Origin of the sequence: Pseudoclavibacter sp. CFCC 13611 (assembly GCF_008831225.1) — a bacterium.
Classification (GTDB): Bacteria; Actinomycetota; Actinomycetes; order Actinomycetales; family Microbacteriaceae; genus Pseudoclavibacter_A.
This window is the reverse complement of record NZ_WBKE01000001.1, coordinates 894,067-1,009,409: the sequence shown is the minus strand read 5'-3', so window position 1 is coordinate 1,009,409 and position 115,343 is coordinate 894,067. Positions and strand designations below refer to the sequence as shown.

Here is a 115,343-nt window from a genome sequence, read left to right as displayed (position 1 = left end):
AGGGGTGAAAGACGATGTCGCGGTAGGCCTGGCGTGCCCGCCGCAGGCTGATCTCGCTCTCGGCCGCACCGTCGGTGTAGTCGAAGGCCACTTTCGGTGTGTGACGTTTCGCGATGCGCCGGATGTCCCAGAGGTCGGCAGCCTTGTCGAGTCGGCGCTTCTTACCATTGGGCTCGAACGGCTTCAGCCGCAGAAACTGGCTGAACTCTTTGGGATCTGGGAATCGACGCTTCGTCATTGTCTTGCTGATCTCTTCTCGTCGTGGTTCAGTAGCCGGCCTGTTTGTCGACCACACCGGCGAACTCGACGGCGCTGCCGCCGTCGCTCTCGCCGAGGAATGCGCGCACGTTGTGGCTGATTCGAGCTGACAGCGGCTTCTGCGCCATCGCCCAGGTGTTCGCCGTGTGCGGTGTGATGATCACGTTGCCCGCCGTCCACAGCGGGTGACCGTCGGGCAGAGGCTCGGGGTCGGTCACGTCGACGCCTGCGCCCGCGATCTCGCCCTGGGTGATGGCCTCGGCCAGCGCATCCGTGTCGATCTGTGGGCCGCGGGCGATGTTCACGACGACCGCGTCGTTCGGCAGCGCCTTGAACTCTTCGGCCCCGAGCAGGTGCTTCGTGCCGGCCGTCAGTGCCGCAGCGAGGATGATCACATCGAACTCTGCCACCAGACTGCGGAATGTCTGGTCGTCGACGACGCGCTCAGCTCCTTCGACAGGCTGCTGACGACGTCGCACGACCGTGATCTTCGCGCGGAACGGCTGCAGCAGACGCACAATCTCACGACCGATGCCGCCGGCGCCCACGACTGCCACCCGCAGGTCGTAGAGAGAGCGGCCGGCCTGAGCGCTCCAGCTAGTGCGCCGTGAGTAGGGGCCGAAGTCACGCAGCGCAGCGAGAGTGAGAGCCAGAGCGTGCTCGGCGACCGGCTCGTCGTAGGCTCCCTTGGCAGAGGTGAACGTGATCGAGCTGTGACTCGTGAAGACGTCGGTGAACGCGTCGACGCCGGCGAAGGGCAACTGCACCCAGCGAACCTGAGGGTTGGCGTCGAGCACCTCAGCGAGCTGCGAGGCGCCCTTCGGATCGAGCCAGACCACACCCTCGGTCTCGGCGCTGAGCGGCTGCGCCTCGACGCCGCCTGCGGCGACGGCCTTGACGAACGGGGCCTGAGCCTCGGGAAGAACGGTGATCGTCATGGGAACTCCTTTGTGTGATGACTGAATCGCGTGTGTCACAGACTCAGGCGATCGACTCCTGCAGGTCTCTGCGCTCCTGCTCAAGGTCGACGAGCATACGCTGCACGTTGCGCACCTGGTCTGGCGGAGCGACGGCCGCTCCTCGCGAGAGTCTACCGAGCAGTTCGCGGATGCGCTGGTCGAGTCGGTCAAGCAGGTACCGGGTCAGCACCTCGCGTGCATAGGCGGCCGCCTCGGCACCGGTGCTCACCGGCAGCTGGGTCATCGCCAGTTCGCCGACCAGCGACTGCAGCTCGGGCGCGACGCGCTCGCCGACCGTCTCGACGCGGTTCTTCTGCTCGGCGTAGTTCGGCACCGAGAACAGCACTTCGAGCAGCTGACGCAGGCGGGGTTCGTTGACCGGCAGCTGTTCGACACGGCTGCGCAGATCGGGCGGGCACAGCTCGGGCACCTGCAGAAGAGCCTCGGCGAGCTGCACCTCGCGTCTGGCATGCTGCGAGCCCATCGGCAGATCGGCTCGGTGCACCGGCACAGCGGGAGCGGGCGCGCTCACGGCATCCGCCCGCTGCTCGGCATCACCGGCTCTGACGAAGCCCGACCCCACCTGCTGCGCGCTCACCGCAGGCGCGTCAGGCACGTCAGGCGAAGCCGTCGAACGCCGCGACCGATCGCGTTCTGCGGCTCGCACCGCGCGCAGAGCCTCGTCGGGGTCTGCCCCGACCAATCCGGCGAGCACGCGGGCATAGCCGGGCTGCAGCGCCCGGTTGCGCAGACTGGCGACAATCGGAGCGGCCTGCTGCAGCGCCTGCACCTGGCCTTCGACAGTGTTCAGATCGAAACGCTTGATCACCTGGCGCATGGCGAACTCGAAAAGCGGGGTCTTCGCCGTGATCATGCTGCGCACGGCCTGATCGCCCCGGCTCATGCGCAGATCTGAGGGGTCAAGGCCGTCGGGTGCGATGGCCACGTAGGTCTGCGCGACGAAGCGCTGCTCTTCGGCGAACGCGCGCAGAGCGGCCTTCTGCCCCGCCTCATCGGGGTCGAAGGTGAAGATCACCTCGGCCGGCTTGGAGGCATCGTCGGCAAGAACCCGTCGGATGACCTCGATGTGCCCCGGGCCGAAGGCGGTGCCGCAGGTGGCGACGGCGGTGTCGACGCCGGCCAGGTGGCAGGCCATCACGTCGGTGTATCCCTCGACCACGACCACCTGACGCTTCTTCGCGATGGCGCGTTTGGCGAGGTCGAGACCGTAGAGCACCTTTGCCTTGTGATAGACGTCGGTCTCGGGTGTGTTGAGGTATTTCGGCCCTTGATCGTCGTCATAGAGTCTGCGGGCACCGAACCCGATCGTGCGGCCGGTGAGGTCGATGATCGGCCACATCAGTCGACCGCGAAACCGATCGTAGACGCCGCGCTGGCCCTGCGAGACGAGCCCGGCGGCGATCAGCTCGTCATTGGTGAATCCGCGCTGCTGCAGGTGGTCGCGCAGGCCGTTCCAGCCTTTGGGCGCATAGCCCATGTGAAACTCGTGGGCTGCGTGGGAGTCGAAGTCACGGCGCAGCAGCTCGGCGCGGGCGACCTTCGCCTCGGGGCTGTTCAGCTGTTGGGCGAACCAGCTGCGCGCAGCCTCGTTGGCCTCGAGAATGCGGGCACGACGGCCGCGAGCCTGCAGATCGGGGCCGCCGTCTTCGTAGTGCAGCTCGTAGCCCAGCCGATCGGCGAGCTGCTCGACCGCCTCGGTGAAGGTGACGTGATCCATCTTCTGCAGAAACGTGAAGACGTCGCCGCCTTCGCCGCATCCGAAGCAGTGGTAGTAGCCGAGCTGGGGGCGCACGTGGAATGAGGGCGAACGCTCGTCGTGAAACGGGCAGAGACCCTTCAGAGAGCCGATGCCGGCCGACTTCAGCGTCACATACTGGCCGATGACCTCAGAGATGTCGATGCGCGAGCGAATCTCGTCGATGTCGCGTCGTGCAATCCGTCCGGCCATGCCCACCAGTCTAGATCCTCGGCGCTGATCCGCCCCGTGTGGCTCGACGCGACCTTCCTCGCTGGTGCGTCGACGAGGCGCGGCTATCCCTCGACGAAACGTGCGTACCAGTGCTCGGCCGAAAGATCGGTCAGCATCGCCACCTGATCGACGACGACACGCCGACGCCCGTCGTCGTCGGGTGCCGCTCGCCACAGCTCGCGGAAGGCGGGCTCGAGATGTGCGTCCCCAGTCGACCACAGCGCGTCGAGCAGCGCCGCCAGCATCGAGCGCTGCCGCTCGTAATACGGCTGCAGGCTGTCGGAGGCCATGATGAACATGCCCACGATGCCTTTCAGCAGGGTGATCTCGGCTGAGGTCGCGGCCGGGAGCTCGACGTCGGCGCGGTAGCGGATCAGGCTGCCGACTGGATGTGCGGCACGGGTGGCCTCAGTGACTGATCGGCAGAACCGGCCGATCAGCTCGCTGGTGAGATCTTTGAGCTGGGCGAGATGCTCGCGGCTCTCACTCCAATTCCAGAGCCAGAGCGGCAGCCGCTGCAGACGATGCAGCGCAGCGGCCAGCTCGTCTGGCGAGTGCCGTGTGCCCGTCCAGATCATCGCTCCGCGCAGGACTTCGTCGAGATGCTGCGGATCGTTGATGATCTCAGGGTCGACATAGCGCTCGACGATGCCGTCTTCGAAGTCATGCACCGAGTAGGCGATGTCGTCGCTGAGATCCATGACCTGCGCCTCGATGCACCGCCGCCCTGCGGGCGCCCCGGCTCGCAGCCATTCGAAGACCGGCAGATCGTCGGCGTAGACGCCGTACTTCAGCGGGCCCCCGGTCTCGTCGGCGCGGCGCACACCCTCTTCGACGCCCCAGGGATACTTCGCGGTGGCGTCAAGCGTGGCACGCGTCAGGTTGAGCCCGTAGCTGACTCCGTCGACCATGCGCTTTGTCTCAAGGCGGGTGAGCAGCCGCAGCGTCTGCGCGTTGCCCTCGAAGCCGCCGAAGCGCACTGACCACTCGGCCAGGGCCATCTCACCGTTGTGTCCGAACGGCGGGTGTCCGAAGTCGTGGGCGAGGCAGGCGCTGTCGACCAGATTGGGGTTCAGCCCGAGCGACTTGCCGAGTTCGCGACCCACCTGGGCGACCTCGAGCGAGTGCGTCAGTCGGTTGCGCACGAAGTCGAGGCCTGCGGTCGGCGAGAACACACCGGTTTTGGCCGACAGCCGGCGCAGAGCCGAGGAATGGATCATTCGACCTCGATCGCGTTCGAAGTCGCCGCGGCGGTTCGTGTGGGTCTCTGGGTACCAGCGCTCCCGGTCGGCTTTGGAGTACTTCGCCCGCTTCAAGCGCCCCGACGACGTGACCGCCACCGTGGCAGCCGCGCGACTGTCGCGCGCCCCGCTCTCAGTTTCGCTCATGCGATCAGCCGCCGCTCACGTCGAGTTCGGCCTCGAGCAGGCAGGACGACTGCTCGGCGTCGAGCAGGTTCGACTCAAGCCAGTGCTCGGGCAGGTGCGGACGCTTCGGGCGACCGGCGCGACCACGCGGCCCCTCGGCGTCTTTGCCCGGGTAGCGCACGCTTGCGTCGAGCTGCCCCACCAGGTCTTCGAGCTCGCCGAACGTCTCGACCAGCGCCATGCGCTGGCGCAGCTCGCCGCCGACCGGATACCCCTTGAAGTACCAGGCGACGTGCTTGCGGATGTCGCGGCAGGCGTGCATCTCGTCGTCGAAGAAATCGCCCAGCAGACGCGCATGCCGCAGCAGGGCCTGCCCGACCTCTCGCAGATTCGGCTGCGCGGGCTGATACTCGTAGCTCGGCCTCGTCGGGTCGGCGGCATACGCGGCGAACGCCCGCTCCAGGTCTTGGAACAGCCATGGTCGCCCCAGGCAGCCGCGACCGACGACCACGCCATCGACGCCGGTCTCACGCACCATGCGGATCGCATCCTCGGCCGACCAAATATCGCCGTTGCCCAGAACCGTCACGTCGGGAAGCATCTCGCGCAGGCGGGCTATCGCCGACCAGTCGGCATGCCCCGAGTAGTGCTCGGCCGCCGTGCGCCCGTGCAGCGCCACCGCTGCGACACCGGCGTCACGGGCTGCCTTCGCGGCCCACTCGAAAGTCATGTGATCGTTGTCGATGCCTTTGCGCATCTTGACCGTCACCGGCAGATCGCCCGCACTGCGCACCGCGGTCTGCACGATCGAGGCGAAGAGGTCGTGCTTCCAGGGCAGAGCCGCTCCCCCGCCTTTGCGGGTCACCTTTGGCACTGGGCAGCCGAAGTTGAGATCGATGTGATCGGCGAGGTCTTCGGCCACGATCATGCGCACCGCCTCGCCCACGGTCTTCGGATCGACGCCGTAGAGCTGCACCGACCGCGGCGACTCATCGTCGTCGAACGTGATCAGGCGCATCGTCTCGGCGTTGCGCTCGACGAGGGCACGCGTCGTGATCATCTCGCAGACATAGATGCCGCCGCCATAGTCGCGGGCAAGATGCCGAAACGCGCGGTTCGTGATGCCTGCCATCGGTGCGAGCTCGACCGGGGTGTCGACGTGCAGGCGGCCGATCTGCAGGCCCCGAGTGGCCGAAGGCACGTCTGCTGGTGCGGATTCGGCGTCGTTCCGCCGTTCTGCGCGCGTCTGCGTCGCAGGTCGGGCATCGGCCGAAGCGGTGAGATGTTCTGTCATGCGCTACTTCTGTGTTCTCTGCATCGGGGGATGCTGTTCGTCATCGCCGTCGGTCGACGGCTGAAGGGTTCGGATAGAGACGGTGTCATCGGTCGGCTGTGCTGCGAACGTCGACTGTACTGCGAACGTCGGCTGCGCTCCGTGCCACACGGGCACCGGGTGCGGCGCAGGATGAAACCTGTTGTCAATGCGACGACGACGCGCCGCGATGAGCACCCAGCAGAGAAACGAGCCGCAGAGGATCACTTCTTGGAACAGCACGATCGGCGTGTCAGCAGAGCCCTCAAGCGTGTCGTCACCTGTGATGCCGGTGGCCTGCACCACGAACAGCAGCACGTTGTTGACCACGTGCAGCGCGATCGAGGCTTCGAGCCCGCCAGTGCGAATCGTGAGCCAGACCGTTGTGACGGCGAACACGACGATGCTCAGCTGCCCCCAGAAACCATAGCCGTGGCCTGCCGTGAACAGCAGCACACTGGGAATGGCCGCCACCCACGGCCGACGCACCCAGCCTCCGACGGTCTGCAGAATGAGCCCTCGGAAGACGATCTCCTCGGTGGCCGCCTGCAGCGGCACGAGCACGATGATCATGCCGAGCAGCACGGCGTAGGTCGGCCACCCGCCCCACCCATGTGTGCTCGACAGCGCGCTCGCCTCATGGTCTGAGATGCCGCCCGTCGTGAGCGACGCGATGATCGTGAGCACAGAGACCAGCACCTGCGTGCCCACGAACGTGACGACGGCAGGCATGACGCACCAGAGCATCCACCGCCAGCGGATGCGTGAGGTGACCGAGAGCATATGCCGCCACGGTCGCAGACCAGTCGACAGGCAGGCCAGCAGCACGGCCGGCGCCATCAGGATCACCGAGACGAGCAGCAGCGACAGCGTCATCGGATCGGTCACGCGAGAGGTGTCGAGCTGTTCAAGACCGGCGAGGCCGCTGCGGCTGTTTGCGAACATCGCGATACCGTAGACCACGAACAGCAGCACCGAGAGCACGAGGTAGTACACCACCGCGAGCAGCACCGTCAGCAGAGGCCGCCACCAGCGGTAGTTGGGCAGACTCAGCTGCAGGCGGTGAAACTGCAGAGGCTCGGGCCGCACCCACTCCCAGTGCCAGCCCAATGGCTGGTGCTGCCAGCCGAGTGGCTGCGGCTGCTCGCGCTGAGAGCGGGGCACGGTCACGCGCCGATCAGCCGCTGTGCCAGGTACCCTTCGATCTGGTCGAGCGACACTCGCTCCTGCGTCATCGAGTCGCGTTCGCGCACGGTCACGGCATGGTCGTCGAGGGTGTCGAAGTCGACGGTCACGGCGAAGGGCGTGCCGATCTCGTCTTGGCGACGGTAGCGACGGCCGATCGCGCCGGAGTCGTCGAACTGCACGTTCCAGTGCTTGCGCAGGCGCTCGGCCAGCCCCCGTGCCTCGGGCGAGAGCTTCTCGTTGCGCGAGAGCGGCAGCACGGCCACCTTGACGGGCGCGAGACGCGGGTCGAGATGCAGCACGGTGCGCTTGTCGGTGCCGCCTTTGGCGTTCGGCACCTCTTCTTCGTCGTAGCTGTCGACCAGGAACGCCATGAGCGAGCGGGTCAGTCCGAACGACGGTTCGATGACGTACGGGATATAGCGTTCGCCGGTGGCCTGGTCGAAGTAGCTGAGGTCGTTGCCCGAAGCCTCGGTGTGGTTCTTCAGATCGAAGTCAGTGCGGTTCGCGATGCCCATGAGCTCGCCCCATTCGCCGCCCTCGAAGCCGAACTTGTACTCGACGTCGATCGTCCCGGTCGAGTAGTGTGCGCGGTCGTCTTCTGGCACGTCGAACCGGCGCAGGTTGGCCGGGTCGATGCCGAGGTCGACGAACCAGTTCCAGGCGTCTTCGACCCAGGCTTTGAACGCCTCGTCGGCGTCTTCTGGCTTGACGAAGTACTCGATCTCCATCTGTTCGAACTCGCGAGTGCGGAAGATGAAGTTGCCGGGCGTGATCTCGTTTCGGAATGCCTTGCCGATCTGGCCGATGCCGAACGGCGGCTTCTTGCGCGCGGCGGTGACGACGTGGGCGAAGTTCACGAAGATGCCCTGAGCCGTCTCGGGGCGCAGATAGTGCAGACCCTGCTCGTTGTCGACGGCGCCGAGGTACGTCTTCATCAGCCCCGAGAACTGCTGCGGCTCGGTCCATGCGCCTGGCTGACCCGTCTCAGGATCATTCACGTCGGCGAGGCCGTTGACAGGCGGGTGACCGTGCTTCGCGGTGTACGCCTCGATCAAATGGTCGGCACGATAGCGCTTGTGCGTGTGCAGCGACTCGACCAGAGGGTCGGTGAAGGTCTCGACGTGCCCAGACGCCTGCCACACCTTGGTCGGCAGAATGATCGACGAGTCGAGACCGACCATGTCGGAGCGGCCGCGCACGAAGTCGTCCCACCAGCGACGCTTGATGTTCTCTTTGAGCTCGACGCCGAGAGGGCCGTAGTCCCATGCGGAACGCGTGCCTCCGTAGATGTCTCCAGAGGGAAAGACGAACCCGCGACGCTTCGCGAGTGAGATGACCGCATCGAGACGGGATGACTTGGACACACGCACTCCTGTTTCTTTGACTGTCGCCGAGATCGAGACATGGCTGGCACGTCACACGACCGCGGTCGAAAGGGCTTGGGCGCACGCAGGCACCCGTTCTCCAGTCTAGACGCCCGGCACAGAATCCGGGCGAGCCTCGACCGTTCGCTCCCCCGACGCCTCGGTGGGATGATCGACCGCGCCCCCGAACCGGCGATCGCGATGCGCGTACTCGACCACGGCATCCCACAGATTCGCACGCCGAAAGTCGGGCCAGAGTACGTCCTGAAAGACGAACTCGGCATAGGCCGACTGCCAGAGCAGAAAGTTCGAGGTGCGCTGCTCGCCCGAGGGTCGCAGAAAGAGATCGACGTCGGGCACCGGCCAGGTCGACAGGTGATGCTCGATGGTGCGTTCGGTGATGCCGCGCGGACGCAGCCGACCGGCGGCCACCTCTTCGGCCATCGCGCGCATGGCATCCACCAATTCGGCCCGCCCGCCGTAGTTCACACACATCGTGAGATCCATCACGGTGTTGTCTCGGGTCAGCTCTTCGGCGATCTCGAGGTCTTTGATGACCGAGCGCCAGAGCTTCGGGCGCCGGCCAGCCCAGCGCACGCGCACACCCCAGGCGTGCAGCTGATCGCGCCGCCGGTGCAGCACATCGCGGTTGAAGCCCATCAGAAAGCGCACCTCGTCGGGCGAGCGCTTCCAGTTCTCGGTCGAGAAGGCATACACAGAGAGATGTCTCACCCCCATCTGGATCGCCCCGGCGACGACGTCGAGCAGCGCCTCTTCGCCGGCCCGGTGCCCCTCGGTGCGGGTGAGACCGCGCTGGTTCGCCCACCGCCCGTTGCCGTCCATGACGATCGCGACATGCGCCGGCAGAAACTTCGCGGGGATCTTCGGCGGCTGCCCGCCGGCATAGTCCAGCGGCAGCATGGCGGGCTTCGAATCAGCTGAGGATGTCATAGCGCTCTGATTCTACGTGCCCTGACCGTCGAGGTGACGCAGGGAACGCACACGACGCTCCAGGTGGTACTGGGTGTACTTCGAGGTGACCTCGTGTGCCCGTGCTCGCGCGAGTGCGTCGTCGTCGCTGTCGCCGTCGACCAGTTCCCAGACGCCCGAGAGCAGCCCTGCGAGCACCTCCAGGGTGCGCGGTTCGACGGCGAGTGAGCCGCTCGGAGCGCAGGTGTCGCAGACCATGCCGCCGGCGACGGCCGAGAAGAGTCGGTGGGGCCCCCGTGCGCCGCAGCGTGCGCAGTCGGCGAACGACGGCGCCCACCCAGAGAGCGACAGCGCACGCAGCAGAAAGGCGTCTGCGGTCGAGACGGGATCGTGTTCCCCGCGGGCCAGCGACCGCAGTGCCGAGACGGTCAGTCGGTAGAGCGCCGGGTTCGCAGTCTCGGCGCTGAGCCGTTCGGCGGCTTCGAGCATCACGGTGCCCGCAGTGTACTTCGTGTAGTCGCCGGCGACGGCCGCACCGAAGTTCGCCAAGGTCACGGCCTGGGTGACGGTGTCGAGAGTGCGCCCCTCGAAGCACTGCAGGTCGACGACGCTGAAAGGCTCGAGGCGTGCGCCGAACTTCGACGAGGTGCGGCGCACGCCTTTGGCGACCGCTCGCAGCCGCCCGTGGTGGCGTGCCAGCATCGTGATGATGCGGTCTGCCTCGCCCAAGTCATGGGTGTGCAGCACGACCGCCTCATCACGATACAGGGGCACGCGGGGTCAGGCTCCTGCGGATGCGGTGGCCGGCTCGCGCTCTGCGTCTGCCGTCTCAGCTCGGATCGCGCGGTTCACAGCCGAGACCACGGCCTTGAGAGCCGCTGTCGAGCTGTCTGCGTCGATGCCGACGCCCCACAGACGCACCCCGTTGACGCTGGCGTCGACGTAGGCGGCTGCCACGGCGTCACGGCCCGAGCTCAGCGCGTGTTCGACGTAGTCTTCGACCTGTACGTCGACTCCCGCGTCGCGCAGGCTGTTGACGAACGCGTCGATCGGGCCGTTTCCGGTGGAGCCCACCTGCCTGCGCTCGTCGCCGCGGCGGATGTTCGCCTCGATGTGCACCTGACCGGTCATCTCAGAGGTGGTGCTCAGACCGAGCAGCTCGTAGTGGCCCCACTTGTTGCCCTGGTCGTCGGCCGGCAGGTACTCATCCGAGAAGATCGACCAGATCTGCGGGCTGCTCACCTCGCCGCCCTCGGAGTCGGTCTTGTGCTGGATGACCGACGAGAACTCCATCTGCAGGCGCTTCGGCAGATCGAGGTTGTGATCGGCTTTCAGCAGATAGGCGACGCCGCCCTTGCCCGACTGCGAGTTGACGCGGATGATCGCCTCGTAGTCTCGGCCGATGTCTTTCGGATCGATCGGCAGATAGGGCACCGCCCAGGGAATCTCGTTGAAGTCTTTGCCAACGTGATCGGCGTCGGCCTGCATGCGTTCCATGCCCTTCTTGATCGCATCCTGATGCGAGCCGCTGAACGCCGTGAACACGAGATCGCCGCCATAGGGCGTGCGCTCGTGCACATCGAGCTGATTGCAGAACTCGACGATGCGCCGAACGCGCGGGATGTCACTGAAGTCGAGCTCGGGATCGACCCCCTGCGTGAACAGGTTCAGCGCCAGGGTGACCAGGTCGACGTTGCCGGTGCGCTCGCCGTTGCCGAACAGGCAGCCTTCGATGCGATCGGCGCCGGCGAGAAAGCCCAGCTCGGCTGCAGCGACACCGGTGCCTCGGTCGTTGTGCGGGTGCAGCGAGATGAGCACCGAGTCACGGCGGTCGATATGGCGTCCCATCCACTCGATCGAGTCGGCGTAGACGTTCGGCGAGGTCATCTCGACGGTTGAGGGCAGGTTCAGGATCATCGGGCGCTCAGGAGTGGGATCGATGATCTCGATGACGCGGTTGCTGATCTCGGCGGCGAAGTCGAGCTCGGTGCCGGTGTACGACTCTGGCGAGTACTCGTACGTGATCTCGGTGTCGGGGATGTCCCCTTCGAGTCGCTTGCACAGCTGCGCTGCTGAGACGGCGATGTCGATGATTCCGGCGCGGTCTTTGTGAAAGACGACATCGCGCTGCAGCACGGAGGTCGAGTTGTAGAAGTGGACGACGGCGCGCTTGGCACCCTGCAGCGCCTCATAGGTGCGGTGCACCAAGTGCTCACGTGCCTGCGTCAGCACCTGGATGGTCACATCGTCGGGAATCGCTCCGTCTTCGATCAGAGACCGCACGAAGTCGAAGTCGGTCTGGCTGGCGGAGGGGAAGCCGACCTCGATCTCTTTGAACCCGAGCTCGACCAGCAGATCGAAGAGCACGCGCTTGCGGTGGGGATCCATAGGATCGATCAGAGCCTGGTTCCCGTCGCGCAGGTCGACTGCGCACCAGCGCGGGGCCTTCGTGAAGTGCTGATCGGGCCAGGTGCGATCAGGCAGTTCGACGGAGAACTGCTGGTGATAGGGAACGTACTTGTCGGTGTGCATGCCGCTGGGCTGCTGGCGGTTTTCCATTGTGCTTCTCTTCCTCGAGACTTGCGTGTCAAGACCACGACGAAACTCCGCGGCGAGGAAGGTCTTAGAATCTAAGACTCGCCGCGGCGGCTAAGAAGAAGCTGCACCGAACGCATGCGCAACAGCATAGCAGAACCCCCGAGGGCTCAGAATCCGAGGCGATCGAGGAGCTTCGGCGAGGTCTGCCACTCTTTGGCGACCTTCACCCGCAGATCGAGATGCACCCGGCCGCCGATCAGCTGTTCGATCTGCTTGCGCGCCGCGGTGCCGAACGCTTTCAGCCGCTGCCCGCCTCTGCCGATGATGATGCCCTTCTGCGAGTCGCGTTCGACGAAGACGCTGGCGTAGATCTTGGTGACTCCGCCCTCAGCCTCTGGGGCCTCGACGTCATCGATGACCACCGCCAGCGAATGGGGCAGCTCGTCGCGCACGTCTTCGAGCATCGCCTCGCGAATGAGCTCTGCGGCGCGCACCTCGATTGAGTCCTCGGTGTGGGTTTCGGCGTCGTAGAGCTGCTGCGAGGCGGGCAGCAGACGGATCAGCTCGTCGCGCACGACATCCACTTGGTCGTCGGTCACCGCCGAGACCGGAATCAGCGTCGCCCACTCGGCCAGCGCATCGATCTCGACCAGCCGGGCGGCCACGTCATCGGGCCGCACACGGTCGGTCTTGGTCAGCAGCGCGACGCGCTTGGCACGAGGATGTCGCCCGACCTGCTCAATGATCCGCCGGTCGCCCGGGCCGATCGCCTCGTCGGCCGGCAGGCACACGCACACCACGTCGACGCCGTCGAGCTCGGCCTCGACGATGTCGTTCAGCCGCTGCCCCAGCAGCGTGCGCGGGCGGTGCAGACCAGGTGTGTCGACGACGACGATCTGTCCGGCATCGGCAGTGAGGATGCCGCGGATCGCCCGTCGTGTCGTCTGCGGCTTCGCGCTGGTGATGGCGACCTTCTCGCCGACGAGCGCGTTCATCAGGGTGCTCTTGCCCGCGTTGGGACGACCGACGAAGGCCACGAAGCCGGCATGGAAGTCAGGATGACGGTGTGCTGCTGATGCGGTCGCGGACTCTGGCGCGGCCGGCGCACTGACCTCGGAGTCAGGCTGAACGGGTGATTCGGCGGAATCGGTCATGATCGGTCTCTCTCGGTGTCGGAGGCGCCGCGCTGACTCTGGGCGCGCTCGAGTGTGGTCTCGGTCGTCTGCGGACGATTCGTGCTGGCCGGGGCGCCTGCTGCGGGCTCGGCGATGACGGTGAGCAGGCGGTGGCTTCGCGGGTCGATTCTGGCGGCTGTCAGCGACAGGTCACCCACCACGACGCGCTCGTTGAGGGCCGGAAGGTGCCCCAGCGCCTTGATGAGCAGACCGCCGACCGTATCTACCTCATCGTCTTCGAGCTCTTCGTCGAAGAGGTCGCCGAGCTCGTCTAAGGCCAGTCGCGCGCTGAGACGGTAGCGGTGCGGCGCCAGACGGATGACCTCGGAGGCGTTGCGGTCGTGCTCGTCGCTGATCTCGCCGACCAGCTCTTCAATGACGTCTTCCAGCGTGACCAGCCCCGCCACCGAGCCGTACTCGTCGATGACGATCCACATGTGCCGACGTGTGCGCTGCATCAGAGCCAGCAGATCGTCGATCGGCTTCGACTCGGGCACGAGGTTCGGCCGACGTGCCAGGAACTCGACGGTGCGCTGACCCTCGCGTGCGGCATCCTGTTCGAAGAGAGCGCGCGCCACGTCGCGCAGGTAGACGACCCCGACGACGTCTTCGGTCTCTTCGTCCTGCAGAGGAAGCCGCGAATAGCCGCTCTCGAGAAAGACGTCCATCGCGTCGTCGAGCGTGGTCGTCGTATCCAGCGTGCGCATGTCGATGCGTGGAATCATGATCGACCGCGTGAGCGTGTCGCCGAACTCGACCACTTGATGGATCAGCTCGCGCTCCCCCTGTTCGAGCACGTCGCGCTCGACGGCCTTGTCGACCAGATGCATGAGCTGCGTGTCGTCATCCTGATCGGCCTCGGCGACACGATTCGTTCGACGGCCGTATGACGAGAGCGACACCGCGATCGGCCCGATGACGATTCGCGAGATCGAGATCAGACGAGCCGTGCGAACCAGCACCTTCTCTGGCCGGTTGATGCCGAAGGTGCGCGGCGACGCGCCCACCAGCACGAACGACGCCAGCGTCATGGCGACGATCGCGACAATGAGCGCCAGTACCATGTTCGGCAGGGCGTTGACCAGGGCGATCGTCACGACCACCGCAGCGCCCATCTCGCTGAGCACACGCTCGAAGGCCGCCGTGTTGGCATGTTCGCGCGGCTGCGCGGCGATGGCCAGCAGACGATTGCGCTGCTTCGGGTGGTCTTCGGCGATCTCGCGGATCTCAGCGACCGGCAGTGTCACGATCGCGGCCTCGACAGCGGCGAACACTCCCCCGGCGCCGATCAGCACCACGGCGATCAGGATCAGCGACAGAGTCATCGTCCCGCGATGCGCTCGTTGTGCAGAAAGGTGATCAGAATTTCGTTCTGCAGGGCGAACATCTCTTTCTCTTCGTCGGGCTCGGCGTGGTCGAAGCCGAGCAGATGCAGCAGGCCGTGCGTGACCAGCAGCAGCATCTCCTGCTCAGCGGGATGTCCGGCGCGCACCGCCTGCTCGGCCGCGACGTCTGGGCACACCACGATGTCGCCGAGCACCCCGGGGTCTGTGGGGCGATCGGAGGTTCCCGGCCGCAGCTCGTCCATCGGAAAGCTCAGCACGTCGGTCGGTCCGGGCTCGTGCATCCAGCGGATGTGCAGCTGCTCCATCGCCGGCACCTCGACGAAGATCAGCGAGAGCTCCGCATCACGGTGCACGTGCAGCTCGTCGAGCGCATAGGTGATGAGTCGCTGAAAGCGGCCCTCGTCGATCGTGACGCCCGATTCGTTGAGAATCTCGACGCTCATTGCTGTGCTCCTTCTGACGCTCGCGGCGTGGTTCGTCGCCCGTCGTTCTCGCCGGGCGCGGTTGGCTGTGTGGTGTGGCGATGCGGATGCTCCCGCGCGTCGGCTGGCTCGCCCGCGCTGGGTGCCCCGCGGCTTTCGGCGGCCGACGCACGATCGTCATAGGCCTCGATGATCGCGCTGACCAGGCCGTGACGCACGACGTCGTCGCTGCTCAGACGCACCATCTCGATGTCGGCGACGTCGCCGAGCACACGCTCGGCGTCGATCAGCCCGCTGCGTCGCACCGGCAAGTCGACCTGGCTGGAGTCGCCGGTCACCACCATTCGCGAGCCGAAGCCGAGCCGTGTGAGAAACATCTTCATCTGCTCGGGCGTGGTGTTCTGGGCCTCGTCGAGAATGATGAACGAACTGTTGAGTGTGCGGCCGCGCATGTAGGCCAGCGGTGCGACCTCGATGACGCCGAGCTCGAGCAGCTTCTGCACCGACTCGGGGCTCATCATCTCGCCCAGAGCGTCGTAGAGCGGGCGCAGATATGGGTCGATCTTCTCTTGCAGCCCGCCGGGCAGAAACCCCAGTCGTTCGCCGGCTTCGACCGCCGGTCGGGTCAGCACGATCCGGCTCACCTCATTGCGCTGCAGTGCCTGCACGGCCTTGGCCATCGCCAAGTAGGTCTTGCCTGTGCCGGCGGGGCCCAGGCCGAAGACGATGACGTTCTCATCGATCGCCTCGACGTAGCGCTGCTGGCCGGCTGTCTTGGGGCGAACGCTTCGCGTGCCTTCGCCGACGATGACAGAGCCCAGCGCAGTCGACGCCTGCTGTCTCAGCACGGCGTCAACGACGGCTCCGGTGATCTGCCGATGATGCGCCTCGGCGTCCAGACCTTCGATGAGTCGTGCGGCGGCATCGCGCTGTTCGCCCGATCCGCTGATCTCGATGCCGTCGCGGTCGACCTGAAACCGCAGGCCGGGCCACTGCTCTTCCATGCGACGCAGGTGCAGGTCGCCGGCGCCGAGTACGCGCACCGCCGAGGTACTCAGCGGCACTCGTACGGTGCCGCGGGTGGATTCTGATGCAGCGTCAGGCAAGTTTTCCCTCGTCGAGTGTCGGGCCGGCGAGCACGTGGGCGTGCACATGGAACACCGACTGCCCTGCGGCAGCGCCGGTGTTGAACACGAGTCGGAACTCGCCGTCGGCGTACTGGCGGGCGAGATCGCCGGCCATCTTCACCACTTTGGCGAGCAGCTCGGGCTCGTCGGCAAGCTCGACGACATCGCGGAAGTCGGCGCTCTTGGGAATCACCAGCAGGTGCAGCTCGGCCTGTGGGTTGATGTCGCGGATCGCGATCAGGTCGTCCGTCTCGGCGACGATGTCGGCGGGAATCTCTCGATCGATGATCTTGCTGAAGATGCTGGGTGTCTCGGCGCTCATGCTGCTCATTCTAGCCCCACCACCTCATTCAGACTGAGGTCGTGGTGACTGTTACCGGGGCCTGCACTGGGGCCTCGATCCGGAGGGCGTCCTGCGTCACTACGTCGGCAATCTCCTGCATCTGCTCTAGGAAGGTGTGTGATGGCCTGGACAGGTCGAGACCGTGAGCGATGACCGAGACGCCAGTTTGGCCGATCCTGAGTTCCTGAGCAGGCTTCAGTGGAGCAGCGTAGATGACGTGTGAGCGACGAAGATGAAGATACTGCGCGTAGGTGAAGAGTTGAAACAGGTCCGAGCTGATGAACTGAGGAGCCTTGTACTTCGTATCGGCTACAGCAACGACTCGACCTTTGGACTCAACCACTAAATCAGGCCGAATGAGCGGATCAGATCGGTTCTGGATGAGCCGGAACTGTTTCTGCGCGGATACTGTCCATGCGGAGCCACTCTCTTGAAGCGCTCGTGCAACGGCTGCTTCAAAGACTTTCCAGAGCGTGATGATGAAGCCGACGGATTGTCTTGTACCGTTCACAGCGCTGAGTCCGCTGCCATCGAGCACAAGCTCGGCGAATTCGATGCCACACCAGAAGCGTTCATTCTGAGCAGATCGTTGCCAATGAGGCCGAGCGGCTCCTTCAGGCAGATCTCGGACATCCGCGAGATATCGCAAGACGCGCCGCAATCGGTGTTTCAGCTCCTCGTTGTGTGCGACTGAAGGATCACTTACCGAGCGAAGGAGTTTCAGACTCGCCGCTCTCAGAATCTGATTCTCAGCGATGTCCATACCGAATTCTGAGTATGAGACTTCAAACGGAAACAGTCTGTCGTAGTGATGAGCCAGCTGTTCCGAGACTTGGAGGCGCCCACGCAAGACTGAACTCGTCCCGGAATGCTGCCAATAGCCTCGCAGTACTCCCTGCCGGATGGGTTCTTCGACCATGAGAAGAAACACCTCGGCAAGAGCGTCCGCCAAGCGAGTCGGTGCTGCCTTGATCGTGTCTTCATCGAGTCGTACGCCAGTCGAGGCGTAAGTCACCAGCCACATCAGCTCGCCTACAGCAAGTTTGGGCGCGATCTCGACGACGATGGAGCCGGCCGATATGATGCCACAGACGTTCTTGACTTGAACTTCGAAATATCCAGGCACCGAACCGGGAGAGCAGGTCATCGCGCCAGTCTGCTGCAGATGACGCGCTTCTTGCATCGTGAGAGAAACGACGGCGTGGCCGGCTTCACGGAGCTGTATCACCCTCATGATTGGACGGAGTTGAGCGTCGACCTCAGAGATTGCAAGCTCAGGGTGGACTCAATCCATTCAGTAGAGCCGAAGAACGACTCTCTCAGTTGAGGTTCGACTTCATAGGCCCAAATCCGCTCTAGGACTCCCGGCTGATCGACATCTGGTCGCATGAAGTATGACGGCCCTAAAACGGCATCCGAGTCACGCTCGGCGATCAGTCTGTTCAGCAGGCTCCAGAGCGCGGGAACCTGCCTACTGATGCCATTCAGGTCACACCACCGTGCGAGAAGTGAATTCGTCGGCTCACAGTTCGGATGCAGCGCCACAAAGGCAAATCGTCTTCTCATCGCCGCATCAACCAGTGCGATTGAGCGATCGGCAGAGTTCATGGTTGCAATAACGAAGAGATTCGATGGAAGAGAGAAGTCCTCCTGGGAGTACATGAGCTGAACCGAATCATCCCGATACTCCAAGAGAAAGTACAGTTCACCGAAGATACGGGCTAGATTTCCCCGATTCATCTCATCGATGATGAGAAAGTAGGGTGCACCAGACTCATCTGATTCGGCCGCAGTCACGAGTCTCTTGAGCGGGCCGTCACGCAGTTCGAGCTGCCCCGACTTCGTCGGACGAAAGCCTTCGAAGAAGTCTTCATAGCTGTACGCGGGATGGAATTGGACGAGGGACACTCGTTCTTTCGCGCCGGCCAGCATCCTCGCCATACGCCGGGCTAAGAATGTCTTCCCTGTGCCTGGAGGCCCCTCAAGAACGATCTGATGCCGGGACGACAGCAGTTTCTGAACGTCATCCAGCCATTCGTCATCGACGAGGAGGCCGGCAGCAGCGTTCGGAGGAAAAGCAGGAAGCTCGTAACCGTCAGCCTCTGACGCCTCTTCTCGGTCTTCTCCCGCACCACCGTCATGATTGACTTCTCGTGGGCTGTTGTGCGGATCCCATTCGTCTCTGTCAACGTAAAAGCTCCACTCGCTGCCGCGGCTCTTTCTCACTTCCTGCAGAATCGCACCGACTTTACGCTGTGGGTTCTTCGACTCGATGAGATCCGGGTAGATGGGATCAAAGTGCTTCAGAATTTCAGCGAGATGCCGACGAGCGGTGATCCCCACAAAGCTGCCGGGACCGAGAATATGCGCCAACGCACACTGCATCGGACTATCCACCAGTTCTGGCATATCGTAGACAGCCCGTTCGATGCCGTCGGGCGATCCCATCAGCTCTCGTCGTTCAGAGGCCGAAAGCTGGGTCCACTGACAGCCGAATGCGATCAGAAACTGCATCTGATGCCAGCGCTGGGTGTTAAAACCCTGACCTCCATTGAGTACGCCACCCGCACGTATGACCTTTGCCACTTCAGCCAGCCGGCGGTGATCCCCAGGCTCAGCCAGCGAGAGCGGAGGTGTGCAGCCGCTCAGTACCGCGTCGATCTTCTTGATTTTCGTGTCAGGAAGCACATTTCCCAGCACCAAGAGATTGATCACGTAAAGCTCTGCGAACAGCTGTTTCGCAGCCGACGAAACCGTTGCCAGTTGTCTCACGATCTTTTCGTCGAATGTACCCACCGACGTGTCAGGATTCTCATTGTACGCAGCGCGAAGCTCGGCAAAGTTGCTTGCTGTCCATACCGCTGCGTCTGTCAGCAACGCCTGCTCGCTGATCAGACAGCGCTGTTTGAGGTCCTCTCCAATACTGCGGATCCCAGCATGGTTTCCATATTCCGCCATTTACTCTCCCCTTCGCACTTCGACTCGGCATCAATCGTTCTCGGGCGGTTGAACACCGCTTTCACCACCGGCCGAGCCGGGCGCTCAGCACCGAGATCGCCGCAAGACCGGCGCTCGACGTGCGCAGCACGCTCTCGCCCAGACGCACTGGGATCACCCCGGCATTCATCAGCCGGTCGCGTTCTGCGGGGTCCGTTCCGCCTTCGGGGCCGATGATCACCATGACCTCGCCGTGTGCTGCTTCGACGGCCCGATCCAGCGACACCGTGGTCAGCCGTTCCTTTGCCTCTGGGTCGAGCAGCAGGGCTAGCCGCCCTCCTGCTGCGTCTGCCTGCGCGCCGTCCAACGCCGCCGCAAGCTGCGGCGTCGTCACCGGTTCGCCGACCTCTGGCACACGTGCACGCAGCGACTGCTTCGCAGCCTCGCGCACAACTGACGCCCAACGTTCCTGCCCCGTCGTCAGTTTGCGCCCCTGCCACACCGACACGCTGCGCTTCGCCTGCCACGGCACCACCGCATCCACACCGGCCTCGGTCGCACTCTGAATCGCGAGTTCGTCGCGACCGCCCTTCGCGAGAGCCTGAACCAGGGTCAGCGAGGGTGTCGCCAGCTCATGGGCGATTCGCTGTTCGACGCACAGCGCGAGCATTGACTTGGTGGTGGCGGCGACGGCTCCGACGAGTTCGAGCCCGGTGCCGTCGGCGACGCTCAGGGTCTCGTCTCGCTTCAGCCGACGCACTGAGGTCGCGTGGTGCGCCTCTGCGCCGGCGAAGGCCACGAGGTCACCGGGCTGCGCCTGCCATGCGGATGCGCTGGCCGCATCGTGAAACGCCTGACCGGGCAGCTGGGCGAGCGTGCGGCTGACGGTCTGCTCGTCACTGTCGGCGGCGAGCTCCAGGCGCAGCAGCTGCTCGGGCAGGAACAGCGGCATCAGCCGCGACCCATGAACCGCTTGCGGAAGCGCTGGAACCCCGACTTCGCTGCGCTGGTCAGATGTGGTGCCTCGTCATTGCGCAGCTTCGCCAGCTGTTCGACCAGACGACGCTGATCGCCGCTCAGTTTGGTGGGAGTCGACACCCGCAGCGAGATTCGCAGCGCGCCACGCGAGTTGCGATGCAGGTGCGTGACGCCGTGGTCGGCGATCGTGATCACATCAGCGCTCTGTGCGCCGGGCTTGACCTCGATGTCGAGCGGGCCGTCGAAGCTCTCGATCTTCGCACTGGCGCCGAGAATCGCATCGGTCATCGAGACCTCCAGTGAGGCGAGCAGGTCGTCGCCGTCGCGGGTGAAGGTCTCGTCGTTCTCGACGTGCACCTCGAAGTAGAGATCGCCGCGGGGCCCGCCGCCGGGGCCGACCTCACCGCGACCGGCGAGGTGCAGACGTACGCCGTTGTCGATGCCGGCCGGAATCGGCACCGTGATGGTCTCGCGTGAGCGCAGGCGGCCCTGCCCGGCGCAATCGGGGCACGGCTGCGGAATGATCGTTCCGTAGCCCTTGCACATCGGGCAGACGGCCTCTGTGAGCACGTTGCCGAGCAGAGACCGCACCTGCTGCTGAACGTAGCCCTCGCCGTGGCAGTAGTCGCAGGTAACCGGCGACGAGCCGGGCGCTGCGCCCGATCCGGTGCAGGTCTCGCAGACCTTCGCCGAGTCGACCTCGACGTCTTCTGAGGCGCCGAACACGACGTCACGAAGCGAGACGTTGATACGCACCAAGGCGTCATCCCCGCGCTGCTGGCGTGGCTTGGGGCCACGGTGTCCGCGACCGCCTCCCCCGCCGCCGAAGAACGCGTCGAAGATGTCGCCGAAGCCGAACTGCCCGTCACCTGTGTCGCCGCGGTCGTACTGCGCGCGCTTGGTCTCGTCCGAGAGAATCTCATAGGCCAGCGTCACCTGTTTGAACTGCTCTGCCGCCTGCGGGTCGGGATTCACATCGGGGTGCAGCTTGCGCGCCAGGCGGCGGTAGGCCTTCTTGATCTCATCCTGGTTCGCCTCACGAGACACGCCCAGTGTTTCGTAGTGATCGGTCATTCTGCTCGTCTCCAATTGTGATGGTCGTCGTTCGCCTCAGGGGCGGGATTCGTGCGGTTCGCGGTCATCGCAGCATCTTCGACAGATAGCTGGCGACAGCCTGGACGGCCGCCATGTTCGCGCGGTAGTCCATGCGGGTCGGGCCGAGCACAGCCAGCCTGCCGTACTCGCCGCGCTGTTCGGAGCCATACCCGCTCGAGATCACGGCAGCCTCTTCGAGCCCTTCGTGTTCGTTCTCGCGACCGATGCGCACGGCGATGTCGCGCCCCTCGGCGCCCATCTCGCCGAGCAGGCGCAGCAGAGCCACCTGCTCTTCGATGGCCTCGAGCACCGGCACCAGGGTGTGGTCGAAGTCGGCCTCAGTGCGCATCAGGTTGCCGGTGCCGGCAACCACCAGACGCTCTGACCGAGAGCCCTCGACCCCGAGTTCGAGCGCACCCAGCAGCAGTTCGGCGAGCGGACGATCATCGGGTGCCGCATACTCGCGCACCTGCTCGGCGCGGTCGCCGAACTGCTCGAGGTCGACGCCGCGCAGCTGGTCGTTGATGAGGGCGCGCAGGCGCACGACCGAAGGACGCACCGACTGCGTCGACGCACCGGCCGGCAGCGTCACGTGATGCTGTGCGACCGTGCCACGACTGGTGATCAGTACCACGAGCAGACGACCGCCCTCGACGTCGACGATGTCGACTTTGCGCACGCGCGTGCTCGAGAACGTCGGGTATCGCACGACGGCCAGCTGGTTGGTGAGCTGAGCGAGCAGACGCACCGTCTTCTCGATCATCACATCGAGATCGGCTTCGCCGGGAGTCAGAAACCGCTCGATCGCTCTGCGTTGGGGCGCCGTGATGCCGCGTAGCCGCGTCAGGTTGTCGACGAAGACCCGATATCCCTTCTCAGTCGGCACGCGGCCGGCCGAGGTATGAGGCGCTGAGATGAGCTCCTCGTCTTCCAGAGCCGACATGTCATTGCGAATGGTGGCCGCAGACACGTGAAACTGGTGTCGAGAGACCAGACCCGCCGAGCCGACCGGCTCTCGGGTGGCCACATAGTCGTTCACGATCGCCTGAAGCACCGCGAGACCTCGTTCGGTCGCCATGGCAATCACCTCCGGGTTGACTCCGCTGCTGGCACTCTCATGCCTCGAGTGCTAATCATAGCGCGCCTGTGACTTCACGGCGCGAGCCAGACCTATGCGATCAGATCTGCCACCACGCGGTCGGCGAGCAGGCGACCACGCAGCGTGAGGGCTGCTCGCCCACCTGCCAGCGCATCCGCATCGAGCAGGCCGTCGCCGGCCAGCAGTGGCAGCTCGTCGCGACGCCCAGCGGCGATCTCGGCCACGCCGATGCCCTCGCGCAGCCGACTGCCCAGCATGATGCGCTCTTCGTAGCGAGCGGTGGCGTCCAGAGTCTCACGGCCCGCCTCCGGGCTCTCGCCGGCGCGCACTCGGGCGGCATAGGGCGCGGGATGCTTCACGTTCCACCAGCGTTGGTCGCCGACGTGGCTGTGCGCACCGGGGCCGATGCCCCACCAGTCGTCATTGTGCCAGTAGCGCAGGTTGTGTCGACAGCGTCGGTCGACGTCGTCATCGACGACGCGCGCCCAGTTGCTGAGCTCGTACCACTCGAACCCCTCGCGACGCATGCGGGCATCGAGCCACTCGTACTTGTCTGCGGTGAGGTCGTCGTCGGGTTCGGCGACCTCGCCGTGCCTGATCTGGCGGGCCAGCTTCGTGCCCGGCTCGACGATCAGCGCGTAGGCCGAGAGATGATCGGGATGCTGCGCCAGAGCCTCGTCGACGCTGGTCTGCCAGTCGGCCATCGACTCCCCCGGCGTGCCGTAGATCAGGTCGAGCGACACCTGCAGCCCCGCTGCTCGCGCCCACTGCACCACCAGTGGAATGCGTTCGGGGCGATGCACCCGGTCGAGAGTGCGCAGCACGTGCGGCACGGCTGACTGCATGCCGAACGACACGCGGGTGAACCCGGCCGCGGCGAGTTCTTGCAGGGCGGCGGCGTCGACCGTCTCGGGGTTCGCCTCGGTGGTGATCTCGCAGTCGGGCGCCAGGCCCCACTCGTCGCGGATGCGGTGCAGGATCATGGTGAGATCGGAGACCGGCAGCATGGTCGGGGTGCCGCCGCCGAAGAAGACCGTGTCGACCTGGTCAGGAGCATGATCGCCGTCGCGCAGCACGCTGGCGGCGTAGCCGACCTCGTCGGCCGCCACCTGCGCATACTCGCTCTGGCCGAAGCCGCGCAGCTGGGTGCCGGTGTAGGTGTTGAAGTCGCAGTATCCGCAGCGCACCCGGCAGAACGGAATGTGCACGTAGACGCTGAACGTCACTTGCGCTTCTCGCCCTTTTGGCCGCCGCCGTCGCTCGAGATCGCGGCGATGAAGGCCTCTTGCGGAACCTCGACGCGACCGATCGACTTCATGCGCTTCTTGCCCTCTTTCTGCTTCTCGAGCAGTTTGCGCTTGCGCGAGATGTCGCCGCCGTAGCACTTGGCCAGCACGTCTTTGCGCAGGGCACGAATGTTCTCGCGAGCGATGATGCGGGCGCCGATGGCCGCCTGGATCGGCACCTCGAACTGCTGGCGAGGAATCAGCTCGCGCAGCCGCTGTGTCATCTTCACGCCATAGGCGTAGGCCGCATCGCGATGCACGATCGCGCTGAACGCATCGACTTTCTCTCCCTGCAGCAGGATGTCGACCTTCACCAGGTCGGCGCTCTGGGTGCCGGTCTGCTCATAGTCAAGCGAGGCGTAGCCCTGTGTGCGACTCTTCAGCTGGTCGAAGAAGTCGAAGACGATCTCGCCGAGCGGCAGCGTGTAGTGCAGTTCGACGCGCTGCTCGCTGAGATAGTCCATGCCCTGCATGGTGCCGCGACGGGACTGGCAGAGCTCCATGATTGCTCCGACATAGTCTTTCGGCGCCAGGATCGTGGCACGCACGATCGGTTCCTGTACATCGACGATCTTGCCGTCTGGAAACTCGGAGGGATTGGTGACGTGCACCTGGGTGCCGTCTTCGGCGGTGACGTCGTAGATCACGCTGGGTGCGGTGGCGATCAGATCGAGGTTGAACTCGCGGCGCAGACGCTCTGAGATGATCTCGAGGTGAAGCAGGCCCAGAAACCCGCAGCGGAAGCCGAAGCCGAGTGCCACCGAGGTCTCTGGCTCGTAGATCAGCGCGGCGTCTTCGAGTTTGAGCTTGTCAAGCGCCTCGCGCAGATCTGGGTAGTCGCTGCCGTCAAGCGGATAGAGCCCCGAGAACACCATCGGCTTGGCTTCGTCATAGCCGGGCAGCGCTTCGGTCGCGGGCCGGGCATGTGTGGTGATCGTGTCGCCGACCTTCGACTGTCGAACGTCTTTCACCCCGGTGATCAGATAGCCGACCTCGCCTGCGGCCAAACCGTCGCTCGGTTTCGGCTCTGGCGAGCTGACGCCGATCTCCAGAATCTCATGCGTCGCCTTGGTGCTGAGCATCTGCACGCGTTCGCGAGGGTTCAGCCGGCCGTCGACGACCCTGACATAGGTGACCACGCCACGATATGCGTCGTACACAGAGTCGAAGATCATCGCACGAGCGGGCGCGTCGGGGTCGCCTTGCGGTGCTGGAATGCGGCGCACGACTTCGTCGAGCAGCGCTTCGACTCCTTCGCCGGTCTTGCCCGAGACCCGCAGCACGTCGGCGGGGTCGCCGCCGATCAGCCCGGCGAGTTCGGCGGCGAAGCGCTCGGGGTCGGCGCTGGGCAGGTCGATCTTGTTCAGTACCGGGATGATCGTCAGATCGTTCTCAAGAGCCAGATAGAGATTGGCCAGAGTCTGGGCCTCGATGCCCTGCGCCGCGTCGACCAGCAGAATGGCGCCTTCGCAGGCTGCCAGAGAACGCGACACCTCGTAGGTGAAGTCGACGTGACCGGGCGTGTCAATCATGTTCAGGGCATACCCCTGATCCCCGACACCCCACGGCATGCGCACGGCCTGGCTCTTAATCGTGATGCCGCGCTCGCGCTCGATGTCCATGCGATCGAGATACTGCGCCCGCATGTCACGGTCAGAGACGATGCCGGTGATCTGCAGCATTCGATCGGCCAGGGTCGACTTGCCGTGGTCGATGTGCGCGATGATGCAGAAGTTGCGGATGCGCTTCGAGTCGGTGGCTGCGGGCACGATCTGACGTGCCTGCTGGTCGGTGACTCTGGGCATGCGCTCCTCTTTCTCTGCGGCCTGCTATGCAGAAGGCCCGCTCAGGGGCGGGCCTTCACGAACTCCTGGGTCTCAGACTCAGAGAGAGTTGACCTGCTTGGTCAGCTTCGACTTGCGGTTCGCAGCGGTGTTCTTGTGCAGAACGCCCTTCGTGACCGCCTTGTCGAGCTTCTTCGAGACGATGAGCAGTTCGGCCTGAGCCTTCTCTTTGTCGCCTGCTGCGACGGCCTCACGGGTCTTACGTGAGAGGGTGCGCAGTTCGCTCTTCAGCGCGCGATTGCGCTCAGTGCGCTTGGCGTTGGTGAGGATGCGCTTCTTCTGGGACTTAATGTTCGCCACTGTCGTCTTTCTGTCAGTCTTCTGGTAAGCCCGGTCGGGTTCGACACGGACACATCACACCGAGGGTGTGCAGGCCAAGCATCTACACTACCAAACGCCGGGGCAGGCGCTCAACTGCCGATGCGTCGTGTCGCAAGTCTGCGCACGAGCCGCTCCAGAGCGTAGCCGCCGTCGACGGACTGCCCCTTGATCTGGGCGTCTGTGTCGGCCACCGCTCGCACGGCACGACCCAGCTCCACGGGATTCCACCGTGCCGCATCCTGCTGGGCACGCCGAATCTGCCAGGGTGCGCCCCCGACCCTCGAGGCCAGCTGCTGCGGAGAGGCGTGCACCTCGCAGACGGCGGCCATCAGGCGCACCTTCGTCGCGATCGCCGCGACGATCGGCACCGCGTTCATGCCCTGCTGCCCGGCGTGTCGAACCAAGACCAGGGCCTTCGCGGTCTGCCCCGCCAGTGCGGCGTCTGCGATGGCGAAGCCTGTCGTCTCGACCCGCCCGCCGAAGTAGCGGTCGATGTCAGCCCGAGTGATGTTCTCGGTCACGTCTGCGACGAGCTGTCTGCAGGCGGCCGCCAGCTCGGTGGTGTCTGCGCTGAACGCGTCGACGAGCGCCCGAGCCGCATCGGGGTCGATGCGCCGACCCGCCAACTGCAGCTCTTCTCGCACGAAGGTCTGCTTGTCATCGTCGCGTTTGAGCTCTGCGCACTCCACCTCGAGCGCAGAGGCCACATCGCGGATCGCCGTCAGCAGCTTCTTGCCGCGGACCCCTTTGCGATGCCTCAGCACCACGGTCACATCGGGATCGGCCTGACCGATGTAGTCGATCGCATCGCTCAGAAAGGCATCGGTCATCTGCTCAAGGTGATCGACCCAGATGAAACGCGGCTGAGCGAACAGCGAAGGCGACGCGACGCTCAGCAGTGAGCCGGAGGCGTACTCTCGCGCGTCAAGATCAGAGAACTCGACCTCCTGCTGCTGATCGCTCGCCTGCTGCTGCGCTGCGGCACGCAGCAGCTGTCGGGCGCGATCGGCCAAGAGGTCTTCTGGGCCGCTCAGCAGAACGATCGGTGCGAGACGCACCTGGCTCCATCGTGCACGCTGGATCTTGCCCTTCGCCGCCACGCGACTCCTCGTCTTCGCTCTGATTCTGTCTGTGTGCCGGGTCGACGTCGTGTCGGCTCAGCAGCCGTGCTCACACCATACCGCGAGCCGCTGACCTCCTCTGGCCGATTCGTGCGCGAGGGGTGCCTCACGCGTGCCTTCCGCGACCTCGGGAGGCTCGGCGCTCACTGCCACGCGGCCGTGCTGATCGGTGCGGCGAACGGCAGTGCCGCTGCGCTGCAGCGTGGCCAGGAGCTTGGACGTCGGATGCCCATAGGAGTTGCCCCGCCCACAGGAGATCAGGCCCAGGGTTGGCCGCAGCTCGAGGTAGAGGCCCGGCCAGTGATCGGCGGAACCGTGATGGGCGACTTTCACCACGTCGATTCTTCGCACACCGAGCGCAGACAGCTCGCGAGCGACCGATCGCTGCCCGTCTGCGTTGAGATCGGCGAGCGTCAGCAGGCGCAGATCTGGCAGATCGATCAGCATCGCGAGACTGCTCGCGTTCGGGTCATGCACGGGTCGGCCCCCTGCCGCACCTGGCGCCGCCTTTTTGGGGTGCAGGGCACGCCACGCGATGCCGGCCCCAGCCGGTGTCTGCTGTGGCGAGCTGCGTGCATCGTCGAGACCGGAGACCGCCTGTATGCTCCCGGCGTCGCCGAGGCCGGCACGCACGACCTGACGAGCCTGCAGCCGCCCGGCCGCACGATCCAGCTTCGCGTCGACGACGTCAGGGATCAGAACAGTGTCGACCTGAGCCACTTTCGCGACCGCTTCGGTGGCTCCGGCATGGTCGACGTCCGAGTGTGTCAGCACGACGACGTCGATTGCGGTGACCTGCGCCCCGCGCAGGCAGTCGGTGATCTTCTGCGCAGACTCGCCCGTGTCGATCAGCACGGTTGCGCCGGAGCCCTGCACGAGCAGGCCGTCGCCCTGCCCCACATCGCACTGCAGTATCGGCGTGCCCACCGGCAGCCGACTGGCCGACAGCACGTGGCCGATGCCGGTGACCGCCACAGTCGCAGTCGCCACCAACAGCGCGCCGCCAAAGCTGACCAGCCGCACGCGCCGCCGCCAGTTCAGGCGTGGCCGATGCCGTCGTGGCCGATGCCGTCGCGATCGGCGCCGTCGTGGTCGGTGCAGTTCGTGGTCTCGTCGTTCGTCTGAGGAGCGAATGCTCAATCGGCGTGAGCCAGTCGATGAAGACGCAGTTGACGTCGGCCCATGCCCGGAGCCGATCAGGGTGCCGACGGTCAAGAGCGCGAGCAGCAGCCCGCTCGCCATTCCGCCTGCCGGCCAGGACGGCCACGGAATCGAACCGAACGGGTTCGAGCTGAAGTGCGCCGCGACCTGACCGATCCACCACCCGCCGGGAGCCGCAAGCATCGCGAAGACGACGGCGAGCCACGGTGCCCACGCTGCCGTGAGGCAGCTGAGCACGCCGAGCACCGTCACCGCAGGCACTGCGGGCAGAGCCAGCAGATTCGCAGCCAGCTGGTGACCGGACGCGGGCTGCCCGTCGATCAGCAGGAGCAGCGGCTGACACGCCATCAGTGCGGCCGTACTGGGCGCCAGCAGATTCGCGATCGCCTCGGGCATCCATCGACACAGCCAGCGGGCGACCGGTCCGCTGAACAGCATCAGGCCAGCTGTCGCCGTCACCGACAGCCCGAACGCGACGCTGCCGGCAAGCTGGGGCTCCCAGAGCAGCAGGATCACAACGGCGACGCAGATGCCGACCACGCCGCGGCCGCCGCTCCACGGGCGCAGCAGCGTGACCAGTGTGAGCATGGCCGCCGCTCGCAGCACGGTGACCTCGCCGCCCACCAGCAGCACGAACCCCCAAATGCCGGCCAGCTCGCCCACGCCGCGCCAGAGTCTCGGTGTGTGCATGAGCCCGAGCAGCCCCTGCACCATGCCGACGAGCACCGCCACATTCGACCCGCTGACCGCAGTGATGTGGGCGAGACCGGTGGCGAGCATGTTCGCGTCCGTCGTTTCGGGCAGCCCGTCGACCACGCCGACTGAGACCCCTCCGATCAGGCCGGTGACCTCGGGGCTCAGCGGCAGCAGCCCGCCAAGGTCTGCGAGAATGCGGCCGAACGCAGCCCGCATCTGCTCTGCCCAGTCTGGACCGAAGAGTTCGAAAGTGCGCCGCAGCTCGCTGCGCGCGGCTGGCTCCCCGACTCCCTGGCTCAACGCGAGCATCCACCCGCAGAGCACTGCCAGCAGCGCCGTCCCAGCGCGCCATCTGGGGCGGTCACCCCGCACCTCGCTCAGCTGCCGCCATTCGATCAGCTGCGGTGAGGCCAGCAGCGAACGCCTCATGCCCCTCATACGGTCACCCGTGAGCGCAGCTTCTCGAGCGTCTTCTCACCGATGCCCGACACCCGGGTCAGGTCGTCCACCGACCTGAACGGGCCTTCGGCTGCCCGCGAGTCGATGATCTTCTGCGCGGTGCTGGGCCCCACACCAGGCAGCGTCTGCAGCTGATCGGCCGTCGCCGAGTTCAGATTGATCTGGCTGCCCGCACCGCCGGCGGTCGCACCGGATGCTGCGCCGGCCGATCCGGATGCGGACCCGCTCGGTGCCGATGCGGCAGGAGCCTCTTCGCCGCGACGCGGAATGACGAGCTGCTCGCCGTCGACCAGCACACGGGCGAGATTCAGCGTCTCGACGTCGGCGTCGTCGGCAAACCCGCCGGCCTTCTCGATGGCATCGGCGATGCGCAGCCCTGGATCGAGCCGATGCAGACCCGGGGCACGTACTGCGCCGGTGACATGCACGTGCACGCCGTCGTCACCGCCCGGCGTGCGATCCGCTTCGCCTGGCGCACCCGAGGCAGCGTTGAGGTCTCCCCCGTCAGACGCTGTGTTCTGACCGGCTTCGACGACCGAATGCCTCGAGCCCTGACAGGCCGAGAGCAGCACGCAGACGACCAAGGCGAGCACGGTGAGCAGAATCAGGGCTCGAGCGTGCAGAAAACGGGTCGACGTCGTGGGATGCTCTGAAGCTGGCATGCCTCGACTGTGGTCGATCGCCCATCTGCCCGCTCATCCTTGGGCACCGCTGTGCACAGGTTGGACGGCCGACACCTTCTGTGCACACAGGCGTGCCCCGGTGGGCAGCGGGTAAGATCACTCCGCCGCCCGACCGGGGCACGTCGCCGTCAGACGGCTGGGACTCAGCCGACCACGATGTTGACCAGCTTCGGCGCGCGCACGATCACACGGCGGATGCTGCGGTCGCCCACCAGCTCCTGCACGTGCTCGTTCGCCAGTGCGAGCTCCTGCAGCTCGCCCTCGGTGATCTCGGGCGAGACCTGAAGACGGGCGCGCACCTTGCCGTTGACCTGCACGACCGCCGTGACCTCCTGGCGAACCAGCAGAGACGGATCGGCCACAGGCCAGACCGACAACGCCACGGCATCCTCATGCCCGAGCATCTGCCACATCTCGGCGGCCAGATAGGGCGCGAACAGGTCGAGCACGCGTGCGAGCACCTCAGCGGCCTCGCGCACAGCGGGATCGGCGGCTCCACGCCCCTGCGGTCGATCGATCGTCTTGCGGGCGAGGTTCACCAGCTCCATCAGACGCGCCACGACCACGTTGTACTTCGTCGCCTCGATCAGGTCGGGCGCATCTGCCAGCAGATGGTGCGTGGCCTGCCGCAGGGTCAGGTCGCCGTCGCTGAGAGCCGCGGCGTCTGCGGCGGATGCGCTGCTCACGTCACGAGCGACGCGCCAGGCACGAGCGAGGAACTTCGCCGAGCCCTGCACTGAGACGTCTGCCCAGTCGATGTCGTCTTCGACCGGCCCGGCGAAGGCGAGCGTCACACGGAGCGCGTCGGCGCCGTGATCACGCAGCTCGGAGGCGAACTCGACGAGGTTGCCCTTCGACTTCGACATCTTCGAGCCGTCGAGCAGCACCATGCCCTGGTTGATCAGCGAGGTGAAGGGCTCGTCGAAGTCGACCCAGCCCATGTCGTGCAGCACCTTGGTGATGAACCGTGAGTAGAGCAGATGCAGGATCGCATGCTCGACGCCGCCCACATAGATGTCGATCGGCGCCCACTGGCGGGCCTGTTCGGGGTCGAAAGGCTGCGTCGCATCGTTCGCGCTGAGAAAGCGCAGGTAGTACCACGAGCTGTCGACAAAGGTGTCCATCGTGTCCGGGTCGCGCAGCGCAGGCTCGTCGGTGCCGGGCAGCGTCGTGTGCACCCAGTCGGTGGCGGCGCCCAGTGGCGACGTGCCCTTGGGCTTGAGGTCGAGACCCTCGGTGTCGGGCAGCTCGATGGGCAGCTCAGACTCGGGCACGGGCACCAGCGAACCGTCTTCGGCGTGCAGCACGGGAATCGGCGTGCCCCAGTAGCGCTGGCGAGAGATCAGCCAGTCGCGCAGCCGGTAGGTCTTCGTGCCGTGACCGGTGCCGTCGGCCTCGAGCTTCTCGATGACCTGTGCGATCGCCTCGTCCTTGTGCAGGCCGTCGAGCGGGCCCGAATTGGTCAGCACTCCGTCGCCGGTGACGGCCACACCGCTCTCGGCGGGGTCATCATCGTCGCTGCTCACCACGACCCGCACCGGCAGATCGTACGCGCGGGCGAAGTCGAGGTCACGCTGATCATGCGCGGGCACGGCCATCACGGCGCCATGACCGTAGTCGGCCAGCACGTAGTCGGCAGCCCAGACGGGCAGACGTTCGCCGTTGACCGGGTTCACCGCATAGCGTTCCAGGAACACGCCGGTCTTCGGCCTGTCAGATGCCTGCCGTTCGATCTCCGTGGCGTGCTGGGTGCGCTCGAGGTAGTCCTGAAAACGCATTCGTGCTTCGGGTCTGGCGGCCGAGACGAGCTCCGCTGCGAGATCGCTCTCTGGCGCGACCACCATGAAGGTGGCCCCATAGAGCGTGTCTGGCCGTGTGCTGAACACAGTGACCGGCTGTTCGCGGCCCTCGATGCGGAAGTCGATGTCTGCACCGTACGAGCGTCCGATCCAGTTGCGCTGCATCTGCAGCACCTTGGCCGGCCAATGACCCTCGAGTCGATCCAGGTCGTCGAGAAGCCGATCGGCGTAGTCAGTGATCTTCAGATACCACTGCGTGAGCTTCTTCTTCTCGACCATGGCGCCACTGCGTTCGCTGGTGCCGTCGGCGAGCACCTGCTCGTTGGCCAGCACGGTCTGGTCGACCGGATCCCAGTTGACCCAGGAGTCTTTGCGATACGCCAGCCCGCGCTCGTACATCTGCAGAAAGAGCCACTGGTTCCAGCGGTAGTACTCCGGGTCGGAGGTGTGCAGCTCACGCGACCAGTCGAAGCTCGGCGCGTAGGTCTCGAAGCTGCGCTTCTGCTGGGCGATGTTGTCGTAGGTCCAGGTGCGCGGGTTGATGCCGCGTTTGATCGCAGCGTCTTCGGCGGGCAGGCCGAACGAGTCCCAGCCGATCGGATGCAGCACGCTGTAGCCGCGGTGACGCCAGTAGCGCGCCGCGATGTCGCCGTAGCAGAACGCCTCGGCATGGCCCATGTGCAGATCGCCCGACGGGTAGGGGAACATGTCGAGCACGTACTTGCGCGGTCGATCAGGATGCTCGGTCACCGCCCGTTCGGCGTCGAACAGCCGCTGCTCGGCCCAGATGGGCTGCCACTTCTGCTGCAGTCTGCGAAAGTCGTACTCTGGCTGTTCTGCCGTCTCGTCGCTCAACTCTTCTTCACCTGTTCTCATGGATCGCGCTGGTCTGTCGGAAACGAGGCAGACCGCCTCAAGGTTACTCGATCACGCCTGTTCGACCGCGTCGACCCGCGTGAGCCGCCCGTCGGCCAGATGCAGATGTTCGTCGACCAGCGCCGAGGGAACCCGATCGTGACTCATCAGCACGACCGCGGGAGCCTGACCGTCTCTCGTGCTGCCGTGCGTTCCAGCGATGGCGAGCAGATCGACGAGCAGCTCGTCTGCGAGCTCCGGGTCGACGTTGGCCGTGGGCTCGTCGAAGACGATCACCGGGAACTCTGCGAGCAGAGCCCGTGCCAATGCGAGGCGCTGCACCTGCCCGCCCGACAGCAGCTGTCCGTTCTCTCCGACCACCGTGTCGAGACCCTCGCGTGACTCGATCAGGTCATTGAGTCCCACACGGCGCAGAACCGCGAGCAACAGGTCGTCTTCGGCTTCGGGCTGCGCCAGCAGCAGGTTGGCGCGCACCGTCGACGCGAACAGGTGCGGTCGCTGCTCGCAGAGACCGACGACGCGACGGACGCGGTCGCCGCCGAGGTCGCGCACATCTTGCGCATCGATCGCATACCCTCCGGAGCGATGGTCGAGAAAGCGCACCAGTGTGGCAGCGAGCGTGCTCTTGCCTGCACCGCTCGCACCGGTGATGAGCACACGGCGGCCAGGCCTCAGGTCGAGGTCGATGCCCTCTGCGATGATCGCGGCTCCCGGCCAGCCGATGCTGACGTCTCGCAGCTGCAGTGACGCGAATGCGGATGCTCGCTCGTCTGCCTGCGGTGCGGGCTCGGCTCCGGCATCCCCGTCTGCACCCGCGCCGGAACCGGCATCGTCGGCCCCGCCGTTGAGCCGCCTGCCGTCGTCGATGACCGCACCGATGCGGTGCGAGGCCACACGCACCTTCTCGATCGCCGTCATGGCGGTCGGCACCTGCGAGAAGACGTCGAAGATCGTCATCGGCACCAGCACCAGCACCGCCAGCCAGCTGCCGGGAAAGGCTCCGGCCTGCAGATCGGTGCCGCCCGCCCAGATCGCGCCGATCACGGCGATGCCGGTGAATCCGGTCAGGCACAGATCGACGAGCCCCTGTGTGGCGGCACGCGAGCGGTCGATCACCGACTGCCGCCGCGCCAGACTCTGAGCCTCGCGTTGAGCCCGCGGGAGCGCGTCATAGGCCGTCAGCACGTCCATCGACTCGAGCATGCGCAGCATGTGCTCGTTCTGCGCGGCACGCACCGGCGCCGCGTCTCGGGTGCGAGCCGAGGTCGCCCGCTCAGGCAGCACGCCGCCCAACACCGCGGCGCCGATCAGGCTCAGCGCGAGCACGAGACCCGCCATCGGAGAGATCAGTGCGAGCAGCGCGGTCGTGACGGCACTCACCAGCAGCGAAGTGAGCAGCGGCTGCCAGACGCGCAGGGGAAGATCCTGCAGATCGTCGATGTCCGACACGAACCGGCTCATCAGGTCGCCGCGCCCCAGATGCGAGAGGTTCGCAGGCGCCCCCGGTATGAGTCGCTCGAACACGCCGACACGCAGTCGCCCGAGCATGCGGAACGCGGCGTCGTGGCTGAGCAGACGTTCGATGTAACGGAACGATGCGCGTCCCAGCGCGAAGACTCGAACGCTCACGATGATCGCCATCAGCGTGAGGATGGGCGGGCGCAGCGCACTCGCCGAGATGAGGTAGGCGCTGGCCCAGGTCAGCCCGATGGCGGCCGCGGCGCTCAGCACGCCGAACAGCACACCTGCCCAGAAGCGCTTCGGGTCTGGGGTGGCGAGTCTGGCGAGCCGCTCGTCGACGCCGGGTGCCGGCAGCAGAGTCCTGCCACGATTCATGCGACCACTCCGTCTCTTTCGTCACGCGACGCCGAGGACGCGCTCGCCACCGCACCGCCTGCGCGGCCCGTCGGCTGCGCGGCGATCGACACCTGAGCATCCGCCGCAGCGATGACACGCGGACGATGACTGATGACGACGACCACGCGCCCGTCTTGCGCCATGGTGCGCATACCGGCGATCATCTCGCGTTCGGTCTGCTCGTCGACGGCACTCGTCGGCTCGTCGAGCAGCACGATGCGGCAGTCGTGCGAGAAGGCGCGGTAGTAGGCGCGCGCGATGCAGACGCGTTGGGCCTGCCCGCCCGAGATGCCTCCGCCGACAGGGTCGATCACCTGGTCGAGATCGAGCCGACCCGCGCCGGCCAGCCTCAGGCAGCGCCGCAGCAGATCGGCATCGACGTGGTCGCCCGAGTTGAGCCCGAGGGCGACGTTGCTCGCGATCGTTCCCGGAAAGAGATCAGTGCGCTGTCCGCTCCAGGCGATGACGGGCCGCAGCGGCGCGTCTCGTTCGAGGTCGATGCGTTCGCCCTGCCAGATCACCTGACCCGTCGCCGGCACGAAGCCGAGCAGCGCCGCGAAGATGCTGCTCTTACCGGCTCCTGACGGGCCGCTGATCACGGTGAGCCGGCCTGCCTCGGCGCGCAGCGTGACCGTCTGCAGCCTGACATCGCCTCTCGAGACGCAGATGTCTTCGAGTCGCAGGTCTGCGGGTCTGAGGCTCGACGGTGACTCTGCGGATGCCGTGGTCGCGTCGCTCCTGGCGCTGCGGATCGGGGCGGCCGGGTGCGCGCCAGGCCGAGAATCTGGCTCGTCGAGCACGCTCAGCGCGTCGTCGGCGGCCGAGATGCCCTCGGTGGCCGCGTGGTAATGCGAGCCCACGAGGCGAAGCGGAGAGAAGGCCTCTGGTGCGATCAGCAGGACGAAGAGACCGGTGTAGAGATCGATCTCGCCGCCGATGAGACGTGTGCCGATCGACACGGCGACGAGTGCGACCGCCAGGGTCGACGCGAGCTCCAGCACGAAGCCTGACATGAACGAGATGCCCAGCACGCGCATGGTGCGCTGGCGGTAGTGGTCGGTCACGGTCGAGATCACGTCACGCTGGTGCCACTGCCGCCCGAAGACTTTGAGCGTAGAGAGACCGGTGACGACGTCGACGAAGTGACCGGAGAGTGTTCGTGAGGCCTCCCATTCGGAGTTCTGCACCCGCTGGGTGTACCAGCCGATCAGGATCATGAAGATCGGGATCAGCGGGAGGGTGACGCCCACTGTGATCGCAGACGGCAGGTCTTCGCGCCAGAGCACGAACAGGAAGACCGGCACCGAGATGACCGTGAGCACCAGCTGCGGAAGGAACTTCGAGAAGTAGCCGTCGAGCGCATCCAGACCACGCCCATAGACGGTCGTGAGCTGCGGAGCAGAGCGGCTGGCGAGCCAGGCGGGGCCCAGTGCCGCGAACCGCTCAGCCATCTGCTCACGCAGCTGGGCTTTGACCTTTGCCGCGGCGAACTCTGAAGAGACGTTCCATGCGTATGCCAGCAGGGCTCGAATCGCCTGGGCGGCCGCGGCGAGTGCGACCAGGTGCAGGCTCTCGTTCCAGGTCAGATGCTGCATGAGCGCACCGGCCACGCATTGTGCCACCGCCCATGAGAAGACCAGAATGCAGGCGATCTGCAGCAGACCGATGAGCCCGCTGACGAGCAGATAGCCTCGGGCGGCCGTTGCCCGGCGCAGCAGCCGGGGGTCGATGGGTTTGATGGTTCACCTCGTGTTCGAAGATCTCTGCGCAGCCCCACGCCCCAGGTGGCTGCGTCCTGCAGACGGAAGAACCGCTCCCCTCGCCTGCCACAACAGTGTAGTCGTGCAGACGATTGGAGCGGTTCGTTCCGGCAGCTGGGGTGTCAGTGCGCCACGGCCGCCTGCTCGATGTCGACGCGGCGAACGCGCTTGCGGAACACCCAGTAGGTCCAGCCCTGGTAGAGCAGCACGACCGGCAGAGCGAATGCCGCCACCCAGGTCATGAACGACAGTGTGTTCGTCGAGCTCGAGGCGTTCGTGAGCGTCAGGCTGTTCTCGAGACCGTAGGTGCTCGGCATCACCATGTGCTCGGGGTAGCTCGTGAACAGCACCATCCACAGCGCCAGCACCGCGAAGACGACGGTCAGAGCGGTGAAGGTGAAGCCGAGGCCGTCACGCTCGATCCAGTTGCACCAGTAGCTGATGATCAGCGTCACAGCGGCGAGCAGCGACAGCACGAGCACCAGCGGCGAGAAGTGCGCGATGTTGGTCCACAGCAGGAAGAGCGCCGCGACGACGATGGTGATCAGGCCGAGTGAGCGGCCCAGCCGATGGGCGCGTGCCTTGACCTTGCCGTCGGTCTTCAGGCCGACGAACTGCACTCCGTGCGTGAAGAACAGCAGCAGCGTGGTCAGACCGCCCAGCAGTGCGTACGGGTTGAGCAGCGTCAGCAGTGTGCCCTGATAGATGAACGAGTGCTCGACCTTCAGAATCGGCAGACCGTTGACGATGTTGGCCACCGCCACACCCCACAGCAGGGCGGGAACGGCAGAGCCGATCACGATGAACCAGTCGAACCACTTGCTCCAGTTCTCGTGGTGGCCCTGGTGGCGGTACTCGAACGAGACGCCTCGGAAGATCAACGCGATCAGAATCAGCACCAGTGCCAGGTAGGCACCGCTGAAGAGGGTGGAGTACCACTCGGGGAAGGCGGCGAACAGGCAGGCGCCAGCCACGATCACCCAGGTCTCGTTGAGATCCCAGACCGGGCCGATCGTGTTGATGATCTGCCGGCGCTCGGTGTCGTTCTTGCCGAGGAAGGGCAGCGACATGCCCACGCCGAAGTCGAAGCCGTCGAGCACGAAGTAGCCGACGAACAGCACCCCGACGATGAAGAACCAGAGAATTTCGAGAGTCATTTGATCAAATCTCCATTACTAGTACGTGATCGCCAGTTTGTGGGGATCGACCTCTGCGGTCTCATCTCCGCTGTGGTCTGCGTCGAACTCTGGCGGACCGGCCTGAGCCGCCTTCTTGATGAGTTTGAACTCAACGACTGCCAGTGCTCCGTAGACCAAAGTGAACAGGGCCAGCGACAGGCCGACCGACCACGCCGGCACGTTCGGCGAGACCGCACGTTCGGTGGTCATCAGGCCGAACACGATCCAGGGCTGTCGACCCATCTCGGTGAAGACCCAGCCGACGAGGTTGGCGAGCAGAGGCACCGGAGCGGCCCAGATCGCGACACGCCAGAACCAGTCGGGCACCGTGATGCGGCTCTTCTTGCGGGTGATCCACAGCGCGACCAGAGCGATCAGCGCGCTGAACGCTCCCAGACCGATCATCCAGCGGAAGCTCCAGTAGGTGATCCAGAGCACAGGCATGAACGACCCATCAGTCGGGCACGTCAGTGCAGGGTTCAGCGCATCCGTGCAGAACTGCTGGGTGTACTTCGCCTGCAGATCGGTCAGCCCCTCGACAGTGCCGTTGAACGTGTGCGTCGAGAGGAACGACAGCAGATAGGGAATGCGCAGAGAGAAGAGCTCGCTGTGGCCGTCGGGCGTGCCGAGGGTGAAGACGGAGAATGAGGCGTCTGCGCCGGTGCTCGTCTCGAACATCGCTTCGGCAGCCGCCATCTTCATGGGCTGGGTGTGCACCATGGCCAGGCCGAGCTGGTCGCCGCTGAGGAAGACGCCCGCGAAGCCCGCGAGCACCGACCAGGCACCGATCTTGAGGCCGGTGCGCATCGTCTCGACATGCTGATTGCGCCGCAGGTGGTAGGCGCTCACGGCTACGATCACTGCACCGGCGAACACGACTGCGCCCGTGATCGCGTGCGGAAACGCCGAAACCGCAACCGGGTTCGTGAGCACCTGGCCGATGTCGGTCAGCTCTGCGCGCCCTCGGTTCGGATTCAGTTCGTAGCCGACCGGGTTCTGCATGAACGAGTTGGCGGCGATGATGAAGTAGGCCGAGAGGATGGTCGCGATGGACGTCAGCCACGCCGACGCGAGGTGCACGCCCTTCGACACCTTGTTCCAGCCGAAGATCCAGACGCCGATGAACGTGGCCTCCAGGAAGAAGGCGAAGAGCCCCTCCATGGCCAGCGGGGCGCCGAAGATGTCTCCGACGAAGCGCGAGTACTCCGACCAGTTCAGCCCGAACTGGAACTCCTGGACGATGCCCGTCACCACGCCCATGGCGAAGTTGATCAGGAAGATCTTGCCGAAGAGCTTCGTCAGCTGCAGGTACTTCACCTTGCCGGTGCGCACCCAAGCGGTCTGAATAATCGCGACGATGAGCATCAGCCCGATCGTCAGCGGCACGAACAGGTAGTGGTACAGAGTCGTCAGCCCGAACTGCCAGCGCGCCAGCGCCAGTGCCGTGGGGTCGCTCTGCAGCACGGCCAATGTATCGGTCATGTGCGTTCCTCTTCACTCCAGTGAAATTTCGGTCTCCGACACCTGTCGGCGACACCTGTTGGAGACTTTACTCCGGCTTGTATACAAGTGCAAAGTAGACGACCCTAACCTGTGTCGAATCGAGACGAATCGACGTTGTCACAGCTCGAATCGAGTGCTTCTGCGCCGTGCTGACACGACGTTCGGCGCCAGGATGGCGAAGAGCGGCGCTGCGCGTCAGCGACGTCCGCGGTGCATCCACCCGCGAACGGTCTGCAGCCTCTTCTGCAGCTGCCCGAGGTCTGCCTGCGGCACCGCAGGGCCACCGCTGATGCGCCGCAGCTTGGAGTGAATGCTGCTGTGCGACTCGCCGCTGATCTGCGCCCAGACCGAGACCGCCTGGTGCAGTTCGGCCCGCTTGGCCTTCAGCTGCTTGAAGAGCGGCTCGTTCGACGCGGCCTCGGTCTCGGGCGTCGCCGCCGCCCTGCGCTGTTTGCGTTTCGTGATCTCGTCTTGGTGAGACCGCAGCAGCGAGCGCACCTGGTCGGGTTCGAGCAGGCCGGGGAAACCGAGGAAGTCCTGTTCCTCCAAACTGTCGGCTTCGGCGCCCGACCCGAACTCGTCACCTTCGAAGAGCACGCGGTCGAAGGCGGCCTGCGCCTCGAGCGGCTCGAAGTCGACACCGTCGAGCAGATCGTCGGATGCCGCCTCGCGCTGGTTCGCCTGTTCGAGCAGCGAGTCTTCGAGACCGTCGTCGTCCCGGTCTTTCGGACCCCCCAAGACATGGTCGCGCTCGACCTCGAGCTCGTGTGCCAGACCCACCAGACCGGGCACGCTGGGCAGAAAGATGGTGGCCGTCTCGCCTCGTTTGCGAGCTCGCACGAATCGCCCGACGACCTGGGCGAAGAAGAGCGGCGTACTCGCACTCGTCGCGTAGACGCCGACCGCCAGCCGAGGCACGTCCACGCCTTCCGACACCATGCGCACGGCGACCATCCAGCGCTGCTGCCCTGCCGAGAACTCTTCGATGCGATCGCTGGCGCCGTCTTCGTCGCTCAGCACGATGGTCGCCGACTCCCCCGTGATCTGTTTGAGGATGCCTGCGTAGGCCCGAGCCTGCGTCTGGTCGGTCGCGATCACGAGCCCGCCGGCGTCGGGCACTCCCCGACGCACCTGCGTGAGCCGAGCATCCGCCGCACGCAGCACCGAGCCGATCCAGTCGCTGCGCGGGTCGAGCGCCGTGCGCCAGGCCTGGGCGATGATGTCTTTGGTCGCCGGTGCGCCCAGATCGGCGCTCATCTCGTCACCGCTGCGGGAGCGCCAGCGCATGTTGCCGGCGTAGGTCAGGAAGATCACCGGGCGCACCACGCCGTCGTGCAGGGCGCGGCCGTAGCCGTAGGTGTAGTCGGCGCGTGAGATCTTCGAGCCGTCGGGCTGCGGCTCGTACGTGACGAAGGGTATCTGCGCTTCGTCAGAGCGGAACGGCGTACCAGTCAGACAGACACGCCGTGTGGCGTGCGCGTAGGCCTCGCGAATGGCGTCGCCCCAGGTCAGTGCGTCACCGCCGTGGTGAACCTCGTCGAGAATCACCAGGGTGCGCTTCGCCTCGGCGAGTGCCTTGTGCACCTCGACGTTGGCGGCGACCTGTGCATAGGTTGCCGTCACGCCCACGTAGTGCGAGCCGAAGACGCGATCGGCGTTGCGAAAGTTCGGGTCGAGACGAATGAGCGCTCGCTCTGCGGCCTCGGCCCATTGGCGCTTCAGATGTTCGGTGGGCGCGACCACCAGCACCCGATCGACGGTTCCCTGATCGAGCAGCCCTGCGGCCAGCTGCAGTGCGAAGGTGGTCTTGCCTGCGCCAGGGGTCGCTGCGGCGAGAAAGTCTCTGGGCTGTTCGGCGAAGTACCGCTCAAGAGCCTCAGCCTGCCAGGCGCGCAGTCGACTCGCGGTGCCTCGTGCCGCACGGCGCGGGTAGGCCGGGGGCAGATCGCGGGCAGACGCGTTGCCGAAGTCGATTGGGGGGTGCACGGCAGAGATTGTACCCGCAGCCGACGACGTGCGCCTGTCAGACCGACGTGGGCCGCTCTGGTCGGGGCCGGTGATTCCGTGGGTCTGCGGCCTGCCGACGGGCATTTCCTCGGGACTGTCCTATTATGATCACGGCAGTCATCGAGGACTGCGACTGACGCGGGATCCTGAGGGAGAACACGATGACCGAGCAGCAGACGAACAGCAAGGCGTTGCAGGCGCGCGACGCCATCAAGCGATCGATCGCCGCAGGCAGACTGCAGTCAGGCCAGCGTCTCGTCATCTCGCAGCTGGCTCGTGAGCTCAAGATGTCTCCGGTTCCGGTTCGTGAGGCGATCCGGCTGCTCGAGTCAGAGGGCCTGGTCACATTCGCTCACAACGTCGGTGCGCAGGTGACCGACTTCCGGCCGCAGGAGTACCGGCACATGATGTCGACGCTCTCGGTGCTCGAAGGCGCTGCCGTCGCACAGACCGTTCCGCACATCCGGCAGCAGACCATCGACGAGGCCCGCTTCTACAACCGCCATCTGATCGAGGCGCTCAAGGCGTCACGCTTCGCCGAGGCCAACCGGTTCAGCACGCTCTTTCACCGCGTGCTCTACCGCGACTGCCCCAACCGCTACCTCATGCAGACGCTCAACGAGGGCTGGGCCAAGGCCGCCGCGGTCAAAGGCGCCGTCTTCGGCCTGCTGCCCGGGCGTGTCGACGGGTTGGTCGAAGAGCACGAGCACCTGCTGCAGATGCTCGAGAAGAAGACCTCGCCCGACGAGGTCGAGGCCTTCATCCGAGCTCATCGCGAGCGAAACACCGAGGCCTATCTGCGCTACGCGCAGCAGGCGATCAGTGATCGCGCTGCCACAGGAGGGCCTCGGCCTGCCGGATCATCGTCACGTCCTCGCGAGTCTTGACCAGGATGATCGCGGCCGACGAGCCTTCGGTCTGAATCTGGCTGTTCATCTCGTTGCGGCGGTTGAGCCGCTCGTCGAAGCGAACGCCGAGCGGGCGCAGACGTTCGAGCACGAGTGCGCGTGCAGCCGGCGAGTTCTCGCCGATGCCGCCGCTGAACACGAGCGCGTCGAGCCCACCAGCAGCGATCGTCATCTGCCCGATCATGCCTGCCGCACGATGCGCCCAGACGGCCAGCGCGAGCTGTGCCGAAGGCTCGGCGGCATGCGCACGGTTGACGATGTTGCCCATGTGCGTGTCACCGGCGAGGCCGAGCAGACCAGACTGGCGTTCAAGCCGCGAGATGACCTCGCGAACGCTCAGGCCGGTGTTCGCCACGAGCCATGCCGACACCGCTGGGTCGATCGTGCCGGAACGGGTCGACATGACCAGACCCTCCAGCGGAGTGAAGCCCATGGTGGTGTCGACGCTGTGCCCGTCGCGCACCGCCGTCAGAGAGGCACCCGAGCCCAAGTGCGCGCTGACGATGTGCAGCTCGGAGAGATCCTGATCGAGAATGCGTGCGGCTTCGCGCACGTTGTACTCGTGTGCAAGACCGTGGAAGCCGAACCGGCGCACCCCGAGACCCTCGCGCCACTCACGAGGAATCGCGTAGGTATAGGCCTCGGCGGGCATTCTGGCGTGGAACGCAGTGTCGAAACAGGCGATCTGCGTCGCTTCCGGCAGCAGCGCACGCAGCCGTTCCAGAGTCGCCACCGACGGCGGCTGGTGCAGCGGCGCCAGATCGGTGAGCTCTTCGATGCCGGCCATCACCTTGTCGTCGACGATCGCGGCCTCACCGAAGAGACGACCTCCGTGCACCACGCGATGCACGACGACCTCGATATCGCCGCTCACCGACGAGAAGTCGGCGATCAGCTCGGCCCACGCTTCGTCGGTGATCTCGGCCGGCGGCGTCGCAACCGTGCGGTTGTAGACGACTTCGTCCTGATCGGCGACGCTCAGCTTCAGGCTCGACGAACCCGCGTTCACCAGCAGCATGCTCATGCGTTGTCCTCTTTCTGCGTCTCGGCGGCTTTCGTGGCCCCCGCCTGTACGGCCGTCACCAGAATGGTGTTGACCACGTCATCGACGGTGCAGCCGCGGGACAGATCGTTGACGGGCCTGCGCAGCCCCTGCAGCACCGGCCCGATGGCGATCGCGCCGCTCGACTGCTGCACCGCTTTGTACGTGTTGTTGCCCGTGTTCAGATCGGGGAACACGTAGACCGTCGCGCGCCCGGCGACCGGCGAGTCGGGCAGTTTGCCAGCCGCGATCTTCAGGTTGCTAGCGGCGTCGTACTGGATCGGCCCTTCAATCGGCAGGTCGGGTGCGGCCGCGCGAGCCAGCTCGGTGGCCTCGCGCACAGCGTCGACCGAGGAGCCGTGTCCTGAGGTTCCGGTCGAGTACGACAGCATCGCCACCCGAGGTTCGATGCCGAAGGCGGCCGCCGTCTGGGCGCTGGCCACGGCGATGCCGGCGAGCTCTTGGGGCGTCGGGTTCGGAATCACGGCGCAGTCACCGTAGACCAGCACCCGATCGGGCAGGCACATGAGGAACACTGACGAGACCTCGCGGACGCCGGGCCGGGTCTTGATGATCTGGAAGGCGGGACGGATCGTGTCGGCGGTCGTGTGCATCGCGCCCGAGACCATTCCGTCGGCCCGCCCCGAGTGCACCAGCAGAGTGCCGAAGAAGCTGGGGTCGCGGACTTGCTGTGCCGCCTGTTCGAGCGTCACGCCTTTGTGGGCGCGCAGCTGCTGGTAGGTCTGTGCGAATTCGTCGAGCAGCGGGGACTGATCGATGTCGATGATCTCGATGCCATCGAGACTCACCCCGTGCAGACGCGCCAGCTTCGCCACCTCGTCGGGGTCGCCCAAGAGCACGAGGTCGACGAGACCCTGCTTCGCGATCTCTGCTGCTGCCGTGAGGATGCGCGGGTCGCCTCCCTCGGGAAGCACGATTCGAGCGTGAGCCGCACGGGCTCGACGGGCGAGCTCGTAGGCGAAGCGCTCGGGGGTGGTCACGTCGCGCAGGGACAACTCGAAACGCGAGAGGATCTCGGCGCCGTCGGCGTGCTCGTCCCAGGTCTTCAGCGCCTGCCGAGTGCGGGTCGGGTTGCCTGCACCGATCTCGCCGCGCACCCGGCTGGCGGCCTGTGCGACGGCGAAGGTGTCGGCGCGTTTGCAGTAGACGGGGATGCTGCCCGCGGCCACGACGCGCTGCAGGCGCTCAGAGATGTCGAAGTCGCCGCTGATGATCACGGCCTCTGGGGCGAGGGCGGCCTGGAGCACCGCTTCGATGAGCTCGACGCGGTCACCGGGCACGACGACGAGCGCTCCCGAGCCGATGACGGAGAGCGCGTGCTCGGCCTCCATCGCCGCCACGGTGATGCGACGCACCAGATGATCTGCGTCGCCATTGGTGCCGATGCGCAGCGCCTCGATGGCTTCTGCCGTCTCTTCGACGCTCGGCCACGAGAGGCTCTCGACATAGGGCAGCAGATAGACGGGACGCCCGAGCGACCCCGAGGGAATCAGCGTGCGGGCCTCGTCGATGACCTCGGGTGAGACGCGGTTGACCACGATGCACATCAGGGTGGAACGCGCCTGGCGAAGTCGCTGCCGTGTGAGCGAGACCGCGGCGGCGACACGCGCGGCGTTGCGACCGAAGCCGTCGACGACTGCAAGCAGCGGCACGTCGAGGTGCCGCGCGAGAGCGACGTTCACGTCTGGCTCACCGTGCACGGGCACGGTGATGGCGTTGGTGCCCTCGATGATGACGAAGTCGACTTCGGCGGCGAGCCTCTCGAAGGCGCCGAGGCATTCGGCGATGAGCTCGTCTGTGCGATCGTCGGCCACCAGCTCTTCGGCATGCGCGGCGGTCATGACCGAGACAGCGGTCAGGGCGCCTTCGGGAAGCAGCTGTTCGGCCAGCTGGACGATGCGCGACTCGGTCGGTTTGTCAGCCGATGTGATCGGCCGCAGAAACCCGATACGAGCGTACCGAGCAGCAGCCTGGCGCAGCAGCCCGATGGTGACCAGCGACTTTCCAGAGGTCTCCCCCACACCAGTGATGAGCAGTCCGTCGGGCATGAGATCTCCATCTGTTCGTTGTGCGTCGGTGCCCCTCCAGACTATCGCACCAGCAGAACGTGCCCCACAGCTCGCCCGGGGTTCGAACGGCCATTCCGTGAACTCTTCGTGAAGCCGCGCACCACGCTGCCGCGTCAGCCTCAGACTGCAGACACGGCGACGGCCACGGGGATCGATCTCAGGATCTCCCGTGGCCGTCGTGCTCTGTCACCGGCTCAGCGCGGCCGGCGGCAGACGATCACTGCTGGTCGAGCACGAACTCGGCCTCGATGTGAATCTTCACATCGCTGCCCAGCAGCACGCCGCCGGTCTCAAGGGCGCTGTTCCACTCCAGTCCGAACTCCTCGCGCTTGATCGTCGTGTCGGCTTCGATGCCCAGAACGGTCTGGCCGTACGGGCTCGTCGTGATGCCCCCGACCTCGACCTGGAAGTCGACGCTCTTCGTGACTCCGCGCAGCGTGAGGTCTCCGGTGACCACCAGGTCATCGCCGTCGTACCGCACTGCAGTCGAACGGAACGTGAGCTCGGGGTGGTTCTCGACGTCGAAGAAGTCAGGCGCGTGCATGTGCACGTCGCGGTCGGGGTTGCCGGTCGAAATGCTCGCGGCCTTGATCTCGGCGCTCACGGTCGAATCGAGCACGTCGTCGCCCGTGGTGAGAGTTGCGGAGAAGTCGGTGAAGCTGCCGCGGAACTTCGTGACGAGATGACGCACGCTGAAGCCGATGCTGCTGTGTGTGGGGTCGATCTGCCACGTGCCCGAGGTGAAGCCTGCGATTGCGGATTGAGTCATGATGTCTGCTCCTTCATTGAGATGTCGGGCGTTCGTCCGCACATCAGTGGTTGTATCTACAACAGTATCCACATGAATGCACCAGCGCAAGCGCACTCTGCAACTCTCAGCGGCGTGTCGGCAGCATCCGCTGCATGCCCCAAGCGGTCACCCGCAGCACCGCTTCGACGATGATCGAGAGATCCATCTTCGAGCGGCCGTTCTCACGTTCGACGAAGGTGATCGGCACCTCGGTCACATCGAGGCCCGCAGCCACGGCGCGTCGCAGCACGTCGATCTGAAAGCAGTACCCATGACTGGCCGCTTCGTCGAGCCGAAGCGCTCGCAGCGCAGTGACGGGAATGACCCGATATCCCGAGGTCACGTCACGCTGGCCGAGGCCGAGCATCAGTCGCGAGTAGATGCTGGCCGCATGCGACAGCGAGCTGCGGTACCACGGCCAGTTCACGATCGTGCCGCCGCGCACCCATCGAGATCCGAGCACCAGCCGATTCTCACCCGCTGCTGCGAGCAGATGCGGCAGCTGCTCAGGCAGGTGCGATCCGTCGGCGTCCATCTCGACCAGATAGCGAAACCCGTGGGCCTCGCCCCACTCGAAGCCCGCGATATAGGCAGGTCCGAGGCCGTGCTTCTGGTCACGGTGCAGCACTGACAGCGACGGATGCCGCTCCCGCAGCCGGTCGGCGAGCAGGCCCGTGCCGTCTGGGGATCCGTCGTCGACCACGAGGGCTGAAACCTCGGGGAGCGTCATGAACAGCCGCTCCAGCACTCCAGGCAGCGACTCTCGTTCGTTGTATGTGGGGATGACGACCAGGGTCTCCCCCGTTGCCGCGCTCACTCGCGCAGCTCGCGGCGAATGACCTTGCCGACGTTGGACAGCGGAAGCTCGTCACGGAATTCGATGTAGCGCGGGCGTTTGTATCCGGTGAGATAGCGGCGGGCGTACTGCCGCACCTCCTGTTCGGTCAGTTCTGGGTCAGCCGGCACGACGAAGGCTTTGACCACCTCGCCGGAGTGTTCGTCAGGCACGCCGATCACTCCGGCGGTCTTGATGCGTGGGTGATCGCTCAGCACCGCCTCGACTTCGTTCGGGTAGACGTTGAACCCGGACACCGAGATCATGTCCTTCCGGCGATCGACGATCGAGAAGTAGCCGTTGTCGTGCAGCACGGCCACGTCGCCCGTGGCCAGCCATCCGTCGGCGTCGAGCACCTCGGCTGTCTCGTCCTCGCGCTCCCAATACCCCTTCATCACCTGAGGGCCGCGCACATAGAGGTCTCCGGGCTCTTCGAACGCCGCGACACGACCGTGGTTGTCGAGCACTTTGATCTCGGTCGACGGCAGCGGAATGCCCACGGTGCCGATGATCGGCGGCAGCCAGGTCGGGTTCACGCTCACCACGGGTGAGGCCTCGGTGAGCCCGTACCCCTCGAGCATGGGGCGCTGGGTGACGTTCTGCCACTCGTTCGCCGTCGACTCGCGCAGAGCCATGCCGCCGGCCACCGTCAGTTTGAGAAAGTCGAAGTCGGCTTTCAGGAACCGCGGGTTCTCGAGGAGCGCCTGAGCGAGAGTCGAGACCAGGATGATCACCGAGGTTCGCTCTCTCACGATCGTCTTGGCGAGCGGAGAGATCTCGCGAGGATTGGTCACGAGCACGTTGTGCAGACCATAGGCGAAGAAGCACAGGCAGTTCACCGTCATGCAGAACACGTGGTAGAGCGGCAGCGCTGCGAGAACGTTCTCGGCACCCTCGTCCAGGATCACGCGCATCCAGTGCCGCATGGCCTGGGAGTCGGCCAGCAGGTTGCGATGCGTGAGCATGGCGCCCTTCGGCGTGCCCGTCGTTCCGCCGGTGAACTGCAACAGTGCGACATCGTCGAGTCCGACCGAGACGGGCTGCAGACGCAGGTCTGCCCCATGCGCGATGGCGTCACGAAAGTCGACGGCTCCGGGCAGGCGATACTTCGGCACCATGCCCTTGAGCCTCATGCCGACGTTCGTCAGCACACGTCTGGCCGGACTGCGCCAGAGGTCTGCCGGGCGGGTGATGATCACGTTCTGCAGGGTGGTGTCGGGCAGAATCTCGGCGATCTTGTCTGCGAACATCTCGAGCACGACGATGGCGCGCGCTCGCGACTGCAGAATGACCGCCTTGGTCTCGGGAGCGGTATAGAGGGGGTTCGCGTTGACCACGACGAGGCCCGCTTTTATGGCGCCGAAGAGTGCGACCGGGTACTGCAGCAGGTTCGGCATCTGCAGCACGATGTGGTCACCTGGCTGCAGCCCCAGAGAGACCTGAAGATAGGCGGCGAAGTCGTCTGAGAGCTGTTTGACCTCACGGAACGTGAGCGTCTGCCCCATGTTGGTGAACGCCTTGCGATCACCGAAACGGGCACATGTCTGATCGACGAGATCGACGATCGACCGGTGTTCGAGGGTGCCGACTTCGCTCGGCACGTCATCGGGATACAGGTCGAGCCACGGTCTCGGAATGTCGTCTTGCCTCTGCTGCTCAGTCACGGGTCAATTATGCCCCACCAGGTGAACCACCTGAGGGATCGCCCAAGAATCAAGATGAACGGCACGTACAATCGAAACCATGTCAGACCCGCGCACAGCCCTCTCGCAGACGAACCAGGACTATCTGAAAGAGATCTGGCAGTTCGCCGAGTGGTCGGGCGATCCCATCACCACCGGCCAGCTGGCCGAGCGCATGGGCCTCACCCGATCGACCGTCTCAGAGGGAGTGCGTCGGCTGACCGATCAGGGCTATGTCGTGCACGAACGCTACGGCAACATCACGCTCACCCCGGCCGGAGAATCGGCGGCGGTGAACCTCGTGCGCAGCCATCGCATCCTCGAGACCTTCTTGGTGTCGTATCTCGGCTATGACTGGGACGAAGTGCACGAAGAGGCCGAGGTGCTGGAGCACGCGGTGAGCCCGCGCATGATCGAGCGGCTCGACTCCCGTCTGAACTTTCCCACCCGCGACCCGCACGGCGATCCGATACCGCGAGCCGACGGCAGCATTCCGACTCTCGACGCCCACCCGCTCAGCGAGGTGCCGGAAGGGCACACCGTGCACGTACGCCGTGTCTCGGACGAGAACCCAGAGCTGCTGCGCTATCTCACCGACATCGGTCTGACCCTCGACAGCACCATCACTGTTCGGGAGCGCATCCCCGCTGCCGGCACGATTCGTCTGGTGATGAACGGCCAGCCCCTCGATCTCGGTCTGCCTGCCGCCGGCAACATCCTCGTCACCGAGTAGGGGCAGCCGCTCCGGTCATCAGCGATCGTCGGCTGCGACCAGCCGCACGACACCGGTCTCACCGACCGCGACGACCGGTCCGCTCCACGCATCGTCACGGTGCGAGACCCAGAGCACGGTGCGTCCCGAAGCAGGATCGAGCACCACGCGGCGAATGTCATCGGCCGTGCGCGCATCGAGCTGAGAAGTGACCTCGTCGGCGAGCAGCACCGGCGTCTCAGCCAGCAGCGCGCGTGCCAGACCCAGCCGCTGAGCCTGACCTCCCGAGAGCCCGACGCACCCGCGACCGCGACCGAGCCGCGTGCGGATGCCCTGGCGCTGACTGTCGACGAACGCACCGAGGCCGACGGTCGCGCACACCTCGCGCAGGTCGTCGTCGCTGGCGTCAGGCCGTGCGATGCGCAGATTCTCGGCGATGCTCGCGTCGAAGAGAAACGTCGACTGATCGACCACAGCCACGGTGCGCACGAGTTCGGCACGGCTCAGCTCCCGCAGATCGCGACCGGCGATCTGCACCGAGCCGGAATCCGGATCGTGCACACGTGCGAGCAGATCCACCAGCGTCGACTTGCCGCTGCCGCTCGAGCCCTCGACGAGCACGTGCGAGCCCGCCTCGACGCTGATCGGCTCCGGCACGCGCAGCTGCGGCCCGTGAGCGCCGCCGACAGCGTCGTGACGGTAGACCAGCGGGCCGATCACCGCGGCCGCTCCCCGATCGCCAGACTCTGCGGCTGCAGCCGACGACTCGGGAGGCTCCTCAGCGGCAAACGTCACCTCGGGTTCGCGCGTGATCGTCGCCTGCACACGAAGCGCTGCCGCCTGCACAGCACGCCACTCATTGACGAATCCGACCACTGACTCCGGCGCGGCGAACGCGGAGAACGCGAGTGCGGCACCCGCAAGCGCTGCGCCCAGCGGCTGCTGCTGCAGCCCTCCGCCATGCGAGTCGGCAGTGGAGACGAGCACCGAGGCCAGCACTGTGAGCAGCCAGACCAGAGTGACCAGCGCTCGTCTGGTGCGACCGAGCCGCTGCTCCGCACGCATGATGTCAGCGTGTCTGCGGTTCAGCTGGTGCCAGCGGCCGAGCCGACGATCGATCGCGTGCAGCCCGCGCAGATCGGGCAGCGCGTGCATCGTCTCGGCGGCGAACTGCGCACTCTGGCCGTCGAGTCGGGCACCCTCTGACGCGGTCTGTGCCTCGCCGCGCAGTCCCAGCCCGGCGCAGCCGAAGGCGAGCAGCAGACCGACGGCAACGACGACCGCCGCCGGCCACCCGGTCAGAAGCCACTGCGCGAACACCACACCGACGCTGACGATCACCGCGCTCACCGCCGGCACGATGGTGTGCGCGAAGAACACCTCGAGCCGATCGATATCACGGCCTGCACGCGAGAGCAGGTCGCCGCTGCCGCTGCGCGACGTGACAGCCGGAGCCTGCGGCAGCAGGCTGGCGAAGAAGCGCACGCGCAGGCGCGCCAGCAGAATGAACGCGACGCGATGCCCGAGATACTGCTCGCCGTAGCGAGTCAGGCCCTTCACCAGAGCGAGGCCGATCAGCACCAGCCCCACGGTCCAGATCGAGACCTGACCGCGGGCACTCGCCGCCACCAGCAGCACCCCGGCGACGACCGCTGCGATTCCCGTGGCCTGCGAGACCAGACGCAATGCGAACGAACCGGCCAGACTGCCCCGAAAGCCCTTCGTCATCGGCAGCAGCTGTCGCAGCGTGTCTGCCGTGCTCGCCTGCGTCGCGCTCGTCATCGTGACCTCTCATCGTGCAGACCGTCCGTCGTGAGGCGAGACGTGGTCATACGGCGGGCGAACGCCGCAGGATCATGTGTGACGCAGACGACGGCCATGTGTTCGGGCAGGTCGGCGAGCGTGTCGACCAGACGCTCGCCGGTCTGGCGGTCGAGGCCGCTGGTCGGCTCGTCGAGCAGCAGCACGTCCACGGGCTGCATCAGAGCGCGCGCAACCGCGAGCCGCTGGCGCTGGCCACCGGAGAGCCCCGTTCCGCGCTCCCCAAGGGCCGCATCCAGACCTCCGAGTCGTTCGCCGATCGTCGTGCTCAGGCCGGCCAGCTCAAGCGCACGCCAGCAGGCGGCATCGTCCACGGCATCCGACGAATCGTCGCCCGTCGCACTCTGGTCGGCCTCTGCCCCCAGACCGAGCGCGAGGTTCTCACGCACTGTGCCAGAGAGAATCACCGGGTTCTGCACGACCTCGACGGTGCGCAGCCCGGGAAGTCGTTCCAGCGTGCCGCCTCCGAGTTCGCGACGACCAGCGATCACGCCGAGCAGTGTCGATTTGCCGACGCCGCTGGGGCCCATGATCGCCCGTCGGTCGCCGCGACGGATGTCGACCTGCAGACCCTGCGCAAGCTCGCGCCCGTCTGGCGTCACGAGTGTGCCCTGCTCGATGCGCAGCACGCTGCCGTCTGACGGAGCCGTGGGTGCGCGTCGTGCCGTCTCGTGTCGTGAGTCACCGCCGCCCACGCCGATCACGCGCGCCAGCCGGCCTTCGGCGCGCTGACCCTGCGCACGCAGATAGAAGAACTTGCCGACCACGTCGAGAGGCGCACTCATCACGACCGCCAGCAGCACGACGACCGCGGCCTCTGTCACGTCGATGGCACCGCTGCGCAGCCGCCACACGGCCAGCAGAGCCGAACCGGCGAGCACGCCCGCATAGAACAAGCCGTCGAGCACGAGAATCAGCAGCTGGTTGACCGCCAGCAGCCGCATGACCTCGGTGCGCTGCTGCTCCGCGCTGCGAGCCAGGCGCTGCAGATACCGGTCGCCGGCGCCGAACAGCGCCAGCGTGCGCAGACCCTGGAGCCCCTGCAGAAACGTCACGGCCAGCGAGGCCTCGCGCCGCCGCCAACCGCCCATCGACTTTCGGGTGACACGCTGAAAGGCGCCCACCGCCGCCGTGACGAGCACGACCAGAGCCGCGAGGCATCCGGCCAGCACCGGGTCGACGGCCAGTGCGATGACCACGAGCACGATCACGGGCGAGAGCAGCGCGGCGAGAATGCTGCCGTGGAACTCGGCCCGGTAGGTCGCGTACTTCGCGGCGTCAGCGGTGGCGAGATCGGCGAAGTCTCCCTCGGCGGGCAGCCGATCGTCGGCGTCGGCCGGGCCGCCCAGCCGTCTGAGAAGGCTCTCGCGCACTTCGGTCTGCAGCTGCCGCTCGGCTGCGTCCTGAGCGGCCTCGCCGAGAAACTGCACGATCACGACGCCGGCGAACGCGACGGCCGTCACCAGGAACAGGTGCGCCGCGGCCGCCGTGCCGTCAGGTCCGAAGGCCGTCGCAAGCGTTCTGCCCAAGGCGACGACGCCGACGGCCAGCAGCACGGTGCGCGCCACCGAGAGAGCCAGCCCTGCGCGCGACAGCCGGTTGGGGCCGGCAGCGACGGGCAGAGCCTCGCGCACTGCTCCGGGGTGCCGTCGCACGTCAGCCGCTGACCGACTTTCGTGCATCAGTGGTCACGCGGCTTGCCGGTGTGCGTCGCTGCCGGCTCTGACGGCACGGCCGAGGCCACCTGCTCAACCGGGTGCACGGCATCGGGTGCAGACGGATGCCCCGGCAGCGCGGGTGCGCCGGATGCGGTCTCGCCGTGGTGCTCGGGGCGCTGGATGCGTTCGATCCAGGCGAGGGCGACCGCCGAGAGAATGAAGGTGAGATGGATGAACACCTGCCACATCACGCCGGTGGTCGTGTAGCTCTCGCCGGTCACGTTGTGCGCATGCTCTGCGCCGAGATCGCCGACTTCGATGAAGGTCTTCAGCAGATGGATCGACGAGATGCTGATGATCGAGATGGCCAGCTTGACCTTGAGGATGTTCGCGTTCACATGCGACAGCCAGTCGGGCTCGTCCGGGTGGCCGTCGACGTTGATCTTCGAGACGAACGTCTCATATCCGCCGATGATGACCATGATCAGCAGATTCGCGATCATGACCACGTCGATGAGTCCCAGCACGGTCAGCATGATGGTGGTCTCATCGAGCTTGCCCCAGTCGGTGAAGACGTCGGTGAGCAGGTGGAACAGATCGACCCAGAACACGATCACGTAGATCAGCTGCGCCACGATGAGACCGTTGTAGAGCGGAGCCTGCAGCCACCTGCTGGCGAAGATCAGGTAGCCGAGCATGTTCGATGTCTGCGAGTTCTGCGCCTGACGGCCGACGGCGAATTGACGTCGCTGGTGGTGATCAGAGGGGGACATCGAGCTCCTGACGTGTGTGGGTGATCCCAGTCGACGTCATTGGCGACTATGGAGTGACGAACTCATGTTACTTGCACCCGACGTCATCGCGCAGCAGCGAGCACCGGCACACGGTCGACGTCGACGTCCCCTCCCCCGTGTGCCCCGACGAAGGCTACGGCCGCGCGCGTCGCAGCGATCGCCTCGGGGTACTGCGAGAACAGCACCTGATACTCGTGCGGCAGCGGCGGTTCGTGATCGGTGTCGTAGAACTGCGTGACCACCGGCACTCCGAGCTGCTGCAGATGCGCGGCGAATGCCCGCGACTGTGACTCCAAGGGGTCGCCGTTGCCTGCGCTGACGAACGTCGGGGGAAAGTCTGCCGTCACTGCGTCTATGGGAGAGCCCTGGCGAAGCATCTCGGCACTCTGCCAGTCGCGCACGCCGCTGTAGGCCCACATCACTGTGTTCAGAAATGAGGCGAACGGACCGGTCGCCTGCACGGCGCCGACGTCATAGGCCCCGCAGAAGAGCACCGCCCCACGAACCTGTTTCGGCTGAACCTGCGGCTGCAGGCCGAGCAGCGAGGCCTCGTCGGGGCTTTCGAGAGCGGCGAGATAGGTCGCCACGACCTGCGATCCGGCAGAGTCTCCCGCATAGAAAAGACGGTCGGCCGCGATGCCGAGATCGTCGGCGTGATCGAGCAGGTAGCTGGTGGCTGCATCGAGCTGCTGTACCGCAGTCGGGAATCGTGCCTCTGGCGAGAGCGTGTAGTTGATCTGCACGACGGTCGCTCCGCTCGCCGCAAGAATGCGCGAATAGTTCTCGCCCTGCGACTTGTCGCCGCCGACCCAGCCCCCGCCGTGCACCCAGATGATGGTGCTTGCCGGTTCGGTCGCGTCCGCACGGCGGTACACGTCGAGCCGTTCGTCGGCGCGACCGCTCGAGGTGTAGGCGAGATCGGCGTCACGTCGCACATCGGCCGGTGCGTAGGCACCGAGCGCCTCGTTGCCCTGCACGCCTCCCGCGTTGAACGACGACCGGATCAGCAGCGCGCCGGGAATCGGCGTGGTGACGAAGCTCAGCACCACCACGAGCAGCAGCGAGACCAGAACGGCGACGAGCATGCCGAGCACCGTCGCACAACGGCGCAGCGGCGTCAGCCCGGCCGTCGACGCGCCTGCCGAAGTCGGGCCAGGCGCGCCCGGCTCGTGCGTGCTGCGCATCAGTTGCGAACCTCGAGGCCGCCCAGCATGATCTGCCCGCCGATGACCACGACCGGAGCCAGAGCCGCGACCGACGGATCGGCAGCCGACGCGGTGAAGACCGACCGGTCTTCGACGCCGCCGAGCAGAGCCGTCGCCTCGACCCGCACCCGGGCGCCGTCCGGAATGCGAATCTCGACGCCGCCCATCAACGCGAGCACCTCGATGCGAACCTCCGGTGCCAGCATGGCACGAGTCAGATCAAGCGTCGACGAGCCGAGCACGGCAGTCATCGACGCGCTGCGAAAGCCGTGTGCCGTGCTGCGCACCTCGGAGCTGCCCAGCACCGCAGTCACGTTCTGGTCAAGGGCGGCGTCACCGTCACGTGCGCCGAATCGGCGCTCCTCTGCGGCAGACGCCTCGGCTGGCGATCTCGGAACCGAATGGTCTGTCGAAGACGTGCTCGCCGCCGCCTTCGGACGACGTCTCGTCAGCACACTGAGGCCCAGCGCGATCACAGCGGCCGGTGCGATCAGTGCCCATGGACTGAACGGCAGCAGACCGAAGTTGTCGAGGATCAGTGCGGTGCCGACGACGACGAGCGCCAGCGCCCACCAGAGATTCGACCAGGACGACACCAGCGTCGAGACGCCCAAGGCGATCACGGCGATGCCGATGATCAGACGAAAGACGCTGCCCATCTGAAAGTCAGGGATCACCACGTTGGCGAGCAGCACCAGCCCCACGCCCACGATGACGATGCCTGCGATGATGCGGGAGCCCACTGTTCTCATGCTTCGACTCTAGCCAACCTTCCCACTGCGTGGTCGTCGGGTCGGTCAGCAGGAAAGCTCCAAACCCGGCCGGGACAAATAGAGGGCGACCTCACATGACGTGAGCAGAGAGGGCGGGTATTGTGGGCAGATGGCCAATCTACGCTCACGCACCGTCACCCACGGCAGAAACATGGCCGGCGCTCGCGCCCTTCTGCGCGCCGCCGGCGTCGACGGATCAGATTTCGGCAAGCCGATCATCGCAGTCGCGAACAGCTTCACCGAGTTCGTTCCCGGACACACCCACCTCGCTCCCGTCGGGCGAGTCGTCTCAGAGGCGATCAGCGCCGCCGGCGGCATTCCCCGCGAGTTCAATACCATCGCGGTCGACGACGGCATCGCCATGGGCCACTCGGGCATGCTCTACTCGCTGCCCAGCCGCGACCTGATCGCCGACTCCGTCGAGTACATGGTCAACGCCCACCAGGCCGACGCGCTGGTCTGCATCTCGAACTGCGACAAGATCACTCCCGGCATGCTGCTGGCCGCGCTTCGACTGAACATCCCGACCGTCTTCGTCTCAGGCGGCCCGATGGAGGGCGGCACGGCAGTTCTCGTCGACGGCACCGTGAAGAAGCGCGTCGAGCTCATCTCGGTGATGTCAGGTACGGCCGACCCCAACCTGTCAGACGAGAACCTGCTCCGGCTCGAGGCCAGCGCCTGCCCGACCTGCGGATCGTGCTCGGGCATGTTCACGGCCAACTCGATGAACTGCCTGACCGAGGCGCTCGGTCTGTCGCTGCCCGGAAACGGAACTACTCTCGCCACGCACACGGCCAGGCGCGCGCTCTTCGAGAACGCCGGTTCGCTCGTGGTCGATCTGTGCCACCGGTTCTACGACGACGAAGACGACAGTGTGCTGCCCCGTTCGATCGCCACGCGTGAGGCGTTCCAGAACGCCATGGCCATGGACATCGCCATGGGCGGTTCGACCAACACGATTCTGCACCTGCTCGCCGCCGCCCAGGAGGCAGGCGTCGACTACACGATGCACGACATCAACGACCTCTCGCACCATGTGCCCTGCCTGTGCAAGGTCGCGCCGAACGGGAGCTACCTCGTCGAAGACGTGCACCGCGCAGGCGGCATTCCCGCCATTCTCGGCGAGCTGCACCGTGGCGGCCTGCTGAACGAGAACGTGCACTCGGTGCACCATCCGACGCTCGGCTCCTACCTGGACGACTGGGATCTGCGCGGCGGCAAGGCGACCGACGAGGCCTTCGAGCTGTTCCACGCGGCTCCGGGCTGCAAACGCAGCGCCAAGGCGTTCTCGCAGTCAGAACGCTGGGAGACGCTCGATCTCGACGCCGAGGACGGCTGCATCCACGACGTCGCCCACGCCTATTCGAAAGACGGCGGCCTGGCCGTGCTCTACGGCAATCTTGCCGAGGACGGCTGCGTCGTGAAGACCGCCGGCGTCGACGAATCGATCCTGACGTTCAGCGGACCGGCCGTCGTGGTCGAGTCGCAGGAGGACGCGGTGAACGTCATCCTGAACAAGCAGGTCAAGGCCGGCGACGTCGTCGTCGTTCGCTATGAGGGGCCCAAGGGCGGCCCGGGCATGCAGGAGATGCTGTACCCGACGTCGTTCCTGAAGGGTCGTGGCCTGGGCAAGAAGTGCGCGCTGATCACCGACGGCCGCTTCTCCGGCGGCACCTCGGGGCTGTCGATCGGCCATGTCTCCCCCGAGGCGGCATCCGGCGGCCTGATCTCGCTCGTCGAGAGCGGAGACACGATCACCATCGACATCCCGAATCGCAGGATCGAGCTGAACGTCTCTGACGAGGTGCTCGCCGAGCGTCGCGCCGCCCTCGAGGAGGGCAACGGATACCACCCGAAAGATCGCAAGCGTGAGATCTCGACCGCTCTCAAGGTCTACGGCGCATTGGCGACGTCAGCTGACAAGGGAGCGGTTCGCGACAAGGCGAAGATCGACGCGATCTACTGATCGACAGAGTGGGTTCGCATCAGGATGCGGGTCGGATGATGGCGTCGCCATGGTCTGGCCTGCATCGGCTTTTGTAGACTGAGCGCGGTGCACACGCCGCCGTGTGTGCCCCCGGTGGGCGCTTCGAACGGGCCCCCGAGCAGCCCTGCAGAGAGGTTCATGAATGTCCAAAGCAGCTGAGTTCATCGATTCGGTGTACCAGACCGTGCTCACTCGGAATCCTGGCGAACGAGAGTTCCACCAGGCGGTACACGAGGTGTTCGAGTCGCTGGAGCCGGTGCTCGAACGTCACCCGGAATACGCCGAGTCGGCGATCCTCGAACGCGTGTGCGAGCCCGAGCGTCAGATCATCTTCCGTGTTCCCTGGACCGACGATCGCAATCACGTGCACATCAATCGCGGATTCCGTGTGCAGTTCAACAGCGCCCTCGGCCCGTACAAGGGCGGTCTGCGCTTTCATCCCAGCGTGCTGCTCGGCACGGTGAAGTTCCTCGGCTTCGAGCAGATCTTCAAGAACGCGCTCACCGGTCTGCCCATCGGCGGCGGCAAAGGCGGTTCCGACTTCGATCCGAAGGGCAAGAGCGACCGTGAGGTCATGCGCTTCTGCCAGTCGTTCATGACCGAGCTGCAGCGCCACATCGGCGAGTACGTCGACGTGCCAGCCGGCGACATCGGTGTCGGCGCCCGTGAGATCGGCTACCTCTTCGGGCAGTACAAACGTCTGCGCAACAAGTTCGAGTCGGGTGTCATCACCGGCAAGGGCATCGGCTGGGGCGGTTCGCGTGCCCGCACCGAGGCGACCGGTTACGGTGCCGTCATCTTCGCCCGTGAGATGCTCGAGACTCGCCAGCAGGGCTTCGACGGCGCAAAAGTCATCGTCTCGGGATCAGGCAACGTCGCGCTCTACGCCATTCAGAAGGTGCAGCAGCTCGGCGGCACGGTCATCGGCGCCTCCGATTCCCAAGGAGCAGTCCACGACCCCGACGGCATCGACTTCGAGCTGCTGCGCGAGATCAAAGAGGTCGAGCGCGGTCGCGTGCGCGACTACGTCGAACGCCGCGGCGGCCGCGCCGAGTACCGAGACAGCGGTTCGGTGTGGGACATCGCCGATGTCGACGGCATCGACGTGGCTCTGCCCTGCGCCACCCAGAACGAGCTGAACGCCGAGAATGCCGAGACCCTGGTGCGCAACGGCGTCCGGGCTGTCGCCGAGGGCGCGAACATGCCCTGCACGCCAGACGCGGTGCGCACGTTCCAGAAGACCGGTGTGCTCTTCGGCCCGGGCAAGGCGGCCAACGCCGGCGGCGTCGCCACCTCGGCACTCGAGATGCAGCAGAACGCCTCGCGCGACTCGTGGACGTTCGAATACACCGAGGAGCGTCTCGAGCAGATCATGACCCGGCTGCACCGCTCGGTGCGTCGCACCGCCGAAGAGTACGGTCACCCGGGCGACTACGTGCGCGGTGCGAACATCCACGGCTTCCAGCTCGTGGCCGATGCCATGATCGCACAGGGCGTCATCTGATCATCGACGCAGCCCGCGGCTGAGGCCGCCGCACAGACGAAGGGCTGCGGAGACGCCAGAACTCACCGTTCGGTGTCTCCGCAGCCCGTTCTCACTGCGGAGCCTCGATCACCTGCCGGGCAGGTACTCGTTGGTCAGTCCCTGACGGCCGTCGTACTCGTTCTCGAGCAGACCGTTCTCGTGCATCCAGGCGGCGTACGCGGCCCAGTCGTCTTCCGGCTGGTGACCGAAGCCTCCGTCGTTCTTCAGCAGCGGCACCGTGCGCTCGACCATCCGGCGCAGCACATCGGGTTCGTAGGCGCCGTCGGTCGGTCCGGTCAGAGCCTCGACGGCGGTGTCGGTGCTCGCCTCTGCCGCCTCCTGGCCCTTCGCCGTGCCGGCCAGGAACTTGCGCACGCGCTCGGCGTAGGCCGAGTCGCTCTGCAGACGCGAACGTTGGGCGATCACGACGAGCTCGTCGTAGTCGGGCAGCCCGAGCTCGGTGTTCGACCACGACGGAAAGCTGCCGTGTTCGGCGAGCTCGACGCCCTCGATGTTCGGGTATGCGCCGATGGTCGCATCGACCTGATGATCGATGAGCGGCTGGTTGAGCCCCTGTGACAGGTTCACGTAGGTGATCGTCGACGGGTCGACGCCGTGCTTCTTGGCGATGTAGTTCATCGTCGTCTCCTGCGAGGCGAGCCCTGACGTGCCGACCTTCTTGCCGGCGAGATCCTGCGGTCCGTTGATTCCCGATCCCTCCCAGGTCATCACCGAGTTGAGGCTGGTCGGAACGAGCGCGCCCACCGAGATGACGTCGAGCCCCTCCCCCTCGGCGATCAGTGTGTCGGGCTCGTACGAGATCGCCAGATCGGTCTGACCGAGGCTGACCATCTTCGCGGCGTCTGCGGTGCCGCTCGGCGTGGTGAAGTCCACCTTGACCCCGGCCTGCTCGTACGCGCCGGTGTGCTGCGCCGTGTAGAGCGACACGTGGTCGGGGTTCGGCGTCCAGTCGAGCAGCACGCTCACCGGGTCGAGGCTGTCTGAGGCGGCCGAATCCTGCTGCTGGCTCGTGCATCCGCTCAGCGCCAGGCTGAACACGGCGGCTCCGGCGACGAGCCCCATGCCCATCGATCGGCGGATGCGTGCATGCGCCCGCCTCTGGGACGCGGTCTGCGAGGTGATCATTGTCTCTCCTTCGTCTTCTCTGTGGTATCGGTTCGTGGAAGTGGTATCGGTTCTGGGAAGTTGTCTGTGCCGGGAAGTTATCGGTGCTGTGAAGTTATCTGTGCCGTGAGGTGGCATCGGGACCGGGATTCTGGGTGTGACGGCCGGGGGCGGTGCGCCGTTCGATCGGCGCGATCGCCGATGTCGCCCGAGGTCGGGGGCTCAGCGCAGGCTGTCACGCTGCCAGCCGCACACCAGGCGTTCGGCGAGCAGCGTCAGCAGGTACAGGGCGGCCGTCATGGCGGTGAGCAGCACGACCTCGGCGAAGACGAAGTCGGTGCGCAGTCTGGGAATCGCCTGGATCAGGTGATAGCCCAGACCATTGCTCGATCCGGCGTACTCGCCGAAGACGGCGGCCACGGGAGCGAAGGTCACCGAGATGCGCAGCCCGGCGAAGCCCTGCGGCAGTGCGAATGGCATCCGCACGCGCCAGAAAAGCGCGCTCGGGCTTGCCCACAGCGTGCGCATCGTGTCGATCAGCCGCGGGTCGACGCTCTGCAGGCCCGACAGCAGGCTGACGGTCACCGGAAAGAAGCAGAGCAGCGCGACGATCACCACCTTCGACGCGATGCCGTAGCCGAGCGCGATCGTGAGAATCGGGGCGAAGACCATGACCGGCACTGTCTGCGTGCCGATCAGCAGGGGTTCGAGGGCGCTGCGCAGCGGCTTCACCGCGAAGACCGTGACCGAGATGACGCCGGCGGCGAGAACGCCGACCAGCAGGCCGAGCACAGTCTCACTGCCGGTCACGAGAGTGGCCGACCACAGCGTGCCCCAGTAGCGGCCGAGCGCCACGATGACGTCCTGCGGGGCCGGAACGAGGTATTTCGGCACTCCGAGCCACGTGGTGGCCCCCCACCACACGGCCAGCACGATCACGACCGCAATGGCCGGCGGCAGCACCCGGTGCAGGCGGCTCTGTGCGTTGCGTGTGTTCATCGCCGCATCGCCCCCTCTGCGGACAGCGCGGTCAGCAGACCGGTGCGCGCAGCGGCCAGATCGACGTCTGCGAGCAGCTCGGTGCGCGAGCGAGGATCGCCGAACCAGCCGCGACTCTCAGCGGTCACACGCGCAGGCCGTCCGGCCAGCACCAGCACCCGATCAGCCAGCAGCAGGGCTTCGTCGACGTCGTGGGTGACCAGCACGAGCGTGGTCTGTCGATCGCGCAGCCGCTCGCGCAGCCAGGTCTGACCGTCGGCACGGGTGATCGCATCGAGGGCTCCCAGGGGCTCGTCGGCGAGCAGGACGGGTTTGTCGGCGGCGAGGGCGCGCAGCAGAGCAGCACGCTGTCGCATGCCGCCGCTCAGCTCATGCGGGCGGTGGTGCGCGACCGAGCCGAGCCCCCACTGCTCGACCAGTGGACGTACCTGCTCGCGTGCGGCTGACTTGGAGACGCCGCGGTTGCGCAGCGGCATCGCGACATTGTCGACCAGAGAGAGCCACGGCAGCAGGGAGTCGCCCTGAGGCATGAGTGCGCAGCTGCGCACTCGTTCGGCCGGATCGGAGTGATCGAGCACTCGGACCGTGCCTGCGTCTGGTGTGAGCAGCCCGGCGATCACCGACAGGGCGGTGGTCTTGCCGCAGCCGGAACGACCGATCACGGCGACGTGCTCGCCGGTCTGGATGCTCAGGCGCAGTTCTTCGAGCACCGGCGCCGCTGCGCCCTCAGGCGTGTATACCACGTCGCTGACGACGACTGCGGTGTCGGATTCGACGCGCGTCGATTCCATCGTGTGACATCCCTCCGCTCGTGTGAACGAGATCAGGTTCAGCGGGTCTCATCTCAGCTCCAGCTCTCGGAGCACCCCGTGTCTTCGTCGAAAGCGTAGCAGACCCCGGTCGGCACACGGCCGACCGGGGTCTGCTACTGCTCAGTCTGGGCGAGTCATTCGGCCGAGACGATCACCACGATCAGGGTGCGCGGGCCGTGCACGCCTTCGACGCGCTGCAGCTCGATGTCCGAGGTCGCAGAGGGCCCGGCGATCATCGTGATCGGCCGTTCCGGCACCAGCCGCCGAATCGCCGCCGGCATGTCGACGACGATCTCTGCATCCCGCACCACGCATACGTGCACATCGGGCACCAGGGTCAGCGCGCGGCGGCCCTGGGTGCCGCTGCCGTCCAGAAAGATCGTGCCACTGATCGAGCAGGCCACGGCCGCTCCGGTGACGATGGCATCGAGGCTGTCGAGCGATGCGGCAGGGATCGACGCGTCGTCGACCTGCACCTCGCCCGCGTAGTCTCCCAGCCAGCTGCGATCCAGTGCCGGGGGGATGCCGACGCGGCTCGCCTGCACGGAGGCGAGGGCCGAGGCGACCTCTGCCCCGATGGTGCTCGGCGTGGCGCGCCGCACCTCGGCTTTGTAGTCTTCGAGCCGATCGATCAGCAGATCGATGCGTTCGGCGTCGGGCAGCTCGATCTCGGCGTCATAGTCGCGCACCACGGGCTCGACCACCGGCGGCGCGATCCGCAGCGCGTCTTTGATGCGATCCAGGATGTCTTCGCGTGCGGTGCTCACTTTGTGCTCCCCTGCGTGCTGCTTCGTTCTTCGGACTGCTCAGACGACGCCGCGGGGCTCGGGAAGCCTGCGGGCATGGGCCTGCGCTCCCAATCGGCGTCGCGCTGGGCGTCCTGGTTGCCGGGGCGCTGCGTCAGATCGGCCTGCACTGCGTTGGAACGCGCCTGCTCGGCCGCCAGCTCACGTTTGGCATCCGCGGTCTTGAACCACTCGCGAGCCGAGTGTTTCGCCGGCGCCGGAAAGTCGCGGGCGTCCGTCCAGCCGCCCAAGAGCCCGGGCAGCTTGGTGATCTTCTTGTCAGGGCCAGCCACGATGCGGCCGCCGATGCTGGCCGCCTTCTGCGCCGCATGCCAGCGTTTGCCGGAGCTCATGGCCGACGCCACGGTCTTCAGCATCGGCTTCTCGAGCCCGGAGCCGACGGTGTTGACCTTCTGGTCGCGCAGTTCGACGAGGATCGACGGGATGTCGATCTTGACCGGGCAGACCTCGTAGCAGGCCCCGCACAGGCTCGACGCGTAGGGCAGCGAGCTGTTGGGGTCGTGTGAGTCTTCCATGCCCGTCAGCAGCGGCGAGAGAATGGCTCCGATCGGGCCCGGGTAGGTCGATCCATAGGCGTGTCCGCCGGCGTGTTCGTAGACCGGGCAGACGTTCAGGCATGCCGAGCAGCGAATGCACTTGAGCGCCTCGCGTCCCATGTCGTCGGCGAGAGCGTGGGTGCGCCCGTTGTCGAGCAGCACGAGGTGGAACTCCTGCGGGCCGTCACCGGGAGTGACGCCGGTCCACAGTGAGGTGTAGGGATTCATGCGCTCGCCGGTGGACGAGCGCGGCAGCAGCTGGGTGAAGACCTCGAGGTCGTTGAAGCGAGGCAGCAGCTTCTCGATGCCCATGACGGTGACCAGTGTGTCGGGCAGGGTCAGGTTCATACGCCCGTTGCCCTCCGACTCGAAGATCGAGAGCGTGCCGGTCTCGGCGATGCCGAAGTTCGCACCCGAGATCGCGATCTTCGAGGTCAGGAACTTCTCTCGCAGAAAGCGGCGGCTCGCCTCAGCCAGATGGGCGGGGTTGTCGTCGAGATCGGGGTCGACGCCCGGCATCTCTTTGAGAAAGATGTCGCGCACCTCGCTGCGGTTGCGATGGATGGCCGGCACCAGAATGTGGGAGGGCTTGTCGTGGCCGAGCTGGACGATGAGTTCGGCCAGGTCGGTCTCTTGAGCATGGATGCCGTGCTCTTCGAGGTACTCGTTCAGGCCGATCTCCTGCGTGGCCATCGACTTGATCTTGAGCACCTCCTTCGCGCCATGATCGGCGACGATGCCGCGCACGATCTCGTTCGCCTCTGCGGCGTCACGAGCCCAGTGCACCTGGCCGCCGTGTTCGGTCACTTTCTCTTCCAGCTGCTCGAGCAGATCGGGCAGGTTGGCGAGCACCTCGCGCTTGATGCGCGAACCGGCCTCACGCAGACGCTGCCAGTCAGGCATCTCGTCGACGACGTGCTGACGCTTGTCGCGAATCTTGTGCGTGGCGAAGTTCAGGTTGCGGCGCAGCTGCTCATTGGCGAGCTCGTGCACCGCTGCCTGCTGGAACTTCTCTGTGCCGCGCAGGTTGCCGACCCCTGCCGGGGCGACCGGCGGAACCGCCGGCATGCCGAGGAACGTGGTCATGCGGCCACCTCCTCGCCGAGCAACGTGATCGAGCGATCGGCGTCGGCATGCGTCGAGGCCAGGATCTGCGCGAGGTGGATCGTCTTCGTTCCCAGCTGCAGGCGCGACATGGCTCCGCCGATGTTCGTCAGGCACGAGGCATCCCCGGCGGCGCAGTACTCTGCACCGGTCTCTTCGATGTGCTTGACCTTGTCTTCGACCATTGCGGTCGAGGTCGCGGCGTTCTTGACGGCGAAGGTGCCGCCGAAGCCGCAGCACTCCTTTGCGAAGGGCAGCTCGCGCAGCTCAAGGCCCTCGACGTTCTGCAGCAGTCGGTACGGGCGCGAGCCCACCTGGATCATGCGCAGCGAGTGGCAGGTGGGATGGTAGGTCACAGTGTGCGGAAAGTAGGCTCCGACGTCGGTGAGACCGAGCACGTCGACGATGAACTCGGCGAGGTCGTACGTCTTGTCATTGACCGACGAGACCTCTCGGCTCAGCGCCTCGTCGCCGAACTTTCCGGCGATCATCGGATGCTGGTGTCGCACCGACCCTGTGCATGAGCCGCTCGGCAGCACCACGGCGTCGATCGACGAGTCGCCGAAGACGTCGACGTAGTTCTGCACCAGCGGCAGAGAGTCTTTCTGGTAGCCCGTGTTGATGTGCATCTGGCCGCAGCAGGTCTGTCCCTCGGGGAACACCGCCTCGTGGCCGAGTCTGGTGATCAGACGAGCCGTCGCCCTGATCACATCTGGATAGAGCGTGTCGACCAGACACGTTCCGAAAATTCCCACTCGCATGGAGTGCCTCCGTTCGCTGCGACTGACAGAATCAGCTGGCGGCTGTGCCCAGGAACAGGCGTCGACACTGTGGTCTGACCACACTTTCGACGAGCGGGCGCCGCTGGAGTCCATGCCACCACTTTCGCGGAAACGCGGCAATGTAGGGTATCCTCATCTCGCTATGAGAGCACATGAGACGGTGATGTCCTGGGTCAGAGACCAGCTTGCTGCGGGTACGCTCGCGGTCGGCGATCGTCTGCCCGGAGAACGCCAGCTCGCCGAGCAGCTCGGGGTCTCACGCAGCACGGTTCGAGAGGGCCTGCGCATTCTCGAGGCACTCGGCACGCTCACCTCTGCGACGGGCTCAGGCCCGAACTCCGGCACCATCGTGATCGCCGAGCCGCAGCAGGCTCTCGCACTCGCGCTCGGAATGCAGCTCAGCTCACGCAGTGTGCGATTCGAAGACGTGGTACACACCCGTCTGCTGCTCGAGTCTTGGGTCGCAGGCCACGCCGACCCCGGCTACACCGACTGGGAGGTAGCCCAGCGTCTGCTCGATCGTATGGCCGACCCCGACCTTCCCGTCGAGCAGTATCTGGCGCTGGACGCCAGCTTTCACGCCGCGCTCGCAGACGCTGCGGCCAATCCGCTCATCTCCACGCTCATGGACGGCATGCGCACGGCAATCGCCGACCACACACTCGACCGCGCAAGACAGCTGCCAGACTGGCCGACCACCGCACGCACGCTGCACGCCGAGCACACCGGCATCCTCGAGGCGTTTCGTCGCGGCGACCACGAGGCGGCGACGCGCCTGGTGACCGACCACATCACGGGCTACTACCAGCTGACCGAGGCCCACACCGCAGCGGCCTGACCCGCTCCTGAGACACTAACCGTATTTCACGACTTGACGTGGTCTGACCACGCCAGATAATCTGCCCGAACGACGCATCTGCGTCTCTAACGTCCGACTTCTCGAAGGAGAGAATCACGACCATGTCGCCCTCAGACACCGCGGTCCTGCTTAGCGATGGCTTCACTCCCAATCTGGAGTCAAGCCTCATCGGCGGCAGCCTTCCGCTTACTGCTCTCGTCTCACTTATCCCACTCGTGGTGTTCTTCGTGCTGTTGGGAGGGTTCAAGATCAGTGCTCTGCGCTCCGGTCTCGGAGCGCTGCTGACGGCGATGCTCGTCGCCATCTTCGGTATGAAGATGTCGGTCGGGCTCACCTTCGCCGCAGCGACCCAAGGAGCGGTCTTCGGCCTGTTCCCGATCATGTGGATCGTCATCACGGCGATCTGGTTCTACGAGGTCACCGTGCTCAGCGGGCGCAGCGACGACCTGCGACGCATCTTCTCGAGCGTCGGTCGCGGCGATATGCGCATCCAGGCTGTGCTGATCGCCTTCTGCTTCGGCGGCCTGCTCGAGGCGCTCGCCGGATTCGGCGCGCCCGTCGCGATCACCGGTGTGATGCTGGTGGCGCTCGGTCTGCCGCCGCTGCGCGCCGCGCTCGCGGTGCTGGTCGCGAACACCGCCCCGGTCGCCTTCGGCGCCATGGCCGTGCCGATCACCACCGCCGGCAACCTGACCGCCGGTGACGGCGACAAGCGGGCCCAGGCCGAGGCGATCGCACAGGTCGTCGGCGTGCAGACACCATTGATCGCATGGGTTGTGCCGATTCTGCTGCTGCTCATCCTCGACGGCTTCCGCGGTGTGCGCCAGCTCTGGTTCCCCGCACTGGTGACCGGCCTCACCTTCTCTGTGCTGCAGTGGTGGTGCGCGCACCACTTCGTCTACGAGCTCACGGACGTCGTCGCTGCACTGGGCGGCTTCCTGATCGCCACCATCCTGCTCAAGTTCTGGAAGCCCACGACCCCCGAAGACCAGATGTCGAAGGTCAAAGAAGAGCCGCTCACCGGCGTGCGTGTCTGGATGGCTCTGCTGCCGTACATCATCGTCATCGCACTCTTCGGCTTCACCAAGCTCTGGACGATGGGCGCCAACATTCCGAAGCTGCTGGCAGGCACCGACCTGAAGATTCCCTGGCCCGGCCTCAGTCAGAGTCTGATGACCGCCGACGGCAAGATCTCTTCGTCGGCCACGTACACACTGACATGGCTGTCGTCGCCCGGTACGACGCTGCTGATCGCCGGAATCATCGTCGCCATCGTGTTCAGCATCTTCACCGCAGGCGGCAAGTTCAGCATGACCGTCGGGCAGGCTCTCGCAGAGTTCTGGCACACCATCGTGAAGTCGCGCATCTCGCTGGCCACGGTTGCCACCGTGCTGTCGATCGCGTACGTCATGAATCTCTCCGGGCAGACCATCTGGATCGGTCAGTGGCTCGCCGCAACCGGCGTGTTCTTCGCCTTCCTGTCGCCGATCCTCGGCTGGCTCGGCACGGCGGTCACCGGGTCAGACACCTCGGCGAACGCCCTCTTCGCGAAGCTGCAGCAGACGGCTGCGCACCAGATCGGCATCAATGAGCACCTGCTCACGGCTGCCAACACGTCAGGTGGCGTCGTGGGCAAGATGATCAGCCCGCAGAACCTGACGATCGCCGCAACGTCTGTCGATCTCAAGGGTCAGGAGTCGACCATTCTGCGCAAGGCGCTCCCCTGGTCGCTCGGCCTGCTGCTGATCGTCTGCATCATCGTGTTCCTGCAGTCGACACCGGTGCTCGGCTGGATGATCCCCGCCTGATCCACCGTTGATCAGCTCGACTGCTGATCAGCACTCGGCCCGGTCTGCCTCGCACTCTCGCGAGGCAGACCGGGCCTTTTCATATGCCCTTACGGCTGCGTGGTCTGGCTGGATGCCCGTGGTTCGTCGGCACCCCAGGTGCAGACGCGACCGGCTCAGGGGCGCCAGACTCTGTGCTGCGCACGACGCATCCCCTGCTGCCGCCACCAGCGACCTGCGCGAGGCGCGTCTGTGTGAAGCGCTACTTGCCCGAGAGCTTGCGCAGGCCCAGCCCGACCAGGGTTCCGATCATGCCGACGACGAAGCACTCGCCCACGATGATCGTGGCCGACATGACGTCGAACGGCCGCATGAAGATCAGCACCACGACGGCCGAAATGACCGCGACGGCCGCCGGCAGCTGCCACAGCTCGCTCGGGTGCTCACGCCCCCGGCCCCAGATGGCCCCGAACACGACCGCGATGATCGGCGAGACATAGGCGAACCATGCGAGCGTCCAGATCTCGTGATTCGGCACGAAGAGCAGCACGATCAGAGGCACCAGCATGATGCCAGCCGCCCAGACGGTCAGCTTCCACCCCGCCCACCCGCGCTCTCGTGGTCCAGACGAGGCGCTCATGCGTGGTTTCGGGTTGCGGGAGTCGGCGTTCATCTGAATGCTCCTTCGTGGCAGAGGCTGCGGCACATCCGCACCGGGTTCAGACTACCGAGCCGAAACCGCGACCGCCTGCTCCGACCCTGCGTGTCACATTCCGAATATCTCAGATACGAGATACACTCGCGCATATGACTCAGGCGATCAAGACCACACCCAACGCCCCCTCGCCCTTCGTGAAGCAGGTCGGGCTGCTGATTCGCAGCGCCCGGCAGGGCCGCAATCTCACCCAGGCTGAGCTCGCCGAACAGGTCGGCACCAGTCAGTCGGCGATCAACCGCATCGAGCACGGCAGCCAGAACATCGGCGTCGAACTGCTCGGCCGCATCAGCGACGCGCTCGGACGAGAACTGATCAACCTCGAAGACCGCCCTCGACACACGCATCTGCGCGTGCACGGCGGAAAGAAGCTGCACGGCGAGATCGATGTCAAGACCAGCAAGAACGGCGCCGTCGCACTGCTCTGCGCATCGCTGATGAACCGCGGCACGACGCGCCTGCATCGCGTCGCCCGCATCGTCGAGGTCGATCGCATCATCGACGTGCTGCGCAGCCTGGGCGTCAGCGTCACCTGGAGCGATGACGGCAACGACGTCGAGATCCGGGTTCCCGCAGACCTCGATCTGACCCACATCGACGAGGCCGCCGGTCGGCGCACCCGCAGCATCATCATGTTCCTCGGGCCGCTGCTCGGCAGCCACTCCCGCTTCGACCTGCCCTATGCCGGCGGCTGCGATCTTGGCGAGCGATCGGTGCAGCCGCACCTGATCGCTCTGCAGGCATTCGGCCTCGGCATCAAGGCCGAAGCCGGCTGGTACCACGCCACCGTGTCGCAGGACACCCCGCAGGACGTCTCGATCGTGCTCACCGAACGCGGCGACACCGTCACCGAGAACGCGATCATGGCGGCCGCGGTGCACGACGGAGTCACCACCATACGCAACGCCAGCCCCAACTACATGGTGCAGGATCTCTGCTTCTACCTCGAGCTGTTGGGCATCGAGATCGAGGGCATCGGCACCACCACCCTGCGCATCACCGGCCGCAGCCACATCGACGCAGACGTCGACTACTGGCCCAGCGAAGATCCGATCGAGGCCATGAGCCTGCTGACGGCGGGCATCGTCACCGACTCGCAGATCACCGTGCGTCGCGTGCCGATCGAGTTCATGGAGATCGAACTCGCGACCCTGCACGAGATGGGACTGCAGTACTCACTCTCAGCGGAGTACGCCGCGCACAACGGCCGCACGCGGCTGGTCGACGTCACGGTCTTTCCCTCGACGCTGCGCGCACCGATCGACAAGATCCATTCGATGCCGTTCCCAGGTCTGAACATCGACAACCTGCCGTTCTTCACGGTGATCGCCGCCTGCGCCAACGGGCACACCCTCATTCACGACTGGGTGTACGAGGGTCGTGCCATCCATCTGACCGACCTCACCCGTCTGGGCGCCGACGTTCGGCTGCGCGACCCGCATCGCCTCGACGTGACCGGCCCGACCCATTGGTCTGGTGCCGAGATCAGCTGCCCGCCGGCACTGCGCCCCGCGGTCGTCATTCTGATCGCGATGCTCGCGGCCAAGGGCGAGAGCGTGCTGCGCGACGTCGACATCATCGCCCGCGGCTACGAGCAGCTGCAGGAGAGACTCGTCTCGCTCGGTGCCGACATCGAGACGTTCTTCGACTGATCCGCCAGCGCAACCGCACCCTGGCCTCTCGCCTGCGGCTGTTCGGTCACACGCCGAACAGCTGCAGTACGAGGCGAACGATCAGCGCGCTCACCACGATCACCAGCATCCATCGCACGAATCGTGCCCCCAGACGCATGGTGAGCCGTGCGCCGAGATAGCTGCCGACGAGATTCGCCGCGCCGAGCAGAATCGCCAGCGGCCAGTGCACCGCCTGCAACGGGATGAAATATGCCAGGGCGCCCAGGTTGGTGGCCACGTTCACGATCTTCGCCCCACCCGCGGCACGAAGCAGATCGGCCTGCAGCACCAGCGTGATGCCCAGCACCAGAAACACGCCGGTGCCCGGCCCCAGCAGGCCGTCGTAGAAGCCGAGCACCAGGCCGAGGGCCAGCCCGCGCAGCATCGCGAGCGACACGCTGCCGAGGTCGTCACGTGGACGGCTGCCGAGCTCCGGTCTCATCAGGGTGAAGATCAGCACGCCGACGAGCACCACGACGATGATCGGCGTGAAGATGCCGGCCGGCAGCCGTGCGGCGAGCACCGCCCCGCCGAACGAAGCCGCGAACGCCGCGACGACGACGGGGGCCAGCATCCGCCAGTCTGGCCGCACCCGCCTCGCAAAGGTGATCGAGCTGGTGATCGTGCCGCACGCCGAAGCGACCTTGTTCGTCGCCAGCGCCTGCACCGGTTGAAATCCTGGCACGAGCAGCAGCGCCGGCAGCTGGATGAGCCCGCCGCCGCCCACGATCGAATCGACCAGCCCCGCGATCAGCGAAGCGACGACCAGGCCGATCGGCACCCAGATCGGCATTGCGTCGAGACTCTCGAACATATTGAGTCAGCATACCGGGCGGGCCGATTCCCCGAATCGACGAGGGTCACGCGACGAAGCTGTCGATTGGTTGTGAGCTGGCCATGAGGTTCGGCGCCGCTGTCCGAGCCGTGACGGGAGTCACCGTAGACTGTCGGGGTACGAGAGGCAGTGCATGACCGAGATGTTCGACGCGTTCGACGCGACTCTGCTCACGATGTCGTCCAGCCCCTGGGTTCTCGTCTTCCTGTTTCTCTTCATCGCGATCGACGCGTTCTTTCCACCCGTGCCGAGTGAGTCTCTGGTGGTCGCCTTGGCGGCGCTGGCCGTCGCGCAGGGCGAGCCTCAACTCTGGATGCTGCTGCTCGTCTCAGCGGTTGCCGCGGCAACCGGCGACAACATCGCCTTCTGGCTCGGTTCGCGACTGCATCTGGATCAGCGCGCCTGGGCGGCCCGTCCGCGCATGCAGCGGCTCATCCAGACCGCGCGCCACACGCTGCACCGCCGTCCGGCCGTTCTCATACTCGCCGCCCGCTACATTCCCGTCGGGCGCGTCGTCGTCAATATGACCGCCGGAGCCACGGACTTTCCCTGGCGCCGGTTCGCCCCGCTCAGTCTGCTCGCCGGAGCCAGCTGGTCGGTGTACTCGGTGCTCATTGGCCTGCTCGCCGGAGCATGGGCCAAGCAGTCGCCGTTTCTCGCCGCCGTCCTCGCCATCGCCATCGCGCTCTCGCTGGGCGTGATCATCGATTGGTCGGTCAAACGCTGGCAGCGACACCGCCGGCGGGTGCTGCGCGCTCGCATTCGAGAGGATGCCATGCGCCGCCGCACCGGCGAGTGGCGGTCACCGGCACCGGCGCCTGCGGCCAACAACGAAAGGAGTCTGCATGAGTGAGCTCTCATCGCCCGCCACCGTGCCTTTTCAGCGTTTCGTCGCCATCGGCGACAGTTTCACCGAAGGCGTCGGAGACGAAGACCCGCAGGCTCCGGGCGGCGTACGAGGCTGGGCCGACCGAGCAGCCGAAGTCCTGGCCAGGCAGACTCCCACGTTCGAATACGCCAACCTCGCCGTGCGCGGCAAGCTCATTCAGCCGATCGTTCGCGAGCAGGTCGACCGGGCCATCGCGATGCGGCCGGATCTCATCACGTTCTGCGCCGGAGGCAACGACATTCTGCGCCCTGGCAGCGACCCCGACCGTGTGGCCGCCATCTTCGATCGCTCTCTGGCACGGCTGACCGCCACCGGTGCGACCGTGCTGATCTTCACCGGCCCCGATCTGCGCACCATGCCCGCCTTCGCTCTGATTCGCGGCAAGGTCGCGATCTACAACGAGAACATGCGCGCCAGCGCCGCACGCCGGGGTGCGCTGGTCGTGGACCAATGGGGGCTGCGCGCACTCCATGACCCCAGTCGTTGGGCGCCGGATCGTCTGCATCTTTCGCCCCTCGGCCACCATCTGATGGCCATTCGCGTACTCGAGACACTCGGTGTCGAACACGATCTCAGCCCCGAGCATGTGGCCGGGCCGCCTGTCGGTCGCTGGCACGTCACCTCCGCCGATGTCCAATGGGCCAGAGAGTATCTCTGGCCGTGGGCGATGCGGCGGCTGACCGGGCGCTCGTCGGCAGACGGTCGTCATGCCAAACTCGACCACCCGGTGCACCCGACAGACGACTCAGAGTAGGCCTCATCTGTCGCGCCATGCCTGCGAACGCGCGCTCAGGCGGGTTCCTGCGCCCTGCACTCGCGGCCACCGGGTGCGAGCATGTCGGCGCGCGGATGCCCGAGCGCGGCCCGCAGACGACGCCACGCCGGCAGCGCGGCACTCATCATGGCCTGGAACTCGGCACCGTGGTTGTGCACTCGCAGATGCACGAGTTCGTGCACCACGACGTACTCGACAAAGGCGTCATCGTAGCGAGCCAGTTCGAGGCTGAAGCGAATGCGTCGGGTTGCGGGCGTGCAGCTTCCCCAGCGCGTGCGCATGAGACGCGGCGTCCACGTCGGCCGCGGCAGATCGAGACGCCGGGTCCACGATGCGATCAGCGCAGGCACGAGCTCTGCCAGTCGGGCCTTCGCCCATGCGATCTGCTCTTCAGACCAGTCGAGCTGCGGAACCGCGATGTCTCGCCGCCGCTCTTCGGCCAGACAGCGATCGATCCAGCTGCGATTGGTGCGCACGAAACGCCGCAGCTCGAACTCGCGCATGCCTGCCGGAGCCGTCAGCACCACAGAGCTGAACGCGCCGAGAGCACTCTGGGGTGCGCCGCCCACGCGCCCCACTCTGAGGCTCACTCGCCGCACGGGGCGACGACGAAGCACACAGACCAGGTCGTCGACCTGCAGCAGTTCGTCGCGTGCGCCGCGCTGCGTCACCATGGTGCCTTCTGCCCTCGCTCGTCTTTTTCGGTCGCGCTGACTCTACCCTGACCGGCCGACACCGACACCGATCCCGACCCCGACCCCTGACCCCCGACCCCCGAGCAACGCGAGATTCAGCGCACCGAGAGCCGACAGCCTCCTCGGGTCTACACTGGCCGGATGAATCAGCTGCGTCGGTATGCCGTGCCGATCTTTCTTCCAGCTCTGCTCTTCGCGACCGCTGAGGCCTGCCTGGTGCCTGTGCTGCCGGCCAGAGCGGTCGAGCTCGGAGCCGACACCGCCCTCGCGGGGCTCATCGCCGGCATGCTGATGATCGGTCAGGTGATCGGCGATCTGCCCAGCAGCTGGATGGTCGCTCGTCTCGGCGAGCAGCGCACGATGATCGTTGCGGCTGCCCTCGGCGCAGCCGGAGCCGCGGTTGCCGCAGTGGGATCGTCTGTGACCGTGCTGCTGGTCGGCACACTGCTGGTCGGCATGGCCGCTGCCGCGTTCAACCTCGCCAGACACGCTCTGCTCACCGAGCTCGTGCCGGTCTCACATCGAGCCCGTGCCATGTCAGTGCTCGGCGGCACCGTCAGAGGCGGACTGTTTCTCGGCCCTATGCTCGTCGCCCCGCTGATCGCATGGTTCGGCAGCACGTCGGCTTTCGTGGCCAGCATCGCGCTCAGCGTCGTGGTCGCCGTGCTGCTGGTGCTGATGCCCGACCCTGAGGCACTGCTGCGAGCTGGCCTTCCCACCGGGGCATCCACGTCTGACGTGCCGGCCACAGACCAGCCGCACGATGCCCACGCCTCCGACCCCACGGCATCCGCCCCATCGCTGTGGCAGACCCTCGTCAGCTCGCGACGCGTGCTCGCGACCATGGGGCTGGGAATCGCCGCAGTGCAGCTGCTGCGATCCAGCCGCCAGGTCATTCTGCCGCTCTGGGGCACGCACATCGGCGCAGACACCGAGACCATCGCGCTGATCATGGGCATCGCAGGTGCCCTCGACCTCGCACTCTTCTACGTGTCGGGCCAGCTCATGGATCGCTTCGGGCGGCTCTGGGTCGTGCTGCCGACGCTGCTCGGTCTTGCGGTGACACACCTCGCGCTGCTGCCGGTGCACGGGCCGTGGGGGCTGCTCGTCACGGCGAGCCTGATGTCTCTGGCCAACGGCCTCGGATCCGGCATCATCATGACCATGGGCGCGGATCTGGCGCCGGAGCACCACCCAGCGGCGTTTCTGGGAGCCTGGCGTCTGGTCGCAGACGCCGGCAGCGCGAGTTCGCCGCTGATTCTCTCCGGCCTCGCCGCCGCCGCCGGGATCGCGGCCTCTGCCGCGGTCATGGCCGGTCTGGGCGTCGTCGGAGCCTGGCTGCTGTGGCACTTCACGCCGAAGTTCCTGCCTCCGGAGCTCTCCGGTCGCGGTCGGGTCTGACACCCGCCGGCTCGTCTGGGGTCGCACCGCCCGGCCGGTCGTCGTGAGCGCGCACGCACCTCTCGCTAGCATGGAGTCACCCTTTTCAGATGGATGAGAGACCGAACATGCCAGACTCCCCCGCGCCCGCTCAGCAGTCGTCGTCAGACGGAGCGCCTGCGCTCCGCGTCGAGACTTGGATCGACCTCGCCTGCCCGTGGAGCTACATCGGACTGAGCAATCTGCTCGCGGCGGTGCAGCGCTTCAGCGAAGAGCGGCCTGAGAACCGTGTGCTGCTCGGTCTGCGCAGCTACGAACTCAACCCCGATGCAGATGACGCAGACGCCCGCAGCGCGGCGCAGCATCTGGCCGACATCAAGGGCATCACGGTGTCTCAGGCCCAAACCGAGCTCGACCGAGTGACCGTGGCCGCCACCGACGCCGGGCTCGACTTCCACTTCGACGTGCTGCAGCAGTCGAACACCGGTCTTGCCCACGAGCTGCTGCACGCGGCCCGTCTCGACCACCGGGAACGCGAAGTCGCACTGGCGCTGTTTCACGCCCACTTCAGCGAGGGCCGCCACATCGGTCGTCTCGAGACGCTCGAGGAGATCGCCGGTGAGCAGGGCCTCGATGTCGCATCGATCAGTCGCGAGCTGAGCACGCATTCGCATACGGGCGAGGTGCAGGCCGACGAAAGACGCGCCGCCGAACTCGGCATCTCATCAGTGCCATTCTTCCTGTTCAACGATCGCTTCGGCGCCTCCGGTGCGCAGCCGGTCGAGGCCCTGCTCGAGGTGCTGCACGAGGTGCAGACGCGGGTCGGCGCCGACGCTCGCTGAGACTGACCCTCGGGGGTCGCAGGCGTATACTCTGGGCGTGTGACACGGGGTGCCCCGAACGAGGGCTGAGAAGAGACCCGTCGAACCTGCTCTCGTCAGCACGAGCGAAGGGATCGTCCAAATGACCGTCAACCATGCCGCATCACGCCCGAAGAGCATCCGCGTGCCGCGCATCCTCAGCATCGCAGGCACCGACCCCACCGGCGGCGCCGGGGTGCAGGCCGATCTGAAATCGATCTCGGCGATGGGCGGCTACGCCATGGCGGTCGTCACCGCGCTCGTGGCGCAGAACACCCGGGGCGTGCGCTCGGTGCACCTGCCGCCGGTCTCTTTTCTGCGCGAGCAGCTGGAGGCTGTGTCTGACGACGTGGAGATCGACGGCGTGAAGATCGGCATGCTGGCCGACGCCGACACCGTCACGACGGTGAAGGCCTGGCTTGACGAGGTGCGGCCGCCGATCGTGGTGCTCGACCCGGTGATGGTGGCCACCAGCGGCGACCGCCTGCTCGCCGAAGACGCCGAGGCGGCCGTGCGAGATCTCTGCCGCAGTGCCGATCTGATCACCCCCAACGTTCCTGAGCTCGCGGTGCTCGCCGACGCGTCTGAGGCACAGACGTGGGCGGATGCCGTGGCTCAGGCCCGACTCGTCAGCGCACGCTGCGATACCGTGGTGCTCGTCAAAGGCGGCCATTTGGTCGGCGATCGCGTGCACGACGCGCTTGTCGACGCCCGGTCTGCCCCTGAGGGGTCGCCCGTGCCCGACGGGCTCTTCGAAGCCGACGCTCCGCGCGTCGACACCGAGTGCACGCACGGAACCGGATGCACGCTCTCTTCGGCCATGGCGACTCGCCTCGCCGCAGGCGACGACTGGCCCACCGCGCTGATCACGGTCAAGGCCTGGCTCACCCGGGCGCTGCGCAGCGCCGACGCTCTGCACGTCGGGCAGGGTCACGGCCCGGTCGATCACTTCGTCGACCTGCGCTGACGCTCGACGCCGAGCCAGTCGCGCAGAGATGGTTCAGTAGCGCGGCAGCGAGGGATCGACCGTCTGCACCCAGCCCATCGTGCCGCCCACCACCTGTCGCACGTTGGTGCGTCCGGAGTCACGCAGCATTTCGAGCGCCTGCGTCGAGCGCGCACCCGTCTTACAGACCAGAATGACCTCGCGTCCGGCCGGGACGTCGAAGGCCCGGGCACGGATCTCGTGCTGCAGCCGGGCCAACGGCAGCAGCCGCGCGCCCGGAATGTGCACGAGGTCGAACTCGTCCGGTTCTCGCACATCGATGAGATCGAAGTCGATCTCGCCGGCGGCTCGTCGCTGCAGCAGCGACTGCAGATCGAGAGCCGTCACACTGGTTCCCTGTGCCGTGCCCGGCGTGCCGCAGAGCTCGACGTAGTCGGCCTCGAGATCGTGCACCCTGGCCCGGTCGGGGTCGGCCGTCAGTCGCAGCTCGCGCCATCGGCCCGCTGCCGCGTCCAGCACCTGCACACGGTTGACCAGAGGCTCGCCGATGCCGGTGATGAGCTTGATCGCCTCACCGGCCATCACCGTTCCGATCATGCCCGGCAGCACACCGAAGACTCCCCCTTCGGCGCAGGAGGGCACCTCGCCGGGCTCTGGCGGCTCAGGAAAGAGGTCGCGGTAGCCCGCGTCGATGCCGAAGACACTGACCTGTCCCTCATAGCGCAGAATCGATCCCCAGACCACCGGTCGTCCGGTGATCTCTGCCGCGTCTGCCACAAGGTAGCGGGTGGCGAAGTTGTCGGCACCGTCGACGACGAGGTCGTACTCGGCGAACAGGCGCAGCGCATTGTCTCGGTCAAGCCGCACGGCATGAGCCTCGAGGTTCACCAGCGGATTGATGCGCGCCACCGTCTGCGCCGCCGAGGTCACTTTGAGCTCGCCGATGCGGTCGACGCCGTGAATGACCTGCCGCTGCAGATTCGACTCGTCGACCCGGTCGTCGTCGACGACACCGATCGTGCCCACGCCGGCCGCTGCCAGATACTCCAGCACCGGCGATCCGAGACCGCCTGCGCCGATGACCAGCACACGGGCGGCCTTCAGCCGACGCTGCGCTGCCTCGCCTGCCCCGGGCAGAATGAGCTGGCGGGAGTACCTGCGTCGCTCGTCGTCGGTGAGCCCGGGCAGCTCGTCGAGAGACTGGAGCCTCTCGACGAACGATGCGATGTGATCGACGCCACTCACAGGTCGGGCCGGCCTTCGACAGGAGACGACGCCAGTGCGTCCGCCCTCTTCGGAATGCGCCCGCCGAGAGCGGCGAGCCGCCCAGCCACGACCGCGTGCCGGAATGCGCGCGCCATGACCGCCGGATGCTCCGCTCGCGTCACCGCCGTGGCGAGCAGCACCGCGTCGCACCCGAGCTCCATGGCGAGAGCCGCATCGCTGGCCGTGCCCACGCCGGCGTCGAGCACCACGGGTACTCCGGCGTTCGCGGTGATCGCCGCGATGTTGTGCGGGTTCAGAATTCCCAGCCCGGTGCCGATCGGCGCCCCGAGCGGCATGATCGCCGCGGCACCGGCCTGCTCGAGATGGCGCGCCAGAATCGGGTCGTCGTTGGTGTAGACCATGACGTCGAACCCGTCGTTGACCAGCTGCTCGGTGGCGTCGGCGAGTTCGAGCCCGTCGGGCAGCAGCGTCTGGTCGTCGGCGATGACCTCGAGCTTCACCAGGTTCGTCTCGAGCGCCTCGCGCGCAAGCTGAGCGGTGAGAACGGCCTCACGCGCGGTGAAGCAGCCGGCCGTGTTGGGCAGCACCTCGATGTCGTTGCGCCGCAGGATGTCGAACAGGCTCGGCCCAGCCGAAGGGGTGTGCCGTCGCATCGCGACCGTCGTCAGCTCGGTGCCGCTGGCCAGCAGTGCCTGTTCCAGCCCGTCGAGGCTGGGTGCGCCGCCGGTGCCCATGATCAGCCGCGAACGGTACGATCGCCCTGCGACCTCGAAGAGATCGTCATCGTCGTGGTCAGCCATCTCAGCCTCCTTGTTTCGCGGTCACGAGTTCGATGCGGGCCTGCGGTGTGAGCACCGTCTGCGCCCAGCGGCCGCGCGGCACGATCGTCTCGTCGACGGCCACCGCGACGCCGAGCCGCGAGCCGTCGGCGGGTCGGCCGTCGGCGGCGAGCGGGGTGCCGGTTCGTTCGGCCACGAGGGCGAGCACCGAGTCGGCCTCGGTCTCGACGGCCTCGCCGTTCAGAATGATCTGTGTCATGCGGATGCTCCTGTGGGGGTCTCGGATCGATCGTCTGACGAGAAGCGCCAGGGGTCGAACGCCTGCCAGTCGGATGCTGCGGCGGTGCCGTCGACGAGATCGGAGATCACGACGGCGTTCTGAGCGCTGAGCAGGATGCCATGGCGGTGGGTGCCGGTGTTGGCGAGCAGCCCGTCGGCGACTCGGCCGAGCAGAGGCGCGTTGTCCGGTGTGCCGGGGCGGGCACGAGCAGTGGCCTCGATGAGTTCGAGGTCGTCGACCGCCGGCAGCAGCTCGTGGGCGTCGCGAAGCAGCTGCAGCACGCTGCCTGCGAGCACGGCGTCTCGAGCGTCTTCGCGTTCGGTCGCCCCGATCACGACCGTTCCGTCTTCGCGCGGCACGATGTAGACGCTGCGGCCGTGGACGAGGCCGCGGATCGTGTGGGTGGTGAGCGGGCGCAGCTGCTCCGGAGTGCGCAGACGCAGCACGTCGCCGTGCACCGGGCGGATCGGCCAGACCAGACCTCGCGGCAGGCCGCCGAGCCTCGGGCTCTCCAAACCGTTGGCCACCACGACTTCGTCTGCCTCGATGACCTGTTGCGCCGACACGCTCGGGGTCGGGCTCGCCGGCGGCACGTCGGCCACGACCTCGCTCGACGGCCACGCGGGCTGTTCGTCGAAGCGATGGGTGACTGGCCCTTCTCGACGTTCGCTCGGTTCGAGGCGAACGCCGATCACCCGCTCGTCTCGCCAGAGAAGCTCCACGGCGCGTTCCGGCACCACATGCACGTCGTCGCACACTTCGAGGGCCGATATATAGGCCCCGGCGAGGCGTCGCGGGGTGATCTGGTGGTCGTCGCGGGCCAGGAACGCCCCGCTGATGCCCGGGCCGAGCAGCGGCTCAAGCGCACGGGCCTCTCGTGAGGTGAGATCCTGCACGTCGAGCCCGAGTTCGAGCTGCTGGGCGCGCAGGCTTCGCAGCAGCTCGCGATCGGCGGCGTCGGCGGTGGCGACGATGGTCGGCGTCGACCGGTAGCCGGTGCCGACCACCGTCGCCTGGTCCAGCTCGGCGACGATCTGCGGGTAGAGACGCGCGGCCGGCACGGAGAGCGCGAGCAGACTCTCTTCTTCGAAGGCGTACTCACTCACGGCGGCGAGCATCCCGGCCGCCGCATGACTCGCGCCCGAAGCGGGCGCCGGATCGACGATCGTCACCGCGTGACCGCGCTGATGCAGTCGCCACGCGGTCGCCAGGCCGACGACGCCGGCACCGATGACGATGACATGCTTGTTCATTCTGCTCGCTTCCTACGCCGGTATGATCCGGATCAGGTCGACGGTCTGCACACGATCACCGGCCTGTTTCGGCCTGGTGAATCGCGCGCACTCTCAGCCGAGTTCTCGGCTCCCGTGCTCATGTGGGGCAATTGTACCGCCCGGTTCGTACACTGGACGCATGATCGTCAAGTCTCAGCACGCTGACCGCTCCACCGACCCGCACGCCACACCTCGCACCCGAGAATGGCGACTGAGCATGCTGCAGCAGGCGCAGCTGTATCTGTGCACCGACGCCAGACTGGGCACCGGAGACTTCGACGAGTTCGTGGACGCCGCCTACCGCGGAGGCGTCGACATCATTCAGCTGCGCGACAAGCATCTCGACGCTGGTGATGAGCTGGAGTACTTCGAGCTGCTCGCGGCTGCGGCGCGCCGACATGGGCGACTCTTCGCCGCCAACGACCGAGCCGACGTCGCCACGCTGACCGGCGCCGACATCCTGCACGTCGGGCAGCGCGACCTCAGCGTCGCCGACGCTCGTTCGCTGCTGCCGGAGGGCACGCTCGTCGGCCTGTCGACGCATTCCCGAGTGCAGGCCGAGCAGGCGCGTCTGGGCGATCCTGACTATTACTGCATCGGGCCGGTCTGGCGCACTCCCACGAAACCGGGTCGGGCCCCGGTCACCCTCGACGCCGTACGACAGGTGCATACGCAGAGCCGTGGCGATGCCAAGCCATGGTTCGCCATCGGCGGCGTCAACGCCGAGACCCTGGAGCAGGTGCTCGACGCCGGGGCGAACCGCATCGTGGTCGTACGTGCGATCACCCAGGCCGACGACCCCGAGGCCGCCGCTCGCGAGCTGCGCTCAGCGCTGCCCGAGCTCGCCACAGCGTGAGATAATGTTCGTCGTGTCGCACGACGGCACCCTGCTGACCAAACAAAGAAAGCGGTGACCATGTCATCAGTGTTCGATGCACAGTACGAGCGGTTCTCGACCGGTGCCGGCTTCCTGGCCGCGCTCGATCAGTCCGGAGGCAGCACGCCCAAGGCGCTGCGTCTCTACGGAGTGGACGAATCGCAGTACCGCAATGAGACCGAGATGTTCGACCTCATTCACGAGCTGCGCACTCGCATCATCACCAGCCCTGCTTTCACCAGCGAGCGTGTGCTCGGCGCGATTCTCTTCGAGCAGACGGTCGACCGTGAGATCAACGGGGCCCCGAGCGCGAAGTATCTCTGGAACGAGCTGGGCATCGTGCCGTTCCTGAAGATCGACAAAGGGCTCGCCGAGCTCAAAGACGGCGTGCAGGTGCTCAAGCCGATCCCGACGCTGCAGCAGCAGCTCGACAAGGCGAACGCGAACGAGGTCTTCGGCACGAAAGAGCGCTCGCTGATCAAACAGGCCAACGAGTCGGGCATCATCGCCGTCGTCGACCAGCAGTTCGAGCTGGCCGATCAGGTGCTCGACGCCGGGCTCGTGCCGATCATCGAGCCCGAGGTCGACATCACTGCAGCAGACAAGGCCGATTCCGAGTCGATTCTGCGCGATCAGATTCTGCAGCACCTCGATGCGCTGCCCGAGGGGCGCAACGTGACCCTCAAGCTCTCACTGCCCACCGAGGCCGGCTTCTACTCCGCTCTCGTCGACCACGACCGCGTCGTGCGCGTCGTCGCCCTCTCAGGTGGCTACAGCCGAGACGAGGCCAACGCGCTGCTGGCCAAGAATCCGGGAGTCATCGCCAGCTTCAGCCGCGCCCTCACCGAGGGTCTCACGGCGCAGCAGAGCGACGACGAGTTCAACCAGACGCTCGACGCCGCCATCGAGAGCATCTACCAGGCGTCGATCGCCGGCTGAAACACGCGAAAGAGATCGACACAGATGGCAGCGCACAGAGGGCACGGGTCGGCCACGCCGGCGACCCGTGCCCTCGACCGTGCCGGGGTGGCCTATCAGCTGCACGGCTTCGAGCATGACCCCGATGACCGACACTTCGGTGACGAAGCCGTCGACAAGCTCGACCTGCCGGCCGACCGCATCTTCAAGACGCTGGTCGTCGAGATCGACGGTGCTGCATCGCGCAGTCAGGATCTCGCCGTGGGCGTCGTGAGCCTGGATGCGCGACTCGATCTCAAGGCCATGGCGCACGCGTTGGGAGTCAAGCGGTGCCACATGGCCGATCCTCAGCTGGCGCAGCGCCGCACCGGCTATGTGGTCGGCGGCATCAGTCCGCTCGGGCAGAAGAGTCGCCTGCCCATCTTCGTCGACGAGGGCGCCCGCTCCATCGAGACCATGCTGGTCTCCGGCGGTCAGCGTGGGCTTGACGTCGAGCTGACGCCAGACGACCTCTGCAGCGTCACCGGAGCACGCTACGCCCCCATCGCCAAACGCGACTGAGCGGGGCCGGGCGCAGAGAACCGGTGGCGGCATCCACGCTGTGAGACACCACCACCGGTGTGAGAGTTCAGGTCAGCTCTCAGAGACGGCAGCCGAATCGTTGTGCTTCGATCCAGCGCGACGACGCGTGCCGAGCTCTCCGTCGACTTGGTCGGCGAAGTCGGTGCTCTGTGCAGTCATCGGGGACTCATCCTGCCAGATCTGTTCGAGATCAGCATCGAGCCCAGCTTCCTTCCGGGCCCTTCGCCCGGGATCCTTCTCTCGGTTCGTGCTCATGTCTGCAGTCTAAGCCGAGCGCGAGCGGCTCACCTCGGAACCACGAGATGATATATCGACCCGCCGAAGGCCGATCGAGCGCATGAGGTACTCTCCACACATGCAGTCGTTCACCGTGCACTCATCGCTCGACGGCGTCGAACTGCGCTGCCGCCGTTTCAGCGCGACGGCAGCGACCGACCTGGCTCCAGTCATCATGCTGCACGGCACCGCGCTGTCGCAGTCCGTTTGGCGCGGCATGGGCTGGATCGACCCGGTTCTGCCGGCCCGCGACGTGCTCACCATGGATCTCCGCGGTCACGGCCGCAGCGGCAGACCGCACGACGCGACGGCCTACGACATGCACCACTTCGTCACAGACGTCTGCGATGTGCTCGACGCCGCTCAGATTCCCCAGGCGGCAGTCGTGGGCTATTCTCTCGGCGGTCGCATCATGTTCTCACTCGCTGCAGACCACCCCGCACGAGTCTCGACGATGGTGAGCGTGGCGGGATCGCCGCAGAACTCCCCCGGCGCATTCGACCGGGTCTTCTTTCCCGGCATCGTCGAGACGCTGCGACAGGGGTCTATGGAGCTGTTCATCGAGCGCTGGGAACAGCATCTCGGCCGCCCACTCTCGGCTTCGACCGTTCTGGCCATGCGGATGAACGACCCGCTCGCCCTCGCCGCCTACATGACCGCGGCCGACGGAGATCGCGGCGTGCCGACCCACGTGCTCTCCACGATGCGCATGCCGACGCTGCTTCTGGCCGGCTGTGCGGATGCCGAACGCGAGCAGGCTGCCCGGCTGGCGGCCGCAAACCTGCCGAACGCCCGCATCCGCCTGCTCCCGGGGGTCACGCACAGCGGAATCCTGCGTTCGCCGACAGCGTGCCAGGCGACCGCAGACTTCCTCGCTCGCTGACAGATTCATCGCATAGACTGCACCCGTGTCAGTTCCATCGCCTCTCATGCCCAAAGGCCTCTCTGGGGCCGTCCGGGCCCGCGAGCGGCTGATCACCTCCGGCGCCGTCGACGACGCGCTGCTGCGCCCTGAGATCGCCGACTCCTGGCGCCGCTGCCGCGAGGCCGATGTCTCGGCGCACGACCTGCAGCAGCTCACGCCGATCAGCAGCGTGGCTCAGACACCATTGGCCCGGCACTCGACCGAAGCGCTGCAGACCCTCGCCGGCGACCTCAGCGAGGTCAGCGCCGGCGTCGTCGTCGCCGACACCACGGGCAACATCGTGTCGGCCGCGTTCTGCGACATCTCCGGCCGCGACTCGCTCAGCGAGATCAACATGCTGCCCGGCTACTCTTTCGCCGAGGCGTCAGTCGGCACGAACGGCATCGGCACGACGCTCGCGACGGGCAGGCCCACGGCCGTCATCGGCGCCGAACACTTCAACGACGCCTTCCAGCAGTACGCCTGTGTCGGCCTGCCGCTGCGCCACCCGATCAGCGGTCAGCTCATCGGCGTCGTCGAGATGACCACCAAGGCCACCCGAGACGAACTCGCGACCAAGCTGATGCGTCACACCCTCAGCATCGCCAAGAGACGCATCGAGCATCGACTGCTGGACGAGACGACCAGCGAACGCCAGCCGCTGCTGCGCCTGTTCAGCGATCGCGACGCGCTGGCAACCGGACCGGTGCTCGCCTACGCCGACGGCTTCGAGATCTGCAACACCTGGGCGACGCTCACGCTCGACGTCGAAGACCGTGCCATGCTGCAGCGCACCGCCCTGCGCATGATCACCCAGCACAGCGCTGATCGCCGACAGGTTCGTCTGCACACCGGCGCCGAGTGCGTGATGAAGCCGACGCTGCTGATGTCGTCCGGGCTCGCTCAAGACGGTCTGGTGCTCGAGCTCGAGTTCATCGGCACCAGTCGCTCGCTCGGGGTCATCGGCCACACCGGCACGAGCAGCACCATGCGTCTGGGCGAGAACTATCGTCGCTTCGCAGACGTCCAGCTGCTCTCTGGGCGGTCTCCTCTGTGGCTGCAGACTCGCACCGATCTGGGCGCAGCACTGCGTCGACGCGAGTCGGTGCTCGCGGTCGGCGAGACCGGAACGGGCAAGACCTCGGCCGTCGACGAGATCTTCCACCAGCTCAAGCCCGACGGCCGCAGCACCATCGTCGAGCCCGAAGACCTGTATCGTCGCGTGCGTCGCGGCCGCGGCTTCGCACAGCTGCTCGCCGGCCGACCAGACCTGCTCATTCTGCGCAACATCCACTCGCTGCCGCAAGAGACCATCGAGCCGCTGGCCGAATTCCTGATCACTCGTTCCGCCGACGTGCTGGTGGCCGCGACGTACAACCCGTCGCACATGAGCGACCGGATGCCCTCGGCGCAGCTGCTTCCGTTCTTTCAGCACACCACGATGATTCCCGCTCTGCGACATCGCCCAGACGACATTCCCGGCATCGTCGCGCAGTTTCTGCAGGTGCTCGCCGGCGACAGACAGCCGCTGCGCGTCGCTGACGACGCCATGGCCGCGCTGAGCCAGTCGAGCTGGCCCGGAAACCTCAAGCAGCTGCACGACGTGCTCGCGACGCTGGTCTCGAATCTCGAGCCCGGGCAGACCGTGCAGCGCAGCGACATCCCACGCTTCGCGAGCCTCAGCGACCTCATGGTGCTCACCGCCATGGAGGCCATCGAGCGGGATGCGATCGTGCAGAACCTGTACGAGTGCAACCGAAACAAGTCGGCGACGGCTCAGGCGCTGGGCATCTCGCGGTCGTCTCTCTACCGCAAGATGCGCGCCTACGGCCTCGAAGACATCTGATCAGAAGGTCGGCAGCTGACAGACCGAGCCGAACTCGCCGTCGAGATCGACCGGCGGCAGCGGTCTCGGCGTCTCAGACCCTGCGTCGACTTCGGCCTTCGTGGGAGCCGGAGCCAGCTCGGCGGTCTCCTCGCTGCTGAAGAGGCGCCCGCGAGACAGAAAGACGTACCCTTCGGGCCCCTCCAGCGAGAATCCGCCCAGGCCCACACCCTCTGCCACGTCGATCACGACCTGGGTGTGCTCCCACGCCGAGAACTGCGTGCTGGAGATCCAGACCGGCGTGCCCGCGGCATCCGCACTGCTGCCGTCCAGGACGAAGCCCAGCAGTCGGTCGAGCGGTGAGACGATGTAGCTGCCCACTCGAAAGCATGCTGGCCCTGACCCCTCGCAGCAGCCGCCGGACTGATGGAAGATCACGTCGCCGTGCTTCTCACGGATGGTGTGCAGCACCGCCGCAGCCGCGGTCGTGATCACGACTCGCGAGTGCAGCGCCTGTTCGAGCAGTGCGGCCGGTGTGCCGTCGACTGACTCAGTGCGTGGGCTCATGATTGACTCCTTCGTCGAAGGCATCGAAGATGCCGGTGTTCCCATCGTGACGGACGCGCACGTCGAGCGCCAGCCATCGAAGACGATGACGGGGCGGCCCGCCGCTCCGAATCGGAACGATCGGGCACGCCCCGTCACGTCGATGTCCGAGTCGACACAGCTGCGACTCGGCCTGCGGTCACCCCCGTATGCTGCCCTGACCGCCGGAGCGATCAGGGTCACACGTGGTGTGCGTCGGTTTAGAAGAAGCCCTGCGGCTTCTCGCTGTACGACACCAGGAGGTTCTTGACCTGCTGGTAGGCATCGAGCACCATCTTGTGCGTCTCACGACCGATGCCCGACTCCTTGTAGCCGCCGAAGGCCGCGCCCGCCGGGTAGTTGTGATAGGTGTTCGTCCAGACGCGACCGGCCTGGATGCCGCGGCCGGCCTTGTACGCGATGTTGCCGTTCCGGCTCCACACGCCCGAGCCGAGGCCGTAGAGCGTGTCGTTTGCGATGTCGAGCGCCTCGTCGAAGTCTTTGAACGTCGTCACTGAGACGACCGGCCCGAAGATCTCTTCCTGGAAGATGCGCTGCTTGTTGTTGCCCTTGAAGATCGTCGGCTTGATGTAGTAGCCGCCCGCAAGATCGCCGTCGAGCACATTGCGCTCACCGCCGGTGAGCAGTTCTGCGCCTTCCTGCTTGCCGATCTCGAGGTAGCTGAGAATCTTCTTCAGCTGAGCCTCACTGGCCTGGGCGCCGACCTGCGTGGCCGTGTCGAGCGGGTTGCCCTGAATCGAGTTCTCGACCCGAGCCACTGCGTCGGGCAGGAACGTGTCGGCGATCGACTCCTGGATCAGCGCACGCGACGGGCAGGTGCAGATCTCGCCCTGGTTGAGCTGGAAGAGCGCGAAGCCCTCGAGCGCCTTGTCGTAGAAGTCGTCTTTCTTGTCGGCGACGTCTTCGAAGAAGATGTTCGGGCTCTTGCCGCCCAGCTCGAGCGTGGCGGGAATGATCAGGTTCGCGGCCTGCTGCGCGATGAACCGACCCGTCGTCGTCGACCCGGTGAACGCGATCTTGCGGATGCGGTTGCTCGACGTCAGCGCAGCACCGGCTTCGGCGCCGAAGCCGTTGACGATGTTCAGCACGCCGGCCGGCAGCAGGTCTTCGATGACCTTGATCAGTTCGAGCAGCGAGACCGGGGTCGACTCTGCGGGCTTCAGCACGATGGTGTTTCCCGCTGCAAGAGCGGGAGCGATCTTCCACGCAGCCATCAGAATCGGGAAGTTCCACGGGATGATCTGACCGACGACGCCCAGCGGCTCTTTGAAGTGGTAGGCCACCGTGTCGCTGTCGATCTCGTTGGTGTTGGTCTCCTGCGCGCGGATCGCGGCGGCGAAGTAACGGAAGTGATCGGCCGCCAGCGGGATGTCGGCGGCGAGCGTCTCGCGCACCGGCTTGCCGTTGTCCCACGTCTCAGCGACGGCGAGCTTCTCGAGGCTGGCGTCGATGCGGTCGCCGATCTTCCACAGGATGTCGGCTCGCTGGGTTGCCGAGAGCTTGCTCCACTTCGGGAACGCCGCCCATGCGGCGTCGAGCGCCTTCTCGACGTCGGCGCCCTTGCCGCGTGCCACCTTGGTGAAGACTTTGCCGGTGACCGGAGTGATGTTGTCGAAGTACTCCCCGTCTGCCGGCGGCACCCATGCGCCGCCGATGAAGTTGTCGTACTTCTCCTGGAACGTGATCAGGCTGCCCTCGCTGCCGGGCGCTGCATAGATCGTCATGATGCTCCTTATATTCCGCTTGTCGCCGGACCAAGCTGACCCGGCAGCCTCGCGACCGTCCTTGGCCGCACATCACTCATTCTGACAGTGCCGAGAGGGGAAACAACCGGTGTATACGATGTCGGTCGTGGTCGTGTCAGAATGGCACATTTCGGTTCGCCGACCGACATCTTTCGCCGACATCTGCCGGAGTGATCTGCCGCGCGTCGAGCTGTGGACTCGGCTGCGCGGCAGGGCCGCGGAGACGAAAGACGCCGGCATCACACGTTCTGCACGTGGATGCCGGCGTCTCGCGAGATCAGGCGCCGGTCACAGGCCGTGCGCCACCGAGAGGTGCGTCGTTCAGGCGCGACCGATCGAGTCGATGATCTCGTTCAGTGCGGCCGACGGACGCAGCGCCGCCGAGGCGAGTGCGTCGTCGGGACGATAGTAGCCGCCGATGTCGACCGGGCTGCCCTGCACTGCGAGCAGATCGCTGGTGATCTGCTGCTCGCCCTCGGACAGCGCCTTGGCAACCGGGGCGAAGAGCTCGGCGAGCTCGGCGTCGTCGGTCTGCTGCGCCAGGTTCTCAGCCCAGAAGCGAGCCACGTAGTAGTGGCTGCCACGGTCGTCGATCTCTCCGGCCTTGCGCGACGGCGAGCGATCTTCGTTGAGGTAGCGCTCGGTGGCCTGGTCGAGCGCGTCGCCCAGCACCCGCGCGCGCGGGCTGTCGCTCTTTCGAGCATGGAAGCGCAGGCTCTCGCTGATGGCGAGGTACTCGCCGAGGCTGTCCCAGCGCAGGTGGTTCTCGGCCAGGAACTGCTGCACGTGTTTGGGGGCCGAACCGCCGGAACCGGTCTCGAAGAGGCCGCCGCCGGCGAGCAGCGGAACGACTGACAGCGTCTTGGCGCTGGTGCCGACCTCCAGAATCGGGAACAGGTCGGTCAGGTAGTCACGCAGCACGTTGCCGCTGGCCGAGATGGTGTCTTCGCCCGCGCGGAAGCGCTTCAGCGTGAACTTCGTGGCCTCGATCGGCGAGAGCACACGGATGTCGAGCCCGTCGGTGTCGAGATCGGCGAGGTAGGCGTGCACCTTCTCGATGAGGTTGCGATCGTGGGCACGGCTGTCGTCGAGCCAGAACACGACGGGCGTTTCGGACAGACGCGCACGCGTGACCGCGAGCTTGACCCAGTCGCGAATCGACTCGTCTTTGCTCTGGCAGCCGCGCCAGATGTCGCCGGCCTCGACGCGCTGCTCGATGAGCGCCTCGCCTGCCTGGTCGAGCACCTGCACGACGCCGGGTCGATCGATCACGAAGGTCTTGTCGTGGCTGCCGTACTCTTCTGCCTTCTTCGCCATGAGACCGACGTTGGGAACGCTGCCCACCGTCGTCGGGTCGAATTTGCCGTTGCGCACCGCGTCTCCGATGGTGGCCTCGTAGACGCCGGCGTAGGAGCTGTCCGGAATCACCGCGAAGGTGTCGTCCTCGGCACCAGTCATGTCCCAGAGCCGACCGCCGTTGCGGATCAGCGCGGGCAACGAGGCGTCGATGATGACGTCACTCGGCACATGCAGATTGCTGATGCCCTTGTCAGAGTTGACCGCCGACAGACGCGGACCGTTCTGGTAGCCGGCCTCTATGGCCTCGCGCACACCTTCGCGAACATCCTCTGGCAGCGAGTCGATGCCGGCGATCACGCCGCCCAGACCGTTGTTCGCGCTGATGCCTGCCGCTTCGAGGGCGTCACCGTACTTCTCGAAGAGGTCGGGGAAGAACGCGCGCACGACGTGACCGAAGATGACCGGGTCTGAGACCTTCATCATGGTCGCCTTGAGGTGCACTGAGAAGATGACGCCGGCGTCTTTCGCCTGCTGAATGGACTCTTTGAGGAAGTCATCCAGCGCCTTGGCGCTGAGGAACGTCGCGTCGAAGACCTCTCCCTCGAGCACCGGGATCGACTCTTTCAGCACCGTGACACTGCCGTCGTCGGCGACGAGCTGCACGGTGAGATCGTCGGCCTTCGGCAGCACCACCGACTGCTCGTTGTGACGGAAGTCATGATCGCCGAGTGTGAGCACGCGAGTCTTCGACTCGGGCGACCACTCAGCCACCGAGTGCGGATGCTTGCGCGCGAAGTTCTTCACGGCGACCGGCACACGACGATCGGAGTTTCCCTCACGAAGCACGGGGTTGACCGCCGAGCCTTTGATCTTGTCGTAGACGGCGCGCACGCTGCGCTCGTCGTCGTCTGCCGGCTCGTCCGGGAAGTCTGGCACGTCAAAGCCCTTGCTCTGCAGCTCGGCGACGGCCGCCTTGAGCTGCGGCACCGATGCCGAGATGTTCGGCAGCTTCAGAATGTTGGCCTCAGGCGTCTTGGCCAGCGCACCGAGCTCGGCCAGCGCGTCGCCCACCTGCTGCTCTGCGGGAAGGCGATCGCTGAACGCGGCCAGGATGCGGCCGGCCAGCGAGATGTCTTTCGTCTGCACATCGATGTCGGCGGTCGCGGTGAACGCCTGCAGGATCGGCAGGAAGGAATACGTGGCGAGCAGCGGGGCCTCGTCGGTGTGCGTGTAGATGATCTTCGCCATGGATGAACTGTCTCCCTTGATCAGGTTCGGTGAGATCTTTCGCCCTGCGAAAGACTCGTGGAACTTCCGCACCCCACGATACCGGATGCGGCGCCGGGCGACGCACGGCCCCGGGAGGGATCAGTCGATGGTTCCGTAGAGCCGATCGCCGGCATCGCCGAGGCCCGGAACGATGTAGCTCTGGTCGTTCAGTCCCTCGTCGACGGCGCCGAGCACCACGGTGAGATCGCGGCCCTCGAAGTGCTTTTCGACCGCCTCGACTCCCTGCGGCGCACCCAGAATGCAGATCGCAGTCACCTTGCGAGCTCCGCGTTCGAAGAGGTAGTCGATCGCGCCGATCAGCGAACCGCCGGTCGCGAGCATCGGATCGAGCACGAAGCAGGCACGATCGCTGAGGTCGTCGGGCAGCCGCTTCGCATACGTCGTCGGCTGCAGCGTCTGCTCGTCGCGCACCATGCCGAGGAACCCCACTTCAGCGGTCGGCAGCAGTTTCGTCATGCCCTCGAGCATGCCGAGACCTGCGCGCAGGATCGGCACCACCAGAGGCAGCGGCTGCTGCAGCCGCACACCGGTGGTCTCGGCTACGGGTGTCATGACGCGGACGTCTTCGACGGCCACGTCGCGGGTTCCCTCGTAGGCCAGCAGCGTCATGAGCTCTTCGACGAGCTGACGGAACACCGGCTGCGGGGTGCTCCGGTCTCGGAGAACGGTCAGCTTGTGGTCGATGAGGGGGTGATTGGGAGTGATCAGACGCATGCTCTCAGCCTAGTCGTGTCATGGTGATGAGGATGTCACGGCCGGCCCGGCTCGGCCGACTCGCGTGGATCAGTGCGCGGCTTCGTCCACGCGATCCGTGCTCGCCGGCGAAACCGGCGTCGTGCTGCGTCCGCCGCGCAGCCGGGTCACTCCACGCATGACGTGGTAGACGGCGATGGCGGCGAAGGTTCCCAATGCGATGCCGCCGAACACCAGGTCGCCGGCCTGCCAGGTGAAGTCGGCGATCGCGATGATCAGCGCGACCCCGGCTGTGGTCAGGTTGATCGACTTCGAGAAGTCGACTTTGTTCTCGACCCAGATGCGCACGCCGAGCACACCGATCATGCCGTAGAGCACAACACCGGCACCGCCGAGCACACCGGCGGGCACCGTGGCGATCGCCGCTCCGAACTTGGGAAAGAGACTCAGCAGCACGGCGACGATGCCGGCCACCCAGTAGGCCGCCGTCGAGAACACCTTGGTCGAGGCCATCACACCGATGTTCTCTGCGTAGGTGGTCGTGCCCGAGCCGCCGCCCGAACCCGCGAGCACCGTGGCAAGACCGTCGCTGATCAGCGCACGACCGATGTTGTCGTCGAGATTTCGGCCGACCATCATGCCGACCGACCGCACATGTCCGATGTTCTCAGCGATCAGCACGAAGACGACGGGCACGAAGAGGCCCACGGTCGAGATGTGGAAGGTGGGCGTCTGGAAGTGCGGCAGTCCGAACCATGCCGCGTCGGCGATGGCCGAGAAGTCGACCTCACCGCGGACGACCGCAGTGACGTAGCCGATGACCACGCCGAACAGAATCGACAGACGACCGAGGAACCCACGGAAGAGCACGCCCCACAGGATGATCGCTCCCAGTGTCACCAGCGCGGTGATTGGGGCAACCTCGAAGTTCGCCTTGGCGCTGGGTGCGAGGTTCAGGCCGATCAGAGCGACGATCGCACCGGTGACGACAGGCGGCATCAGCCACTCAATCCATCGAACGCCCGCCCACTGCACGATCAAACCGATGACGAACAGCGTGGCACCGGCGATCACGACGCCGCCGAGCGCGCCCGCGTACCCGTGCTCGCTCTGCGCCGCGGCGATCGGGGCGATGAAGGCGAAGCTCGATCCGAGATAGCTGGGCACCCGGTTTCGGGTCAGCAGCAGGAAGATGATGGTGCCGAGGCCGGAGAACAGCAGGGTCGTCGCCGGTGGGAATCCGGTGAGCAGCGGCACCAGGAAAGTCGAGCCGAACATGGCGACCACATGCTGGGTGCCGATGCCGATCGTGCGCGGCCAGGTCAGTCGCTCGTCGGGAGCCACCGCCTCGCCCGGTCCGATGTGCACGCCGTCTCCGTGCAGCCGCCAGTCGAAAGCTCCTCGAGCCATGTCGTCTCCTCAATGTCATGAAGCGGCGAGGAACAGGAGCTCTCCTGCTCCAGGCTCGACGCAGAGTCGTGAGCCTGCCACGCCGAGGGGAGATTCTACGCCGACCTGCGTTGCGCGCAGGTTACATCGCCGGGCAGTTCAGCGCTGCTCCTGAGCGGGCACGATCACGCGTTTGACGATGATGAGGATCGAAGCGGCGACGGGAAAGGCGACGAGCGCCCCCATCAGTCCGGCGAGCGTCGCACCCACCATCGCGCCGATCAGCACGAGCGATCCGGGAATGTTGACGCTCTTGCCGACGATGCGCGGAGTCAGGACATATGCCTCGACCTGCATGTAGATGATCAGGCAGACGGCGACGAACACCGCGGTGAGCGGTGAGCTGAGCAGGGCGACCGCAGTGATCAGCACGGTGCTGATCACACTGCCGATGAGCGGGATCATCGTGATGAACAGCGCGAGCATGGCGAGCACGAGCGAGAACGGAACGCCGAAGACGGTCATCACGATCAGGCTGAAGACCGCGTTGCAGAAGGCCAGCACGACCATGCCCCCGAGGTAGCTGCCGACCGATCCGGTGATCTCTTCGGTGATGTCCATGACGTTCGCCCGCTTCGTCTTCGGCACCAGCAGAGAGAACGCCTGCTTCATGCGATCGAGGGAGACCACGAAGTACAGGGTCAGAATCAGCACGAAGATCGTGCCGGTCATGGCGTCGACCACGCCGCGGCCGATCTCGAAGGCTCCACCGCCGACGCCCCACCAGAAGTCGGGGTTCGTCACCTGCGTCTCGATCGTGTGCAGCGTCGTGGTCGCGGCTCCGTTGAACTGCTCGTCCACGTGCAGGAACCAGGGCCGCTGGCTGACTTCGTCGAAGCTCTTTGGCGCCGTGTCGACGAACTGGCCGACCTGCTTCACGATGCCGGGCACGATCATCCAGACGACCACGCCGAAGATCAGCAGGCCGACGCCGAGCACCGTGCCGAGCGCCAGCGGGCGCTTCATCCCCTTGCTCTCGAGCCAGCGAATCACCGGCTCCAGTCCGAGTGTGATGAAGAGGGCGAAGAACACCAGGGTCAGCGGCTTGATGATCGCGACGACGACAGCGGCCAGAAGCACTGCCAGCAGCACGCCGACCGTCGTCGAGAAGCCGGACATCACGCCGGGGCCGCGGGGCAGCCATTTTGCGCGTGTCGCTGGTTCCGGGGTCGACATATGATCCTCCTGCTTGCAGACATCCGCTCTCAGCGTAGGGCGTGCCTATCCGAGAACTAAACGTAACGTTTCCAGTCTTCCAGACCCACCGTCCGGCGACGACGTCGGCTTCGGCGAGGCTCCGGACGAGGTCGGCGACGGTGGATGGTTTTCCCAAGCACTGCGTGGCATACGCCTGCTGCGATGGATCATGCGAGGCGGTGTCATTTCTTGGGTGCACCTGCGTGGTAGCGTGACCGAATGAGCACCGCATCGCTGAGTCGAGTCGAAGTGGCCGATATCGCCCTCGCACTGTTCACCGCCCGGGGATATGACGAGGTGAGCGCCGCCGACATCGCTGCCGCAGCCCATGTGTCACGCAGCACGTTCTTTCGTCAGTTCGGGACCAAAGACGATGTGATCTTCGCCGACCATGATGACATCCTCGAACAGGTTGATGCCTTCTTCGCCGCACGTCTGCGTGGTGAGGTGGTCACCGTCGACGCACGCAGAGACGTGATCGACGCCGCACTGCTGGTGCTCGATCGTTTTCTGGCCCGTCTTCCCAGCATCCGCTCGCGTGATCGCATCGTGCGAGCCACGCACAAACTGCGAGATCGTGAGATCGTTACCATCACGCGATATCAGAAGGCCTTCGACAGATATCTGCGCGAGCAGCTGCCCGCATTGCGACATATCGAGGCTCTGCAGTTCGCCGACGTCGTCGCGACCACGCACAATGCCGTGCTGCGGCAGGCCATTCGAGATCAGCTCTCACCAGACCAGGCCCGTCGAGACCTGAGCGTCGAACTCGATCGTCTGCTCACCATCTTCGCGCCCGTCGTCGGCGAGCCGTCACAGGCGCAGCCACAATCGTCGGCAGCCGAGGGAAATCATGACCGCCCTCAGCTGCCGACCGTCTCAGACGCCGAATCGGTCGTCGTGGTCTTCGGCGTCGATGCGCCAATGTCTACTGTGGGCACAGTGGTGCAGCAGGCTCTGAAACGGCATCGACAGAATCGCATCTGACCCTTCTTTCGATTGCAGCAGTGCCCCGTCATCTGATGCGGTTCGAGAGCAGACGCGTCTGTGCAGTCGACGATGGCAGGAGCGATGATCGCCGCTGCAGCGACCCGGTAGCGCTAACGGCCGCCACCGCCGCCGCCACCGCCACCACCACCTGCGAAGCCCCCGCCCCCTGCCCCACCAGAAAAGCTGCCTCCTGAGGTGGGCGGCTGCACCGAAGTGGTCGCAGCGGTGTTGAACGCGGCGAGTCTGGAAGCGAGGACTCCTGCAGTGAACGGCGTCATCGAGTCATACCACCCCGGTTGGCTGCCGGTGCGCTCGTAGTCGACCTGCAGCTGCTTCGCCCAAGTGCCTTCGATGCCCCAGAGCACCGCCCACGGCAGCAGCCTTTCGTTCAGACGCACACTGGTCGAGCCGTCGGACAGATCGATGCGTTCGGCGCCCTGCACACTCTGCAGCACGGCGAAGCGATCTCGCTCGGCAAGCTCCATGTACATCTTCAGGCCTTTGACCTCGTCTCTTGCCTCGGCACCCGCTTCGGTCAGCGTCTTCGGACGAGGCAGGGCCACGAACAGCAGCATCAGCGACCCCACCGTGGCCAACCCGGCTGCGATGAGCCACCAGGTGATGCGTTCGGCCTGCACCAGCGCCCACAGCCCGTACGCGGCGGAGATCGCCATCATGCCCCACCCTGACACTCGCAGGGCAAGCGGCAGCGTGGAGGTCGGTACGGCTCGGAACCCGCCGGCGAGGAGTCGCTGCTGAACATCGGCGATCACCGCCTGCGCACGTTCGGCACGGTGCTGGTCGGGCTTCGTCTCAATGGCCACGCGCTCACCCGGCTGCAGCTGACGAGGCCCGGCCAGCACGGCGAGCACCTCTGCGTCATGAGCCTGCATTCGATTGGGGTCGACCATCTCGATCGCGAAGCTCGGTCTCTTGGCGCCGAACATGCCGACATGTTCGATGTCGACCATGCGAACGACGCCGCGAACCGCCATGTCGATGACTGCGGCCGGCATCCAGCTGTTCATCCGGTTGACCAGGTCGGCCCCGGCGACGATCGGAAGCCCAGCGGGCGGTGCGTACTCCGGAACGATCACTCCACGCCCCGGGGCGTCCCGCCACCGGCGGCTTCGCACGACGACCAGGGCGACGGCGAGCCCGAGAGCGACTGCGCTCAGCCCCAGCGGCAGCCATGTCGTCCACCATGCCCGTGAGGGAGGTTCGGGAATCACGAAGGTCTGCAGGGCGAAGCCGACCGCGATGGTCATCGTCTGCGCGGGGGCGAGCCCACCGTCAGTCTGCGCGGTGAACCGGGCGGCAGCGTCACCCGCGTCTTCGAGACGCACGATCTGACAGCGCGCGGTCGAGCCGTGTGCGCCCTGGTAGCAGGAGGCCTGGCCGTTCAGGGCGGAGACGAGCGAGGGATCGACCGTGAGCGTCGCGGAGACGACCCCGAAGGACTGCTGCCAGCTCTCGCCGTTGACATCCCAGTAGAACTCGTCGGTGTCGGTGTCGGCGAAGTGACGCACGGTGTTCTGCATGGTGTAGTTCAGCACGTAGGTCTGCCTGCCGTGCACGAACTCGTCTGAGCCGAGAGACACTTCGAGCTGGCCTCCGACGCGCTTGGTGTCGTACACCACTGCGCGGCCGGCGTCATCGGACACCGCCGTGACCGTCGGGTCGAGCGCCACCCCGTCATAGTCGAGGGGAATCTTGCGCACGAGACCGCGGTTCTGATCGAAGCTCGGAAAGTCGGCGACGAGAGTCTCGGTGACATCGATTCGGGCTCTGCCGTCGGCATCGCGGCTCAGGTGGTAGTCGACAGACATCGATTCGAAGCTGAAGTCGTCGACGGATGCCGCTGCCGGTCTGACGGACGTCGCCAGCAGCGCCAACGCGAGCAGCGTGGCCGCCAGCAGCAGAGCCGAGAGTCGTGCCAGGCTCGATCTCGGCAGACGCAGCGATCTCGACGTGCTCACCAATCTGTGCGTGTGCGACATGCCTGGTGTCGGTGCGGAGTTTTGGGTCGTTCGCATCGGCCTCATGCCGCCCATGGTACTTCGTCGCGCCGACATCGCCCGATCACCCGCACGACGAATCGCACATTACGTCGCGCTGAGGCAGGCCTCAGTGCAGAAAGATCAGCAGCACGCCGACCGCAAGATACAGCACCCCGAACACCGCATTCATCACACGCTGACCATGCGCGTTTCGCGCGAATCGCCCGACCGCGCGTGCGGCAGGAGCGAAGAAGCCCCACATCACACAGATGTCGACGACGATCATGGTGACGATGACCGCCGCATACTGCAGCACGACCGGTTTCGACGCATCGATGAACTGCGGCATGAAGGCCAGAAAGAAGATGATCGCCTTGGGGTTGCTGAGGTTCACCCAGGTTCCGCGCATCACCATCGCGCCCGGTCGCAGGTATCGGCTGACGCCGGCAGCATCCCCCGAATCGGCGGCCTGGTTCTCGGCAGCCGCGCCGGTGTCGGTGTCCTCGTCTTGGGCGACCCGACCGACGGCGCGCGCGAGCAGCAGCTGCCGAACCCCGAGGTAGCCGAGGTAGGCGGCGCCGGCGTAGCGGATCGCCGTGGTGACTCCCGGCGCGTGTGCGAGCAGCGCACCCAGCCCGCAGGCCACGATCACCAGCAGAATGAGCAGACCGATCTGCTGGCCGAGCACGCCCCAGATCGACCGGCGCCACCCGACGTTCAGCGCATTCGTCATCGTCGAGATGGCTCCGGCGCCCGGGGTGAGGCTCACCATGATCGACGCGGCAAGCAGTGCTCCCCAGACCGCCGGGCTCATAGCCAGTCCAGGCGTTTGAACCAGGCGTAGAGCCCAACCGAGGTCAGCGCGATCAGCGTCACGGCGATCACCGCACCGACATCGGTCTGAAAATAGGGAAAGTTCACGTTCATGCCGAAGAAGCCGGTGATCAGCGTCGGCACGGCGATGATGGCCGCCCACGATGTGAGCTTCTTCATCACCAGGTTCATCCGGTTGCTCTGGCTCGAGAGGTTCGTGTCGATGATGGTGCTGGCCAGGTCTCGCAGCGAGTCAGTCCAGTCGCTCACGCGCAGCACGTGATCATAGACATCGAGAAAGTATGGCCGCAGCGCATCGGGCAGCGGCGGCTCGGCACGATTGATCACGCTGCTGAGAATCTCTCTGGTCGGCAGCGCCAGCCGACGCAGGGTGACCAGACGCTTGTGCAGATGATAGGCGTTGAGCTGGATGCCGCGGGAGTCCGGCGTGTCGCCGAAGAGCTCGTCTTCGAGAGCGTCGATGCTCTCGTCAAGCTGCTGCACGGTGTCGAAATGGGTGTCGACGATCTGATCGACGATCGCCCAGAGCACCGTGATGCCGCCGATCGCCAGCAGCGTCGGATGCGCCTCCCAGGCCAGTCGTGCACCGCCGAGATCGAAGCCGTCGCCGTGTCGCACGGTCACCACGACGTTTCTGGTCAGAAAGATGTCGATCTGATGCCGTTCGAGCTCGGACTCGACGTCGTTCGGCGCAGCCATCGCATACAGCGTCAGAAACAGATGCGTCTCGTAGCGAACGAGCTTCGCACGCTCATGGCTCTCTTCGACGTCTTCGATGGCGAGCGGATGCAGATGCAGCGTCTGCGCGATCTGCACGAGCGCCTCATGATCGGCCGTCGGCAGATCGACCCACGTGGTGCGCTCGGCGTCGTGCTGCAGGTGCTCGATCTCGGTCAGAAAGGTGGTCTCCCGTTCGAGTCGGCCACCGCGGTAGACGCGGATCTCAGGTGTGCAGTCGGTCGAACTCGCACCGGTCTTCTCAGGGTCGGTCTCAGAGCGCATGAACCGAGTCTACGCAGTCGATCGCTTCAGCTGAGACGTCGGCGCAGCATCCTCTCGACCTCTTCGAGCGCCAGCCCTCGCGTCTCGGGCAGCGCACGCCAGACGAACCATGCGCTCAGCACGTTAACCGCGGCGAAGACGAAGTAGACGTCGCCGCCCAGGTGCGCGAAGGCCAGCGGAAAGAGCAGCGCGACGACGCCGTTCGACAGCCACTGCACGCAGACCGCCACACCTGCGGCCAGTCCCCGCACCTGCAGCGGGAACAGCTCGGCCGTCATCAGCCAGAACACCACTGACACCATCGCCTGCACGAAGCAGAGCAGCACCAGCATGAGGGCGAGCACGAGCCAGGGCTGGGCCGGTCCCAACGGCAGGGCGAAGGCGAGGCCCAGCAGCAGATGCGACGAGGCGACGCCGATCAGCCCGGTGATCATGATCGGGCGTCGGCCGAGACGACGCAGCACGCGGATGCCGACGAGCGTCGCGAGCACCGAGACCACTCCCGTGGCGATGGTCGCGGTGAGCGCCGCCTGCGTGCCGAGCCCGCTGGTCGCGAGGATGCTCGGTGCGAAGTACATCACGGAGTTCACGCCGGTCAGCTGGGAGACCATGCCCAGACCGGCACCGATCAGCACGAGACGGCGCACCCAGCGGGCCCGCATCGGGTGCCGATCCGTTCTCTGCGTCGCACCTGCAGACTCATTGGCTCGGGGGCGAAGCGCCGTGATCGTCTGCAGTTCGCGCTCGCTCTCGCCGGTGCTGCGAATCGATTCGAGCACACGGCGCGCAGCCTCGGGGCGACCGTGCGTCGCCAGCCAGCGCGGCGACTCCGGGACGAACCAGAGCCCGGCGAACAGCAGCAGGGCCGGGGTCGCACTGACCAGCAGCATGTGTCGCCACGCTTCACCGTCAGACGACGCCTGCGCGATCGCGGCGTTCGCCACGGCCGCGAGCAGCTGCCCGGTGACGATCATCAGCTGGTTTCGGGTGACCAGCCCCGCGCGCCGCCGCGCCGGGGCGATCTCGCCGATGAAGATGGGCACGATCGTCGAGCTGGCTCCCACGGCGAGGCCCAGCACCACCCGACACCCCACCAGCGCCTCGACGCTCGGCGCAAGCCCGGTGCCCAGTGCGCCGACGGCGAAGACGAGCGAGACGAAGAGCAGGGTTCGGCGGCGTCCGAGGCGATCTGCGAGCCGCCCGCCGACGAGGGCGCCGAGACTCGCGGCGAAGACGAGCGCCGATGTGACGACGCCTTCGGCCAGAGCGTCGAGTCCCAGGCCGCCGGCGTCTCGCGGCTGACTGAGAAACGGCAGCGCGCCCGCGAGCACGCCCGTGTCATAGCCGAAGGCGACGGCTCCCATCGTCGCGATCAGCACGATGGTCGTCACGCGTCGGTCGGGCGATCCGCTCCTGCCGCGCGATGATCGAGATGTCGGCTTCGTCGACCTGCGGTGCTCCTCACTCGTCCTTCCCCGTGAGCTGCTCATCGCCGATCTCGGCCGCCTGCCAGCAACGTCTCAGCGGCGCCGTCGAGGATGTCATGCTCGCTGTAGACGGCGTGGTCGCAGTGCGAGCGGGCGGCGATGCGCGCGCTCACCCGTGACCAGATCACCGCGGCTGCGGAGACCAGGTCAGCGCGTGTGCGGTCGACGCCCATCTCGGCAAGCGCATGCGGATCGGCGGCGATCAGACGGGTGCAGGCGGCCTGCAGCGCGTCGAGACTCCAGCATCCGCCCGACAGTTCGCCGAAGCGCTCGGCACGCACGCCGGCGGTCACCGCTGCGATCACGCCGACCGAGTCAGAGACGCCGATGACCCGCTCGACGCCGGCCAGCGACACATGGGCCTCGGCTTCGTCGAGGGCGCAGTCGACGTCGGCGACCATCGCCGCGTGCTGTGCCGCCGACATCGGCCGGTGCGCATCGAGGTGTCGCTCGGTGAGGCGCACGCCGCCCACGTTCATCGACCATGCCGCGATCGGTCGGCCGTTGCGTCCGACGACGAGCTCGGTCGAGCCGCCGCCGAGGTCGACGACCAGCGTCATGGGCTGTGCCGGCATTCCGGTGAGTGCTCCGGCGTACGAGAGGTCGGCCTCTTCGACACCGCTGATGATCTCGGGTCGTACGCCGAGAGTCGATTCGACGACGTCGCGCAGCAGTGTCGCGTCATGCACGTCGCGGCTCGCCGACGTCGCCACGAAGCGCAGCCGGTCGTCTGCGACGCCGAGACGCGTCAGATCGCGGCGGTAGTCTGCCAAGGCGACGCCAAGGCGGTCGAGCGCCGCCGGTGCGAAGGCATGCGTGCGGTCGACGCCCTCGCCGAGACGGATCGTGCGTGTGCGGCGCACGAGCTCCCGCGTCGGTGCGGGCCCCTCGATCACGAGCAGGCGCACGGTGTTCGTGCCGCAGTCGATGGCGGCGACGCGTTCGCGAGCGGTCATACCGGCTGCACCGTCGAGCGCGTCATCCGACGCTGCTGACAGTAGATCTGCACGAGCCGTCGGGCGCTCTTCGCCCAGCTGCGCTGCAGAGCGAGTGCGCGGCCTGCATGCCCCATGCGCTCGCGCAGCTCGGCGTCGTCGAGCAGCCGGGTCAGCGCGCGCGCCCAGGTCTCGGGCGAGCGATCGCGCATGAGCAGACCGGTCTCGCCGTCGTGCACCGCCTCGGGAAGGCCGCCCGTGGCCATCGCGATCACCGGCACCCCGCTTGCGGCTGCCTCGAGTGCGACCAGGCCGTAGGTCTCAGAGTGCGACGGAACCAGGAACACCGAGGCACCGCGCATCAGATCGGCCAGCTCGGCGTGCGACATCGCGCCGTCGAAGTGCACCCGGTCGCCGATGCCCGCGTCGGCGGCCTGTCGGCGCAGAGCCGTCAGACAGCCGCCGTCCTGGCTGCTCGGCCCGCCCGCGATGCGCAGATCAGGGCGCAGCGAGTCGTCAGTCGACGCAATCGTGGCGACGGCGAGGTCGAGCCCTTTGAGCGGCTCGATGCGGGCTGCGGCGGCGACGTATCTCGGAACGGCGGCCTCTCCCGGGTGGAAGCACCGAGCATCCACACCGGGAGACACCACGTGCACCCGCGATGGCTCGCCGCCCAGCCGCTCGACCACGGTGCGCTGCTCGGCATGACTGACCGTGATCACCGCATCGGCCTCGCGTGCGAGAGTGCGCTCTGCCGAGAGACGCCCGGGCGCCTCGGGAGGCTCGCCGTTGTCGAGTGCGGTGTCGGCGTCTGCCGCGATGCTGTGAAAGCTCTGCAGCAGCGCAGCGCCGCATTCCCGAGCGACGGGCAGGGCCGCCAGACCGGAGTACCAGTGATGCGCGTGGATCACGTCGTAGTCGCCGAGTGCCCGCAGCTGCCCGGCGAAGGCGTCGATGTACGCCTCATGCTCGGCTTTGGGCAGCGGATGCTCGGGCCCGGCCGTGATCGTGCGCAGCATGAGTCTGGGGGCGAGCTCGATGGCGTCGGGCTGCTCGGGAGCGCTGCGGCGTGTGATCACATCGACCTGGTGACCGAGCGCGGCCAGTTCGGCCGCAAGGTGCTGGATCACGATGTTCATGCCGCCGACGTCGCCCGTGCCGGGGTCGCCATAGGGATTCGTGTGCAGCGAGATCATGGCGATGCGCAGCGGGCTGGCGGAGGGCATGCCGTTCAGTTTAAGGCATGGCGCTCGTGATGCCGCGAACGGAAGCGACGCAGGGGAATACCTGCGACACCCGGACGTTAGGTTGAGCGTACGGCACTCAACTTTGAGGGTGGCGACGTCTGAACGACTGTCAGATCGGTATCGCCCTCGCAGACACCGACGAGGAGGTACTGTGCCAGAGAACAACCCCCAGAACGGGAGCGAACGCGAACCGAGCGGGCAGGGATCATTCGACGAGTTTCTCGCACGCTACCTGAACGCACAGCAGGCACGGCAGCAGGCTGCCGAAGGCCAGCGCACCATCGACATCAGCAGGTTTCTGACCCAGCGCACACAGCAGGCTCTGGCCGAGGCCGGATCGTACGCGGTCAGAAGAGGTCAGACCGAGGTCGACGCCCTGCACATGCTGCGCGTGCTCGCCGAGAACGCCCCAGTGCACGACGTGCTCACCCGCATGGGCGTGAGCGTTCAGCAGCTCGCTCACGAGGTCGAAGCTCGGCTGCCCGTCGCTCGTGACGGCGCGACCGTCACCGAGGCCCCCGACGTCACGCCCTCGCTGCAGCGCGCCCTCTTCCATGCCTTCCAGGTCGCCCGCGCCTCGGGTTCGACCTATGTCGATCTGGAGCATCTCTTCTTCGCACTCGTGCTCGCACAGGATGCGCCTTCCGCACAGATCCTGGCAGGGTTCGGCGTGACCGCGCAGTCGCTGATCGATTCGATGCGGCAGTCTGCCCGGCAGCCCGATGACGTGGCACCCGTCGACGACGCTGCGGCTGCGAACTCCGGCTCATCGGAGGCGGACGCAGGCGGCGATGCGGAGCAGACTGATGCATCCGCCACATCGCAGACCCCGATGCTCGATCGCTTCGGCACCGATCTGACGGCACAGGCACGCGACGGCCGACTCGATCCGGTGATCGGTCGTGCCGACGAGATCGAGCAGACCGTCGAGATCCTCTCGCGCCGCACCAAGAACAACCCCGTGCTCGTCGGCGAGGCCGGCGTCGGCAAGACCGCCGTCGTCGAGGGCCTCGCGCAGGCGATCGTCGACGACGAGGTTCCGCACGCGATCGCCGGGCGTCGCCTGGTCTCTCTCGACCTGGCGTCGATGGTGGCCGGCACGCGCTTTCGCGGCGACTTCGAAGAGCGCCTGACCAAGCTGCTCGACGAGATCACCGCGCATCGCGATGAGCTCATCGTCTTCATCGACGAGCTGCACACGGTCGTCGGTGCCGGCGGCAGCGGCATGGGCGACGGCCTCGACGCGGCCAACATGCTCAAGCCAAGGCTGGCTCGAGGCGAGCTGCATATGATCGGCGCGACCACGCTCGACGAATATCGCAGGATCGAGAAGGATCCCGCCTTGGAGCGCCGGTTCCAGCCGGTCGCCGTCGACGAGCCGTCGGAGGACGTCGCCGTGCGCATTCTGCACGGCGTCGCGCCCGCCTTCGCCGAGCATCACGACGTGCGGTACACGGATGCCGCGCTCGACGCCGCCGTGCGTCTGTCGGCCCGATACCTGCCCGACCGTCGTCTGCCCGACAAAGCGATCGACCTGATCGACCAGGCCGGGGCCAGGCTGCGTCTGCGGCTCGGCGATCGCATCGACACGCAGGCGCTGATGCGCCAGCTCATGGAGTTGGAGGCCGAGAAGAACGCCGCAGCGTCGACCGAGCAGTATGAGCAGGCCGGACAGATTCGTGACCGCATCGAACAGGTGCAGGCGGCTCTTGACGCGGCGAGCGCGCACAATGCCCGCATCGAGCATCAGCATGCCGCGACGACGAGTTCGGCGCCGGCACCCACCGAGGCCGTAGTCGACGAGCGACAGATCGCCGAGGTGGTCGCGCGCCGCACAGGTGTTCCCGTCGATCGCATCAGCGAGGGCGAGCGCACACGGCTCGCGCACCTCGAGAGCGAACTGCACGAGCGCGTGATCGGTCAGCATGACGCGGTCGCCGCGGTGGCTCGGGCCGTGCGTCGTGGCCGCACCGGTCTGGGCGACCCGAACCGGCCCGTGGGCAGCTTTCTGTTCCTCGGCCCGACCGGGGTCGGCAAGACCGAGCTGGCCAAGACGCTCGCGGCCAGTCTGTTCGGCGACGAGCACGCGCTGCTGCGCTTCGACATGTCGGAGTTCGGCGAGAAGCACACCGCAGCGCGGCTGGTGGGCGCTCCCCCGGGCTACGTCGGCTATGACGAGGCCGGCGAGCTCACCGAGGCCGTGCGGCGCAGGCCGTACTCGGTGCTGCTGCTCGACGAGATCGAGAAGGCGCACCCCGACGTGTTCAACCTGTTGCTGCAGGTGCTCGACGACGGGCGGCTGACCGACGGCCAGGGGCGCACCGTCGACTTTCGCAACACCGTGGTCATCATGACCTCGAACATCGGCTCCGAGTTTCTGGCCTCACGGTCGGGAGCGCTCGGCTTCGTCGCGAACACCGGCGACGACACGACGGGCTTCGGTTCGGAGCGGGCGCTGCGCGATCGGGTGATGGGCCGGCTGCGTGAGGCGATGCGACCGGAGTTCCTCAACCGCATCGACGAGATCGTGCTGTTCCGTCGTCTCTCGCGTGAGCAGGTGAGGCTGATCGCACGCACCATGATCGCGGCGACGGCCGAGCGGCTGGCCGACCAGGGCATCCGCCTGCAGATCAGCGACCAGGCGGTCGACTGGCTCGCCGAACACGGCTTCGAGCCCGAGTACGGGGCTCGTCCGCTGCGCCGCACGGTACAGCGCGAGGTCGACGATCGCATCGCCGACCTGCTGGTCTCGGAGGCGAGCGGCACGGTGGTGACAGTCGATCTGGCGTCTGCAGAGACGACGGCGGATGCCGACGCGGCAGGCGCTTCGGCCGACGCCCGTCTGCAAGTGCGCTTCGAAGACGCAGACGACCACACGGGTCGTGCGGGTTCGGCATCGGTCGAGACCAACGCGGCCGGCGTGCATGAGGAGGTGGCAGGAGACGAGGCCGCGGCCTAAGGTCGTTGGCATGAGCACTTCCCCCGAGAACACGCAGACCTCGCACACCCTGAACGACGGCACCACCCTGCCGGCGATCGGTTTCGGCACCTACCGCCTGAACGGGCGTGCGGGTGCCGAAACGGTCGCCCAGGCGATCGACAACGGCTACCGCCTGATCGACACCGCTTTCAACTATGAGAACGAGGGCGCGGTCGGCGCCGGGGTGCGCCTCAGCAGCGTGCCGCGTGACGAGATCGTCGTCACTTCGAAGCTGCCCGGCCGCCACCATGCGTTCGACCAGGCCGTTCCCACGATCGAAGAGTCGGTCTATCGCACCGGTCTCGATCATCTCGATCTGCTGCTGATCCACTGGCCGAACCCGCTGACCGACCGCTACGTCGAGGCATGGCAGGCGCTGATCGAGGCGCGCGAGCGCGGGCTGACGCGTCGCATCGGCGTGAGCAACTTTCTGCCCGAGCACCTCGAACGTCTCGAGCGCGAGACCGGTGTGCTGCCGAGCGTGAACCAGATCGAGCTGCACCCGAGATTTCCGCAGCACGAGGCGGTGCGCTGGAACACAGAGCACGGCATCGTCACCGAGGCGTGGAGTCCGCTCGGCCGAGCCAGCGAGATTCTGCAGAACGAGACGCTTGAGCAGATCGCTCACGCGCACGAGCGCACCGTGGCTCAGGTCGTCCTGCGGTGGCACCTGCAGAACGGCGTGGTCCCGATTCCGAAGGCGACGCACTCTGATCGGCAGATCAGCAACCTCGATGTGTTCGACTTCGACCTGAGCGACGAGGATCTCGCCGCGATCGACGGGCTGGCTCGCGAAGACGGTCGACTCAACGGTCAGGATCCCGCCACATACGAGGAGTTCTGAACTCTCGCGATTTGAGAGGAATCGAGCCCGCCTGACGGATGCGGGCGCTGAAGCTGTTGCGGCCGGCGGAAAAACGGAAGAATGGCCCTATGTTCCGGCTCTCACGCTCTGACCGCACCGCGGCGTCACCAGCCGTCGGTCTCAGCGTCTTCAGCGACCCGGATCGATTCGCTCCGCTGCACACGGTGGCGACAGAGCTCATCGAGCATTTGACGTCGGTCTACGACGTGCGTCGTGAAGACGGATTCGCGGTCACCGCCGAACTGCTGAACGCACCGACCGCAGCCGAGACCGTGCGAGCGGTGCGGCTGACACCGAATGACGACGCCTGCGCACCGATGGTGATCGTCCTCACGGACTTCCCAGGTGTTCGGGTATACGCCGGCGCGCTTTTCGACGAGTTCTATCCCTCGTGCGGGTGCGACGCCTGCGCCGAGACGTGGGAGGGCTGCGCAGACGAGCTCAGGTGGCAGACGCTCGCAATCGCAGAGGGCGGCCTCGCCGAGAACGTGAGCGAACCGCGTCGCGCCAGATGGAGCTTCAGCCTGAGTCGCGGCATCGAGAAAGGTATGGGCCAGACTGTCTCCTGGCAGCTTCGCGCTGCTGACGGGTCAGCCGAGAGCAGTCAGCAGTCTCGTGCAGAAGACGTTCCTGACGATCTGCTGGCACGAGCCCGCACCCGACTTGACGTGCTCGGTGCGGCCAGCCCGAACGGCCGGTGGATGCCATGGCCGAGGCGTGATCGGCGCGCGCAGGCGTACGACCATCAGTCGTCGTTGCCGATGTCGGAGGGCACCTCTACGCTGTGATCATTCGAACATATGTTCGAACCAGTGAGCACAGCAGGAGGCCATGATGCCACGCAAGATCGATGAGGCGATCACCGTCGAGCTCTCGCACGAGGGCGAGCCGCGCAGTTTCGTCTGGCGCCGTTTCGAGTACGAGATCGTCGGGGTGCCGCAGAGCTTCTTTCACCGAAGGCGCTGGTGGTGTGCGCCCCAGTCCTCCCCCGCTGCGAGCGCGGTGAGCGCTCATCCGACGACGAGCGCAGCGGCAACAGCCTGCGCACCCCGCCAGCGCGTCGATCAGGAGCTCTGGCGCGTCGATGCCTCGTGCACGGGCGACGACTTTCACACCTACGACCTGCTGCGCCTGCCTGACGACGGCTGGCGACTCCAGCTCGTCTGGGAGTGACCGGCATGCCTCCGTTCACACACCTGCACGTGCATTCGGGCTTCTCCACGCACTACGGCTGCACCACCCCGAGACGCCTCGCCGAGCTGGCGTCGAGCGCCGACGCCGAACGTCTCGCCCTCACCGACCGAGACGGGGTCTATGGTGCGGTGGCCCATGTGCAGGCCTGCCGAGATGCGGCGCTCGCGCCGATCCTGGGCGCAGATCTCGCCGTGCATGGCAGTCTGGCCGAACCGCTTGGCCGTGTCGTGCTGCTCGCCCATGGCGCAGTCGGCCGCAGCGACTCCACGCAGTGGGCACAGGCCGGGCATGGCCAAGGCTATGCCGCGCTGTGCCGCATGGTGACCGCTGCACACGATCCCGGCCCGAGAGCGCGCCGTTCTTCGGCCCCTTCGCTCAGCCGTGACGCGCTCAGCGAGCTGCTGCGCGAACGGCCGCACCTGAGCGTGCTGCTCGGCCCGTCCAGCGACGTCGGCCGACTGGTCGAGGCGCGCCGGCTGCCCGAGGCTCGTGCGGCGCTGCGCGCCTGGTGCCGACTGGTGCCGCGCGAGCTGCTGGCCGTCGAGGTGGTGTGCTGGCTGGCCGAGCCGGGACAGCCCGGCAGCGTCACACCGGCCACACGGATGCTCTCGCTGGCCGAGGCGCATGGGCTCACGGCCGTGCTCACCAATCAGGTTCGATACGGCGAGCCAGATGAGGCAGCCACTGCAGACATCTCAGACTCTGCGCGTACGCTGCTGCCGCTCGACGACCTCGACCGCGACCGTCGCCTCACCGCCACCGGACAGGCCTGGCTGAAGCCGGCCTCCGCCATGCGGCGCATTGCCCGCATGGTCGTCGACGTGAGCGACCACACGACCACCGCGACAGATCTGCTCGCCGCCACCGAGCGTCTCGCCGAACGGTGCACGCTCGACCCCGAAGTCGATCTCGGCTGGGGGCATCCGCGCATGCCAGAGGCCGGTGTGATCGGAATCGAAGGAGACCCGATGCGCGCGCTGACCATGCGCGCCAGAGCTGCTGTCCCCGATCGGTACGCCCAGGCAGACCCCGCCCGCCTGCAAGCGGTGCACGATCGTCTCGATCATGAGCTCGCCGACATCGAGACGTTGGGGTTCGCCCCGTACTTTCTGACCGTCGCCAAAGTCGTCGACCTGATTCGCGAGATGGGGGTGCGGGTGCAGGCCCGTGGGTCTGGGGTCGGCTCGATGCTGAATTATCTGCTGCGCATCTCAGGCGTCGAACCACTCGACAACGGGCTGCTCTGGGAACGTTTTCTCTCGCCCGAGCGCCGCACGCTGCCCGACATCGATCTCGACGTCGAGTCTGCCCGGCGCCATGACGTCTACCGGCGCATCTTCGCCGAGTTCGGCGACCAGCGGGTGACGCTGATGTCGATGACGAACACCTATCGCTCCCGTGGCGCGGTGCGCGATGCCGGGCTCGCTCTGGGTATCGAGGCCGAGCGCATCGACGCGATCGCCAAAGAACTGTGGAGGTTCAGCGCCGGCGGCTTTCGGCGGGCGCTGGCCGAGAAGCCCGAACTCGCTGACTTCGCCGAGCAGGTGCGCACCAGCCCGCAGCTTGATCTGCTCGTCGACGCCACCGAGCGTCTCGACGCACTGCCGAGACACATCTCCATGCATCCCTGCGGGGTCATTGTCTCCGATCTCTCGCTGCTCGACCGCACCCCGGTTCAGCCCTCGGGCATCGGGCTGCCCATGTCGCAGTTCGACAAGCACAGTGTCGACCCGATGGGGCTCATCAAGCTCGACGTGCTCGGCGTGCGAATGCAGTCAGCGATGGCCTATGCGGTGAGCGAGGTGAACCGGCTGCACGAGACGCCGCTCGATCTCGACGCCCTGCCGCTCGACGACCCGGCGACCTTCGAGACGATTCGCTCGACGCACACCTTGGGCATCTTCCAGATCGAGTCACCAGGGCAGATGGAGCTGGTCGGCAAGCTGCAGCCCGAGCAGTTCAACGACCTCACTGTCGACATCAGCCTGTTCCGGCCCGGCCCGATGAAGAACAACATGCCGCTGCAGTATCTGCAGGCTCGTCACGGCGAAGTGTCTCCGGCGGTCATTCACCCGCGCATCGATCCGATTCTGCGAGAGACGATGGGAGTCGTGGTCTTCCACGAGCAGGTGATGCGTCTGCTCGACGAGCTCACCGGCTGCGGTCTGGCGAAGGCCGATGTGCTCCGCCGCGCAATGGCCGACGATCAGCAGCTCGACCAGATCGAGCAGATGGTCTTTCGCAATGCGTCGCTGCGAGGCATCCCGTCGTCGGTGACCGATCGTTGCTGGCGGATGCTGCGGGGATTCGCCAGCTTCGGCTTCGCGAAGGCGCATGGTGCGGCCTTCGCCCTGCCCACCTATCAGTCCGCCTGGCTGAAGACCCATCATCCGGCCGAGTTCCTCGCCGGTCTGCTGACCCACGACCCGGGCATGTGGCCCAAAGACCTGCTGCTCTCCGAGGCACGTCGCCTGGGCGTCCCGCTGCTGCCGCTCGACGTGCAGCGTTCCGGGCTCGACTACCGGGTCGAGCGGCTGCCCGACCGCCAGGCCCCGAGTCTGGGCATCCGGGTGTCGGTGGCCGAGCTGGTCGGCAGCACTCGAGCCGAGCAGGAGCGACTGGTCGCGCATCAGCCTTTTGCGAATCTGCAGGACTTTCGCGATCGCGTGCGCCCTCGTCGCAGCACGTTCGAGGCACTGGCCAGAGTCGGCGCGCTCGACGCGTTCATCGGGCATGATCCCAGACGACGGCATGAGTTGCTCGCTCTGATCAGGTCGATCACCGCCACACCCATACGCATTCCGCCTCGGCAGCTGGCCTTCGACCTTGATCTGCCGACCATTCATCATGCAGCGGCGCCCGTGACCGACCTGCACGCGCGCACCCAGACCGATCTTGAGATCGAGCATCTCGGCATCGGCGTCGAGCACCACGTGGTCTCACGCTTCCACCCGCTGTTCCGGCGTTTGGGCGTGACCCCGGCGCGTGATCTCGTCGGCCTGCCCGGTGGCAGCGAGGTGCTGGTAGCCGGGGTGCGCCGTGCGACGAACACTCCTCCGATGCGCGGAGGCCGCCGAGTGGTGTTCGTCTCACTCGACGACGGCACCGGGGTGAGCAACATCGTCTTCTTCGCTGAGGCCCAAGAGCGCATCCGCAGCGGAGTCTTTCGCACCCAATTGATGCTCGTACGAGGAGTCACCCGCCGCAGCGGAGCAAGAGGCATCAGCGTCACGGGGTCGATGGCGTGGAATCTCGTCGACGTGCAGGCGCAGCAGCAGACCGACGACCGGGGCTCAAGAACCCTGCAGCAGCGCGATCCACAGTCTCTGCTGAGAACGGCAGGCTAACGTGTATCTCATGACCGCTGACTACGAGCTCGTACCTCGCATCGCCACCCAGGATCTGACGCTGCTGGGCGACGACGACGTCGCTCACTGGCGTCATCTCAGAAAGCAGTTCACCGGCTTTCTGCTGCAGTACAAGTTCGCCATCGACGAGGTGCTCACCAAAGTGAACATCCTTCGTGACGAGTTCGCCCACCTGCACAGCGAGAACCCGATCGAGCACGTGAAGTCCCGGCTCAAATCGCCAGAGAGTCTGCTCGACAAAATCGAGCGCAAAGGCATCGCTCCCGACTTCGACTCCATTCGCGCCGAGATCACCGACATCGCCGGCGTGCGCATCACGTGCAGCTTCGTCTCTGACATCGAACAGATCTACCGCGCTCTGCTGCGCCAAGACGACCTCACCGTGATCCAGGTCAAAGACTATGTGCATCAGCCCAAGCCCAACGGCTACCGAAGCCTGCATATGATCGTCTCGGTGCCGGTGTTCCTCTCGTCAGGCACGGTGCCGGTGACCGTCGAGATTCAGATCCGCACCATCGCAATGGACTTCTGGGCATCGCTCGAGCACAAGATCTACTACAAATACCGCCACGACGTTCCCGAACAGATCGAGCGGCAGCTGCACGAGTCAGCCCAGCAGGCCACGGCCCTCGACGAGCTCATGGCCGACCTGCACCAGCAGGTGCACGATCTCGACGATGCAGAGACGATCGACGACGACCTCGATCTGTTCCACTCGCATCCGCGAGACAGCCACACGGCGACCAACACCGAGGCCCCCGGCCTGCCGCTGCGCAGCCATCTCATCAGCCGTCTCGCAGACCTGCGCCAGAGGTACGGCCGCGACGCCACGTGAGCCTCACCCGAGACTCGCCTGCCTGACCCTGCTCGGCATCGTGGCGCCGCAGAAGCCCTGCCGCCACACGCTCAGGCGCGGTCAGTTGAGTTCGGGGGTGTCTTCTGGGATCACGCCATCGTCATAGAGGCTGTTGCCCAGATCACGCAGTGCGCGCAGCGCATGCCGCTGCGTCATCGGCCCGTACGAGATGCGTGCCACACCCAGCTGTTCGTATTCCCGGGCACTCAGCGCACCTGGCAGCCCGATGACGCTGAGGCGGCCTTCTCCGATGCCGTCCACCAGCCGCTCGGTCGTCTCACGGTCGAGCACACCGGGCACGAAGACCAACGCCGCTCCGGCGTCGAGGTAGGCCCGGCCGCGTGAGATCGCATCGTCGATCACGACATCGATCGGTCGTTCACCGCCGAGCACGAACGCGTCGGTTCGTGCGTTCAGCTGAAAGTCGACTCCCGCGCTCTCCCCCGCGGCGACCACACGACGCACCGTCTCTGCTGATTCGTCCACGGGTCGCAGCCGATCTTCGATATTGGCCCCCACCACGCCGATGTCGATGGCACGACGAACCGTCTCTGCGGCATCACCATGCCCGTCGTCGAGATCTGCGCTGACGGGCAGGTCGGTCGCGGCCACGATACGGGCCGTCGCAGCGAGCAGCAGGTCGAGCGGAATCTCACCGTCAGAGAAACCATGACTGGCCGCGATGGAGTGCCCCGCTGTGGCCAGGGCCTGAGTGCCGGGCAGGTCTGAGACCACTTTGGCCGTGATCGCATCCCACACATTGACGACCCGCAGAATGCTCGGGTCACGATGCAGCGCCCTGAGCGTCTCGGCTCGGCGTGCGGTCTCGTCTCTCGTCGTCTCGCTCATGGTCTGCACCTCTCGTCCAGGCGGCCGATCCGGTTGAGTCAGCCGGTTGTGAGCCGACGTCTCGCCGTCGACTCATGTGCCACGAGGCTAGCCCCACCGATGTGCATCCTGACAGGGTGTCCTCTCTGCGCGAACACCGTATACAGCGAGCAGTCAGTCGACCGACCTGGCCGTGGTCACTGGCCGCCGGCGGCCAGCCGCATCATGTCCGAGTCGAAGTCGAGCCCGGCAGACGCGTCACTCGCCGCACCTGCATCGGGGTCTCTTGCCTTCTCGGCCGCCGCCTGCTCGGCGACCGATCCGAACTCGTGCTGATAGTGCTGCCAGGCGCCGCCGGTGATCGCACGCGCGACGTCGCTGGCCAGCAGTGCGACCAGTTCGTTGGCCGCACGGTCGAGTCTGCCGCCGAGGCTCGCCGAGCCCCAATCCTCTGACGTGCTGAACACCGAGGTCGGAATCGTCAGCGCGCGGAAGAACGCCATCGTCGAGCGCAGCTGCTCGTCGACCACGAGTGCGTGCCGTGCGGTGCCGGCCGTGGCCAGCAGCGCGGTCGGCTTCGCCAGCAGCAGATCGTGATCGAGAATGTCGAGAAAGCTCTTGAGCAGCCCGCTCACGCCCGCTTTGTAGATCGGCGTCGCGACCACGATCGCGTCTGCTGCGGCCAGGTGATCGATCGCCTGTGCGATCTCGGCGCTCTGCAGGCCGCTGATCATCGTCTGCACGATCTGCTGAGCCATCGGTCGCAGCTCCACCTGACGCACCTCGACGGCCACTTGCGCCGCCTCGGCACGCTGCAGCACACGCCGCACGAACTGATCGGCCAGCAGGTGCGTCGACGACGGCTGCGACACCCCTGCGCTGATCACCACGATCTTCCGTGTCTGATCGGCGACCGCGTCCTCGTGCCGACCCGTCGTTCTCATCTGCCCTGCATCGCTCTGCTCGCTCGTCTCGTCCACTGCAGTCACCTCACTCGCCTCGACTCATCTCTCATCGTCTTCGTCGACCGATCGAATCAGCCGCCGCGTCAGATCGCGCAGCTGCTCCAGCTCCGCGTCGCTCAGCGCCGCACTCAGGCGTTCGGCCACCAGCCGCCCATGTCTCCGGCCGACCGCCCGCTGCACGCGGCGGCCCTCCTCGGTCAGCGTGACGCAGACCCGCCGGCTGTCGTCCGGCATCCGCTGCCGACTCACCAGACCACGACCGACCAGACGGTCGACGAGACGTGAGAGCGTCGGCTGTGTGAGCATCACGCTGGCGTTCAGCCTGCCCATGCTGAGCCCGTGCGGCTGCTTCGCGAGGGTGTAGAGCACGTCGTATTCGTTCAGCGACGCCTGCTGCCAGATGTCGTCGGCCTCGAAGACGCGCAACAGCCGGCCCTGTGCGCGGAACAGCGCCTCCCACGCCTCGTTCGCGATGCGCGCCGACCCGTGCGCTGTGCTTCGGCCGTCATCTCGACTGTCGGTGGATGCCCCGGCGTCGGCCATCACATCGGCGCCGGTCGCGAGCGGCTCAGCGGCGCGCATCTTCGGTGTCCAGGTAGGGCGAGCCGCCGGTGACGTTGTCGCCGCGGTTGGCGTTCGGGCGAGGCTGGCGCGGTTCGGCGTCGCCGTACTTCGCCCGCACCAGCGAGGCGTGCGTCGGGGCATCAGGCACGTCGGGCGCCCGACGTGCGGCCAGCTCGCGCCGCAGGACCGGCACGACCTCGCTGCCCAACAGCTCGATCTGGTCGAGCACCGTCGTCAGGGGCAGGCCGGCGTGATCCATCAGGAACATCTGCCGCTGGTAGTCGCCGAACGACTCCCGGAAGGTGAGCGTCTTGTCGATGACCTCCTGCGGGCTGCCCACGCTGAGCGGCGTCTGGCGGGTGAAGTCCTCCATCGTCGGCCCGTTGCCGTAGACCGGCGCATTGTCGAAGTACGGGCGGAATTCGCGCACGGCGTCCTGCGAGCGCTTCGCGATGTAGGCCTGCCCGCCGAGGCCGACGATCGCCTGGGCCGCCGTGCCGTGCCCGTAGTGCTCGAAGCGCTGCCGGTACATGCGGATCAGCCGCATGTAGTGCTCTTTGGGCCAGAAGATGTTGTTGGCGAAGAAGCCGTCACCGTAGTAGGCCGCCTGCTCGGCGATCTCAGGTGTGCGGATCGAGCCGTGCCAGACGAAGGGCGGCACGTCGTCGAGCGGTCGCGGCGTCGAGGTGAATCCCTGCAGCGGCGTGCGGTACCTGCCCTGCCAGTCGACGACGTCCTCTCGCCACAGCCTGTGCAGCAGGTTGTAGTTTTCGAGGGCCATCGGCAGCGACTCGCGAATGTCTTTGCCGAACCAGGGGTAGACCGGCGCGGTGTTGCCGCGTCCGAGCATCAGATCCATGCGTCCGTCTGAGAGATGCTGCAGCATGGCGTACTCTTCGGCCAGTCGCACCGGATCGTTCGTGGTGATCAGCGTGGTCGACGTGCTCAGCACGATGCGCTCGGTCTGTGCGGCGATGCTGGCGAGCAGCGTGGTCGGCGCCGACGAGAAGAACGGCGGGTTGTGGTGCTCGCCGATGGCGAAGACGTCCATGCCGACCTCTTCGGTCTTCTTCGCAATGGCGACCGCCGCTTTGATGCGCTGCGCCTCGCTGGGAGTCTCACCGCTGACCGGGTCGCGAGTGATGTCGCTGACCGAGAAGATTCCGAACTGCATGACTGCCGCCTCTCATCGTGTGGCCGAGGGATGCCGCGGTGCAGCAGCGATCTCGGTGATCGGTGCGGCATGTCTGGGTGGCATGTCTCGGGGTATCTGCTTGGTGCCATTCTACTTGTATCAGCAACCTATGCAAGTGAATAGATATTCCCGGCGAAAGCAGGTGCCGATCCTCGGTTGCAGATGCACGCGTGCGTCACTCCGACCGGCACAGGCATCACTGGGCCAGCACCGCCTTCACGGTCGCGAGCTTCATGCCGTAGTCGATGCGCACACGCGGCAGCGCGAGCTTGTCACTGCCCTGGTGCACCGTTCCCCCGGCGACGGTGACTGCGAGATCGAATCCTGCCTGCCGTACACCCTGCTCGGCGACGGCATTGTGATGGCCGAACGGATAGGCGATGACCTCCTTCGCACCGAGGATGTCGGCCGAGGTCTGCAGATCCTGTGCCAC

96 protein-coding genes and 3 riboswitches (2 of these 99 only partly in view) are annotated in these 115,343 nt (G+C 66.2%); of the genes, 24 read left to right on the top strand and 72 right to left on the bottom strand.

The genetic code is table 11. The features are described 5' to 3' along the window. The 32 genes from F8O08_RS04390 to F8O08_RS04235 form a co-directional block, all read right to left on the bottom strand. A protein-coding gene (locus F8O08_RS04390) for an alpha-hydroxy acid oxidase (RefSeq protein WP_158042646.1) crosses the window boundary here: on the bottom strand, positions 1-238 show its 5' portion. 1,058 nt of this gene lie to the left of the window's left edge; 238 of the gene's 1,296 nt are visible here — the first part of the coding sequence; its start codon is at positions 236-238; its stop codon lies off the left edge, out of view. Between the two features lie 28 nt (positions 239-266). Next, complete coding sequence (locus F8O08_RS04385) at positions 267-1,196, bottom strand: NAD(P)-dependent oxidoreductase (protein ID WP_158042645.1); 930 nt, start codon at positions 1,194-1,196, stop codon at positions 267-269. A 43-nt stretch (positions 1,197-1,239) separates the two neighbouring features. Next, positions 1,240-3,186 carry a DNA primase gene (gene dnaG / locus F8O08_RS04380; RefSeq protein ID WP_158037745.1) on the bottom strand — a complete coding sequence of 649 codons (1,947 nt, stop codon included), beginning with the start codon at positions 3,184-3,186 and terminating at the stop codon, positions 1,240-1,242. An 83-nt stretch (positions 3,187-3,269) separates the two neighbouring features. After that, a complete protein-coding gene (locus F8O08_RS04375) occupies positions 3,270-4,595 on the bottom strand; it encodes a deoxyguanosinetriphosphate triphosphohydrolase (protein ID WP_158042644.1) in 1,326 nt (441 codons plus the stop codon). 4 nt (positions 4,596-4,599) lie between these two features. Further along, positions 4,600-5,868 carry a tRNA dihydrouridine synthase DusB gene (gene dusB / locus F8O08_RS04370; protein ID WP_158042643.1) on the bottom strand — a complete coding sequence of 423 codons (1,269 nt, stop codon included), beginning with the start codon at positions 5,866-5,868 and terminating at the stop codon, positions 4,600-4,602. Positions 5,869-5,871: 3 nt separating this feature from the next. After that, complete coding sequence (locus F8O08_RS04365; RefSeq protein WP_158042642.1) at positions 5,872-7,056, bottom strand: CPBP family intramembrane glutamic endopeptidase; 1,185 nt, start codon at positions 7,054-7,056, stop codon at positions 5,872-5,874. Further along, positions 7,053-8,438 carry a glycine--tRNA ligase gene (locus F8O08_RS04360; protein WP_158031238.1) on the bottom strand — a complete coding sequence of 462 codons (1,386 nt, stop codon included), beginning with the start codon at positions 8,436-8,438 and terminating at the stop codon, positions 7,053-7,055. Before F8O08_RS04360 ends, F8O08_RS04365 begins: the two co-directional genes overlap by 4 nt. A 105-nt stretch (positions 8,439-8,543) precedes the next feature. Further along, complete coding sequence (locus tag F8O08_RS04355) at positions 8,544-9,389, bottom strand: isoprenyl transferase (protein WP_158042641.1); 846 nt, start codon at positions 9,387-9,389, stop codon at positions 8,544-8,546. Between the two features lie 12 nt (positions 9,390-9,401). After that, positions 9,402-10,142 (bottom strand): DNA repair protein RecO, encoded by a 741-nt coding sequence (gene recO, locus F8O08_RS04350; RefSeq protein ID WP_158042640.1) that lies wholly within the window; start codon positions 10,140-10,142, stop codon positions 9,402-9,404. A gap of 6 nt (positions 10,143-10,148) precedes the next feature. Then, a complete protein-coding gene (gene leuA, locus F8O08_RS04345; RefSeq protein WP_158042639.1) occupies positions 10,149-11,927 on the bottom strand; it encodes a 2-isopropylmalate synthase in 1,779 nt (592 codons plus the stop codon). Positions 11,928-12,073: 146 nt separating this feature from the next. After that, complete coding sequence (gene era / locus F8O08_RS04340) at positions 12,074-13,060, bottom strand: GTPase Era (protein WP_158042638.1); 987 nt, start codon at positions 13,058-13,060, stop codon at positions 12,074-12,076. Beyond that, positions 13,057-14,406, bottom strand: a complete 1,350-nt coding sequence (locus F8O08_RS04335) for a hemolysin family protein (RefSeq protein WP_158042637.1) — start codon at positions 14,404-14,406, stop codon at positions 13,057-13,059. Before F8O08_RS04335 ends, era begins: the two co-directional genes overlap by 4 nt. Further along, positions 14,403-14,870 (bottom strand): rRNA maturation RNase YbeY, encoded by a 468-nt coding sequence (gene ybeY / locus F8O08_RS04330; RefSeq protein ID WP_158037736.1) that lies wholly within the window; start codon positions 14,868-14,870, stop codon positions 14,403-14,405. The genes F8O08_RS04335 and ybeY overlap by 4 nt, the downstream gene beginning before the upstream one ends. Next, positions 14,867-16,003 carry a PhoH family protein gene (locus tag F8O08_RS04325; protein ID WP_158042636.1) on the bottom strand — a complete coding sequence of 379 codons (1,137 nt, stop codon included), beginning with the start codon at positions 16,001-16,003 and terminating at the stop codon, positions 14,867-14,869. Before F8O08_RS04325 ends, ybeY begins: the two co-directional genes overlap by 4 nt. Then, the gene (locus tag F8O08_RS04320; protein WP_158042635.1) at positions 15,948-16,298 is read right to left on the bottom strand and encodes an HIT domain-containing protein; all 351 of its coding nucleotides are present in this window, start codon (positions 16,296-16,298) and stop codon (positions 15,948-15,950) included. The genes F8O08_RS04325 and F8O08_RS04320 overlap by 56 nt, the downstream gene beginning before the upstream one ends. A 28-nt stretch (positions 16,299-16,326) precedes the next feature. Beyond that, a complete protein-coding gene (locus tag F8O08_RS04315; RefSeq protein WP_192497710.1) occupies positions 16,327-17,547 on the bottom strand; it encodes an McrC family protein in 1,221 nt (406 codons plus the stop codon). A 2-nt stretch (positions 17,548-17,549) separates the two neighbouring features. Beyond that, positions 17,550-19,277: an McrB family protein gene (locus F8O08_RS04310; protein WP_158042633.1), complete on the bottom strand. Its 1,728-nt coding sequence runs from the start codon at positions 19,275-19,277 to the stop codon at positions 17,550-17,552. A 61-nt stretch (positions 19,278-19,338) separates the two neighbouring features. Next, positions 19,339-20,208, bottom strand: coding sequence for a 16S rRNA (uracil(1498)-N(3))-methyltransferase (locus tag F8O08_RS04305; protein WP_158042632.1), 870 nt, complete (start codon positions 20,206-20,208; stop codon positions 19,339-19,341). Next, a complete protein-coding gene (gene dnaJ, locus F8O08_RS04300) occupies positions 20,208-21,308 on the bottom strand; it encodes a molecular chaperone DnaJ (RefSeq protein WP_158031228.1) in 1,101 nt (366 codons plus the stop codon). The genes F8O08_RS04305 and dnaJ overlap by 1 nt, the downstream gene beginning before the upstream one ends. A gap of 64 nt (positions 21,309-21,372) precedes the next feature. Continuing rightward, positions 21,373-22,407: a heat-inducible transcriptional repressor HrcA gene (gene hrcA / locus F8O08_RS04295; RefSeq protein WP_158042631.1), complete on the bottom strand. Its 1,035-nt coding sequence runs from the start codon at positions 22,405-22,407 to the stop codon at positions 21,373-21,375. 92 nt (positions 22,408-22,499) lie between these two features. Then, the gene (hemW, locus tag F8O08_RS04290) at positions 22,500-23,654 is read right to left on the bottom strand and encodes a radical SAM family heme chaperone HemW (protein WP_158042630.1); all 1,155 of its coding nucleotides are present in this window, start codon (positions 23,652-23,654) and stop codon (positions 22,500-22,502) included. Next, positions 23,651-25,519, bottom strand: a complete 1,869-nt coding sequence (lepA, locus tag F8O08_RS04285) for a translation elongation factor 4 (protein WP_158042629.1) — start codon at positions 25,517-25,519, stop codon at positions 23,651-23,653. The genes hemW and lepA overlap by 4 nt, the downstream gene beginning before the upstream one ends. Positions 25,520-25,597: 78 nt before the next feature. Beyond that, positions 25,598-25,858, bottom strand: coding sequence for a 30S ribosomal protein S20 (gene rpsT, locus F8O08_RS04280; protein ID WP_158031224.1), 261 nt, complete (start codon positions 25,856-25,858; stop codon positions 25,598-25,600). Positions 25,859-25,968: 110 nt separating this feature from the next. Next, entirely contained in the window at positions 25,969-26,979 is a 1,011-nt protein-coding gene (gene holA / locus F8O08_RS04275; RefSeq protein ID WP_225732811.1) for a DNA polymerase III subunit delta, read from the bottom strand. Positions 26,980-27,036: 57 nt separating this feature from the next. Then, complete coding sequence (locus tag F8O08_RS04270) at positions 27,037-29,286, bottom strand: ComEC/Rec2 family competence protein (protein WP_192497709.1); 2,250 nt, start codon at positions 29,284-29,286, stop codon at positions 27,037-27,039. A gap of 5 nt (positions 29,287-29,291) precedes the next feature. Next, positions 29,292-29,978: a helix-hairpin-helix domain-containing protein gene (locus tag F8O08_RS04265; RefSeq protein WP_158042627.1), complete on the bottom strand. Its 687-nt coding sequence runs from the start codon at positions 29,976-29,978 to the stop codon at positions 29,292-29,294. A 164-nt stretch (positions 29,979-30,142) separates the two neighbouring features. After that, positions 30,143-32,674: a leucine--tRNA ligase gene (gene leuS / locus F8O08_RS04260; protein WP_158042626.1), complete on the bottom strand. Its 2,532-nt coding sequence runs from the start codon at positions 32,672-32,674 to the stop codon at positions 30,143-30,145. 51 nt (positions 32,675-32,725) lie between these two features. Then, positions 32,726-34,510 carry a thiol reductant ABC exporter subunit CydC gene (gene cydC, locus F8O08_RS04255; protein WP_158042625.1) on the bottom strand — a complete coding sequence of 595 codons (1,785 nt, stop codon included), beginning with the start codon at positions 34,508-34,510 and terminating at the stop codon, positions 32,726-32,728. Continuing rightward, a complete protein-coding gene (cydD, locus tag F8O08_RS04250; RefSeq protein WP_225733566.1) occupies positions 34,507-36,216 on the bottom strand; it encodes a thiol reductant ABC exporter subunit CydD in 1,710 nt (569 codons plus the stop codon). The genes cydC and cydD overlap by 4 nt, the downstream gene beginning before the upstream one ends. 197 nt (positions 36,217-36,413) lie before the next feature. Beyond that, on the bottom strand, positions 36,414-37,448 hold the full coding sequence (gene cydB / locus F8O08_RS04245) for a cytochrome d ubiquinol oxidase subunit II (protein WP_158031217.1): 1,035 nt from the start codon (positions 37,446-37,448) through the stop codon (positions 36,414-36,416). Between the two features lie 18 nt (positions 37,449-37,466). Next, positions 37,467-38,951, bottom strand: a complete 1,485-nt coding sequence (locus tag F8O08_RS04240; protein WP_192496664.1) for a cytochrome ubiquinol oxidase subunit I — start codon at positions 38,949-38,951, stop codon at positions 37,467-37,469. Between the two features lie 216 nt (positions 38,952-39,167). Then, on the bottom strand, positions 39,168-41,063 hold the full coding sequence (locus F8O08_RS04235; RefSeq protein ID WP_158042623.1) for a DEAD/DEAH box helicase: 1,896 nt from the start codon (positions 41,061-41,063) through the stop codon (positions 39,168-39,170). A gap of 77 nt (positions 41,064-41,140) precedes the next feature. Here F8O08_RS04235 and F8O08_RS04230 point away from each other — a divergent pair, with 77 nt between their 5' ends. Then, on the top strand, positions 41,141-41,866 hold the full coding sequence (locus F8O08_RS04230; protein WP_158037721.1) for a GntR family transcriptional regulator: 726 nt from the start codon (positions 41,141-41,143) through the stop codon (positions 41,864-41,866). Here the strand turns inward: F8O08_RS04230 and F8O08_RS04225 are convergent. The 5 genes from F8O08_RS04225 to F8O08_RS04205 form a co-directional block, all read right to left on the bottom strand. Then, a complete protein-coding gene (locus F8O08_RS04225; RefSeq protein ID WP_158031214.1) occupies positions 41,799-42,911 on the bottom strand; it encodes an acetate/propionate family kinase in 1,113 nt (370 codons plus the stop codon). The two genes, F8O08_RS04230 and F8O08_RS04225, sit on opposite strands and share 68 nt — an antisense overlap. After that, complete coding sequence (pta, locus tag F8O08_RS04220; RefSeq protein WP_158042622.1) at positions 42,908-44,998, bottom strand: phosphate acetyltransferase; 2,091 nt, start codon at positions 44,996-44,998, stop codon at positions 42,908-42,910. Before pta ends, F8O08_RS04225 begins: the two co-directional genes overlap by 4 nt. A gap of 238 nt (positions 44,999-45,236) precedes the next feature. Beyond that, positions 45,237-45,788, bottom strand: coding sequence for a YceI family protein (locus tag F8O08_RS04215; protein ID WP_192496663.1), 552 nt, complete (start codon positions 45,786-45,788; stop codon positions 45,237-45,239). 106 nt (positions 45,789-45,894) lie between these two features. Then, positions 45,895-46,626: a polyprenol monophosphomannose synthase gene (locus F8O08_RS04210; protein ID WP_158042621.1), complete on the bottom strand. Its 732-nt coding sequence runs from the start codon at positions 46,624-46,626 to the stop codon at positions 45,895-45,897. Further along, positions 46,623-48,308, bottom strand: a complete 1,686-nt coding sequence (locus F8O08_RS04205; RefSeq protein ID WP_225733560.1) for an AMP-binding protein — start codon at positions 48,306-48,308, stop codon at positions 46,623-46,625. The genes F8O08_RS04210 and F8O08_RS04205 overlap by 4 nt, the downstream gene beginning before the upstream one ends. 79 nt (positions 48,309-48,387) lie before the next feature. Between F8O08_RS04205 and F8O08_RS04200 the strand changes: the two genes are divergently transcribed. After that, positions 48,388-49,059, top strand: coding sequence for a metal-dependent transcriptional regulator (locus F8O08_RS04200; protein ID WP_158031211.1), 672 nt, complete (start codon positions 48,388-48,390; stop codon positions 49,057-49,059). 18 nt (positions 49,060-49,077) lie between these two features. On the opposite strand, the gene F8O08_RS04195 is transcribed toward F8O08_RS04200, so the two are convergent. From F8O08_RS04195 to F8O08_RS04175, 5 genes are all read right to left on the bottom strand, one after another. Next, on the bottom strand, positions 49,078-50,820 hold the full coding sequence (locus F8O08_RS04195) for an amino acid ABC transporter ATP-binding/permease protein (protein WP_158042620.1): 1,743 nt from the start codon (positions 50,818-50,820) through the stop codon (positions 49,078-49,080). Beyond that, positions 50,817-52,541: an ATP-binding cassette domain-containing protein gene (locus tag F8O08_RS04190; RefSeq protein ID WP_158042619.1), complete on the bottom strand. Its 1,725-nt coding sequence runs from the start codon at positions 52,539-52,541 to the stop codon at positions 50,817-50,819. The genes F8O08_RS04195 and F8O08_RS04190 overlap by 4 nt, the downstream gene beginning before the upstream one ends. After that, entirely contained in the window at positions 52,541-53,290 is a 750-nt protein-coding gene (locus tag F8O08_RS04185) for a TIGR00645 family protein (protein WP_158042618.1), read from the bottom strand. Before F8O08_RS04185 ends, F8O08_RS04190 begins: the two co-directional genes overlap by 1 nt. 83 nt (positions 53,291-53,373) lie before the next feature. Then, positions 53,374-54,495: an alpha/beta hydrolase gene (locus F8O08_RS04180; protein ID WP_158042617.1), complete on the bottom strand. Its 1,122-nt coding sequence runs from the start codon at positions 54,493-54,495 to the stop codon at positions 53,374-53,376. Beyond that, on the bottom strand, positions 54,495-55,268 hold the full coding sequence (locus F8O08_RS04175; protein ID WP_158042616.1) for a LiaF transmembrane domain-containing protein: 774 nt from the start codon (positions 55,266-55,268) through the stop codon (positions 54,495-54,497). The genes F8O08_RS04180 and F8O08_RS04175 overlap by 1 nt, the downstream gene beginning before the upstream one ends. A 130-nt stretch (positions 55,269-55,398) precedes the next feature. Between F8O08_RS04175 and ilvD the strand changes: the two genes are divergently transcribed. Both ilvD and gdhA read left to right on the top strand, forming a co-directional pair. Further along, a complete protein-coding gene (gene ilvD, locus F8O08_RS04170; RefSeq protein WP_158037712.1) occupies positions 55,399-57,255 on the top strand; it encodes a dihydroxy-acid dehydratase in 1,857 nt (618 codons plus the stop codon). Positions 57,256-57,418: 163 nt separating this feature from the next. Beyond that, positions 57,419-58,780 carry an NADP-specific glutamate dehydrogenase gene (gene gdhA, locus F8O08_RS04165; protein WP_158031204.1) on the top strand — a complete coding sequence of 454 codons (1,362 nt, stop codon included), beginning with the start codon at positions 57,419-57,421 and terminating at the stop codon, positions 58,778-58,780. A 108-nt stretch (positions 58,781-58,888) separates the two neighbouring features. On the opposite strand, the gene F8O08_RS04160 is transcribed toward gdhA, so the two are convergent. The 6 genes from F8O08_RS04160 to F8O08_RS04135 all read right to left on the bottom strand — a co-directional run bounded on the left by F8O08_RS04160 (position 58,889) and on the right by F8O08_RS04135 (position 64,944). Continuing rightward, the gene (locus F8O08_RS04160; RefSeq protein ID WP_158042615.1) at positions 58,889-59,947 is read right to left on the bottom strand and encodes an ABC transporter substrate-binding protein; all 1,059 of its coding nucleotides are present in this window, start codon (positions 59,945-59,947) and stop codon (positions 58,889-58,891) included. A 201-nt stretch (positions 59,948-60,148) separates the two neighbouring features. After that, positions 60,149-60,925, bottom strand: a complete 777-nt coding sequence (locus F8O08_RS04155; protein WP_158042614.1) for an ABC transporter permease — start codon at positions 60,923-60,925, stop codon at positions 60,149-60,151. Continuing rightward, positions 60,922-61,716, bottom strand: a complete 795-nt coding sequence (locus tag F8O08_RS04150) for an ABC transporter ATP-binding protein (RefSeq protein ID WP_158042613.1) — start codon at positions 61,714-61,716, stop codon at positions 60,922-60,924. Before F8O08_RS04150 ends, F8O08_RS04155 begins: the two co-directional genes overlap by 4 nt. Next, positions 61,709-61,805, bottom strand: a riboswitch (TPP riboswitch). It overlaps the preceding gene by 8 nt. A gap of 66 nt (positions 61,806-61,871) precedes the next feature. Beyond that, positions 61,872-62,504 carry a LutC/YkgG family protein gene (locus tag F8O08_RS04145; protein WP_158042612.1) on the bottom strand — a complete coding sequence of 211 codons (633 nt, stop codon included), beginning with the start codon at positions 62,502-62,504 and terminating at the stop codon, positions 61,872-61,874. After that, on the bottom strand, positions 62,501-64,165 hold the full coding sequence (locus F8O08_RS04140) for a LutB/LldF family L-lactate oxidation iron-sulfur protein (RefSeq protein WP_158042611.1): 1,665 nt from the start codon (positions 64,163-64,165) through the stop codon (positions 62,501-62,503). The genes F8O08_RS04145 and F8O08_RS04140 overlap by 4 nt, the downstream gene beginning before the upstream one ends. Then, positions 64,162-64,944: a (Fe-S)-binding protein gene (locus F8O08_RS04135; RefSeq protein ID WP_158031198.1), complete on the bottom strand. Its 783-nt coding sequence runs from the start codon at positions 64,942-64,944 to the stop codon at positions 64,162-64,164. Before F8O08_RS04135 ends, F8O08_RS04140 begins: the two co-directional genes overlap by 4 nt. Positions 64,945-65,128: 184 nt before the next feature. Here F8O08_RS04135 and F8O08_RS04130 point away from each other — a divergent pair, with 184 nt between their 5' ends. Continuing rightward, positions 65,129-65,803, top strand: a complete 675-nt coding sequence (locus F8O08_RS04130; protein WP_225733608.1) for a FadR/GntR family transcriptional regulator — start codon at positions 65,129-65,131, stop codon at positions 65,801-65,803. A 122-nt stretch (positions 65,804-65,925) separates the two neighbouring features. Then, a complete protein-coding gene (locus F8O08_RS04125) occupies positions 65,926-67,632 on the top strand; it encodes an L-lactate permease (RefSeq protein ID WP_158037706.1) in 1,707 nt (568 codons plus the stop codon). A gap of 241 nt (positions 67,633-67,873) precedes the next feature. Here the strand turns inward: F8O08_RS04125 and F8O08_RS04120 are convergent, their stop codons facing one another. Then, positions 67,874-68,284, bottom strand: coding sequence for a hypothetical protein (locus tag F8O08_RS04120; RefSeq protein WP_158042610.1), 411 nt, complete (start codon positions 68,282-68,284; stop codon positions 67,874-67,876). Positions 68,285-68,418: 134 nt separating this feature from the next. Here F8O08_RS04120 and F8O08_RS04115 point away from each other — a divergent pair, with 134 nt between their 5' ends. Further along, positions 68,419-69,978, top strand: coding sequence for a helix-turn-helix domain-containing protein (locus F8O08_RS04115; RefSeq protein WP_158037704.1), 1,560 nt, complete (start codon positions 68,419-68,421; stop codon positions 69,976-69,978). A gap of 46 nt (positions 69,979-70,024) precedes the next feature. On the opposite strand, the gene F8O08_RS04110 is transcribed toward F8O08_RS04115, so the two are convergent. Continuing rightward, complete coding sequence (locus tag F8O08_RS04110; RefSeq protein ID WP_158042609.1) at positions 70,025-70,813, bottom strand: sulfite exporter TauE/SafE family protein; 789 nt, start codon at positions 70,811-70,813, stop codon at positions 70,025-70,027. Between the two features lie 154 nt (positions 70,814-70,967). Between F8O08_RS04110 and F8O08_RS04105 the strand changes: the two genes are divergently transcribed. Together F8O08_RS04105 and F8O08_RS04100 are read left to right on the top strand one after the other, a co-directional pair. Continuing rightward, a complete protein-coding gene (locus F8O08_RS04105) occupies positions 70,968-71,687 on the top strand; it encodes a DedA family protein (protein WP_225733559.1) in 720 nt (239 codons plus the stop codon). Beyond that, the gene (locus F8O08_RS04100; RefSeq protein WP_158042608.1) at positions 71,680-72,477 is read left to right on the top strand and encodes an SGNH/GDSL hydrolase family protein; all 798 of its coding nucleotides are present in this window, start codon (positions 71,680-71,682) and stop codon (positions 72,475-72,477) included. Before F8O08_RS04105 ends, F8O08_RS04100 begins: the two co-directional genes overlap by 8 nt. Positions 72,478-72,512: 35 nt before the next feature. On the opposite strand, the gene F8O08_RS04095 is transcribed toward F8O08_RS04100, so the two are convergent. After that, the gene (locus tag F8O08_RS04095) at positions 72,513-73,172 is read right to left on the bottom strand and encodes a M48 family metallopeptidase (RefSeq protein WP_158042607.1); all 660 of its coding nucleotides are present in this window, start codon (positions 73,170-73,172) and stop codon (positions 72,513-72,515) included. A gap of 162 nt (positions 73,173-73,334) precedes the next feature. On the opposite strand from F8O08_RS04095, the gene F8O08_RS04090 reads away from it, so the two are divergent. The 3 genes from F8O08_RS04090 to thiD all read left to right on the top strand — a co-directional run bounded on the left by F8O08_RS04090 (position 73,335) and on the right by thiD (position 76,400). Continuing rightward, positions 73,335-74,594, top strand: a complete 1,260-nt coding sequence (locus F8O08_RS04090; RefSeq protein ID WP_158042606.1) for an MFS transporter — start codon at positions 73,335-73,337, stop codon at positions 74,592-74,594. Between the two features lie 107 nt (positions 74,595-74,701). Beyond that, positions 74,702-75,415 carry a DsbA family protein gene (locus F8O08_RS04085; protein WP_192497708.1) on the top strand — a complete coding sequence of 238 codons (714 nt, stop codon included), beginning with the start codon at positions 74,702-74,704 and terminating at the stop codon, positions 75,413-75,415. Positions 75,416-75,450: 35 nt separating this feature from the next. Continuing rightward, a riboswitch (TPP riboswitch) is annotated at positions 75,451-75,546 on the top strand. Beyond that, on the top strand, positions 75,537-76,400 hold the full coding sequence (thiD, locus tag F8O08_RS04080; protein WP_225733558.1) for a bifunctional hydroxymethylpyrimidine kinase/phosphomethylpyrimidine kinase: 864 nt from the start codon (positions 75,537-75,539) through the stop codon (positions 76,398-76,400). (Overlaps the previous riboswitch by 10 nt.) A 33-nt stretch (positions 76,401-76,433) precedes the next feature. Here the strand turns inward: thiD and moeB are convergent, their stop codons facing one another. The 4 genes from moeB to F8O08_RS04060 all read right to left on the bottom strand — a co-directional run bounded on the left by moeB (position 76,434) and on the right by F8O08_RS04060 (position 79,918). Then, positions 76,434-77,624 (bottom strand): molybdopterin-synthase adenylyltransferase MoeB, encoded by a 1,191-nt coding sequence (gene moeB, locus F8O08_RS04075; protein ID WP_158037699.1) that lies wholly within the window; start codon positions 77,622-77,624, stop codon positions 76,434-76,436. Further along, entirely contained in the window at positions 77,621-78,406 is a 786-nt protein-coding gene (locus F8O08_RS04070; RefSeq protein WP_158031187.1) for a thiazole synthase, read from the bottom strand. The genes moeB and F8O08_RS04070 overlap by 4 nt, the downstream gene beginning before the upstream one ends. 1 nt (position 78,407) lies before the next feature. After that, complete coding sequence (thiS, locus tag F8O08_RS04065) at positions 78,408-78,644, bottom strand: sulfur carrier protein ThiS (protein ID WP_158037698.1); 237 nt, start codon at positions 78,642-78,644, stop codon at positions 78,408-78,410. Continuing rightward, positions 78,641-79,918: an FAD-dependent oxidoreductase gene (locus tag F8O08_RS04060; RefSeq protein WP_158042604.1), complete on the bottom strand. Its 1,278-nt coding sequence runs from the start codon at positions 79,916-79,918 to the stop codon at positions 78,641-78,643. The genes thiS and F8O08_RS04060 overlap by 4 nt, the downstream gene beginning before the upstream one ends. Next, positions 79,911-80,044: riboswitch (TPP riboswitch) on the bottom strand. It overlaps the preceding gene by 8 nt. Positions 80,045-80,156: 112 nt before the next feature. Here F8O08_RS04060 and thiE point away from each other — a divergent pair. The 5 genes from thiE to F8O08_RS04035 all read left to right on the top strand — a co-directional run bounded on the left by thiE (position 80,157) and on the right by F8O08_RS04035 (position 85,342). Then, positions 80,157-80,795 (top strand): thiamine phosphate synthase, encoded by a 639-nt coding sequence (gene thiE, locus F8O08_RS04055; RefSeq protein WP_158038201.1) that lies wholly within the window; start codon positions 80,157-80,159, stop codon positions 80,793-80,795. A 60-nt stretch (positions 80,796-80,855) separates the two neighbouring features. Beyond that, positions 80,856-81,755 carry a fructose bisphosphate aldolase gene (locus tag F8O08_RS04050; RefSeq protein ID WP_158031827.1) on the top strand — a complete coding sequence of 300 codons (900 nt, stop codon included), beginning with the start codon at positions 80,856-80,858 and terminating at the stop codon, positions 81,753-81,755. Between the two features lie 24 nt (positions 81,756-81,779). Then, the gene (gene ybaK, locus F8O08_RS04045) at positions 81,780-82,295 is read left to right on the top strand and encodes a Cys-tRNA(Pro) deacylase (protein WP_158042603.1); all 516 of its coding nucleotides are present in this window, start codon (positions 81,780-81,782) and stop codon (positions 82,293-82,295) included. A 376-nt stretch (positions 82,296-82,671) separates the two neighbouring features. Then, positions 82,672-83,475 carry an alpha/beta fold hydrolase gene (locus tag F8O08_RS04040; RefSeq protein WP_192496837.1) on the top strand — a complete coding sequence of 268 codons (804 nt, stop codon included), beginning with the start codon at positions 82,672-82,674 and terminating at the stop codon, positions 83,473-83,475. 25 nt (positions 83,476-83,500) lie between these two features. After that, positions 83,501-85,342 carry a sigma-54-dependent Fis family transcriptional regulator gene (locus F8O08_RS04035; protein WP_158037694.1) on the top strand — a complete coding sequence of 614 codons (1,842 nt, stop codon included), beginning with the start codon at positions 83,501-83,503 and terminating at the stop codon, positions 85,340-85,342. Here F8O08_RS04035 and F8O08_RS04030 read toward each other — a convergent pair whose 3' ends face one another. The 6 genes from F8O08_RS04030 to F8O08_RS04005 form a co-directional block, all read right to left on the bottom strand. Then, the gene (locus F8O08_RS04030; RefSeq protein ID WP_158042602.1) at positions 85,343-85,888 is read right to left on the bottom strand and encodes a DUF779 domain-containing protein; all 546 of its coding nucleotides are present in this window, start codon (positions 85,886-85,888) and stop codon (positions 85,343-85,345) included. 239 nt (positions 85,889-86,127) lie between these two features. Beyond that, positions 86,128-87,651 carry an aldehyde dehydrogenase family protein gene (locus F8O08_RS04025; RefSeq protein ID WP_158042601.1) on the bottom strand — a complete coding sequence of 508 codons (1,524 nt, stop codon included), beginning with the start codon at positions 87,649-87,651 and terminating at the stop codon, positions 86,128-86,130. 342 nt (positions 87,652-87,993) lie between these two features. Next, positions 87,994-90,219, bottom strand: coding sequence for an NADP-dependent isocitrate dehydrogenase (locus F8O08_RS04020; protein WP_158042600.1), 2,226 nt, complete (start codon positions 90,217-90,219; stop codon positions 87,994-87,996). Between the two features lie 120 nt (positions 90,220-90,339). Further along, positions 90,340-90,975, bottom strand: a complete 636-nt coding sequence (gene upp, locus F8O08_RS04015; RefSeq protein WP_158037691.1) for a uracil phosphoribosyltransferase — start codon at positions 90,973-90,975, stop codon at positions 90,340-90,342. A gap of 69 nt (positions 90,976-91,044) precedes the next feature. After that, positions 91,045-92,364 (bottom strand): uracil-xanthine permease family protein, encoded by a 1,320-nt coding sequence (locus F8O08_RS04010; RefSeq protein ID WP_158042599.1) that lies wholly within the window; start codon positions 92,362-92,364, stop codon positions 91,045-91,047. Between the two features lie 138 nt (positions 92,365-92,502). Next, a complete protein-coding gene (locus tag F8O08_RS04005; protein WP_158042598.1) occupies positions 92,503-93,579 on the bottom strand; it encodes an AI-2E family transporter in 1,077 nt (358 codons plus the stop codon). Positions 93,580-93,819: 240 nt separating this feature from the next. On the opposite strand from F8O08_RS04005, the gene F8O08_RS04000 reads away from it, so the two are divergent. After that, entirely contained in the window at positions 93,820-94,587 is a 768-nt protein-coding gene (locus F8O08_RS04000) for a TetR/AcrR family transcriptional regulator (RefSeq protein ID WP_158037688.1), read from the top strand. 113 nt (positions 94,588-94,700) lie between these two features. On the opposite strand, the gene F8O08_RS10805 is transcribed toward F8O08_RS04000, so the two are convergent. The 6 genes from F8O08_RS10805 to F8O08_RS03970 form a co-directional block, all read right to left on the bottom strand. Next, the gene (locus F8O08_RS10805; RefSeq protein ID WP_192497707.1) at positions 94,701-96,569 is read right to left on the bottom strand and encodes a DUF2207 domain-containing protein; all 1,869 of its coding nucleotides are present in this window, start codon (positions 96,567-96,569) and stop codon (positions 94,701-94,703) included. Positions 96,570-96,717: 148 nt separating this feature from the next. Then, positions 96,718-97,404, bottom strand: coding sequence for a LysE family transporter (locus F8O08_RS03990; RefSeq protein ID WP_158042597.1), 687 nt, complete (start codon positions 97,402-97,404; stop codon positions 96,718-96,720). After that, on the bottom strand, positions 97,401-98,426 hold the full coding sequence (locus tag F8O08_RS03985) for a magnesium transporter CorA family protein (protein ID WP_158042596.1): 1,026 nt from the start codon (positions 98,424-98,426) through the stop codon (positions 97,401-97,403). The genes F8O08_RS03990 and F8O08_RS03985 overlap by 4 nt, the downstream gene beginning before the upstream one ends. A 26-nt stretch (positions 98,427-98,452) precedes the next feature. Further along, positions 98,453-99,817: a sugar porter family MFS transporter gene (locus F8O08_RS03980; RefSeq protein ID WP_263970011.1), complete on the bottom strand. Its 1,365-nt coding sequence runs from the start codon at positions 99,815-99,817 to the stop codon at positions 98,453-98,455. Positions 99,818-99,912: 95 nt separating this feature from the next. Then, positions 99,913-100,869 (bottom strand): exopolyphosphatase, encoded by a 957-nt coding sequence (locus F8O08_RS03975; protein ID WP_158042594.1) that lies wholly within the window; start codon positions 100,867-100,869, stop codon positions 99,913-99,915. Next, positions 100,866-102,074, bottom strand: a complete 1,209-nt coding sequence (locus tag F8O08_RS03970) for a glycosyltransferase (RefSeq protein WP_158042593.1) — start codon at positions 102,072-102,074, stop codon at positions 100,866-100,868. The genes F8O08_RS03975 and F8O08_RS03970 overlap by 4 nt, the downstream gene beginning before the upstream one ends. Before the next feature lie 172 nt (positions 102,075-102,246). Between F8O08_RS03970 and F8O08_RS03965 the strand changes: the two genes are divergently transcribed. The 6 genes from F8O08_RS03965 (at position 102,247) to F8O08_RS03940 (ending at position 111,337) form a co-directional block, all read left to right on the top strand. Further along, on the top strand, positions 102,247-105,054 hold the full coding sequence (locus F8O08_RS03965) for an ATP-dependent Clp protease ATP-binding subunit (RefSeq protein ID WP_225733557.1): 2,808 nt from the start codon (positions 102,247-102,249) through the stop codon (positions 105,052-105,054). A 10-nt stretch (positions 105,055-105,064) separates the two neighbouring features. Next, complete coding sequence (locus tag F8O08_RS03960; protein WP_158037682.1) at positions 105,065-105,919, top strand: aldo/keto reductase; 855 nt, start codon at positions 105,065-105,067, stop codon at positions 105,917-105,919. Positions 105,920-106,008: 89 nt separating this feature from the next. Next, complete coding sequence (locus tag F8O08_RS03955; protein ID WP_158042592.1) at positions 106,009-106,728, top strand: DUF6226 family protein; 720 nt, start codon at positions 106,009-106,011, stop codon at positions 106,726-106,728. A 43-nt stretch (positions 106,729-106,771) separates the two neighbouring features. Beyond that, positions 106,772-107,113: a DUF6504 family protein gene (locus F8O08_RS03950; protein WP_158037680.1), complete on the top strand. Its 342-nt coding sequence runs from the start codon at positions 106,772-106,774 to the stop codon at positions 107,111-107,113. 5 nt (positions 107,114-107,118) lie between these two features. Further along, entirely contained in the window at positions 107,119-110,481 is a 3,363-nt protein-coding gene (gene dnaE, locus F8O08_RS03945) for a DNA polymerase III subunit alpha (RefSeq protein ID WP_158042591.1), read from the top strand. A gap of 10 nt (positions 110,482-110,491) precedes the next feature. Next, positions 110,492-111,337 carry a GTP pyrophosphokinase family protein gene (locus tag F8O08_RS03940; protein WP_158042590.1) on the top strand — a complete coding sequence of 282 codons (846 nt, stop codon included), beginning with the start codon at positions 110,492-110,494 and terminating at the stop codon, positions 111,335-111,337. Positions 111,338-111,418: 81 nt separating this feature from the next. Here the strand turns inward: F8O08_RS03940 and F8O08_RS03935 are convergent, their stop codons facing one another. The 5 genes from F8O08_RS03935 to F8O08_RS03915 form a co-directional block, all read right to left on the bottom strand. Then, positions 111,419-112,207, bottom strand: a complete 789-nt coding sequence (locus tag F8O08_RS03935) for an isocitrate lyase/PEP mutase family protein (protein WP_158037677.1) — start codon at positions 112,205-112,207, stop codon at positions 111,419-111,421. 176 nt (positions 112,208-112,383) lie between these two features. Next, positions 112,384-113,166 carry a CE1759 family FMN reductase gene (locus tag F8O08_RS03930; RefSeq protein WP_225733556.1) on the bottom strand — a complete coding sequence of 261 codons (783 nt, stop codon included), beginning with the start codon at positions 113,164-113,166 and terminating at the stop codon, positions 112,384-112,386. Positions 113,167-113,190: 24 nt separating this feature from the next. Beyond that, complete coding sequence (locus F8O08_RS03925) at positions 113,191-113,733, bottom strand: MarR family winged helix-turn-helix transcriptional regulator (protein WP_225733392.1); 543 nt, start codon at positions 113,731-113,733, stop codon at positions 113,191-113,193. Further along, on the bottom strand, positions 113,720-114,889 hold the full coding sequence (locus F8O08_RS03920; protein WP_158037676.1) for an LLM class flavin-dependent oxidoreductase: 1,170 nt from the start codon (positions 114,887-114,889) through the stop codon (positions 113,720-113,722). Before F8O08_RS03920 ends, F8O08_RS03925 begins: the two co-directional genes overlap by 14 nt. Positions 114,890-115,106: 217 nt before the next feature. Further along, on the bottom strand, positions 115,107-115,343 hold the final stretch of the coding sequence (locus F8O08_RS03915; protein WP_158042589.1) for a polysaccharide deacetylase family protein. Its footprint extends 921 nt past the window's final position; only the last 237 of its 1,158 coding nucleotides appear in the window; its start codon lies beyond the right edge, outside the window — the gene reads right to left on this strand; its stop codon occupies positions 115,107-115,109.

What these genes read in the sequence shown, in the direction of transcription:
- F8O08_RS04090 (WP_158042606.1), top strand. Translation starts at nt 73,335, where the DNA reads ATGAATCAGCTGCGTCGGTATGCCGTGCCGATCTTTCTTCCAGCTCTG.
- thiD (WP_225733558.1), top strand. Translation starts at nt 75,537, where the DNA reads ATGACCGTCAACCATGCCGCATCACGCCCGAAGAGCATCCGCGTGCCG.
- F8O08_RS04030 (WP_158042602.1), bottom strand. Translation starts at nt 85,888, where the DNA reads ATGAGCCCACGCACTGAGTCAGTCGACGGCACACCGGCCGCACTGCTC.
- dnaJ (WP_158031228.1), bottom strand. Translation starts at nt 21,308, where the DNA reads ATGACCGATCACTACGAAACACTGGGCGTGTCTCGTGAGGCGAACCAG.
- F8O08_RS03955 (WP_158042592.1), top strand. Translation starts at nt 106,009, where the DNA reads ATGTTCCGGCTCTCACGCTCTGACCGCACCGCGGCGTCACCAGCCGTC.
- thiE (WP_158038201.1), top strand. Translation starts at nt 80,157, where the DNA reads ATGCTGCAGCAGGCGCAGCTGTATCTGTGCACCGACGCCAGACTGGGC.
- gdhA (WP_158031204.1), top strand. Translation starts at nt 57,419, where the DNA reads ATGTCCAAAGCAGCTGAGTTCATCGATTCGGTGTACCAGACCGTGCTC.
- F8O08_RS04175 (WP_158042616.1), bottom strand. Translation starts at nt 55,268, where the DNA reads ATGAGAACAGTGGGCTCCCGCATCATCGCAGGCATCGTCATCGTGGGC.
- F8O08_RS04100 (WP_158042608.1), top strand. Translation starts at nt 71,680, where the DNA reads ATGAGTGAGCTCTCATCGCCCGCCACCGTGCCTTTTCAGCGTTTCGTC.
- F8O08_RS04225 (WP_158031214.1), bottom strand. Translation starts at nt 42,911, where the DNA reads ATGAGCATGCTGCTGGTGAACGCGGGTTCGTCGAGCCTGAAGCTGAGC.
- F8O08_RS03970 (WP_158042593.1), bottom strand. Translation starts at nt 102,074, where the DNA reads ATGCCCTCCGCCAGCCCGCTGCGCATCGCCATGATCTCGCTGCACACG.
- F8O08_RS04025 (WP_158042601.1), bottom strand. Translation starts at nt 87,651, where the DNA reads ATGACGATCTATGCAGCGCCCGGCAGCGAGGGCAGCCTGATCACGTTC.
- lepA (WP_158042629.1), bottom strand. Translation starts at nt 25,519, where the DNA reads ATGCCCAGAGTCACCGACCAGCAGGCACGTCAGATCGTGCCCGCAGCC.
- F8O08_RS04155 (WP_158042614.1), bottom strand. Translation starts at nt 60,925, where the DNA reads ATGAACACACGCAACGCACAGAGCCGCCTGCACCGGGTGCTGCCGCCG.
- dusB (WP_158042643.1), bottom strand. Translation starts at nt 5,868, where the DNA reads ATGACAGAACATCTCACCGCTTCGGCCGATGCCCGACCTGCGACGCAG.
- F8O08_RS04305 (WP_158042632.1), bottom strand. Translation starts at nt 20,208, where the DNA reads ATGCCGCTGTTCCTGCCCGAGCAGCTGCTGCGCCTGGAGCTCGCCGCC.
- upp (WP_158037691.1), bottom strand. Translation starts at nt 90,975, where the DNA reads ATGCGTCTGATCACTCCCAATCACCCCCTCATCGACCACAAGCTGACC.
- F8O08_RS04115 (WP_158037704.1), top strand. Translation starts at nt 68,419, where the DNA reads ATGACTCAGGCGATCAAGACCACACCCAACGCCCCCTCGCCCTTCGTG.
- F8O08_RS03985 (WP_158042596.1), bottom strand. Translation starts at nt 98,426, where the DNA reads ATGCGCTCTGAGACCGACCCTGAGAAGACCGGTGCGAGTTCGACCGAC.
- dnaE (WP_158042591.1), top strand. Translation starts at nt 107,119, where the DNA reads ATGCCTCCGTTCACACACCTGCACGTGCATTCGGGCTTCTCCACGCAC.
- F8O08_RS04095 (WP_158042607.1), bottom strand. Translation starts at nt 73,172, where the DNA reads ATGGTGACGCAGCGCGGCGCACGCGACGAACTGCTGCAGGTCGACGAC.
- F8O08_RS04355 (WP_158042641.1), bottom strand. Translation starts at nt 9,389, where the DNA reads ATGACATCCTCAGCTGATTCGAAGCCCGCCATGCTGCCGCTGGACTAT.
- F8O08_RS04000 (WP_158037688.1), top strand. Translation starts at nt 93,820, where the DNA reads ATGAGCACCGCATCGCTGAGTCGAGTCGAAGTGGCCGATATCGCCCTC.
- F8O08_RS04125 (WP_158037706.1), top strand. Translation starts at nt 65,926, where the DNA reads ATGTCGCCCTCAGACACCGCGGTCCTGCTTAGCGATGGCTTCACTCCC.
- cydB (WP_158031217.1), bottom strand. Translation starts at nt 37,448, where the DNA reads ATGACTCTCGAAATTCTCTGGTTCTTCATCGTCGGGGTGCTGTTCGTC.
- ilvD (WP_158037712.1), top strand. Translation starts at nt 55,399, where the DNA reads ATGGCCAATCTACGCTCACGCACCGTCACCCACGGCAGAAACATGGCC.
- F8O08_RS04105 (WP_225733559.1), top strand. Translation starts at nt 70,968, where the DNA reads ATGACCGAGATGTTCGACGCGTTCGACGCGACTCTGCTCACGATGTCG.
- F8O08_RS04020 (WP_158042600.1), bottom strand. Translation starts at nt 90,219, where the DNA reads ATGGCGAAGATCATCTACACGCACACCGACGAGGCCCCGCTGCTCGCC.
- hrcA (WP_158042631.1), bottom strand. Translation starts at nt 22,407, where the DNA reads ATGGCGACCGAACGAGGTCTCGCGGTGCTTCAGGCGATCGTGAACGAC.
- F8O08_RS04375 (WP_158042644.1), bottom strand. Translation starts at nt 4,595, where the DNA reads ATGAGCGAAACTGAGAGCGGGGCGCGCGACAGTCGCGCGGCTGCCACG.
- F8O08_RS04070 (WP_158031187.1), bottom strand. Translation starts at nt 78,406, where the DNA reads ATGGCTGACCACGACGATGACGATCTCTTCGAGGTCGCAGGGCGATCG.
- F8O08_RS04335 (WP_158042637.1), bottom strand. Translation starts at nt 14,406, where the DNA reads ATGACTCTGTCGCTGATCCTGATCGCCGTGGTGCTGATCGGCGCCGGG.
- era (WP_158042638.1), bottom strand. Translation starts at nt 13,060, where the DNA reads ATGACCGATTCCGCCGAATCACCCGTTCAGCCTGACTCCGAGGTCAGT.
- F8O08_RS04040 (WP_192496837.1), top strand. Translation starts at nt 82,672, where the DNA reads ATGCAGTCGTTCACCGTGCACTCATCGCTCGACGGCGTCGAACTGCGC.
- F8O08_RS04200 (WP_158031211.1), top strand. Translation starts at nt 48,388, where the DNA reads ATGTCAGACCCGCGCACAGCCCTCTCGCAGACGAACCAGGACTATCTG.
- F8O08_RS04010 (WP_158042599.1), bottom strand. Translation starts at nt 92,364, where the DNA reads ATGGCTCGAGGAGCTTTCGACTGGCGGCTGCACGGAGACGGCGTGCAC.
- F8O08_RS04140 (WP_158042611.1), bottom strand. Translation starts at nt 64,165, where the DNA reads ATGACCACGTTCCTCGGCATGCCGGCGGTTCCGCCGGTCGCCCCGGCA.
- leuS (WP_158042626.1), bottom strand. Translation starts at nt 32,674, where the DNA reads ATGAGAACAGGTGAAGAAGAGTTGAGCGACGAGACGGCAGAACAGCCA.
- F8O08_RS04270 (WP_192497709.1), bottom strand. Translation starts at nt 29,286, where the DNA reads ATGAGGCGTTCGCTGCTGGCCTCACCGCAGCTGATCGAATGGCGGCAG.
- F8O08_RS04320 (WP_158042635.1), bottom strand. Translation starts at nt 16,298, where the DNA reads ATGAGCGCCGAGACACCCAGCATCTTCAGCAAGATCATCGATCGAGAG.
- F8O08_RS04215 (WP_192496663.1), bottom strand. Translation starts at nt 45,788, where the DNA reads ATGACTCAATCCGCAATCGCAGGCTTCACCTCGGGCACGTGGCAGATC.
- F8O08_RS03960 (WP_158037682.1), top strand. Translation starts at nt 105,065, where the DNA reads ATGAGCACTTCCCCCGAGAACACGCAGACCTCGCACACCCTGAACGAC.
- F8O08_RS04325 (WP_158042636.1), bottom strand. Translation starts at nt 16,003, where the DNA reads ATGTGCACGCCCACGTGCTCGCCGGCCCGACACTCGACGAGGGAAAAC.
- F8O08_RS04085 (WP_192497708.1), top strand. Translation starts at nt 74,702, where the DNA reads ATGCCAGACTCCCCCGCGCCCGCTCAGCAGTCGTCGTCAGACGGAGCG.
- F8O08_RS04110 (WP_158042609.1), bottom strand. Translation starts at nt 70,813, where the DNA reads ATGTTCGAGAGTCTCGACGCAATGCCGATCTGGGTGCCGATCGGCCTG.
- F8O08_RS03975 (WP_158042594.1), bottom strand. Translation starts at nt 100,869, where the DNA reads ATGACCGCTCGCGAACGCGTCGCCGCCATCGACTGCGGCACGAACACC.
- F8O08_RS04235 (WP_158042623.1), bottom strand. Translation starts at nt 41,063, where the DNA reads ATGCCCGTCGGCAGGCCGCAGACCCACGGAATCACCGGCCCCGACCAG.
- F8O08_RS04060 (WP_158042604.1), bottom strand. Translation starts at nt 79,918, where the DNA reads ATGAACAAGCATGTCATCGTCATCGGTGCCGGCGTCGTCGGCCTGGCG.
- F8O08_RS04190 (WP_158042619.1), bottom strand. Translation starts at nt 52,541, where the DNA reads ATGCACGAAAGTCGGTCAGCGGCTGACGTGCGACGGCACCCCGGAGCA.
- F8O08_RS04230 (WP_158037721.1), top strand. Translation starts at nt 41,141, where the DNA reads ATGACCGAGCAGCAGACGAACAGCAAGGCGTTGCAGGCGCGCGACGCC.
- F8O08_RS04310 (WP_158042633.1), bottom strand. Translation starts at nt 19,277, where the DNA reads ATGGCGGAATATGGAAACCATGCTGGGATCCGCAGTATTGGAGAGGAC.
- F8O08_RS04240 (WP_192496664.1), bottom strand. Translation starts at nt 38,951, where the DNA reads ATGACCGATACATTGGCCGTGCTGCAGAGCGACCCCACGGCACTGGCG.
- F8O08_RS04385 (WP_158042645.1), bottom strand. Translation starts at nt 1,196, where the DNA reads ATGACGATCACCGTTCTTCCCGAGGCTCAGGCCCCGTTCGTCAAGGCC.
- thiS (WP_158037698.1), bottom strand. Translation starts at nt 78,644, where the DNA reads ATGACACAGATCATTCTGAACGGCGAGGCCGTCGAGACCGAGGCCGAC.
- ybeY (WP_158037736.1), bottom strand. Translation starts at nt 14,870, where the DNA reads ATGAGCGTCGAGATTCTCAACGAATCGGGCGTCACGATCGACGAGGGC.
- leuA (WP_158042639.1), bottom strand. Translation starts at nt 11,927, where the DNA reads ATGGAAAACCGCCAGCAGCCCAGCGGCATGCACACCGACAAGTACGTT.
- F8O08_RS03990 (WP_158042597.1), bottom strand. Translation starts at nt 97,404, where the DNA reads ATGAGCCCGGCGGTCTGGGGAGCACTGCTTGCCGCGTCGATCATGGTG.
- F8O08_RS04120 (WP_158042610.1), bottom strand. Translation starts at nt 68,284, where the DNA reads ATGAACGCCGACTCCCGCAACCCGAAACCACGCATGAGCGCCTCGTCT.
- F8O08_RS04160 (WP_158042615.1), bottom strand. Translation starts at nt 59,947, where the DNA reads ATGATCACCTCGCAGACCGCGTCCCAGAGGCGGGCGCATGCACGCATC.
- ybaK (WP_158042603.1), top strand. Translation starts at nt 81,780, where the DNA reads ATGGCAGCGCACAGAGGGCACGGGTCGGCCACGCCGGCGACCCGTGCC.
- F8O08_RS03940 (WP_158042590.1), top strand. Translation starts at nt 110,492, where the DNA reads ATGACCGCTGACTACGAGCTCGTACCTCGCATCGCCACCCAGGATCTG.
- F8O08_RS03920 (WP_158037676.1), bottom strand. Translation starts at nt 114,889, where the DNA reads ATGCAGTTCGGAATCTTCTCGGTCAGCGACATCACTCGCGACCCGGTC.
- F8O08_RS04180 (WP_158042617.1), bottom strand. Translation starts at nt 54,495, where the DNA reads ATGCGCAGCACGCACGAGCCGGGCGCGCCTGGCCCGACTTCGGCAGGC.
- F8O08_RS03925 (WP_225733392.1), bottom strand. Translation starts at nt 113,733, where the DNA reads ATGCGCGCCGCTGAGCCGCTCGCGACCGGCGCCGATGTGATGGCCGAC.
- F8O08_RS04135 (WP_158031198.1), bottom strand. Translation starts at nt 64,944, where the DNA reads ATGCGAGTGGGAATTTTCGGAACGTGTCTGGTCGACACGCTCTATCCA.
- dnaG (WP_158037745.1), bottom strand. Translation starts at nt 3,186, where the DNA reads ATGGCCGGACGGATTGCACGACGCGACATCGACGAGATTCGCTCGCGC.
- F8O08_RS04005 (WP_158042598.1), bottom strand. Translation starts at nt 93,579, where the DNA reads ATGTCGACCCCGGAACCAGCGACACGCGCAAAATGGCTGCCCCGCGGC.
- F8O08_RS04050 (WP_158031827.1), top strand. Translation starts at nt 80,856, where the DNA reads ATGTCATCAGTGTTCGATGCACAGTACGAGCGGTTCTCGACCGGTGCC.
- F8O08_RS03935 (WP_158037677.1), bottom strand. Translation starts at nt 112,207, where the DNA reads ATGAGCGAGACGACGAGAGACGAGACCGCACGCCGAGCCGAGACGCTC.
- F8O08_RS04130 (WP_225733608.1), top strand. Translation starts at nt 65,129, where the DNA reads ATGTCCTGGGTCAGAGACCAGCTTGCTGCGGGTACGCTCGCGGTCGGC.
- F8O08_RS04185 (WP_158042618.1), bottom strand. Translation starts at nt 53,290, where the DNA reads ATGTCCCCCTCTGATCACCACCAGCGACGTCAATTCGCCGTCGGCCGT.
- F8O08_RS03950 (WP_158037680.1), top strand. Translation starts at nt 106,772, where the DNA reads ATGATGCCACGCAAGATCGATGAGGCGATCACCGTCGAGCTCTCGCAC.
- F8O08_RS04150 (WP_158042613.1), bottom strand. Translation starts at nt 61,716, where the DNA reads ATGGAATCGACGCGCGTCGAATCCGACACCGCAGTCGTCGTCAGCGAC.
- pta (WP_158042622.1), bottom strand. Translation starts at nt 44,998, where the DNA reads ATGCCCGACGGACTGCTCATCACTGGTGTGGGGGAGACCTCTGGAAAG.
- cydC (WP_158042625.1), bottom strand. Translation starts at nt 34,510, where the DNA reads ATGAATCGTGGCAGGACTCTGCTGCCGGCACCCGGCGTCGACGAGCGG.
- F8O08_RS04195 (WP_158042620.1), bottom strand. Translation starts at nt 50,820, where the DNA reads ATGACGAGCGCGACGCAGGCGAGCACGGCAGACACGCTGCGACAGCTG.
- F8O08_RS04265 (WP_158042627.1), bottom strand. Translation starts at nt 29,978, where the DNA reads ATGCCAGCTTCAGAGCATCCCACGACGTCGACCCGTTTTCTGCACGCT.